99 protein-coding genes, 1 tRNA gene, 2 pseudogenes and 1 riboswitch (2 of these 103 running past the window's edge) are annotated in these 112,283 nt (G+C 67.5%); of the genes and pseudogenes, 55 read left to right on the top strand and 47 right to left on the bottom strand.

All coding sequences use genetic code 11. The features are described from left to right. Positions 1-1,850, bottom strand: the 5' portion of a protein-coding gene (gene clpA, locus Q0938_RS06325) for an ATP-dependent Clp protease ATP-binding subunit ClpA (protein ID WP_299360317.1). The gene continues 472 nt to the left of window position 1, outside the view; only the first 1,850 of its 2,322 coding nucleotides appear in the window; its start codon is at positions 1,848-1,850; its stop codon lies beyond the left edge, outside the window. Between the two features lie 193 nt (positions 1,851-2,043). After that, positions 2,044-2,793 carry a hydroxyacylglutathione hydrolase gene (gloB, locus tag Q0938_RS06320; protein ID WP_299360315.1) on the bottom strand — a complete coding sequence of 250 codons (750 nt, stop codon included), beginning with the start codon at positions 2,791-2,793 and terminating at the stop codon, positions 2,044-2,046. Positions 2,794-2,911: 118 nt separating this feature from the next. Here gloB and Q0938_RS06315 point away from each other — a divergent pair, with 118 nt between their 5' ends. The 7 genes from Q0938_RS06315 to Q0938_RS06285 all read left to right on the top strand — a co-directional run bounded on the left by Q0938_RS06315 (position 2,912) and on the right by Q0938_RS06285 (position 9,483). Continuing rightward, on the top strand, positions 2,912-3,709 hold the full coding sequence (locus tag Q0938_RS06315) for a methyltransferase domain-containing protein (RefSeq protein WP_299360367.1): 798 nt from the start codon (positions 2,912-2,914) through the stop codon (positions 3,707-3,709). Between the two features lie 314 nt (positions 3,710-4,023). Continuing rightward, on the top strand, positions 4,024-4,590 hold the full coding sequence (locus tag Q0938_RS06310) for a F0F1 ATP synthase subunit delta (RefSeq protein ID WP_299360365.1): 567 nt from the start codon (positions 4,024-4,026) through the stop codon (positions 4,588-4,590). Continuing rightward, complete coding sequence (gene atpA / locus Q0938_RS06305; RefSeq protein WP_299360313.1) at positions 4,590-6,125, top strand: F0F1 ATP synthase subunit alpha; 1,536 nt, start codon at positions 4,590-4,592, stop codon at positions 6,123-6,125. Before Q0938_RS06310 ends, atpA begins: the two co-directional genes overlap by 1 nt. 12 nt (positions 6,126-6,137) lie before the next feature. Further along, on the top strand, positions 6,138-7,028 hold the full coding sequence (locus Q0938_RS06300; RefSeq protein ID WP_299360312.1) for a F0F1 ATP synthase subunit gamma: 891 nt from the start codon (positions 6,138-6,140) through the stop codon (positions 7,026-7,028). A gap of 20 nt (positions 7,029-7,048) precedes the next feature. Further along, a complete protein-coding gene (gene atpD / locus Q0938_RS06295) occupies positions 7,049-8,518 on the top strand; it encodes a F0F1 ATP synthase subunit beta (RefSeq protein WP_299360310.1) in 1,470 nt (489 codons plus the stop codon). 9 nt (positions 8,519-8,527) lie between these two features. Further along, positions 8,528-8,977 carry a F0F1 ATP synthase subunit epsilon gene (locus Q0938_RS06290; protein WP_299360308.1) on the top strand — a complete coding sequence of 150 codons (450 nt, stop codon included), beginning with the start codon at positions 8,528-8,530 and terminating at the stop codon, positions 8,975-8,977. Between the two features lie 161 nt (positions 8,978-9,138). After that, positions 9,139-9,483: an H-type lectin domain-containing protein gene (locus tag Q0938_RS06285; protein WP_299360306.1), complete on the top strand. Its 345-nt coding sequence runs from the start codon at positions 9,139-9,141 to the stop codon at positions 9,481-9,483. 9 nt (positions 9,484-9,492) lie between these two features. Here Q0938_RS06285 and Q0938_RS06280 read toward each other — a convergent pair whose 3' ends face one another. Both Q0938_RS06280 and Q0938_RS06275 read right to left on the bottom strand, forming a co-directional pair. Next, positions 9,493-10,269 (bottom strand): alpha/beta hydrolase, encoded by a 777-nt coding sequence (locus tag Q0938_RS06280; RefSeq protein WP_366942733.1) that lies wholly within the window; start codon positions 10,267-10,269, stop codon positions 9,493-9,495. Continuing rightward, entirely contained in the window at positions 10,266-10,889 is a 624-nt protein-coding gene (locus tag Q0938_RS06275; RefSeq protein ID WP_299360303.1) for a 2-hydroxychromene-2-carboxylate isomerase, read from the bottom strand. The genes Q0938_RS06280 and Q0938_RS06275 overlap by 4 nt, the downstream gene beginning before the upstream one ends. 94 nt (positions 10,890-10,983) lie before the next feature. On the opposite strand from Q0938_RS06275, the gene Q0938_RS06270 reads away from it, so the two are divergent. After that, positions 10,984-12,003 (top strand): ribose-phosphate pyrophosphokinase, encoded by a 1,020-nt coding sequence (locus Q0938_RS06270; protein WP_299360302.1) that lies wholly within the window; start codon positions 10,984-10,986, stop codon positions 12,001-12,003. Positions 12,004-12,043: 40 nt separating this feature from the next. Here Q0938_RS06270 and purD read toward each other — a convergent pair whose 3' ends face one another. Then, positions 12,044-13,318, bottom strand: coding sequence for a phosphoribosylamine--glycine ligase (gene purD / locus Q0938_RS06265; RefSeq protein WP_299360300.1), 1,275 nt, complete (start codon positions 13,316-13,318; stop codon positions 12,044-12,046). Positions 13,319-13,446: 128 nt separating this feature from the next. Here purD and xseA point away from each other — a divergent pair, with 128 nt between their 5' ends. Beyond that, complete coding sequence (gene xseA, locus Q0938_RS06260) at positions 13,447-15,147, top strand: exodeoxyribonuclease VII large subunit (RefSeq protein WP_299360299.1); 1,701 nt, start codon at positions 13,447-13,449, stop codon at positions 15,145-15,147. Between the two features lie 48 nt (positions 15,148-15,195). Here xseA and Q0938_RS06255 read toward each other — a convergent pair whose 3' ends face one another. The 5 genes from Q0938_RS06255 to hemB all read right to left on the bottom strand — a co-directional run bounded on the left by Q0938_RS06255 (position 15,196) and on the right by hemB (position 20,099). Beyond that, complete coding sequence (locus Q0938_RS06255; protein WP_299360297.1) at positions 15,196-16,413, bottom strand: MFS transporter; 1,218 nt, start codon at positions 16,411-16,413, stop codon at positions 15,196-15,198. Further along, a complete protein-coding gene (gene eda, locus Q0938_RS06250; protein ID WP_299360295.1) occupies positions 16,410-17,075 on the bottom strand; it encodes a bifunctional 4-hydroxy-2-oxoglutarate aldolase/2-dehydro-3-deoxy-phosphogluconate aldolase in 666 nt (221 codons plus the stop codon). Before eda ends, Q0938_RS06255 begins: the two co-directional genes overlap by 4 nt. Positions 17,076-17,175: 100 nt before the next feature. Then, positions 17,176-17,793, bottom strand: coding sequence for a DUF1190 domain-containing protein (locus Q0938_RS06245; RefSeq protein WP_299360294.1), 618 nt, complete (start codon positions 17,791-17,793; stop codon positions 17,176-17,178). 3 nt (positions 17,794-17,796) lie between these two features. Beyond that, a complete protein-coding gene (locus Q0938_RS06240) occupies positions 17,797-19,014 on the bottom strand; it encodes a glutathionylspermidine synthase family protein (protein ID WP_299360292.1) in 1,218 nt (405 codons plus the stop codon). A gap of 65 nt (positions 19,015-19,079) precedes the next feature. Continuing rightward, a complete protein-coding gene (hemB, locus tag Q0938_RS06235) occupies positions 19,080-20,099 on the bottom strand; it encodes a porphobilinogen synthase (protein WP_299360291.1) in 1,020 nt (339 codons plus the stop codon). A 176-nt stretch (positions 20,100-20,275) separates the two neighbouring features. On the opposite strand from hemB, the gene Q0938_RS06230 reads away from it, so the two are divergent. Together Q0938_RS06230 and mfd are read left to right on the top strand one after the other, a co-directional pair. After that, positions 20,276-20,863, top strand: a complete 588-nt coding sequence (locus Q0938_RS06230; RefSeq protein ID WP_299360289.1) for a hypothetical protein — start codon at positions 20,276-20,278, stop codon at positions 20,861-20,863. Between the two features lie 79 nt (positions 20,864-20,942). Then, a complete protein-coding gene (gene mfd, locus Q0938_RS06225) occupies positions 20,943-24,671 on the top strand; it encodes a transcription-repair coupling factor (RefSeq protein WP_299360288.1) in 3,729 nt (1,242 codons plus the stop codon). Positions 24,672-24,692: 21 nt separating this feature from the next. Here mfd and Q0938_RS06220 read toward each other — a convergent pair whose 3' ends face one another. Next, the gene (locus tag Q0938_RS06220) at positions 24,693-25,175 is read right to left on the bottom strand and encodes a hypothetical protein (protein WP_299360287.1); all 483 of its coding nucleotides are present in this window, start codon (positions 25,173-25,175) and stop codon (positions 24,693-24,695) included. 131 nt (positions 25,176-25,306) lie between these two features. On the opposite strand from Q0938_RS06220, the gene hisF reads away from it, so the two are divergent. The 3 genes from hisF to Q0938_RS06205 all read left to right on the top strand — a co-directional run bounded on the left by hisF (position 25,307) and on the right by Q0938_RS06205 (position 28,260). Further along, the gene (hisF, locus tag Q0938_RS06215) at positions 25,307-26,065 is read left to right on the top strand and encodes an imidazole glycerol phosphate synthase subunit HisF (RefSeq protein WP_299360286.1); all 759 of its coding nucleotides are present in this window, start codon (positions 25,307-25,309) and stop codon (positions 26,063-26,065) included. Between the two features lie 2 nt (positions 26,066-26,067). Beyond that, positions 26,068-26,406: a phosphoribosyl-ATP diphosphatase gene (locus Q0938_RS06210; protein ID WP_299360285.1), complete on the top strand. Its 339-nt coding sequence runs from the start codon at positions 26,068-26,070 to the stop codon at positions 26,404-26,406. A 207-nt stretch (positions 26,407-26,613) separates the two neighbouring features. Further along, a complete protein-coding gene (locus tag Q0938_RS06205) occupies positions 26,614-28,260 on the top strand; it encodes a BCCT family transporter (RefSeq protein WP_299360284.1) in 1,647 nt (548 codons plus the stop codon). A 228-nt stretch (positions 28,261-28,488) separates the two neighbouring features. Here the strand turns inward: Q0938_RS06205 and Q0938_RS06200 are convergent. From Q0938_RS06200 to ssb, 3 genes are all read right to left on the bottom strand, one after another. Then, a tRNA-Val gene (locus tag Q0938_RS06200) sits at positions 28,489-28,563 on the bottom strand. Positions 28,564-28,697: 134 nt separating this feature from the next. Further along, on the bottom strand, positions 28,698-31,118 hold the full coding sequence (gene lon / locus Q0938_RS06195; RefSeq protein WP_299360283.1) for an endopeptidase La: 2,421 nt from the start codon (positions 31,116-31,118) through the stop codon (positions 28,698-28,700). Between the two features lie 202 nt (positions 31,119-31,320). Further along, positions 31,321-31,800: a single-stranded DNA-binding protein gene (ssb, locus tag Q0938_RS06190; protein WP_299360282.1), complete on the bottom strand. Its 480-nt coding sequence runs from the start codon at positions 31,798-31,800 to the stop codon at positions 31,321-31,323. Between the two features lie 219 nt (positions 31,801-32,019). Between ssb and Q0938_RS06185 the strand changes: the two genes are divergently transcribed. The 5 genes from Q0938_RS06185 (at position 32,020) to Q0938_RS06165 (ending at position 35,627) form a co-directional block, all read left to right on the top strand. Continuing rightward, positions 32,020-32,682: a lytic transglycosylase domain-containing protein gene (locus tag Q0938_RS06185; protein ID WP_299360281.1), complete on the top strand. Its 663-nt coding sequence runs from the start codon at positions 32,020-32,022 to the stop codon at positions 32,680-32,682. A gap of 220 nt (positions 32,683-32,902) precedes the next feature. Then, entirely contained in the window at positions 32,903-33,406 is a 504-nt protein-coding gene (locus tag Q0938_RS06180) for a YbjN domain-containing protein (RefSeq protein ID WP_299360280.1), read from the top strand. A gap of 63 nt (positions 33,407-33,469) precedes the next feature. Beyond that, on the top strand, positions 33,470-34,282 hold the full coding sequence (gene proC / locus Q0938_RS06175; protein WP_299360279.1) for a pyrroline-5-carboxylate reductase: 813 nt from the start codon (positions 33,470-33,472) through the stop codon (positions 34,280-34,282). Between the two features lie 71 nt (positions 34,283-34,353). Then, positions 34,354-34,674, top strand: a complete 321-nt coding sequence (locus Q0938_RS06170; RefSeq protein WP_299360278.1) for a tRNA-binding protein — start codon at positions 34,354-34,356, stop codon at positions 34,672-34,674. After that, positions 34,674-35,627 carry a D-glycerate dehydrogenase gene (locus Q0938_RS06165; RefSeq protein WP_299360276.1) on the top strand — a complete coding sequence of 318 codons (954 nt, stop codon included), beginning with the start codon at positions 34,674-34,676 and terminating at the stop codon, positions 35,625-35,627. The genes Q0938_RS06170 and Q0938_RS06165 overlap by 1 nt, the downstream gene beginning before the upstream one ends. Positions 35,628-35,661: 34 nt before the next feature. Here the strand turns inward: Q0938_RS06165 and Q0938_RS06160 are convergent, their stop codons facing one another. The 3 genes from Q0938_RS06160 to Q0938_RS06150 are packed head-to-tail and all read right to left on the bottom strand — an operon-like array spanning position 35,662 to position 37,660. Continuing rightward, a complete protein-coding gene (locus Q0938_RS06160) occupies positions 35,662-36,150 on the bottom strand; it encodes a DUF2948 family protein (RefSeq protein WP_299360274.1) in 489 nt (162 codons plus the stop codon). Then, positions 36,143-37,426 (bottom strand): UDP-N-acetylglucosamine 1-carboxyvinyltransferase, encoded by a 1,284-nt coding sequence (gene murA, locus Q0938_RS06155; RefSeq protein WP_299360273.1) that lies wholly within the window; start codon positions 37,424-37,426, stop codon positions 36,143-36,145. Before murA ends, Q0938_RS06160 begins: the two co-directional genes overlap by 8 nt. Then, positions 37,427-37,660: a hypothetical protein gene (locus Q0938_RS06150; RefSeq protein ID WP_299360272.1), complete on the bottom strand. Its 234-nt coding sequence runs from the start codon at positions 37,658-37,660 to the stop codon at positions 37,427-37,429. Positions 37,661-37,873: 213 nt separating this feature from the next. Here Q0938_RS06150 and Q0938_RS06145 point away from each other — a divergent pair, with 213 nt between their 5' ends. Beyond that, entirely contained in the window at positions 37,874-39,652 is a 1,779-nt protein-coding gene (locus Q0938_RS06145; protein WP_299360271.1) for an acetate/propionate family kinase, read from the top strand. A 75-nt stretch (positions 39,653-39,727) separates the two neighbouring features. Here Q0938_RS06145 and Q0938_RS06140 read toward each other — a convergent pair whose 3' ends face one another. Further along, positions 39,728-40,228, bottom strand: a complete 501-nt coding sequence (locus Q0938_RS06140; protein ID WP_299360270.1) for an Lrp/AsnC family transcriptional regulator — start codon at positions 40,226-40,228, stop codon at positions 39,728-39,730. A gap of 147 nt (positions 40,229-40,375) precedes the next feature. Between Q0938_RS06140 and trxB the strand changes: the two genes are divergently transcribed. From trxB to Q0938_RS19365, 4 genes and pseudogenes are all read left to right on the top strand, one after another. Next, positions 40,376-41,374, top strand: coding sequence for a thioredoxin-disulfide reductase (gene trxB / locus Q0938_RS06135; protein ID WP_299360269.1), 999 nt, complete (start codon positions 40,376-40,378; stop codon positions 41,372-41,374). Positions 41,375-41,527: 153 nt separating this feature from the next. Beyond that, a complete protein-coding gene (locus Q0938_RS06130; protein WP_299360268.1) occupies positions 41,528-43,234 on the top strand; it encodes a bifunctional sulfate adenylyltransferase/adenylylsulfate kinase in 1,707 nt (568 codons plus the stop codon). Between the two features lie 69 nt (positions 43,235-43,303). Then, positions 43,304-44,083 (top strand): hypothetical protein, encoded by a 780-nt coding sequence (locus Q0938_RS06125; protein WP_299360267.1) that lies wholly within the window; start codon positions 43,304-43,306, stop codon positions 44,081-44,083. Positions 44,084-44,090: 7 nt separating this feature from the next. Next, a pseudogene (locus tag Q0938_RS19365) lies at positions 44,091-44,567 on the top strand (glycosyltransferase); the annotation flags it as partial. Between the two features lie 357 nt (positions 44,568-44,924). Here the strand turns inward: Q0938_RS19365 and Q0938_RS06115 are convergent. Both Q0938_RS06115 and Q0938_RS06110 read right to left on the bottom strand, forming a co-directional pair. Further along, positions 44,925-45,152: a DUF1150 domain-containing protein gene (locus Q0938_RS06115; RefSeq protein WP_299360263.1), complete on the bottom strand. Its 228-nt coding sequence runs from the start codon at positions 45,150-45,152 to the stop codon at positions 44,925-44,927. Next, on the bottom strand, positions 45,149-45,574 hold the full coding sequence (locus Q0938_RS06110; RefSeq protein WP_299360261.1) for an Hsp20 family protein: 426 nt from the start codon (positions 45,572-45,574) through the stop codon (positions 45,149-45,151). The genes Q0938_RS06115 and Q0938_RS06110 overlap by 4 nt, the downstream gene beginning before the upstream one ends. Positions 45,575-45,790: 216 nt before the next feature. Here Q0938_RS06110 and Q0938_RS06105 point away from each other — a divergent pair, with 216 nt between their 5' ends. The 3 genes from Q0938_RS06105 to Q0938_RS06095 all read left to right on the top strand — a co-directional run bounded on the left by Q0938_RS06105 (position 45,791) and on the right by Q0938_RS06095 (position 47,643). Then, positions 45,791-46,009, top strand: coding sequence for a DUF465 domain-containing protein (locus Q0938_RS06105; RefSeq protein WP_299360260.1), 219 nt, complete (start codon positions 45,791-45,793; stop codon positions 46,007-46,009). 79 nt (positions 46,010-46,088) lie between these two features. After that, positions 46,089-46,574: a 5-(carboxyamino)imidazole ribonucleotide mutase gene (purE, locus tag Q0938_RS06100; RefSeq protein ID WP_299360259.1), complete on the top strand. Its 486-nt coding sequence runs from the start codon at positions 46,089-46,091 to the stop codon at positions 46,572-46,574. Further along, the gene (locus tag Q0938_RS06095; protein ID WP_299360258.1) at positions 46,567-47,643 is read left to right on the top strand and encodes a 5-(carboxyamino)imidazole ribonucleotide synthase; all 1,077 of its coding nucleotides are present in this window, start codon (positions 46,567-46,569) and stop codon (positions 47,641-47,643) included. Before purE ends, Q0938_RS06095 begins: the two co-directional genes overlap by 8 nt. A gap of 12 nt (positions 47,644-47,655) precedes the next feature. Here the strand turns inward: Q0938_RS06095 and Q0938_RS06090 are convergent, their stop codons facing one another. Together Q0938_RS06090 and Q0938_RS06085 are read right to left on the bottom strand one after the other, a co-directional pair. Next, on the bottom strand, positions 47,656-48,867 hold the full coding sequence (locus Q0938_RS06090; protein ID WP_299360257.1) for a membrane dipeptidase: 1,212 nt from the start codon (positions 48,865-48,867) through the stop codon (positions 47,656-47,658). Between the two features lies 1 nt (position 48,868). Then, the gene (locus Q0938_RS06085) at positions 48,869-50,689 is read right to left on the bottom strand and encodes a M3 family oligoendopeptidase (RefSeq protein WP_299360256.1); all 1,821 of its coding nucleotides are present in this window, start codon (positions 50,687-50,689) and stop codon (positions 48,869-48,871) included. A 264-nt stretch (positions 50,690-50,953) separates the two neighbouring features. Between Q0938_RS06085 and Q0938_RS06080 the strand changes: the two genes are divergently transcribed. Then, positions 50,954-52,261, top strand: coding sequence for an O-acetylhomoserine aminocarboxypropyltransferase/cysteine synthase family protein (locus tag Q0938_RS06080; protein ID WP_299360255.1), 1,308 nt, complete (start codon positions 50,954-50,956; stop codon positions 52,259-52,261). 51 nt (positions 52,262-52,312) lie between these two features. On the opposite strand, the gene Q0938_RS06075 is transcribed toward Q0938_RS06080, so the two are convergent. Both Q0938_RS06075 and Q0938_RS06070 read right to left on the bottom strand, forming a co-directional pair. Beyond that, on the bottom strand, positions 52,313-52,930 hold the full coding sequence (locus Q0938_RS06075; RefSeq protein WP_299360254.1) for a trimeric intracellular cation channel family protein: 618 nt from the start codon (positions 52,928-52,930) through the stop codon (positions 52,313-52,315). A gap of 264 nt (positions 52,931-53,194) precedes the next feature. Next, positions 53,195-54,109, bottom strand: coding sequence for an SIMPL domain-containing protein (locus Q0938_RS06070; RefSeq protein ID WP_299360252.1), 915 nt, complete (start codon positions 54,107-54,109; stop codon positions 53,195-53,197). 189 nt (positions 54,110-54,298) lie between these two features. On the opposite strand from Q0938_RS06070, the gene Q0938_RS06065 reads away from it, so the two are divergent. Both Q0938_RS06065 and Q0938_RS06060 read left to right on the top strand, forming a co-directional pair. Next, a complete protein-coding gene (locus Q0938_RS06065; RefSeq protein WP_299360250.1) occupies positions 54,299-58,216 on the top strand; it encodes a hypothetical protein in 3,918 nt (1,305 codons plus the stop codon). Further along, positions 58,216-60,183, top strand: coding sequence for a cation:proton antiporter (locus tag Q0938_RS06060; RefSeq protein WP_299360248.1), 1,968 nt, complete (start codon positions 58,216-58,218; stop codon positions 60,181-60,183). Before Q0938_RS06065 ends, Q0938_RS06060 begins: the two co-directional genes overlap by 1 nt. Here Q0938_RS06060 and Q0938_RS06055 read toward each other — a convergent pair. Beyond that, positions 60,171-60,827 carry a transglycosylase SLT domain-containing protein gene (locus Q0938_RS06055; protein ID WP_299360247.1) on the bottom strand — a complete coding sequence of 219 codons (657 nt, stop codon included), beginning with the start codon at positions 60,825-60,827 and terminating at the stop codon, positions 60,171-60,173. The two genes, Q0938_RS06060 and Q0938_RS06055, sit on opposite strands and share 13 nt — an antisense overlap. A gap of 142 nt (positions 60,828-60,969) precedes the next feature. Here Q0938_RS06055 and gatB point away from each other — a divergent pair, with 142 nt between their 5' ends. From gatB to Q0938_RS06025, 6 genes and pseudogenes are all read left to right on the top strand, one after another. After that, complete coding sequence (gene gatB / locus Q0938_RS06050) at positions 60,970-62,484, top strand: Asp-tRNA(Asn)/Glu-tRNA(Gln) amidotransferase subunit GatB (protein ID WP_299360245.1); 1,515 nt, start codon at positions 60,970-60,972, stop codon at positions 62,482-62,484. 78 nt (positions 62,485-62,562) lie between these two features. After that, positions 62,563-62,787 (top strand): annotated as a pseudogene (locus Q0938_RS06045) (DUF4177 domain-containing protein); the annotation flags it as partial. 619 nt (positions 62,788-63,406) lie between these two features. Then, complete coding sequence (locus Q0938_RS06040) at positions 63,407-63,703, top strand: septum formation initiator family protein (RefSeq protein WP_299360243.1); 297 nt, start codon at positions 63,407-63,409, stop codon at positions 63,701-63,703. 69 nt (positions 63,704-63,772) lie between these two features. Beyond that, positions 63,773-64,792 carry a pyruvate dehydrogenase (acetyl-transferring) E1 component subunit alpha gene (gene pdhA, locus Q0938_RS06035; RefSeq protein WP_299360242.1) on the top strand — a complete coding sequence of 340 codons (1,020 nt, stop codon included), beginning with the start codon at positions 63,773-63,775 and terminating at the stop codon, positions 64,790-64,792. A gap of 12 nt (positions 64,793-64,804) precedes the next feature. Continuing rightward, complete coding sequence (locus Q0938_RS06030; RefSeq protein ID WP_299360241.1) at positions 64,805-66,238, top strand: pyruvate dehydrogenase complex E1 component subunit beta; 1,434 nt, start codon at positions 64,805-64,807, stop codon at positions 66,236-66,238. Positions 66,239-66,251: 13 nt separating this feature from the next. After that, the gene (locus Q0938_RS06025) at positions 66,252-67,652 is read left to right on the top strand and encodes a pyruvate dehydrogenase complex dihydrolipoamide acetyltransferase (protein ID WP_299360239.1); all 1,401 of its coding nucleotides are present in this window, start codon (positions 66,252-66,254) and stop codon (positions 67,650-67,652) included. A 175-nt stretch (positions 67,653-67,827) separates the two neighbouring features. On the opposite strand, the gene Q0938_RS06020 is transcribed toward Q0938_RS06025, so the two are convergent. The 3 genes from Q0938_RS06020 to Q0938_RS06010 all read right to left on the bottom strand — a co-directional run bounded on the left by Q0938_RS06020 (position 67,828) and on the right by Q0938_RS06010 (position 73,133). Beyond that, positions 67,828-70,887 carry an efflux RND transporter permease subunit gene (locus Q0938_RS06020; RefSeq protein WP_299360238.1) on the bottom strand — a complete coding sequence of 1,020 codons (3,060 nt, stop codon included), beginning with the start codon at positions 70,885-70,887 and terminating at the stop codon, positions 67,828-67,830. 13 nt (positions 70,888-70,900) lie between these two features. Next, a complete protein-coding gene (locus tag Q0938_RS06015) occupies positions 70,901-72,271 on the bottom strand; it encodes an efflux RND transporter periplasmic adaptor subunit (protein ID WP_299360236.1) in 1,371 nt (456 codons plus the stop codon). 79 nt (positions 72,272-72,350) lie between these two features. Beyond that, complete coding sequence (locus Q0938_RS06010) at positions 72,351-73,133, bottom strand: division plane positioning ATPase MipZ (RefSeq protein ID WP_299360235.1); 783 nt, start codon at positions 73,131-73,133, stop codon at positions 72,351-72,353. Positions 73,134-73,256: 123 nt separating this feature from the next. On the opposite strand from Q0938_RS06010, the gene Q0938_RS06005 reads away from it, so the two are divergent. Next, positions 73,257-74,144 carry an MBL fold metallo-hydrolase gene (locus tag Q0938_RS06005; protein ID WP_299360234.1) on the top strand — a complete coding sequence of 296 codons (888 nt, stop codon included), beginning with the start codon at positions 73,257-73,259 and terminating at the stop codon, positions 74,142-74,144. Positions 74,145-74,245: 101 nt separating this feature from the next. On the opposite strand, the gene rpmE is transcribed toward Q0938_RS06005, so the two are convergent. The 8 genes from rpmE to ffh all read right to left on the bottom strand — a co-directional run bounded on the left by rpmE (position 74,246) and on the right by ffh (position 79,002). After that, a complete protein-coding gene (gene rpmE, locus Q0938_RS06000) occupies positions 74,246-74,467 on the bottom strand; it encodes a 50S ribosomal protein L31 (RefSeq protein WP_299360233.1) in 222 nt (73 codons plus the stop codon). An 11-nt stretch (positions 74,468-74,478) separates the two neighbouring features. Further along, on the bottom strand, positions 74,479-74,877 hold the full coding sequence (rplS, locus tag Q0938_RS05995) for a 50S ribosomal protein L19 (RefSeq protein WP_299360232.1): 399 nt from the start codon (positions 74,875-74,877) through the stop codon (positions 74,479-74,481). After that, on the bottom strand, positions 74,855-75,748 hold the full coding sequence (trmD, locus tag Q0938_RS05990; protein WP_299360231.1) for a tRNA (guanosine(37)-N1)-methyltransferase TrmD: 894 nt from the start codon (positions 75,746-75,748) through the stop codon (positions 74,855-74,857). The genes rplS and trmD overlap by 23 nt, the downstream gene beginning before the upstream one ends. Further along, complete coding sequence (locus Q0938_RS05985) at positions 75,745-76,095, bottom strand: hypothetical protein (protein ID WP_299360230.1); 351 nt, start codon at positions 76,093-76,095, stop codon at positions 75,745-75,747. The genes trmD and Q0938_RS05985 overlap by 4 nt, the downstream gene beginning before the upstream one ends. Continuing rightward, positions 76,092-76,589 (bottom strand): ribosome maturation factor RimM, encoded by a 498-nt coding sequence (gene rimM / locus Q0938_RS05980; RefSeq protein ID WP_299360228.1) that lies wholly within the window; start codon positions 76,587-76,589, stop codon positions 76,092-76,094. The genes Q0938_RS05985 and rimM overlap by 4 nt, the downstream gene beginning before the upstream one ends. A gap of 86 nt (positions 76,590-76,675) precedes the next feature. After that, a complete protein-coding gene (rpsP, locus tag Q0938_RS05975) occupies positions 76,676-77,125 on the bottom strand; it encodes a 30S ribosomal protein S16 (RefSeq protein WP_299360227.1) in 450 nt (149 codons plus the stop codon). 28 nt (positions 77,126-77,153) lie between these two features. Next, the gene (locus Q0938_RS05970; RefSeq protein WP_299360226.1) at positions 77,154-77,453 is read right to left on the bottom strand and encodes a chorismate mutase; all 300 of its coding nucleotides are present in this window, start codon (positions 77,451-77,453) and stop codon (positions 77,154-77,156) included. A 52-nt stretch (positions 77,454-77,505) separates the two neighbouring features. Further along, complete coding sequence (ffh, locus tag Q0938_RS05965; RefSeq protein ID WP_299360225.1) at positions 77,506-79,002, bottom strand: signal recognition particle protein; 1,497 nt, start codon at positions 79,000-79,002, stop codon at positions 77,506-77,508. Between the two features lie 168 nt (positions 79,003-79,170). Between ffh and Q0938_RS05960 the strand changes: the two genes are divergently transcribed. The 3 genes from Q0938_RS05960 (at position 79,171) to Q0938_RS05950 (ending at position 81,334) form a co-directional block, all read left to right on the top strand. After that, a complete protein-coding gene (locus Q0938_RS05960) occupies positions 79,171-79,740 on the top strand; it encodes a peroxidase-related enzyme (RefSeq protein ID WP_299360364.1) in 570 nt (189 codons plus the stop codon). Further along, entirely contained in the window at positions 79,737-80,633 is an 897-nt protein-coding gene (locus tag Q0938_RS05955) for a DMT family transporter (protein ID WP_299360224.1), read from the top strand. The genes Q0938_RS05960 and Q0938_RS05955 overlap by 4 nt, the downstream gene beginning before the upstream one ends. A gap of 92 nt (positions 80,634-80,725) precedes the next feature. Further along, positions 80,726-81,334, top strand: a complete 609-nt coding sequence (locus Q0938_RS05950; protein WP_299360223.1) for a fasciclin domain-containing protein — start codon at positions 80,726-80,728, stop codon at positions 81,332-81,334. Positions 81,335-81,469: 135 nt separating this feature from the next. Here Q0938_RS05950 and Q0938_RS05945 read toward each other — a convergent pair whose 3' ends face one another. Then, on the bottom strand, positions 81,470-83,428 hold the full coding sequence (locus Q0938_RS05945; protein ID WP_299360222.1) for a protein meaA: 1,959 nt from the start codon (positions 83,426-83,428) through the stop codon (positions 81,470-81,472). 212 nt (positions 83,429-83,640) lie between these two features. After that, on the bottom strand, positions 83,641-85,236 hold the full coding sequence (locus Q0938_RS05940; protein WP_299360221.1) for a phosphoenolpyruvate carboxykinase: 1,596 nt from the start codon (positions 85,234-85,236) through the stop codon (positions 83,641-83,643). Between the two features lie 178 nt (positions 85,237-85,414). Between Q0938_RS05940 and Q0938_RS05935 the strand changes: the two genes are divergently transcribed. From Q0938_RS05935 to Q0938_RS05920, 4 genes are read left to right on the top strand one after another with little or no spacing between them, the layout of a single operon-like run. Next, positions 85,415-85,849: a serine kinase gene (locus tag Q0938_RS05935; protein ID WP_299360220.1), complete on the top strand. Its 435-nt coding sequence runs from the start codon at positions 85,415-85,417 to the stop codon at positions 85,847-85,849. After that, positions 85,850-86,800 (top strand): RNase adapter RapZ, encoded by a 951-nt coding sequence (gene rapZ / locus Q0938_RS05930; RefSeq protein ID WP_299360219.1) that lies wholly within the window; start codon positions 85,850-85,852, stop codon positions 86,798-86,800. Between the two features lie 28 nt (positions 86,801-86,828). Further along, complete coding sequence (locus Q0938_RS05925; RefSeq protein WP_299360218.1) at positions 86,829-87,248, top strand: PTS fructose transporter subunit IIA; 420 nt, start codon at positions 86,829-86,831, stop codon at positions 87,246-87,248. Continuing rightward, a complete protein-coding gene (locus Q0938_RS05920) occupies positions 87,245-87,538 on the top strand; it encodes an HPr family phosphocarrier protein (protein ID WP_299360217.1) in 294 nt (97 codons plus the stop codon). Before Q0938_RS05925 ends, Q0938_RS05920 begins: the two co-directional genes overlap by 4 nt. Before the next feature lie 20 nt (positions 87,539-87,558). On the opposite strand, the gene Q0938_RS05915 is transcribed toward Q0938_RS05920, so the two are convergent. Both Q0938_RS05915 and aroC read right to left on the bottom strand, forming a co-directional pair. Continuing rightward, on the bottom strand, positions 87,559-88,929 hold the full coding sequence (locus Q0938_RS05915; protein WP_299360216.1) for a glutamate--cysteine ligase: 1,371 nt from the start codon (positions 88,927-88,929) through the stop codon (positions 87,559-87,561). 141 nt (positions 88,930-89,070) lie between these two features. After that, positions 89,071-90,171, bottom strand: coding sequence for a chorismate synthase (gene aroC, locus Q0938_RS05910; RefSeq protein WP_299360215.1), 1,101 nt, complete (start codon positions 90,169-90,171; stop codon positions 89,071-89,073). Positions 90,172-90,301: 130 nt separating this feature from the next. After that, positions 90,302-90,409, top strand: a riboswitch (TPP riboswitch). Positions 90,410-90,444: 35 nt separating this feature from the next. Between aroC and Q0938_RS05905 the strand changes: the two genes are divergently transcribed. Genes Q0938_RS05905 through Q0938_RS05895 form a run of 3 tightly spaced genes read left to right on the top strand, consistent with a single transcriptional unit; the run spans position 90,445 to position 93,714 of the window. Beyond that, a complete protein-coding gene (locus Q0938_RS05905; RefSeq protein WP_299360362.1) occupies positions 90,445-91,446 on the top strand; it encodes a thiamine ABC transporter substrate binding subunit in 1,002 nt (333 codons plus the stop codon). Further along, entirely contained in the window at positions 91,422-93,029 is a 1,608-nt protein-coding gene (locus Q0938_RS05900) for a thiamine/thiamine pyrophosphate ABC transporter permease ThiP (protein ID WP_299360214.1), read from the top strand. Before Q0938_RS05905 ends, Q0938_RS05900 begins: the two co-directional genes overlap by 25 nt. Next, complete coding sequence (locus Q0938_RS05895; RefSeq protein ID WP_299360213.1) at positions 93,019-93,714, top strand: ATP-binding cassette domain-containing protein; 696 nt, start codon at positions 93,019-93,021, stop codon at positions 93,712-93,714. Before Q0938_RS05900 ends, Q0938_RS05895 begins: the two co-directional genes overlap by 11 nt. Before the next feature lie 10 nt (positions 93,715-93,724). Here Q0938_RS05895 and Q0938_RS05890 read toward each other — a convergent pair whose 3' ends face one another. Then, positions 93,725-94,789: an FAD-dependent oxidoreductase gene (locus Q0938_RS05890; RefSeq protein WP_299360212.1), complete on the bottom strand. Its 1,065-nt coding sequence runs from the start codon at positions 94,787-94,789 to the stop codon at positions 93,725-93,727. 284 nt (positions 94,790-95,073) lie between these two features. Here Q0938_RS05890 and Q0938_RS05885 point away from each other — a divergent pair, with 284 nt between their 5' ends. Next, entirely contained in the window at positions 95,074-95,577 is a 504-nt protein-coding gene (locus tag Q0938_RS05885; protein WP_299360211.1) for a BrnA antitoxin family protein, read from the top strand. 40 nt (positions 95,578-95,617) lie between these two features. Here Q0938_RS05885 and Q0938_RS05880 read toward each other — a convergent pair whose 3' ends face one another. The 3 genes from Q0938_RS05880 to carB all read right to left on the bottom strand — a co-directional run bounded on the left by Q0938_RS05880 (position 95,618) and on the right by carB (position 101,228). After that, a complete protein-coding gene (locus tag Q0938_RS05880; protein ID WP_299360210.1) occupies positions 95,618-96,961 on the bottom strand; it encodes a serine protease in 1,344 nt (447 codons plus the stop codon). Positions 96,962-97,006: 45 nt separating this feature from the next. Then, complete coding sequence (locus Q0938_RS05875) at positions 97,007-97,828, bottom strand: hypothetical protein (protein ID WP_299360209.1); 822 nt, start codon at positions 97,826-97,828, stop codon at positions 97,007-97,009. 61 nt (positions 97,829-97,889) lie between these two features. After that, the gene (carB, locus tag Q0938_RS05870; RefSeq protein WP_299360208.1) at positions 97,890-101,228 is read right to left on the bottom strand and encodes a carbamoyl-phosphate synthase large subunit; all 3,339 of its coding nucleotides are present in this window, start codon (positions 101,226-101,228) and stop codon (positions 97,890-97,892) included. A gap of 266 nt (positions 101,229-101,494) precedes the next feature. Here carB and Q0938_RS05865 point away from each other — a divergent pair, with 266 nt between their 5' ends. After that, entirely contained in the window at positions 101,495-101,728 is a 234-nt protein-coding gene (locus tag Q0938_RS05865; RefSeq protein ID WP_299360207.1) for a hypothetical protein, read from the top strand. Positions 101,729-101,943: 215 nt separating this feature from the next. On the opposite strand, the gene Q0938_RS05860 is transcribed toward Q0938_RS05865, so the two are convergent. Continuing rightward, positions 101,944-102,771 carry a competence protein CoiA family protein gene (locus tag Q0938_RS05860; RefSeq protein WP_299360206.1) on the bottom strand — a complete coding sequence of 276 codons (828 nt, stop codon included), beginning with the start codon at positions 102,769-102,771 and terminating at the stop codon, positions 101,944-101,946. Positions 102,772-102,959: 188 nt separating this feature from the next. After that, positions 102,960-104,162, bottom strand: a complete 1,203-nt coding sequence (locus Q0938_RS05855) for a phosphoglycerate kinase (protein WP_299360205.1) — start codon at positions 104,160-104,162, stop codon at positions 102,960-102,962. A gap of 164 nt (positions 104,163-104,326) precedes the next feature. Between Q0938_RS05855 and Q0938_RS05850 the strand changes: the two genes are divergently transcribed. Together Q0938_RS05850 and Q0938_RS05845 are read left to right on the top strand one after the other, a co-directional pair. Beyond that, on the top strand, positions 104,327-104,836 hold the full coding sequence (locus Q0938_RS05850; protein WP_299360204.1) for a peptidylprolyl isomerase: 510 nt from the start codon (positions 104,327-104,329) through the stop codon (positions 104,834-104,836). Between the two features lie 4 nt (positions 104,837-104,840). Next, positions 104,841-105,440 (top strand): peptidylprolyl isomerase, encoded by a 600-nt coding sequence (locus Q0938_RS05845; RefSeq protein WP_299360360.1) that lies wholly within the window; start codon positions 104,841-104,843, stop codon positions 105,438-105,440. 69 nt (positions 105,441-105,509) lie between these two features. Here Q0938_RS05845 and Q0938_RS05840 read toward each other — a convergent pair whose 3' ends face one another. Further along, positions 105,510-108,323, bottom strand: a complete 2,814-nt coding sequence (locus tag Q0938_RS05840; RefSeq protein ID WP_299360203.1) for a penicillin acylase family protein — start codon at positions 108,321-108,323, stop codon at positions 105,510-105,512. Between the two features lie 134 nt (positions 108,324-108,457). Here Q0938_RS05840 and Q0938_RS05835 point away from each other — a divergent pair, with 134 nt between their 5' ends. The 4 genes from Q0938_RS05835 to Q0938_RS05820 all read left to right on the top strand — a co-directional run. Next, positions 108,458-109,339 carry an NAD(P)-dependent oxidoreductase gene (locus Q0938_RS05835; RefSeq protein WP_299360202.1) on the top strand — a complete coding sequence of 294 codons (882 nt, stop codon included), beginning with the start codon at positions 108,458-108,460 and terminating at the stop codon, positions 109,337-109,339. Beyond that, complete coding sequence (locus Q0938_RS05830) at positions 109,336-109,806, top strand: cupin (protein ID WP_299360201.1); 471 nt, start codon at positions 109,336-109,338, stop codon at positions 109,804-109,806. Before Q0938_RS05835 ends, Q0938_RS05830 begins: the two co-directional genes overlap by 4 nt. A 105-nt stretch (positions 109,807-109,911) precedes the next feature. Beyond that, a complete protein-coding gene (locus Q0938_RS05825) occupies positions 109,912-111,063 on the top strand; it encodes an RsmB/NOP family class I SAM-dependent RNA methyltransferase (RefSeq protein ID WP_299360199.1) in 1,152 nt (383 codons plus the stop codon). A gap of 80 nt (positions 111,064-111,143) precedes the next feature. Continuing rightward, positions 111,144-112,283 carry the 5' portion of an ATP-binding protein gene (locus Q0938_RS05820; protein ID WP_299360198.1) on the top strand. It continues 1,017 nt past the right edge of the window, so only the first 1,140 of its 2,157 coding nucleotides appear in the window; it begins with the start codon at positions 111,144-111,146; its stop codon lies off the right edge, out of view.

Genomic DNA, 112,283 nt, shown 5'->3' with positions numbered 1-112,283 from the left:
GCGTTCGACGTCATGATCAGGATCACGTTGCGAAAGTCGACCTGCTTGCCGTTGTGGTCGGTCAGCTTGCCGTGATCCATCACCTGCAGCAGGATGTTGAACACATCCGGATGGGCCTTCTCGATCTCGTCGAGCAGCAGGACGGAATGCGGATGCTGGTCGACGCCGTCGGTCAGCAACCCGCCCTGGTCGAAGCCGACATAGCCGGGCGGGGCCCCGATCAGCCGGCTGACCGCGTGCTTTTCCATGTATTCCGACATGTCGAAGCGCAGCATCTCGACACCCAGGGTGCTGGCGAGCTGCTTGGCGACCTCGGTCTTGCCGACGCCGGTCGGACCGGCGAACAGATAGTTGCCGATCGGCTTTTCCGGTTCGCGCAGGCCAGCACGGGCCAGCTTGATGGACGAGGCCAGCGCCTCGATCGCCTTGTCCTGTCCGAACACCAGCCGCTTGAGCGTCTTTTCCAGATCGCGCAGCACCTCGGCGTCGTCCTTGCTGACGCTTTTCGGCGGGATCCTCGCGATCTTGGCCACGACGGCCTCGATCTCGCGGGTGCCGATCGTCTTGCGGCGCTTGCTTTCGGCCACAAGATGCTGGGCGGCCCCGGCCTCGTCGATCACGTCGATGGCGCTGTCGGGCAGCTTGCGGTCGTTGATGTAGCGCGAGGCAAGCTCGACAGCCGTGCGGATCGCCTCGGAGGTATAGCGCAGCTCATGGTGCTTTTCGAAGCTGGGCTTGAGCCCCTGAAGGATCTTGATCGCATCGGGCACGCTGGGTTCGTTCACGTCGATCTTCTGGAACCGCCGCGACAGCGCCCGATCCTTCTCGAAATGCTGGCGGAACTCCTTGTAGGTGGTTGATCCCATGCAGCGAAGCTTGCCGCCCGCCAGCGCCGGCTTGAGCAGGTTGGATGCATCCATCGCACCGCCGGAGGTCGCGCCGGCGCCGATCACGGTGTGGATCTCGTCGATGAACAGGATGGCGTCCTCGTGCTCCTCCAGTTCCTTGACGACGGCCTTCAGCCGTTCCTCGAAATCTCCGCGATAGCGGGTGCCGGCCAGCAGCGCCCCCATGTCCAGCGAATAGATCGTGGCACCTGCCAGGATATCCGGCGTCTCGCCCCGGATGATCTTCAACGCGAGCCCCTCGGCGATGGCGGTCTTTCCGACGCCGGGATCACCCACCAGAAGCGGGTTGTTCTTGCGCCGGCGGCACAGCACCTGTATGCAGCGCTCGACCTCGTCGGCCCGGCCGATCAGCGGATCGACGTCGCCCTTCTGCGCCTTTTCGTTCAGGTCGACACAGTACTTGGCCAAGGCGGTCTCGTCCTTTCCGGACTTGGGGTTGGCGCTTTCTGCCTGCTCTGCCGGCTCCGCGCCCTGCACGCGGCGCGGTTCGGCAAAGGACGGGTTCTTGGCGACCCCGTGGGCGATGAAGTTGACCGCGTCGTAACGCGTCATCTCCAGCTCCTGCAGGAAGAACGCCGCGTTCGATTCGCGTTCGGCAAAGATGGCGACCAGCACGTTGGCACCGGTCACCTCGGCCCGGCCCGACGACTGGACGTGGATCGCCGCGCGCTGGATCACCCGCTGGAACGCGGCCGTCGGCACCGCCTCGGATCCGTCCACATCGGTGATCAGCGTCGAGAGGTCGTCGTCTATATAGTCCGTCAGCATCCGGCGCAGTTCGTCCAGATCGACGTTGCAGGCGCGCATGACCTTCACCGCATCGGGTTCGTCGGTCAGCGCGAGCAGCAGGTGTTCCAGCGTGGCAAGTTCATGGCGGTGCTGATTGGCCAGCGACAGCGCGGCGTGGATCGCCTGTTCCAGAGTGTTGGAGAAAGTCGGCACGGGCAGGCTCCTGTCAGTCGGCTGGCGGTCTGGGCCACATCTTGCGGTCCACCTGTCCAGACTGTCACGATTGATTTAAGAATTAATGGATCTGGCCACGGATCAAGGGGTAATCAGGGATGGCCCCCCTGAATGGACCATTGTTGAGCCAGATGTGATCAGCGTGCCGCGGTTTTTCAAGCAGCCGTTGCGTTCAACCGCGAAACTCGTCCTTCAGCTGTCGTAGCCGCGCAAACACCTCGGCGGGCGCAGCATCCGCCATCCCCAGCCCGGCGGCCAGGAGGGGTGCCCGCAGGAACGGGTTGGTCTCCCGCTCGTCCGCGAGGGTGGAGGGGGAGCAGGCCCGCCGCCCGGCCGCGGTGGCGTCCAGCCGTTCCCGAAGGGCCCGGTTGTCGGGGTCGACCGACAGCGCAAAAGCGCCATTGCTGCGGCAATAATCATGGCCTGAACAGACGATCGTTTCAGCCCGAAGGGCGTTGAGACGGGACAGGCTGTCCCACATCTGGGCGGCCGTACCTTCGAAAAGGCGTCCGCAGCCAAGCGCCATCAGGCTGTCGGCGGTAAACACCAGCCGCGACCCGGGCAGGTGAAAGGCGACATGGCCGACGGTGTGGCCCGGCACGTCGATCACCTGCACCTGATCGCCGCACATCGCGAACGCGTCGCCCGGGGACACCGCCCTGTCCAGAGACGGCAGCCGGGCGGCATCCGCCGCGTTGCCGGTCACCGCGGCGCCGGTCGCGGCAACGATGTCCGCCACTGCCTGGACGTGGTCCGCGTGGTGATGGGTCAGAAGGACGTGGTCCAGTTCCCAGCCGCGCCGGTCCAGTTCCGCCAGGATCGGCTCCGCTTCGGGCGCATCGATCAGCGCGGTTTCGCCGTCCCCGTGCACGAGGTAGGCATAGTTGTCGCTGAGGCAGCGGATCGTCACCAGTTCGGCCATGTCCTGTTCCTTCCCATTCCCCCTGCAAGGCTAGTCCAGGCTCGGCGCGGGTTCAAACCCGTGCCTCCATGGTCCGGCCCGGCTTGACGTGCGCGTGGCGGGCTGGCGTCTTGTCGTCATGCACCATGACGTCATCGACCTGCGCCGATTCTATTACCAGCGGGCGCTGGGGCGGGTCGTCCAGCGGATCCTGCGCGACCGGCTCTGCACGTTCTGGCCGCCCGGCGGGGTGACCGGAATGACCGTGGCGGGCTTTGGCTTCGCCGCCCCGCTGCTGCGGCCCTATCTGGCACCTGCGCGGCGGGTCATCGCGCTGATGCCCGGGCCGCAGGGGGTCATGGCCTGGCCGGGCGGCGCACCGAACCATTCGACGTTGTGCGATGAAACCGCCTGGCCGCTCGATACCGGCAGCGTCGACCGGATGGTCATGCTGCACGGGCTGGAGACGTCCGATCACCCCGCGGCTCTGCTGGCCGAGGCGTGGCGCGTGCTCGGCCCAGGGGGACGCATGCTGATCATGGTGCCCAACCGAGCCGGATTGTGGGCCCAGACCGACGCGACGCCATTCGGATTCGGCCGCAGCTATACCCGGCGGCAGCTGGACACCCAGACGCGGGCCGCGGGATTCGTGTTTGAACGTGGGTTGCCGGCGCTTTACATCCCGCCCTCGGACCGTCGGTTCTGGCTGAAGAGCGCTCAGCTGTGGGAGCGGACCGGCAGCCGCATCGCGTCGGCCCTGGTGGCCGGGGTGCTGATCGTGGAGCTGACGAAACAGGTTCACGCGCCGGTCGGGCCGGCACTGCACGTCACCGTACCCAGCCCGCTGGAGGTGCTGGAGGGCATCGCGCGGCCCCGGCCGCGCCCGGCGGGTCAGATACGACAGCGGGCGGCGCATGGGGCAGGCGAGGATCCCTGATCGGGCCGCAGTTCCGAGCTGCCGCGGGCAACCCCGCCCGGCAACCGCAATGGGGCATCGGCGGGGCCGAGGCGGGCCGCGACAGGTCGATGTTTCCGGCGCCGGACCACCCCTGCATCAGGTCTGCGTGGCGTGGGCGAGTTTGGGCGCAAACAGTCGGATTTGGACCTTGGTTGCAGTTGCACAGGCCACGGAACTGCTGTTAGAGACGCCGCAGATTATCGGGACGTGTCGCCGCGTCCTTTCGTCCGCGCCCCGCGACTGACCGGCAGAGACGCCGGCCCGGCCAGCGGGTCGTGGCGCAAGCCAAAGGGGTGTACGTGGCCAATTCCGGTTCGCTTTCCGCAAACATCGCCGGCCGTTACGCGCAAGCCGTGTTCGAACTGACCAGGGACGAGGGCGGCATCGATCAGCTTGCCACGCAGGTCGATGATCTGCAGCAGGCCCTGCGCGACAGCGACGACCTGCGCACGCTGATCCAGTCACCGCTCTATTCCCGGGAACAGCAGGGTGACGCCATCGGCGCCATCGCCGATCGCATGGGCCTCGGCCCGGTGCTGGCCAACACCCTGCGGCTGATGGCTCGCAACCACAGGCTGTTCGTGCTGCCGCAACTGGTCGAGCGGCTCAAGTCGCTGATCGCGGTCGAGCGCGGCGAGGTCACGGCCGATGTGGTCAGCGCCGCGCCGCTGACGGATGAACAGCAGCAGCGGCTCACCGAGACGCTGGCGCAGAAGACGGGCAAGAAGGTCAGGCTGGATGCCCGCGTCGATGAATCGCTCATCGGCGGAATGATCGTTCAGCTGGGCTCGCAGATGATCGACAGCTCGATCCGGTCGAAGCTCGCTTCCCTCCAGAATGTCATGAAAGAGGTCCGCTAATGGGTATCCAGGCCGCCGAGATTTCGGCGATCCTCAAGGATCAGATCAAGAATTTCGGTCAGGACGCCGAGGTGGCCGAGGTCGGCCAGGTGCTGTCGGTGGGCGACGGCATCGCGCGGGTGCACGGTCTGGACAAGGTCCAGGCGGGCGAAATGGTCGAGTTCCCCGGCGGCATCCGCGGCATGGTCCTGAACCTGGAAACCGACAACGTCGGGATCGTGATCTTCGGGGATGACCGGTCAATCAAGGAAGGCGACACCGTCAAGCGCACCCGGTCGATCGTGGACGTGCCGGTGGGCAAGGCGTTGCTGGGCCGGGTGGTCGACGCGCTGGGCAACCCGATCGACGGCAAGGGCCCGATCGAGACGTCGGAGCGCCGGGTGGCCGACGTCAAGGCGCCGGGCATCATGCCGCGCAAGTCGGTGCACGAGCCGATGGCCACGGGCCTCAAGTCCGTGGACGCGATGATCCCGATCGGCCGCGGCCAGCGCGAGCTGATCATCGGCGACCGCCAGACCGGCAAGACCGCAATCGTTCTGGACACGATCCTGAACCAGAAGAACTACAACGGCCGTGAAGATGACGGCATGAAGACGCTGCACTGCTTCTATGTCGCGATCGGGCAGAAGCGGTCGACGGTTGCCCAGCTCGTCAAGAAGCTCGAGGAAACCGGGGCGATGGCGTACACGACAGTGATCGCCGCGACCGCGTCCGAACCCGCGCCGATGCAGTACCTGGCGCCGTATTCCGCGACCGCGATGGCGGAATACTTCCGCGACAACGGCATGGATGCGCTTATCATCTATGACGACCTGTCCAAGCAGGCCGTGGCCTATCGCCAGATGTCGCTGCTGCTGCGCCGGCCGCCGGGACGCGAGGCCTATCCGGGCGACGTGTTCTATCTGCATTCGCGCCTGCTGGAGCGGTCGGCCAAGCTGAACGAGGCGAATGGCGGCGGTTCGCTGACCGCGCTGCCGGTCATCGAGACCCAGGCCGGCGACGTGTCCGCCTATATCCCCACCAACGTCATCTCGATCACCGACGGCCAGATCTTCCTGGAAACGGACCTGTTCTTCCAGGGCGTCCGCCCCGCGGTGAACACCGGTCTGTCGGTCAGCCGCGTCGGCTCGGCCGCCCAGACCAACGCGATGAAGTCGGTCGCCGGTCCGGTGAAGCTGGAACTGGCCCAATACCGCGAGATGGCGGCCTTCGCCCAGTTCGGCTCGGACCTGGACGCCGCGACGCAGCGCCTGCTGAACCGTGGTGCGCGCCTGACCGAACTGATGAAGCAGCCGCAGTATTCGCCGCTGACCAATGCCGAGATCGTGGCGGTGATCTATGCCGGTACCAAGGGCTACCTGGACAAGGTTCCGGTTTCCGACGTCGGCAAGTGGGAACGGGGCCTGCTGCAATTCCTGCGCAACCAGCACGCCGACGTGCTAGACTGGCTGACCCGCGAGGATCCCAAGATCAAAGGCGACGCCGAGGACCGTCTGAAGACCGTGCTGGACGCCTACGCCAAGTCCTACGCCTGAGAGGGATTCTAGATGCCCAGTCTCAAGGATCTGAAGAACCGGATCGGCAGCGTCCGCAACACGCGCAAGATCACCAAGGCGATGCAGATGGTCGCCGCCGCCAAGCTGCGCCGTGCACAGGACGCGGCGGAAGCCGCGCGGCCCTATGCTGACCGGATGGCCGCAGTCATGGCCGGGCTGACCTCGGCAGCGGCAGGCGCCGAGGGCGCGCCGCGGCTGCTGGCCGGAACTGGCGATGACCGCCGCCATCTGCTGGTGGTGCTGACGTCCGAACGCGGGCTGGCGGGCGGGTTCAACAGCTCGATCGTCAAGCTGGCGCGCCAGCGGGCCGAGGAACTGCGCGGCGAGGGGCGCGACGTGACCATCATGACCGTCGGAAAGAAGGCGCGCGAACAGCTGCGGCGCGACTATTCCGACCGGTTCGTGCACCATGTGGACCTCTCCGAGGTCAAGCGCGTCGGCTACGAGAACGCGCGGTCTATCGCGGACGAGATCCTGAACCGCTTCGCGGCGGGCGACTATGACGTGGCGACGCTGTTCTACAACCGCTTCGAGTCGGTGATCAGCCAGGTCCCGACGGCGCGCCAGATCATCCCGGCGGTGGTCGACGACGCGGCGGCCGACGGCGCGGATGCGGGCGGAGCCTCGGGTCTCTACGACTACGAACCCGGTGAAGAGGCGATCCTCGCCGAGCTGCTGCCGCGCTCGATCGCGACACAGGTGTTCGCGGCGCTGCTGGAGAACGCGGCCAGCGAGCAGGGCGCCCGGATGACCGCCATGGACAACGCCACGCGCAACGCCGGTGACATGATCGACCGCCTGACCACGCAGTACAACCGCTCGCGTCAGGCTGCGATCACCAAGGAACTCATCGAAATCATTTCGGGCGCCGAGGCGCTCTGACCGTACGAAGGGGTAACAAGATGGCAGAGGCTGAAGCCCGCAACATTCTGGCCGACGAGCCGTCGCGTGAAGGCGCCACCGGCAAGATCACGCAGGTCATCGGTGCGGTCGTCGACGTGCAGTTCGGCGATCATCTGCCGGCGATCCTCAATGCGCTGGAAACCGAAAACAACGGACGCAAGCTGATCCTCGAGGTCGCGCAGCATCTGGGCGAGAACACGGTGCGCGCCATTGCGATGGACGCGACCGAGGGCCTGGTCCGCGGCGAACCCGTCCGCGACACCGGCGGTCCGATCAGCGTCCCGGTTGGCGAGGCGACGCTGGGTCGCATCCTGAACGTCGTGGGCGAGCCGGTCGACGACCGCGGTCCGGTCGCGGCGACGGAAACCCGTGCCATCCACCAGAGCGCCCCCGAGTTCTCCGCGCAGGCGACCTCGTCGGAAATCCTGGTGACCGGCATCAAGGTCATCGATCTGCTGGCTCCCTATTCCAAGGGCGGCAAGATCGGCCTGTTCGGCGGGGCGGGCGTCGGCAAGACCGTGCTCATCATGGAACTGATCAACAACATCGCCAAGGTGCACTCGGGCTATTCCGTGTTCGCCGGGGTGGGTGAGCGCACGCGTGAGGGCAACGACCTCTACCACGAAATGGTCGAGTCGGGTGTCATCAAGGAAGACAACCTGTCGGAATCCCAGGTGGCGCTGGTCTACGGGCAGATGAACGAACCGCCGGGCGCCCGGATGCGCGTCGCGCTGACCGGTCTGACGCTGGCCGAACAGTTCCGCGACTCGACCGGCACGGACGTTCTGTTCTTCGTCGACAACATCTTCCGCTTCACCCAGGCGGGGTCCGAGGTGTCGGCGCTGCTGGGTCGGATCCCGTCGGCGGTGGGATATCAGCCCACGCTGGCGACCGACATGGGCTCGATGCAGGAACGCATCACCTCGACCAAGGCCGGTTCGATCACCTCGATCCAGGCCGTGTACGTGCCGGCCGACGACCTGACCGACCCGGCGCCTGCCACTACCTTCGCCCACCTTGACGCGACCACCGTTCTGAGCCGCGCGATCTCGGAACTCGGCATCTATCCGGCCGTGGACCCGCTCGACTCCACCAGCCGGATCCTGGACCCGGGGGTCGTGGGCGAGGAACATTATCAGGTGGCCCGCGACGTCCAAGGCATCCTGCAGAAATACAAGTCGCTGCAGGACATCATCGCCATCCTCGGCATGGACGAACTGTCCGAGGAGGACAAGCTGACCGTCAGCCGCGCCCGCAAGATCCAGCGCTTCCTGTCGCAGCCGTTCGACGTGGCCAAGGTTTTCACCGGTTCCGACGGGGTCCAGGTTCCGATTGAGGACACGATCAACTCGTTCCGCGCGGTGGTCGCCGGCGAATACGATCACCTCCCCGAGGCGGCCTTCTACATGGTCGGCGGGATCGAGGATGTGAAAGCCAAGGCGCAGCGCCTGGCCTCGGACGCGGCGTAAGGGGGCGAGATGGCCGACACGATGCAGTTCGATCTCGTCTCTCCGGAACGCAGGCTGGTCTCCGTTGCCGCGCGCGAGGTGCGCCTGCCCGGTACGGACGGTGACCTGACCGCCATGCCCGGCCACGCGGCGACGATCGTCACCCTGCGACCGGGAATGGTCACCGTCGTCGACGGCGCCGGGACCGCGACCGAGTTCGCGGTCACCGGCGGTTTTGCCGAGATCAACGGCGACAGCGTCAGCCTGCTGGCCGAACGCGGGCATCCCCGGGACGAAATGACCCAGGACGTGTTCAACGAGATGATGCAGGAAGCGCACCGCACCCGGCAGGCGGCCGAGGCGCGGGGCGACGACGCCGGCGCCGAGGTCGTGGCGAGCGCCGTCAAGCTGCTGGCAGACATGCAGGCGCTCGGCACCCATATCGGTCTGGACCCGAACCAGTCGACCGTCCCGGACTGAAGCTGCGCCGAGTCGTGACCGTGAATTGGTTTCCGGCGGCCCCTGTGGGGCCGCCTTTTTTTCTGCCACGCGCCGGTCAGGAGGCCATGGTCGTTCTGCCTTGTCCTCACCCGTCGAATACCGACATCTTGCCACCGGGACATGATCTGAGGGGCGCGTCGATGCAGTTCGGGCATGCTGCCGTGGGGATCGCCCGTGGTGCGAAGCTGCTGTTCTCCGCTTTCGAGGATGGTGGCGAGATGTGGACGGGGCAGGGCGCCCGCGCCGTGCGGTCCCCGATCACCTTCGACGAACCCTTTTTTACACCCCCGCTGGTGCATGTCGCATTGGGCATGTGGGACATCGAAGGCGGCTCGAACCAGCGTGTGGATATCGGCGCCGAACGCATTACCCCCAAGGGGTTCGACATCGTCTTTCGCACCTGGGGTGATACGCGGGTTGCGCGGGTGCGGGCGGAATGGATCGCGTTCGGACCGGTCCGGCACAGCGACGATTTCGACCTGTAACCAGGCGCGTCAGGCGCGATCCAGATTTGCACCGATCAGACCCGCCACCTGATCGGGGTGAGTCAGGGGCAGCATGTGTCCGGCCCCGGGCACGACGGCCCGACCCACATCACCCAGCCGGCCGGAAAGCGCCGCAAGGATCTCTGCCATGTGAGGCGGCGAATCGCCGCCGCGGATCAGCATCACCGGGGCCTCGATGGATTCCAGCCCGCCCTCGCGCAGGATGTCGGCACGATCCTGCGACAGGGTCGGGCTGGTCTCGACGATCAGCTCGATCTGCCGCTCCAGCGCCGGCCGCACCGCCTCGGGCATTGCGTCCAGCCCGCCGGGCCCGCCCCAGCGATCCAGAAACAGCCGAACCGCCTCGTCCCGACGGTCCTGCGCTAGCAGGTCGACGAGCGAGGCATGTTCTTCGGCCTGGGCCGGAACGGCTGGCGCGGCGGCGAACAGGACCGGTTCGATCAGCGTCAGGCTGCGCACCAACTCGGGCCTGTCGACCGCCAGTCGCAGCGCCACCGTCGCGCCGATAGAATGACCGATTAGGTCGATCGGACCGTCGATGAGGTCGGCAGCGATGCGTGTGATCGTTGTATGGAAGTCCGACATGTCCTGCTGCCAGGGCTTGCTGCGCCCGTGGCTGGGCATGTCAAAGGAACGCAGGTCCACGCGGCCCCCAAGCCGCTGCGCGATCGGACCCCAGTACGACGCGCTGCCCATCATGCAGTGCAGTGCAAGGGCCGGGCGGTCCCGGTCTCCGGGCCAGTGGCGGTGGTGGACGGCCGTCACCTCTGCGCCAGGTGACGGTCCAGAAACTCGAGCCGGTCCTGACCGAAGAATTTCTGCCCGCTCTCGCGAACGACGTAGAAGGGCGACCCGAACACGCCGGCCTCGACGCCGCGTTCCAGGTTGCGGCCGTATTCCTCTGCCCCGACGAACAGGCCCCGGTCGGCGAGTCCCGGATCGAACCCCTGCGTGGTCAGCACGTCGCGGATTACCGCATCATCGGCAATGTCGCGCCCTTCCACGAAACGCGCGCTCAGAAAGCCGCGCACCAGTTTTCCGATCCGATCCCGCGATTCGGGGGGGCGCTGGTCATCCGCGCCCTCGGCCGCCTGCGCCGCGATGATGGCATAGGACGACGGGGCCATGTTGGTCATCGGCACGTCCATCCGCAGTTCCATGCCCAGATGAGCCGCCCACCGGGGCAGTTCCTGGGCTCGGTACTCCATCCGCGATGGGTGGCGGTCGGCCGGACGCACCCCCCCGGTGCGGTCGAACAGCTGAAGGATGTCGAGCGGACGATAGGTGACGAGCGCGCCGTGTCGTCGGGCGATCTGTTCGAGCCGATCACCCGCAAGATAGGCCCACGGGCTGATCGTACCGAAGTAGTAGTCGATCTGCGTCATGTCCTTTTCTCACCTCCTGCCGGTTTGCCGGCACGCTAGCCCGGTGTTAATGCGTCCGCAATCACGCGATTCCCTGCCTGATCCGGAGATGCACATGCCCGCCATGACCGAACCCAAGCTAATCGCGGGGAATGCCAACCGCCCGCTGGCGCTGGCCGTGGCGCGCCGCATGTCCATGCATCGCGGCATGAACGTCACGCCGGTCGATGCGCGGGTCGAGCGGTTCAACGACCAGGAGATTTTTGTCGAGGTGTACGAGAACGTCCGCGGAGAGGACATGTACATCGTCCAGCCGACCTCGAACCCCGCCAATGACAACCTGATGGAACTGCTGATCATGGCGGATGCGCTGCGCCGGTCCAGCGCCGCCCGGATCACCGCGGTGATCCCCTATTTCGGCTATGCCCGCCAGGATCGGCGCGCCAAGGCGCGGACCCCGATCAGCGCCAAGCTCGTCGCCAACCTGATAACCGAGGCCGGGGTGGACCGGGTGCTGACCCTGGATCTGCACGCGACCCAGATCCAGGGGTTCTTCGACATCCCTGTCGACAACCTCTATGCCGCGCCGATCTTTTCGCTGGACGTGCTGCATAATTTCCGTGGCAAGCTGGACGACCTGATGATCGTGTCGCCCGATGTCGGTGGGGTGGCACGGGCGCGGGAGATCGCGGCCCGGATCAACGCGCCGATGGCGATCGTGGACAAGCGCCGGGAACGCGCGGGCGAGATCTCCGAGATGACCGTGATCGGCGACGTGGCGGGCAAGACCTGCATCATCGTGGACGATATCTGCGACACGGCCGGCACCTTGGTGAAGGCGGCGCAACTGCTGTCCGACCACGGCGCGACCGAGGTGCATGCCTACATCACCCACGGTGTTCTGTCGGGCCCCGCAGTCGAGCGGATCGAAGGGTCGATCATGAAGTCGCTGGTGGTCACCGATTCCATCGCGCAGCCCGAGGCGGTCAAGAATGCCCGCAACATCCGCATCGTCCCGACCGCGCCGCTGTTCGCGCAGGCGATCATGTCGATCTGGAACGGCACGTCGGTCAGCTCGCTGTTCGAGCTGGACACGCTGCAGCCGATCTACGAAGGCATGTATTCCGCCAGTTGAGCGCGGCAACGACATGTAGTCGGCCCGCGCGGCCCTCCTGTCAGGCTTCCGAGCGCAGCGCCCGCCAGCCGATGTCGCGCCGGCAGAATCCCTGCGGCCAGTCCACCGCGTCGACCAGCGCATAGGCCCGGTCTCGCGCCTCGGCCAGGGTCGCGCCGCGCCCGGTGGCGGCCAGCACCCGGCCGCCGGTCGCGAGCGTCTGGCCCGAAGCCTCGGTCGTACCGGCGTGGAACATCATCTGCGTGGCGGTTTCGGGCAGCTCCTCCAACCCGCGGATCACGGTGCCCTTGACGTAGTCACCGGGATAGCCGGTGGCGGCCAGCTCCACGGTCAGGGCGTGATCATCCGCCCAGGTGACGCCGACCTCATGCAGCCTGCCCTCGGCGCAGGCCTGGATCAGGTCCAGGACCTGCGCGCCCAGTCGCATCATCAGCACCTGGCATTCCGGATCGCCGAAGCGAACATTGTATTCGACCAGCCGCGCCTCCGCGTTCTCGATCATCAGCCCGACATACAGCACCCCCTGGAACGGGGTGCCGCGGCGGGACATCTCGGCGATCGTCGGCTCGACGATCCGCTCCATCACCTGCGCCTGGACCGCGGGCGTCAGCACCGGGGCAGGGGAATAGGCGCCCATTCCGCCTGTGTTCGGCCCCGTGTCGCCTTCGCCCACCCGCTTGTGGTCCTGCGCAGTGCCGATCGGCAGACAGGTGGTGCCGTCACACAGGACAAAGAACGAGGCTTCCTCGCCGGTCATGAACGCCTCGATCACTACCTCGGCCCCTGCCGCGCCGAAGGCACCGCCAAAGGCGGCATCGACCGCCTGCAGCGCCTCGGTCTCGGACATGGCGACGGTCACGCCCTTGCCGCCCGCCAGCCCGTCGGCCTTGATCACGATCGGCGCTCCGGACGCACGCACATGGGCGCGGGCTGACGGGGCATCGGTGAAGCGTGCCCAGGCGGCGGTCGGCGCGCCGCAGGCGTCGCAGATTTCCTTTGTGAATGCCTTGGAGCTTTCGAGCATTGCAGCGGCACGTGAGGGGCCGAAGACCGCGATGCCGGCCGTCCGCAGGCTGTCGGCCACGCCGGCGGCCAGTGGCGCTTCCGGTCCGATCACCACCAGGTCGATCGCGTGCTCCTCGCAGAACGCGACCACGGCCGATCCATCCTCGATCGCCAGGCTGGCGCAGCGCGCGATTGCCGCGATCCCGGCGTTCCCCCGGGCCACGATCAGCCGGTCGCATTTCGGGTTCTGCCGGATCGCCCAGGCCAGCGCGTGTTCGCGCCCGCCGCTGCCCAGTATCAGGATGTTCATGCCACTCTGCCCCTCGTGCGCCCGGGTTGAGGTGCTGATAGGCAAGCGATGCCAGCCCCACAAGCCCCGCACGGGGCAGCGTCACTGCGGCCTTGTCAAACACCGGTCCGACACGTCATCTGGCTGACATGGATCTGTTCGAAGACGGCCCAGACAGCAGCCCGGCGCCCGGCAATGCGCCCCCCCTGACGGTTTCCGAGATTTCGGGGGCGATCAAGCGGGTGATCGAGGGCGAGTTCGGGCGCATCCGCGTGCGGGGCGAGGTCGGGCGGGTGTCGCGCCCGGGATCGGGGCATCTGTATTTCGATCTGAAGGACGATCGCGCGGTAATCGCAGCGGTCTGCTGGAAAGCCACGGCCTGCCGCCTGGGACATCGCCCGGAAGAGGGGCTGGAGGTCATCGCGACGGGCCGTCTGACCACGTTCCCGGGGCAATCCCGCTACCAACTGCTGGTGGAAGAGGTCGAGCCGGCCGGCATCGGGGCGCTGATGGCGATGCTGGAACAGCGCCGCCGGCAGCTGGATGCCGAGGGCCTGTTCCACCCTGACCGCAAGCGAGCCCTGCCATTCCTGCCGGGGGTGATCGCCGTCGTGACCTCGCCGTCCGGGGCCGTGATCCGCGACATCCTGCATCGCCTGCGCGATCGCTTTCCGACGCGGGTCCTGATCTATCCGGTAGCCGTCCAGGGCCGCGACTGCGCGCCCCAGGTGGCGACCGCGATCCGGGCGCTGAACGCCATCACGGCCGGCGGGCCGGTGCCGCGTCCGGACCTGATCATCGTCGCCCGTGGCGGCGGCTCGATCGAGGATCTGTGGGGCTTCAACGAGGAAGCGGTGGTCCGTGCCGTGGCCGAGGGCACGATTCCGCTGATCTCGGCTGTGGGGCACGAAACCGATACCACGCTGATCGATCATGTCGCCGACCTCCGGGCGCCGACCCCCACGGCCGCCGCAGAACTGGGCGTGCCCGTCCGGGCGGACCTGGCCGCCCGTCTGGCCGAGGCCGGGGCCCGCATGATGCGCGCCACGGGGAAACGCGATGCCACCGCGCGGCAACGTCTGTCCGATCTCGCTCGCGGCCTGGGGCGTCCGCAGGCGGCGACCGAGACGGCGCGGCAGCGGCTGGACCTGACCGGGCCCCGGCTGGAAACCGCGCTGCGCGGCTTCGTCCGCAGCAAGCGGCACAGCGTCACGGCGCTGGACCTGCCGATCTTTGCACTGCGCGATTTCACCCGGACCACCCGAACGGGCTTCGATCAGCTGGTGCTGCGCTTCCTGGCCGCCCCGGCGCGGGGCATCGCCGACCAGCGTCGCGCCCTTCCAATGCTCTCGCTCGGCAGTCTGTCCCGCAAGGTGGTTGCGGAACGTCGCCGGTACGAGGGGCTGGATCTGCGTTTCGGCCCCGCCGCCGAGCGTAGGTGGCGGGCGCAGCGCGACGGGGTGGCGCAGCTGTCGCGGCGGCTGGCGACCGCGCGGGCGCGCATGGTCGCGGATGCACGGCGCGCCCAGCTGGATCGGCAGTCGGCGGTTGGTGCTGTCGGTAGGCGGCTGGATCAGCAGGGCCCGCGGATCACATCGGATCGGCGCGGCCAGCTCGACAGGCTGGACCGGTTGCGCCAGACGCTGGGGTACACGGAAACGCTGCGACGGGGCTTTGCGGTCATCCGCGGCCCGGACGGCATCGTGACATCGTCGGAACCGGCGTCGCGGGCGCCGCAGCTGCAGATCGAATTCCACGACGGCACCGTGCCAGTCCGGCCTGAGGGTGATCAGCCGCGCGCCAAACCCCGCAAGCCAGCGCCAACGGCGGGGCAGAAGACTCTGTTCTGACCCACGCCGAGACATGCGTCGCGGAGGGCGTGGGCCGAAACAGGCCGGTCAGGCGCTGCTGGTTCTAGGCCGCAGCGTCAGCCAGATCAGCGCCCCCCCGGCCAGGATCAGGAACGGCAGCATGGCCAAATTCACCGCTTGCCAGCCGGCCCCCGGGTTGCCGCCGGAACAGTTCATCAGCCCGCCGGACGCTAGCGAGGCGACGAAGACCCCCCCGAACACCACGGCGTCGTTGATCCCCTGGATGCGCCCGCCCTCGGCCGGGGTATGCGCGGACGTCAGCATTGCCGTCGCACCGATATAGCCGAAGTTCCACCCCAGCCCCAGCAGGATGAGTGCAAGGTGGAACTGCGCCAGCGCGACGCCGGTCAGCGCCACAGCCCCCGACGCGGCAAGGATCAGCAGTCCCACTGCCACGATGCGGTGGGCGCCAAAGCGGTTGATCAGATTCCCGGTGAAGAAGGACGGCAGGAACATCGCGATGACATGCATCGACACGACGTCCGCGGCATCGGACGGAGAGAAACCGCACCCGACCACCGCCAGCGGGGTCGAGGTCATCACCAGGTTCATCAGGGCATAGCTGACCATCGCGCAGATCATCGCCACGGCGATTTCCGGGGTGCGCAGCAACTCGCCAAGTGTTCGTCCCTCGGTCGAGCGGGACCGGGCGACGACCGGACGGGGGCTGTCCAGCAGGGCGAACAGCAGCGGTCCGGCCAGGTTCAGCCCGACGATGATCACATAGGTCGCTGCAAAGGGGATCAGGGTCGTTTCCGAGGTCGCCCGGACCAGCGCCGGTCCCAGGATCGCCGCGATCAGCCCGCCGCCAAGCACCAGGCCGATGGCGCGGGGCTGCAGGTCGGCCGGGGCGGCGTCTGTCGCGGCGAAGCGATAGAAGCCCTGCGCCGACATGTAGACGCCGCTCAGCATCGTGCCTGCGGTGAACAACCAGAACGATCCCTGCCGCAGGCCCAGCACCGCCAGAGCCGCACCCACGGCCGCAACCAGACAGGCCACCGAAAAGCCGAAGCGCCGCCCGCGCCGCGCCATCAGGCCGGACAGCGGCCGCGCGGCAAGGGCCGACCCCAGGATCACCATGGACACGGGCAGCGTCGCGATACACGGGTTCGGCGACAGCATCTGTCCGGCAAGGCCACCGGTGATGAAGATCATCGACATCTGCGCGCCGAGGATCCCCTGCGCAGCGGCCAGAACCAAGATGTTGCGCCAGGCCCGGCGCAGGTCGGCCGTCTGCGCGGTCATGCCCCGGATTTCCGGCTCGTCCCTTCCCGCAGCCGAGCTGCGACGCGGGCGCGATCGCCGATAGCGGTCCAGTTCCCGGCGCGCTGGTCGGCATCGGGGGCGACCCAGCTGCCGCCCACCGCGAGAACATTGGGCAGCGACAGGTAGCTGCCGGCATTGTCGGCGGTGATGCCGCCGGTAGGACAGAAGGACAGCATCGGCAAAGGTCCATTCAGGGCGCGCAGAAGCGCCACCCCGCCGACGACCTCGGCCGGAAACAGCTTCAGCATGTCATAGCCGTGGTCCCGGGCGATCATCGCCTCGGTCGGCGTCGCGACGCCCGGCAGCAGCGGCAGCGCCGCGTCCTCGCAGGCCGCGACCAGCGCGTCGGTCAGTCCGGGCGCAACGCAGAAGGTCGCGCCGGCCTCCTTGGCGCGATAGACATCGGTGGCACTGAGCACCGTGCCGGCCCCGACATGACCGCCCGGCACACCGGCCATGGCGCGGATCGCGGGCAGCGCCGCGTCGGACCGCAACGTGACCTCGAGAACCGGCAGCCCGCCGCCGATCAGGGCGGTGGCGAGATCCACGGCACCGGCCGCATCGGGCACGACCAGCACAGGGATCACGGGGGCAAGGGCGCACAGCTCGCGCGTGCGCCTGGACTGGCTCTCGGGGGTCATGCCGGCTTCCTTTCGAATCTGCGCGGACCGTGCGCCACTGCCGCGCCGCGATCAAGGCGCCGCAGTTCCCACGGCAGCGACCGATCAGCGCAACCCGACCTCAGCCGCCGACGCTACGGGTCCCTGCGCCGGTGCGGGCCGTCGACGATGCGCCAAACCCGCCCCGCTGCGCCACCTGGGTGGCCGACATCGGTGGCTTGCCGATGGTCGACGGGGCCCGCGTGAACGTGCTGCTGGGAACCCGACCGGCGCCGCGGTTGCTGGCAAAAGTCTGGTTGCCGCTCGGGGTGGAATAGCCGTTCGGGGTGCGCACCATCGGCTGGCTGAAGATCCCGCCCCCGCGCGACAGCATCGACCCCATCATGTACCCGACCAGCAGCGGCATGAAGCTGAACCCGCCGCCCTGGTTCTGCTGGGCGGCTGGATCGGTGCCGCAGGCGCCGGGGCCGTGTTCCTGTTCGCACAGTTCCTGGCTTTCATAGCGCGGCGCGGTTTCCAGATGTTCCTGCTGGGCCGCTGCGAACTGGGTCTGGCAGTCCTCCTCGGTGAAGAACAGCCCGCCCTCCTTTGCCGCTGCGAGGCAGCTGTCCAGATCGGGAAACGCCTGCGCCTCGACCTGATCGTCTTCACAGGCCGACAGGCTGAGCACCGCGGCACCGGCAAGCACCAGCGCCACATGACGGGACCGCTTCAGCGTCGAAGGTTTTCGGGTGGTCATGGCTTACCCCTCGATGAAATGCGGTTTGAACCGCGACAGATTGTGTGTGATGCGCGATCGATCCTCGCGCATGCCCAGCCCGGCGCAACTGCGTCCGACGATCCAGGCGCCCAGCACTGGATGGAATCCGTCGAAGTCGGGCAGGGGCGCCAGCGCCTGGACGATCTGCACGTGGTGAGAATAGCTGTCATCCGGCGCCTGATCCGTCACCTGCCCGTCCTCGGTGATGACGACGCCCGCACCCTCGCGCGAAAAGATCGGCTTGCTGACCTGTCCGCGGGCAAGTTGCGGTTCGGCAGCCGCGATCGCCGCGGCGAACGCGGTCGGCTCACCCCGGCGCGCCGCCTCGACATCGGCGGCGAAGAAGGCGGGCAGCAGGTTGGGGTGGTCGGGGAACATCTGCCACAGCAGCGGCAGCACCGCCTTGTTCGACAGCACCGCCTTCCATGGCGGCTCGATGAAGCGGGTGGACGACGACTGCAGATGCGCGCCGAACTCGTCGCGCATCATGTCTTCCCACGGATACAGCTTGAACAGCGTGCCGATCACCCGGTCCTTGTCGTCGGCGAACTGGCCCTCGTCGCTCAACCCGATGGCGGCGAGATCGGTGAAATGCGCCCCCAGCCCGGCCTCGCGCGCGGCCCACGCCAGCGCCTCGACGGTGGCGTAATCCTCGGGGTTGTCGCGGTTGGCCGCAAAGTGGATGTCCTCGCCCTGCGGCGCCATCTCTGCCCAGCGTTCGACAAGTGCCTCGTGGATCCGGTTGAACTGGTCGGTATTAGGGCCCAGGACGCCGGCATCCCGCTGCTCCTCGAACCATAGCCACTGGAACGAGGCGGATTCATACAGCGATGTCGGGGTGTCGGCGTTGTACTCCAGCAGCTTTGCCGGACCGTTGCCGTCGTAGGCCAGGTCAAAGCGGCCATACAGCTCGGGTTCGCCATGCGCCCAGCTGCGTTCCACGAGATCCCAGGCGGGGCGCGGGATGGCGAGGCGGGTCATCCATTCCTCGGACGTGACCGCATGCGCGACGGCCTGCCGGCACATCTCGTGCAACTCGGTCGAGGGATCCTCGATGTCGTCCTCGATCTGGCGCAGGGTGAACCGGTAGGCCGAGGTTTCGTCCCAATACGGCTCTCCGCCCATGTCGGCAAAGGTGAATCCCAGCTCGGCGGCGCGATCGCGCCAGCCGGGCCGTTCGGGAACGGTGATCTTCTGCATGGCGCGACCCCTGGTTTGTGTCGATGTGGCGGCTGCGGGCAGGTGATGCAAGATCCGGGTAGCCTTCAGCCGCCGGCGCGCGCCTGCTCCGCCAGCGATTGGGCCACCTGCGGGGCATAGTAGGTCAGGATGCCGTCGCAGCCGGCGCGCCGGAACGACAGCAGGCTTTCGGCCACGACGTCGCGCTTCAGCCAGCCGGCGCGGATCGCACCTTCCAGCATCGCGTATTCACCGCTGACCTGATAGGCAAAGGTCGGCGCGCCGAACTGGTCCTTCACCTCGCGGCAGATGTCCAGATAGGGCATGCCCGGCTTGATCATCACCATGTCGGCCCCCTCGGCCAGGTCGCGCGCCACGCAGCGCAGCGCCTCGTCCCGGTTGGCCGGGTTGATCTGATAGGTCTTCTTGTCGCCGACCAGCCGCCCGGATGCGCCCACGGCATCCCGGAACGGGCCGTAGAAGCCCGACGCGTACTTGGCGGCATAGGACAGGATTGCCACGTCCTTGTGGCCGGCCTGCTCCAGCGCCCGGCGCAGCGCCCCGATGCGGCCGTCCATCATGTCGCTGGGTCCCAGGATGTCGGCCCCCGCCTCGGCCTGCGCCAGCGCCATCCGCACCAGGGCCTCGACCGTCTCGTCGTTCAGGATGATGCCGTCCCGGACGAAACCGTCATGGCCGTTGATGTTGTAGGGGTCCAGCGCGATGTCGGTCATGATGGCGATGTCGGGAGCAGTGCGCTTGATGGCCCGGATGGCCCGGTTGCCGATGTTGTCCGGGTCCCAGGCGCGGGCGCAGCTCTCGTCCTTCAGCGCCGGATCGGAATGGGGGAAAATGCAGATCGCGGGGATGCCGAGCGCGGCGGCCTGTTCCGCCGCGCGGCAGGCACCGTCCAGCGTCAGGCGGTGAACGCCGGGCATCGACGGGATTTCGCCTTCGCCACCCTCGATCTCGGTGACGAAGATGGGCCAGATCAGGTTCTCGACCGACAGGTGGCGTTCCGAGGTCAGCGCCCGCAGCGCCGGCGTGCGCCGCAGACGGCGCAGCCGCGTGGCGGGAAAGGGGGCGATGACGGGTGTGGCGGGCATGGGCACCTCGGGCTGCGTGTGGGTCGGGCGAGTGTCACGGGTTTGCGGGGCCGCTGCAACCTGCCCGATTGCCGATTGCCCCCGCCGGTCATGCCACTAAGGTGACCCGCCGGGAAAGCCGGGCTGGAAAACGGGGCAGGTTTGGGACGGGCAAGGTGATCGGGGGCGGGGGGATCATGCAGTTGCTCGACCTGCGGTCGTTCAGCTCGATCTGGTACTGGCTGATGCTCACCTGGTTGTGGACCCGCAGCGGGCGCAATCTGCTGGGCGTCCCGGTCGAAGTCGTGCAGCGCGCCCATCGGGCGGCGCAGGCCACCGGATTAGGCGGGGCGGACCATGGCACGTCACCTGCCGAGCAGCAGGGACATCCGGGCCTGCTGCTGCTCGACTGGCTGCTGCTGACGCTGCCGCGCTGGCATCTGCCATCGCAAAGCGGTGTGGTGCTGCTGGGGACCGGCGCGTTCCTGCTGACTCTGCTGGCCGGTCTGGGGTTCGGATATGCGCAGGAACTGGCGCAGGCCGTGTTCCTGCTGGTCGCGCCGTTCGGGGTGCTGATGCTGATGCGGGTCCGGCTGGCTCGTCGACTGACCCCGCTGCTGGCGCAGGCCCAGGCGCGCACGCTGCCGCCAACGGTCGTGGCCCGTGACTCCGCCCGCCTGTTGATGCGCCATCGCTGGCAGGTTCTGGCCCTGTCCACGGCAAGCGTCGCGGCGGCGGCGATCTGGGGGACGGCCTGGGTCATCCGGCATCCCTTCGGCCTGTGACCGCCTCTTCGACTTCCTGGACCCGAATGACCCTGCTCTGGCCGCTTGACTCCGCCTGCCCGCCGGTTACCTGACCGGCATGGCCGACCATCTGATCCTGTCCGGTGCGCCCGAGGGCATGGACGCCGCGCTGATTGCGCGCGAGACGGCGGTCGCGGCCGATCGTGGCGGCCCCGTCATTCACGTGGCCCGCGATGACCGGCGGATGGCTGCGACCCGTGCAGCGCTGGCGTTCTTTGCGCCGGCACTGGCGGTGCTGGAATTCCCCGCCTGGGACACCACCCCCTATGACCGGGTGTCGCCATCGGGCGAGATCATGGCGCAGCGCCTGCAGGTGCTTTCGGCGCTGGCTTCCGGTGCGGTTCGCCCGCCGTTCGTGCTGCTGACGACGCTGAACGCGGCGATGCAGCGGGTGCCGGCCCGTGGCATGGTCCGTCGCGCCAGCTTTGCCGCGGCTAAGGGTGAACGGGTGGACGAGGCCCGGCTGCGCGCCTTCCTGGTCCAGATGGGCTTTTCGCAGGCGCCCACGGTCACGGAACCCGGCGACTACGCCGTGCGCGGCGGGATCATCGACATCTTCCCCCCCGGGGGGACCGGGCCGGTGCGGCTGGACCTTTTCGGGGACGTTCTGGACGGGATCCGCCGCTTCGACCCCGAAACCCAGCGGTCGCTGGGCAGCATCGACCGGATCGAGATCGCGCCGGTGTCCGAGGTGGTGCTGGACGACGACGCCATCACCCGTTTTCGCACCACCTATCGTGCGGAATATGGCGGCGGTGGCAACGACCCCCTGTACGAGGCTGTCAGTGCCGGACAGAAAACCGCGGGGATGGAGCACTGGCTGCCCTGGTTCCACGACGGGCTGGACAGCCTGTTCGATTATCTGCCGGATGCCTCGGTCGTTCTGGACGATCATCTCGACCAGGTGCGGGCCGGCCGCTGGCATACGGTCACCGAACAGTATGACGCCCGGCGCGAGGCGATGACCCGGCGGGGGGCCGACAGCGTCTATCGCCCGGTCCCGCCGGCTGCCATGTTCCCGGACGAGGCGGAGTGGGACGGCTGGCTTGCGCGACACCGGGTGCTGCGTCTGTCCGTGCTCCGGCAACCGCCCGGCCCCCGGGTGCTGGATGCGGGTGGACGGGCCGGCCGGAACTTCGCGCCGGAACGGCAGGCCGAGAAGACCGACCTGTTCGCGGCCCTGGCCGATCACGTCCGCAGCCTGCAGAAGGACCGCCGCGTCGTCATAGCGACCTTTTCCGAAGGCGCCCGGGACCGCCTGGCGGGTCTGCTGGGCGACGAAGGGCTGACCGCCGCGGTCCCGATTGCAGACATCCGTAACCTGCAGGATCGCACCGGGGCGCTGGGGCTTGCCGTCTGGCCACTGGACGAAGGCTTCGTGGCAGACGGACAGGCCACGGGGCCGCTGGCGGTGATTTCGGAACAGGACGTTCTGGGCGACCGGCTGATCCGGGGCGCGCGAAAGCGGCGCCGCGCCGATAATTTCCTGAAGGACACGACGTCGCTCAGTCCGGGCGATCTGGTGGTCCATGTCGAACACGGCATCGGGCGATACATGGGGCTGGAGACGATCCAGGCCCTTGGCGTTCCGCATGACTGTGTCGCACTGGAATATGCGGGGGGCGACCGGTTGTACCTGCCGGTCGAGAATATCGAACTGCTGACCCGCTACGGGCATGAAGAAGGGCTGCTCGACCGGCTGGGCGGGGGCGCGTGGCAGGCCCGAAAGGCACGGCTGAAGGAACGCATCCGGCTGATCGCGGACAAGCTGATGCGCGTCGCGGCCGAACGCATCCTGCGCGCCGCCCCCGTGCTGGAGCCGGAGCACCACGAGTGGGAGGCATTCGCGGCCCGGTTCCCCTACGCCGAAACCGACGACCAGATGGCCGCGATCGAGGACGTGACCCAGGATCTGGCTGCGGGCCGCCCGATGGACCGGCTGATTGTCGGCGATGTCGGCTTCGGCAAGACCGAGGTCGCGATGCGCGCGGCCTTCGTTGCCGCGAGTCAGGGCAAGCAGGTGGCCGTTGTCGCCCCGACGACGCTGCTGGCCCGCCAGCATTACCGCAGCTTTGCCGACCGTTTCCGCGGCACCGCCGTGGCGGTCCGGCCGCTGTCGCGCTTCGTCGGGGCAAAGGATGCAGCGGCGACGCGCGCCGGATTGGCCGATGGCAGCATCGACGTGGTCGTCGGCACCCACGCCGTACTGGCCAAGCAGGTCAGGTTCAAGGATCTGGGGCTGCTGATCATCGACGAGGAGCAGCATTTCGGCGTCGCCCACAAGGAACGGCTGAAGGAACTGCGCTCGGACATCCACGTACTGACCCTGACCGCCACGCCCATTCCGCGCACGCTGCAGTTGTCTCTGACCGGGGTGCGGGACTTGTCGGTGATCGGCACGCCGCCCGTCGACCGGCTGGCGATCCGCACCTATGTCAGCGAATTCGACAGCGTCACGATCCGCGAGGCCCTGCTGCGCGAGAAATATCGCGGCGGGCAGAGCTTCTTCGTCGTGCCGCGCCTGTCGGATCTGCCCGAGGTCGAGGACTGGCTGAAGGAACATGTGCCCGAGGTCACGACCATCGTCGCGCATGGGCAGCTGGCCGCAGGCGATCTGGACCAGCGGATGAACGCTTTCTACGACGGCAGTCATGACGTGCTGCTGGCCACGTCGATCGTGGAGAGCGGGCTCGATATCCCACGGGCCAACACCATGGTCGTCTGGCGGGCCGACATGTTCGGGTTGGCGCAGCTCTATCAGATCCGCGGCCGGGTCGGACGGTCCAAGACCCGCGCCTATTGCTATCTGACCACCAAACCCCGGGTGCCGCTGACCCCGCAGGCGGTTCGGCGGCTCAAGTTCCTGGGCTCAATCGACAGCCTGGGCGCCGGCTTCAACCTGGCCAGCCAGGACCTGGATCTGCGCGGCGCCGGCAACCTGCTGGGCGAGGAACAGTCGGGGCACATCAAGGAGGTCGGCTTCGAACTGTACCAGCAGATGCTGGAGGAGGCGATCGCCAAGCTGAAATCGGGCGAGATCGAGGGCACGCCCGAGGACGAATGGGCGCCGCAACTGAACCTGGGCGTGCCGGTTACCATTCCGGAAAGCTACATCCCCGACCTCGACGTGCGGCTGGAACTGTACCGGCGGCTGTCGCAGCTGACCACGAAGGTAGATCTGGAAGGTTTTGCCGCCGAGCTGATCGACCGCTTCGGCGCCCTGCCGCGCGAAGTGAACACGCTGCTGCTGGTCATCCGGATCAAGGCGATGGCCAAGCGGGCCAATATCGCCCGGCTGGACGCCGGTCCCAAGGGCGCAACGGTCCAGTTCCACCTGAACAAGTTCCCCAACCCAGCCGGTCTGGTCGAGTTTCTGGCCGAACAGCGCGGGCTGGCCAGAATCGCCGACAACAAGGTGATCGTTCAGCGCGACTGGAAATCCGACGCGGAGCGGATCAAGGGCGCGTTCGCGGTCGCCCGGGATCTGGCCGCCAAGGCCAAGGTCGGACAGGAGGCCCCGCAGCCGGGCTCCACCAAGCGACGCGCCGGTGAAACGGCGAAGGATGAGCCGAAGGCAGGTGGCCTTTCCAGCCGATCCGGGCGTTCAGCCGGGACAAACGTCGGCAAGACCGGCGGGTCCAGCGCCGGAAAGGGTCCGCGTCAGCCCGTTGACGTCACCGTACCGTCGGGCAAACGACTCGGGACCAATGACGACCAGCGTGGGGCCGCCCGGTCGAAGGCTGCGCGCTCCGTCTTCGACCGCAAGGGAAAGCCGCGTCCGCGCTGAACGGCGTCACGGCCGGGCCCGTCAGTCGAACACCCGCCGGGCGCATTCCAGCGTCATCCCGAACGCGTGCCCGCCAGTGGCGTCCCGCGACACCGTCCCGCACCATTGCCCCTGGATCGAGAACAGGCTCTTGGTGTGCCCGCCGGCGGGCTGATAGGCGACACGCCGACCGCCGGCAGAAAACAGGTTCAGTGCCCCGCCGGCCTGCACGGCATAGCCGGCGTAATCGCCATCAGGCGTATAGACGGCATTTGCACCGCCTGGAGCGTTCGCGGAGTTCGACGGCGCGTTGCCCGGCGCCCCTGCGGCGTTCGCCCGATTCCCCGCAGAGTTGGGGAACTGCGATGGCGCGTTGCGCACATTGGCGGGGGAGTTGGCTCGCGCCCCGGGCCCCAGATCAAAGGGCAGCTGCGACTGGTCCAGCACGAACAGCACCCCTTCCGCCACGGCAGGCGAGGGGCACAGCGGCACCAGACAGGACAGGAACAGGACCGTTCTCAGCATGCTGCCGTTCTAAGACAGGGCGCCCGGTGAGGTCCAGCGACGGATGGGAGAGGCGGCCTGCATTCGCAGCGCATTGTTGACTTCGTCCCGTGCCCTGCCCATTCAGGCGCTAGGCGCGCGAGAGGAAGCCGATGCTGAAGACCCGGATCATTCCCTGTCTCGACGTGGCCGACGGCCGCGTGGTCAAGGGGGTGAACTTCGTCGATCTGATCGACGCCGGCGACCCGGTCGAGGCGGCACGCGCCTATGATGCTGCCGGGGCGGACGAGATCTGCTTTCTGGACATCCACGCGACCCACGAAAATCGCGGGACCATGTACGATCTGGTAACCCGCACCGCCGAGCAGTGCTTCATCCCGCTGACCGTCGGGGGCGGCGTGCGCAGCCATCGCGACGTGCGCGACCTGCTGCTGGCCGGGGCGGACAAGGTCAGCTTCAATTCGGCCGCGGTGGCGGACCCAACCGTTGTGGCCGAGGCCGCCGCGCGGTTCGGCAGCCAGTGCATCGTCTGCGCGATCGACGCCAAGACCGTCGCCCCGGGTCGCTGGGAGATCTTCACCCATGGCGGCCGCCGCCCGACCGGGATCGACGCGGTGGAGTTCGCCCGCACGGTCGCGGCGCAGGGTGCGGGCGAGATCCTGCTGACCAGCATGGACCGCGATGGCACACGCACGGGCTTCAATCTGGAGCTGACGCGGGCCATCGCCGACGCGGTGCCGGTGCCGGTGATCGCCTCGGGCGGGGTCGGCACGCTGGATCATCTCGTCGAGGGTGTAACTGAAGGCCACGCCAGTGCCGTTCTGGCCGCCTCGATCTTTCACTTCGGCACCCACACGATTGCCGAGGCCAAGGCCCACATGGCGGCCGCCGGCATCCCGATGCGGCTGTGACGATGGGCACGGACTCGCATCCGCTGGACCGCCTAGCCGCAACGGTGGACACGCGCCGCGGTGCCGATCCGGCAACCAGCTGGACTGCGCAACTGCTGGCCAGGGGGCCGGCAAAATGCGCCGAGAAATTCGGCGAAGAAGCGGTCGAGGCCATCATCGAGGCGGTCCGCGGCGACCGAACGCGTCTGGCCGCCGAAGCGGCCGACACCCTCTATCACCTGCTGGTTATGCTGGCAGCCTGCGAGGTTCCCCTGGCCGCCGTCTGGGACGAGTTGGAGCGGCGCGAGGCGCAATCGGGTCTGACCGAAAAGGCGGCACGGGCGGGCAGCCAGCCGGAGTGACAGGAGCCGCCTCAGGGCGGGCGGCACTTCGCAGGATGTCGGGAAACGGTCCTAAACCGGCGACTTCGGACCGGAATCGGGTTGTAACCGAGCCATTGCTCCGCAGCATGGCTGACCAGGAATCGCGGCAGAAGGGAACGCTTTCACCGCCGCACGGCTTGAACGTGACCGAGGGACGAAACTGGCCGACATGAAAGGACGGGTCTGATGCAGAACTGGATGGCGCGACTTGGACTTAGGGGCGATCCTGTCATTTTCTTTGTGTCCGCCGGACTGTCTCTGCTGTTCGTCATCCTGCTTGTTGCGATGCCCCAGACGATCGGCGCCGCGTTTTCGGACGGACGCACCTGGATTGTGACGAACCTCGGCTGGTTCTTCATTCTGGGCGTAAACGTCTGGCTGGGCTTCCTGATCTGGGCGGCCATGTCGCGCCACGGCCATATCCGGCTTGGACCACGCAGCTCTTGGCCCGAATACTCGAATGTGTCGTGGTTCACGATGCTGTTTGCCGGAGGCATCGGCACCGTGCTGATGTTCTGGGGCGTGGCCGAGCCGATCAGCCATTACCAGAGTCCGCCCCTTCCGGGGGTCGAGCCCTTCACGGTGCAGGCGGCGCAAGACGCAATCTCGATCTCGCTCTACCATCTTGCGCTGCATACCTGGACGATCTTCACGCTCCCGGGGCTGGCATTCGGGTATTTCATCAATCGCTACGACCTGCCGATCCGGGTGAGTTCCGTCTTCTATCCCCTGCTGCGCGAGCGCATCCACGGCCCGGTGGGCAAGGCCATCGACATCGCCTCGATCCTCGGCACGCTGTTCGGGGTGGCCGTCTCGCTGGGTCTGGGCTCGTCGCAGGTGGCCGCCGGGATTTCCGAGCTTTTCGGGATCGGCAACAGTGTCATGCTACGCGTCGCCATCCTGGTCACCCTGACAGCCGTCGCGACGGCATCCATCGTGGCGGGGCTGGACAAGGGCGTGAAGCTGCTCTCGAACATCAACATCGGCATCGCCGTTGCGCTGATGGTGTTCGTGCTGGTGACCGGAAGCACCCTCTTCCTGCTGCGCGGCATCGTCGAGACGATCGGCCTCTACATGTCGAACCTGCCGCGCCTCGCGTTCTGGAACGACATGCTGCACGGCGAAGGGATGGCGACCGGTCCCTGGGGCTGGCAGGGCAGCTGGACGGTTTTCTACTGGGCGTGGACCGTGACGTGGTCGCCGTTCATTGGCATCTTCGTCGCGCGGATTTCGCGTGGCCGCACGGTGCGCGAGTTCGTCTTCGGCGTGCTGCTGGCGCCGACGCTTTTCACGGTCGTGTGGTTCGCGATCTTCGGCTGGCAGGCCATGCAGATTGACGGGTTGGGCCAGGCGGCGCGTGCGGCGATGGGGGCCGATGCAGGTGCCATCAGCCGGGCCGTGTCGGAATCCGTGCCCCTGGCCATGTTCGCGTTCTTTGCCGAATTGCCCTGGGCAACGCTGATGCAGGGGATCGCGGTGGTGGTCGTCGCGATCTTCTTCGCGACGTCATCGGACTCGGCGTCGCTCGTGGTGGACATGCTCTGCACCGGAACGCCAGAGCCGGGCCCGGTGCGGCAGCGCGTGTTCTGGGGGGTGGCTGAGGGAGCGATCGCCGCGATGCTGATCCTGCTGGCAGGTGAGGCAGGACTGACCGCTTTGCAGGAGGTCATCACGGTCGTCGGACTGCCGATCTTCGTGCTCGTGTGCATGATGATCCCGGCGTTAATCCGTGGCTTCGCCGCAGAGGACATCGATCACGTCACGGTGGGCAAGCGTCCAGCGCTGAGCGACTTCGACACGGTTACGGAGACCAGCAGCGACGGGAACGCGTGAGGATCTGCAAACAGTCGGTTGCCGTCTGCTTGTGCTCTGAGCAGCGACGAAACCGCGACGTGGCAAGTGCTCTGGTCGGCTCGGGCCTGGCGCCCCGTGTCGCCCGGCCGTGCCAACCTGCCGCCCGTGCGGTCACACGGGTATCTCACAGGGTCGTTCCGAAGACGTCCGGAATGACAACGAAAGAGCGCCAAGGCCGAGCAAACGGCCTTGGCGCTCCAGGAATGATGGTGGGTGATAACGGATTTGAACCGCTGACATCTTCGATGTGAACGAAGCGCTCTACCGCTGAGCTAATCACCCGGTGGCGGCCTGATAGCGTCTGTCACACAGCGCTGCAAGTCACCTTCGTAGAAAACCTCCGCCGAGATCATCCCGCGGCCAGCAAAACGGCGGGCGAGATTACTCGCCCGCCGTTCCGATCACTTGAGGCCAGCTCAGTGCGCGGTGGCCGTATTGGCCGCATCGTGACGGGCGGCCAGCCGCGCCGCCTCGGCCGCGGCGGCCTCTTCGGCTGCTTCGTCCCACTCCAGCGGCTCGGGCATCCGCACCAGCGCGTGACGCAGGACCTCGCGCACGTTCGAGACGGGGATGATGGTCAGCCCTTCCTTCACGTTCGCCGGGATCTCGGCCAGATCCTTTTCGTTCTCCTGCGGGATCAGAACGGTCTGGATCCCGCCGCGAAGGGCCGCCAGCAGCTTCTCCTTCAGGCCGCCGATGGCGAGCGCGTTGCCGCGCAGCGTGACCTCGCCGGTCATCGCCACGTCCTTGCGGACCGGAATGCCCGTCATCACGCTGACGACAGACGTCACCATGGCCAGACCTGCCGAGGGGCCGTCCTTGGGGGTCGCGCCCTCGGGGACGTGAACGTGGATGTCGCGCCGCTCGAATTCGGGCGGGCGAATGCCCAGTTCCGGCGCCACCGACCGGACGAAGCTGGAGGCCGCGTCGATCGATTCCTTCATCACGTCGCCCAGCTTGCCGGTCGTCTTCATCCGGCCCTTGCCCGGCAGCTTCAGCGCCTCGATCTGCAGCAGATCGCCGCCCGTCTGCGTCCAGGCAAGCCCCGTGACCACACCGACCTGATCATGCTGTTCGGCCAGCCCATACCGGTGCCGCCGGACGCCCAGATACTCGGCCGCCTTTTCGGGCGTCACCTCGATGCTGGTCGCCTGACCCTTCAGGATTTGCGTCACCGCCTTGCGGGCCAGCTTGGCGATCTCGCGTTCCAGGCTCCGCACCCCCGCTTCGCGGGTGTAGTAGCGGATGACATGGGTCAGCGCCTCGTCGGTGACCGAGAACTCGCCCCGCTTCAGACCATTGGCCTTGATCTGCTTGGGCAGCAGGTGCTGCTTGGCGATCTCCCGCTTCTCGTCCTCGGTGTAGCCGGACAGCGGAATGATCTCCATCCGGTCCAGCAGCGGCCCCGGCATGTTGTAGCTGTTCGCCGTGGTCACGAACATCACGTTCGACAGGTCGTACTCGACCTCGAGGTAATGGTCGACGAAGGTCGAGTTCTGTTCCGGGTCCAGGACCTCCAGCATGGCGCTGGCCGGGTCGCCCCGGAAATCCTGTCCCATCTTGTCGATCTCGTCCAGCAGGATGAGCGGATTGGTGGTCTTGGCCTTCTTCAGCGCCTGGATGATCTTGCCGGGCATGGACCCGATATAGGTCCGCCGGTGACCGCGGATCTCGGATTCGTCGCGCACGCCGCCCAGGCTGATGCGGATGAATTCCCGTCCCGTCGCCCGCGCCACCGACCGGCCCAGCGAGGTCTTGCCCACGCCGGGCGGACCGACGAGGCACAGGATCGGCCCCTTCAGCTTGGTCGACCGGTTCTGGACGGCGAGATACTCGACGATGCGCTCCTTGACCTTTTCCAGACCATAGTGATCGGCGTCCAGCACGGCCTCGGCCTGCGCCAGATCCTTCCGGGTGCGCGACTTCACGCCCCACGGCAGGGCCAGCAGCCAGTCCAGGTAGTTGCGGCTGACCGTCGCCTCGGCCGACATCGGCGACATCGACTTCAGCTTCTTCAGCTCGGCGTCGGCCTTCTCGCGCGCTTCCTTGCTGAACTTGGTCTTCGCGATGCGTTCTTCCAGGTCGGCCAGTTCGGTCTGGCCGTCGTCGCCGTCGCCCAGCTCGCGCTGGATCGCCTTCATCTGCTCGTTCAGGTAGTATTCGCGCTGCGTCTTCTCCATCTGGGTCTTGACGCGCGACTTGATCTTCTTCTCGACCTGCAGGACCGACATCTCGCCCTGCATCAGGCCATAGACCTTTTCCAGACGCTCCGCGACGTTCAGCGTGTCCAGCAGATCCTGCTTGCGCTCTATGTCGATCCCCAGATGGCCGGCGACCAGGTCGGCAAGTGCGGCGGGTTCCCGCGCCTCGCCGATCGTGGAGATGGCTTCCTCGGTGATGTTCTTGCGCACCTTGACATAGCGCGTGAACTCTTCGGCGACGGTCCGCACCAGTGCGGTCACGCTTTCCAGGTCACCCGGCTCTTCGGTCAGGGTTTCGGCTGTCGCTTCGAAATAGTCGTCATTCTCGACGAAGTCGGTGATCATGACGCGTTCGCGTCCCTCGACCAGCACCTTCACGGTGCCGTCAGGCAGCTTCAGCAGTTGCAGGACGTTGGCCAGAACCCCGGTACGGAAGATGCCATCGTGATCCGGCTCGTCCTCCGCGGCGTCCTTCTGGGCGGCCAGCAGGATCGGGCGGTCGCCTTCCATCACCGCTTCGAGCGCGCGAACCGATTTCTCTCGCCCGACAAACAGCGGGACGATCATGTGCGGGAAAACGACGATGTCGCGCAGCGGCAACACGGCGTAGGTGGTGGGAGAAGATGCAGTGGTCATCTTGGTCCTTTCGTGCCCGGGCATGAGGGGCCCCATCATGGCAGCCCACCGACCCGGCTTGCGACCAATCTAGGATTCCGCCGCCGCTGCTTCAATGGTCGCGATGTTCATCGGATGTTCCGGGGAGGATCAGCTTCGCAGTGTCGGGGGTCGCACCGAGGCCGTCGTTGCCCTGACAGGCCTCGGATGGGCGCGCCTCGTCCTAGAACGGGATCTCGTCGTCGAATTCCGGACGGCCGCCGGCATCGCTCGGGCCCGATGACGTGCCCCGTCCGCCGCCGCTGCCCGCCTCACCGTAGCCGCCGGCCTGGCTGCCACCGCCGCTGCCGCCGCGACCATCCAGCATCTGCAGTTCGCTGCGATACGGGCGCAGCGCCACCTCGGTCGAATAGCGATCCTGGCCGCTCTGGTCCTGCCACTTGCGGGTTTCCAGCTGGCCCTCGATGTAGACCTTGCTGCCCTTCTTCAGATACTGCTCGGCCACCCGGACCAGCGGTTCGGAGTGGATCACAACGGTATGCCACTCGGTCCGTTCGCGCCGTTCGCCGCTGTTGCGGTCCTTCCACTGTTCAGAAGTGGCGATGCGCAGGTTGGCGATCTTGCCACCGTTCTGAAAGGTGCGGATGTCCGGGTCCTGTCCCAGATTGCCGACCAGAATGACCTTGTTGACGCTGCCCGCCATGGTTTGCCCCTTCGTACGAAATGCAGTTGCGCCGGTCTAGCGCCTGCGAAACCGACGCGCTACCCCGCGCGCGGACCGGCCGGCAGGTACCCCAAGAGCCCTCGTCGGCGGGAAATTGCCGACGCGATGAGAGGGAGGGAACCCGTCGCAGCCCGAAGTAGCCTCGGACGAGGTTCATTCGTATAGTCGGAGAAAAAAGAACAGGGACGAGAGGGTCAGATGCAGATCACCGTGACAGCACGTGGGTTTCTCAAGGCGGCGGTCGTCGCCATTCTAGCAGGCGGACTGGCGGTACCGGCTGCGGCGGACGGTCTGCGCCTGTCGGGCGCGTCCAGCAAGTCGCGCGCCAGCCAGTTCCAGCGACAGACCCAACTGATGGATTCGCGGCTGTCCGCGCAGTACCAGCGATCCCAGCGGCTGCGCCCTGATGCGGGGCGTGAGGGGCGCACGGTCACCGTGATCTCGCTCGACGGATCCGTTCCGACCAGCAACGCCATCCCGGCCTATCGCGGGAACCAGCGCAGCAAGTACCTGCCCCATGCGCGGGCCGTCGCGCGCAAGCATGGCATCCCCGAGGATCTGTTCCTGCGGCTGGTGCAGCAGGAATCGGGCTGGAACCCCGTCGCACGGTCCCACAAGGGCGCCCGCGGGCTGGCCCAGCTGATGCCCGGCACCGCGGCCGGGCTCGGCGTCAACCCCAACGATCCGCTGCAGAACCTGGACGGGGGTGCCCGCTATCTGCGCCAGATGTACAACACCTTCGGAAGCTGGCGGCTGGCGCTCGCCGCATATAACGCCGGTCCGGGCGCGGTTCGGAAATACAAGGGCATCCCCCCTTACCGCGAAACCAAGAACTACGTCCGGATCATCCACGGCGGCTGACCGTCGCCGCCCCCTGCGCCTGCCGCAGTTCTCGACGTGGCCGGGGCAGTTGACCGCTGCGTCGCACTTATCCACCGAAATCAACCACGTGTCATATTGCTGTGCCTTTACACGCATAGCTTTTGCCGTGACGATATCTGGTAGGTGGTTCCTGCACCTCTCCTAATCGTGGACCGCCCCACCGCCCGGCATCAGCCGGGCTGCCACAGACAGGACACGCATGGCACAGACCCACCGGCTGATCTCCTGTGACGACATCGACCCGATCGACATTGTCGAGACAGTCGCACTGCATCACCAGTGGGAGTTCGACAGGCCGACCGAAGACGAGATCGCGATGACCGTCGAGGGTCAGTGGCGGACCTATTCGGTGTCACTGTCGTGGTCCGCGCGCGAACAGGTGCTGCGCCTGATCAGCAGCTTCGACATGGACCCGCCGCCCGACCGGCTCGGCGCGTTGTACGAGGTGCTGAACCTGGCGAATGACCAGGTCTGGGACGGGGCGTTTACCTTCTGGGCGCCACAGCGGCTGATGGTCTGGCGCTACGGGCTGATCCTGAACGGCGAGGTCACCGCTTCGGCCGAGCAGGTAAGCCAGATGATCGATGCGGCGCTCGCCGCGTCGGAACGGTTCTATCCCGCCTTCCAGATGACCTGCTGGGGCGACGCGTCTCCCGCATCCGCGCTGACCGTTGCCATGGGGGCCATGTTCGGTCGGGCGTGAGGTCCTCGTCTGGACAGCGGCAGTGCCCTGTCCTACCCGGATCCGTATCGCAACGGAGGTGGCATGGACCTGGCGCGTCTGAATGATCGGGGACTGATCCTGGTCGGCTGCGGCCGCATGGGCGGTGCGCTGCTGAAGGGCTGGCTGAACCGCGGCCTGGACCCCGCCGCGGTTTACGTCATCGACCCGGCAGCGCCTGCCTGGCTGGCCGAGCGAGGCATTCGGGCGAACGGAGCCACGCCACCCAACCCGGCGGTGCTGGTGCTGGCGGTCAAGCCGCAGATGATGGGCGATGTGCTGCCCGCCCTGCAGGCTGCTGCCGAAGGAGCTGACACGCTGATCCTGTCGGTTGCCGCAGGGGTGACGCTCGAGCGCTTTGGCCGCGCCTTTCCGGGGGCGCCGATCGTCCGGGCGATGCCGAACACGCCGGCGGCGATCGGGCAGGGCATCTCTGCGATCATCGGCAATGACCGCGCCACCGCGGCACCGATGGATCTGGCACAGGCGCTCATGGCTGCGGTCGGGCGCGTCGTCCGGCTGCAGGACGAGTCGCAGATGGACGCGGTCACCGCCGTGTCGGGCTCGGGACCGGCTTACGTGTTCCACCTGATTGAAGCCTTGGCGCGGGCGGGCGAGGCCGAGGGGCTGCCGCCATCCTTGGCGCTGGATCTGGCGCGGGCCACCGTGGCCGGGGCAGGGGCTTTGGCTGTCGCGGGAGACGAAGACCCTGCCGTGCTGCGTGCGAACGTGACCTCGCCCGGCGGAACGACTGCTGCGGGGCTTGCGGTTCTGATGGACGACAGGTCGGGACTGCCGGACCTGATCCGCCGCACGGTCGCGGCCGCCGCCGCCCGCTCGCGGGAGTTGGGGCAATGAGCGGCCGTCCGGACGTCAACGCAGGGGACGAGGTCACGCCGCCGGACACCGCCGGACAGGGCCCTGCCACGATGCAGGACTTCGACCGGGTCGACATTCGTGTCGGCACGATCACGCGCGCCGAGCCTTTCCCCGACGCGCGGAAGCCGGCCTTCAAGCTGTGGATCGATTTCGGGCCGCTAGGTGAACGGCGCAGCTCGGCGCAGATCACGCGCAATCATGATCTCGATGCGCTGGTCGGACAGCAGGTTCTGGCTGTCGTGAATTTTCCGCCGCGCCAGATCGGCAAGGTGAGGTCCGAGGTACTGGTGCTCGGTCTGCCGGATGCCGATGGCGAGGTGGTGTTGATCGTGCCCGACAAACCCGTTCCCGATGGTGGAAGGATGTACTGATGCGCCTGCTGGTGACCCGCCGCATGACCACCGCGGCCGAGGCCGCCCTCGGCACCCGGTTCGACGCCGATTTTCGCGACTCGACAGAGGCGCTGACGCCGGCAGAAGCGGCCGACGCGATGCGCGGCTACGACGCCATCATCCCCACCCTCGGCGACGGTTTCTCTGCCGCGGCTTTTGCAGGCAACGGGCTGCGGACCAGGCTACTGGCCAATTTCGGGGCGGGCTACAACCACATCGATCTGGATGCGGCAAGGGCGGCGGGCGTCATGGTGTCGAACACGCCGGGGGTGGTCACCGACGCGACGGCCGACATTGCCATGACCCTGATCCTGATGACCGCGCGGCGGGCGGGCGAAGGCGAACGGCTGGTCCGCGCCGGTGAATGGACGGGGTGGCAGCCGACCCAGATGCTGGGGCGCCATGTCACTGGTGCGACCGTCGGCATCGTGGGAATGGGGCGAATCGGCAAGGCGGTCGCCGCCCGCTGCCATGCCGGTTTCGGCATGCGGGTCGTTTTCCACAACCGGTCGCGGGTGACCTCGATGCCGGTGCCCGCGACGCAGATGCCCGATCTGCCCGCCGCGCTGGCCGCGGCGGATTTCGTCGTTCTAGCCGTTCCGGGCGGTGCCGAAACCCGGCACCTGATCGGCCCCGCCGAGCTGCAGGTGATGCGCGCGGAGTCATTCCTGATCAACGTGTCGCGCGGCGACGTGGTGGACGAAGCGGCGCTGATCGCGGCGCTGCAGGCGGGACAGATCGCCGGCGCCGGGCTGGACGTCTATGAACGCGAACCGCTGGTTCCCGATGCGCTGCGCGTCATGCAGAACGTGACGCTGCTGCCGCATCTCGGGACGGCGGCGGAACAGGTGCGCACCGACATGGCGCTGCGGGCGATGGCAAATCTGGTCGCGCTGGACGAAGGCCGGGACCTGCCTGATCGCGTGGCATGAAAGTGTGATCGCCTGGCGTAGCCGGCGGACGTGATCACACGTCGTGACGCGGCATTCGCCCCGAGACGGCACGATGCGGCCGGTTGACGTCGCGCAGATCGACCGACAGGCATTCGCATTCGACCGCCAGCGCGCCGTCGCCCGCGAAGGTCAGCACCAGGGTTCCCGCCCCGTCCTCGGCCGGGGTCCAGGCCAGCGCCAGCAGCGACAGCACCGTGTCGCGGTCGGACTGATCGATGCCGTCGCTGCGGATGCCCAGCACGTCGCGGATCACCAGCAGCGAGCGCACCCGCTCATAGGGGCGATCCTCGTCCGGGGACTCCGGCACGTCTTCCCAGCGGAACCGGCTGACCAGCAGGGCCAGCGCCCGGGACTTCCGATCGAAGCGGATGTCGCCGACCGTCAGCACCGCGTCCTGCACCAGGGCGGACAGCACCGGCAGGTCGTCGGCGGCCTCGGCCCGCAGCGCCAAGGGTCCGGGGCCCGCATCGAAGAAGGCGGCATCGCGCGATCCGTCATTCATGGGCAACGGGCTCCTTTATGCGTTCGATGTCGGCGCCGACGCCGCGCAGCTTGCGCACGACCTTCTCATAGCCGCGATCGAGGTGGTAGACCCGGCTCACCACGGTTTCGCCCTCGGCGGCAAGCCCCGCCAGGATCAGGCTGACCGAGGCACGCAGATCCGTCGCCATCACCGGTGCGCCCTTCAGCTTCTCGACCCCGGTCACCCGCGCGTGGCCGCCATGCACATCGATGCGCGCGCCCATCCGCAGCAGTTCGGGCGCATGCATGAACCGGTTCTCGAAGATCGTCTCTTCCAGGTCGCTGACCCCGTCGGCGGTGCAGAGCATGGCCATCATCTGGGCCTGCAGGTCGGTTGGAAAGCCCGGAAAGGGTTCGGTCCGGACGTTGACCGGCCGGATTGCGCCGTTGAGGCGGCTGACCGTCAAGCCGCGCTCGGTCTCGGTAACCGAGATTCCGGCCTCGTCCAGCTTCTCGCAGAATGCCCGGACCAGCTCTATCCGGCCGCCCAGACAGGTGACCTCGCCACCGCACATCGCGGGCGCCAGCATGTAGGTGCCCAGCTCGATCCGGTCGGTGACAACCGGGTGGGTGGCCCCGTGCAGCCGGTCGACGCCCTGGATGGTGATGGTCGCGCTGCCTTCGCCCTCGATCTCGGCCCCCATCGCGCGCAGGCAGCGGGCCAGGTCGACGATCTCGGGTTCGCGCGCGGCGTTGTTCAGCACCGTCGTGCCGCGGGCCAGCGTCGCCGCCATCAGCGCGTTTTCGGTCGCGCCGACGGACACCAGCGGGAAATCGACTACCGCCCCCCGCAGCCCGCCCGACGGCGCTGTCGCATGGACATAGCCGTCGCGCAGGTCCAGCCGGGCGCCCATCGCCTCCAGCGCCTTCAGATGCAGATCCACCGGTCGGGCGCCGATGGCACAGCCCCCCGGCAGCGACACGATTGCCTGCCCATCGCGCGCCAGCATCGGCCCGAGCACCAGGATCGACGCCCGCATCTTGCGGACGATGTCGTAATCGGCCCGGGGGCTGGTCAGGTCGTGGCTGGACAGCGCGAGCACCGTGCCATCCTGCAGCGACGCGACCTCGGCCCCCAGCGACTGCAGCAGTTCCGTCATGGTGCGAATGTCCGACAGCCGCGGCGCGTTGGTCAGCGTCAGCGGCTGATCGGACAGCAACGTGGCGGGCATCAGGGTCAGGCAGGCGTTCTTGGCCCCGGCGATGGCGATATCGCCGTTCAGCGGGCCATTCCCCCGCACAAGGATCTGGTCCATTTATCCCTCGTTCCTGCTTGTCCCGTCCGGACCGATGCCCTGGCGTGTCTCTGCTGCGTCGCCGGGCCGGTCCGGATGATCCGCGCCCGGCGTTTCGCCGCCGTCGGCCGCCGGTCCGGCGGCGCGGCTGCGGGCCTGACCCTTGCGCCGCTGCAGATTCGCACGCAGCGCGGCGGCACGACGAGCCGCGCGGTCGGTCGGAGCAGGGGACGGCTTGTCGGGGCGATCGATCATCGGCACCCCTTAACCGTGCGGGCCAAGCCCGTCCAGAAGGCATGGGCGCAGCAACCTGCAGGGTACCGACGCACGCGACACATATCGTGTCGCGACAAGCTGACCCGGTCGTCTCAACCATTCGGAAATGCTATACGGCACCCACGGATCCGGAGTGAATCGCTGAATGCGGCGATCCCCTCGGTAGGAACGAATGAAGGAGGTAGCTGTCGGATGCGGGTTCTGGTCTTCAATGCCGGCAGTTCCAGCCTGAAGTTCGGAGTGTTCGATGGCGATGCACGCATCTTCAAGGGCAGCTTCGACCGGTTCCGCGACGACGGCTGCGACTTCGTTTTCTGCGATCCGACGGAGACACGCGGACGCGCCCCGCACGGCGATCTCGACACTGCCATAGCGGCGGTCCCCGCCGTGCTTGCCGATCACGGGATCGACGGGCTGGACGCCATCGGGCACCGCATCGCCCATGGGGGTACGGAGTTCGCCAAACCGGCGCTGCTTGACGCGGAATGCATCGCGCGGATCGAGGCGCTGATCCCGCTCGCCCCGCTGCACAATCCCGCGAACCTGGCGGCCGTCCAGATGGCCCGTCGGATCTGGCCCGAGTTGCCGCAACTGGGGGTGTTCGACACGTCGTTCCACCTGACCAACCCCGCGCGCGCCACGACCTATGCGGTCCCGGCCGAGTGGCGCGCGGCCGGCCTGCGCCGGTTCGGGTTTCATGGCACGTCGCACAAATATGTGGCGCTGCGCGCCGCCAAAGAAATCGGCGCGCCGCTGTCCGATCTGCGGATCATCAGCGTGCATCTGGGCAACGGCGCGAGCGTCTGCGCGATCCAGCGCGGCGAAAGCCTGGACAGTTCCATGGGCCTGACCCCGCTGGAAGGTCTGGTGATGGGTACCCGGTCCGGCGATGTCGATCCTGGCGCCTTCGGCTTTCTGCATCGGCAGCTGGGGCTCTCGATCCCCCAGATCGAGCATGCGCTCTACCACGATAGCGGATTGAAGGCGCTGACCGGCAGTTCCGACATGCGCGATGTCGAGGATCGTGCCGCGGCCGGCGATGCCGAAGCGCAGGCTGCGATCCACCTTTATGCCTACCGGGCCCGCAAGTACGTCGGTGCCTATGCCGCGGCGATGGGCGGCGTCGACGCCATCGTGTTTACGGGGGGGATCGGCGAGAACTCGGCATCCATGCGGCGGCGCATCTGTGACGGGCTGGACTTCATGGGTCTGGATCTGGACCACGACCGAAACGCCCATGTGGATCTTGCCGATTACGCAGCCCCGCAGATTCAGGCTTACGGCAGCCGGGTGCGGGTGATTGTGACCGAGACGGCCGAACAGCTGATGATCGCGCGCGAGGTTGCCGCGTCCCTCGCGCGGCCCGCGATCACGCCGCGCCCGATACCCATCGCCGTTTCCGGGCGGCACGTGCATCTGTCCCCCGAGGCTGTCGAGGCCCTGTTCGGTCGCGGGTATCAGCTGACGATCGACAGGCAGCTGCGCCAGCCGGGAAACTGGTCAGCGGTCGAACGGGTGGCAGTGGAAGGGCCCAAGGGAACGCTGCACGACGTGGCGATCCTCGGACCGCTGCGCAAGCGGACGCAGACCGAGGTCTCGCGCACCGACAGCTTCGCGCTGGGGATCGACGTTCCGGTCCGTGACAGCGGTCAGCTGGACGGAACGCCGAGGGTTCGGCTGATCGGGCCGGCAGGAACGTTCGATACCGATGGGCTGATCGTCGCCGCCCGGCACATTCACACCAATCCGCAAGACGCTGTCGCCATGGGGCTGAGCGACGGACAGGTCGTGCAGGTCGAGGTCACGGGCGGCACCGGACGGGGCGTCACGTTTTCACGCACGCTTGTCAGGGTTGCGCCGAACGCCTTTACCGAGATGCATATCGATACGGACGAGGCCAATGCAGCAGGCATCGTGGGTGCGGCGGATGGGGCGCTGGTCCCCGGCATCGCCGGGGCCCCGGCGGCCTGATCCGCCCCTTGCCAAGGAAGCGGGTCGCGCCAGCGACTGCGATGCGCCGGTTCCGCGACGGAAGGTCGCGACCGGTTACCCTGCCTCGCGCACCCGCTCCTCGACCACCTCGAACGGCACGCCGGGCTCGTCCTTGGCGCCGCGGATCACCAGCGAGGTCTTGACGCTGGCGACGTTCGGGGCCGCGGTCAGCTGCTCGGTCAGGAACCGCTGGAAGGTGGAAAGGTCGGGCGAGACGCATTTCAGGATGAAGTCGATCTCGCCGTTCAGCATGTGGCATTCGCGGACCAATGGCCAACTCTGGGCAAGTGCCTCGAAGGCCGTCAGGTCGCGCTCGGACTGAGAAGCGAGCCGGACCAGCGCGAACACCTGCACCTCGAAGCCCATCGCCCGCGGATCGATGTCGGCGTGGTAGCCGCGGATGTAACCCTGCTCTTCCAGGGTGCGAACGCGACGCAGGCACGGAGGGGCGGATATGCCCGACCGACGCGCCAGTTCGACATTCGTCATCCGCCCGTCTGCTTGCAACTCGGCCAGGATCCGGCGGTCGATTTCATCCAGCCTGGTGCCTGCCATCATTCCTCCGGCCATCCACGAGTTTCAGGAAACTATCGCGCAGCGCGCCGATGCGCAATAATGTTTCCCGGCGGCAGGGTCTCATTGCGGGACCGAGAGGGGCGGCTTAATTGTCAGGGAACATACTCACGATCGAAGGGCTGCTTCATGACAGAGCCAAATCGTCACCATGTCCGTGTGCTGATCATCGGCTCGGGCCCGGCAGGCTACACCGCCGCGATCTATGCCGCGCGCGCGATGCTGCAGCCGCTGTTGATCCAGGGCATGCAACCGGGCGGTCAGTTGACGATCACCACTGATGTCGAGAACTGGCCGGGCGACACCGAGGTCCAGGGTCCGGCACTGATGCAGCGCATGGAAGACCATGCCCGCGCGATGGGGGCCGAGGTGGTGACAGATACGGTGACGCGGCTGGATCTGCAGCGGCGCCCGTTCGTCGCCGAGTGCGACAGCGGCGCGCGCATCACGGCCGACGCCGTCATCCTGGCCACCGGCGCGCAGGCCCGCTGGCTCGAGTTGCCCAGCGAGGACAAGTACAAGGGCTTTGGCGTCAGCGCCTGCGCCACTTGCGACGGCTTCTTCTATCGCGGCAAGGAGGTGATCGTCGTCGGCGGCGGCAACACCGCGGTCGAGGAGGCGCTCTTCCTGACGAACTTCGCCAGCAAGGTGACGCTTGTCCATCGCCGCGATAGCCTACGAGCCGAACGGATCATGCAGGACCGCCTGTTCAAGAATCCCAAGATCGACGTCGTCTGGAACCATCAGGTCGACGAGATCCTGGGGACGGAGGGGCCCCTGTCTGTGACCGGGGCGCGGCTGAGATCCACGCTGGACGGGTCCATCACCGACCTGCCGGCGGATGGCGTGTTCATCGCCATCGGCCACTCGCCGTCGTCCGAACTCGTCAGGGACCAGTTGCCGTTGCGACGTGGCGGCTATGTCGAGGTGGAAAAGGGATCGGCGCGCACGGCCATCCCCGGGGTATTCGCCGCCGGGGACCTGACCGACGATGTCTATCGTCAGGCGGTCACCAGCGCCGGCATGGGTTGCATGGCGGCGCTGGATGCCGAGCAATGGCTGGCCGAGCAGGGGCAGGCAGAGGCGGGCCCTGATGCGCCGACCGAGGCGGAGATCGCCTCGGCCTGATCTGCTACCGCATTGCCACGATGGAAAAGCACAGCAGGCTGGGAAACGCCTCGGGCTTCCTGCTGCTGTTGCAAGCCGGGACTTGCTGCTTGGGGGGCAGGAGCTTAATCCCTGTCAGCGGCGAAGCCCGCCGCCAGTATGCAGAGCGAGCTCATGACCCAATCTCTCGCCCCGATTCCCGAGCTTTATGTCAACGCCGACTCGGCCCAAAAGCTGAAGCGCGCAGCGGGCGAGATGCCGTCGTGGGACCTCACCCAGCGCCAGATCTGCGATCTGGAACTGCTGATGAGCGGGGGCTTCTTCCCGCTGAAGGGGTTTCTGAACCGGGTGGATTACGACACCGTGGTGGAGACGATGCACCTGTCATCGGGTGCGCTGTGGCCAATCCCCGTGACACTGGATGTGAGCGAGGAATTTGCCGCCAGCATCGAGACCGGCCAGGATATCGCGCTGCGGGACCAGGAAGGCGTGATCGTGGCGATCCTTTCGGTGACGGACAGATGGACCCCGAACAAGGCGCTCGAGGCCGAAAAGGTGTTCGGGGCCGACGACCTCGCCCATCCGGCGGTGAACTATCTGCACAACGTTGCCGGCCCGGTCTATCTCGGCGGTCCGATTACCGGCATCCAGGCGCCGACCCACTACGACTTCAAGGCACGGCGGGACACACCCAACGAGTTGCGGGCCTTCTTTCGCAAGCTCGGATGGCGGCGGATCGTGGCGTTCCAGACCCGCAACCCGCTGCATCGCGCACATCAGGAACTGACCTTCCGGGCCGCGCGCGAGGCGCAGGCGAACCTGCTGATCCATCCCGTCGTCGGCATGACCAAGCCGGGCGATGTCGACCATTTCACCCGGGTGCGCTGCTACGAGGCGGTGCTGGACAAGTATCCGGCCGCCACCACCCATCTGTCGCTGCTGAACCTGGCGATGCGGATGGCGGGTCCGCGCGAGGCCGTGTGGCACGGCATCATCCGTCGCAACCACGGCATGACCCACATGATCGTCGGCCGTGACCATGCCGGCCCGGGCAAGAACAGCGAGGGCCGCGACTTCTACGGCCCGTATGACGCGCAGGAACTGTTCCGCCAGCACCAGGAGGAGATCGGCATCGAGATGGTCGACTTCAAACAGATGGTCTACGTGCAGGAGCGGGCGCAGTACGAGCCGCGCGACGAAGTCGAGGACGGCGCCACCATCCTCGACATCTCGGGCACCGAGCTGCGTCGCCGGCTGCGCGAGGGGCTAGAGATCCCGGACTGGTTCAGCTTCCCCGAGGTTGTCGAGCAGTTGCGCCGCACCTCGCCGCCACGCGATCAACAGGGTTTCACCGTGTTCTTCACCGGACTCAGCGGGTCCGGGAAATCGACCGTCGCCAACGCGCTGATGGTCAAGCTGATGGAGATGGGCGGGCGCCCGGTGACGCTGCTGGACGGCGATGTCGTCCGCAAGCATCTGTCGTCGGAACTGGGATTCAGCAAGGAACACCGCGACATCAACATCAAGCGGATCGGCTATGTCGCGTCCGAGATCACCAAGAATGGCGGGATCGCACTCTGCGCGCCGATCGCTCCCTACACGGCAACCCGCCGCGCCGTTCGCGAAATGGTCGAACAGTATGGCGCGTTCTGCGAGGTGCATGTCGCAACCCCGCTGGAGGAGTGTGAACGTCGCGACCGCAAGGGGCTTTACAGGCTCGCGCGAGAGGGAAAGATCAAGGAATTCACCGGGATCTCGGACCCTTATGAGGAGCCGCGATCCCCGGAGCTGCGGGTGGACACCACTGGCATCGACGTCGACAACGCGGCTCATCAGGTGCTGCTGAAACTGGAAGGAATGGGGCTGATCGGGGTGACCTGAGCAAGCGCCTGCCTTGACAGCGTCGGTGTCCTCGGCTCCAAGCTACCGGCAACATCTGACGAGGGCCCGATGGCCGACCCCGTACTGATCCTGACGATGAAGTGGGGGACGCTGTATGGGGCCGAGGACGTGAACCGTCTGGCGCGGCAGGTCCGTCGCAACCTGTCGCGGCCGTATCGGTTCATCTGCTTCACCGACGACAGCACGGGCATCGGCGAAGGGGTGGAGCCCCTGCCGCTGCCCGACCTGGGTCGGAGCCTGTGCCCGGGTGACACGCGATGGCGGAAACTGGCGCTCTTCGGCAAGGATCTGGAGGTATTTGCCGACGCGACCGCCCTGTTTCTCGACCTTGACCTGGTGGTCGTGGACGACCTGTCGCCCTTTTTCGATCTGCAGGGCGGAGTCTTCATGATCCGGGACGACGACCTGTTCCGTCCCAAGCGCCTGCGCGGTCTGAGGCCCGCACGCGACCGCTTCCTGCACTCCGTCGGCAACTCGTCGGTGTTCCGATACGAGGTGGGGGCACACGACTACATCCTCGATGCATATCTGCAGGATCCCGCCGCGGCTCGGCGCGCCTACGAGATCAGTCAGCAGTTCCAGAGCGCACAGCTGGCCGCACGCGGTCACCTGGACTATTGGCCGCGCGGCTGGTGTGTCAGCTTCAAGAACGACTGCGTGGGTCGGGGACCGCGCAGCTGGTGGGCCGACCCGGCATTGCCGCCGGGGGCGCGGATCGTCGTGTTCGCCGGCAATCCCAAGATGGGGGACGTGTTCGCAGGCAGGGGGCAGACCTGGTATCGGCGGATCGGTGAGATCGACTGGCTGCGGCAAGCGTGGCAGGGATGAGCCACAGATGATCGCCCGGGCGCTCCGTCAGTGGAAAAGATCGCGTCGTCTCTCCCGGTATGAGGCCGAGATTGGCGGCCGACCGGCAGACGGACAGCCGCACGGGCTGCGCGCACCCCTGATCGTCAGCCTGACGAGCTATCCTGCACGATTCAGGGCGTTGCATCTGGTGCTGCGTTCGCTGGTGACGCAAAGCGTCCGCGCCGACCGCGTGATCCTGTGGCTCGATGCAGAAGACGAGACGCGCCTGCCGCCCGAGGCAGTCGTGCCCGGTGTCGAAGTCCGGTCGTGCCCCAACTGGCGCAGCTACAAGAAGATCGTTCCCACGCTTCTGGAATGGCCGGACGCCTACATCGTGACGGCCGACGATGACCTCTATTACGACCGCGACTGGCTGATGAAGCTGGTATCCCGCGCGGACGCCGGCGTGGTCTGCCATCGCGCGCATCGGATCGCGCTCGACAACGTCGGCTATCCTCGCCCCTATGGCGAATGGCAGCGCAACATCACCGCGCCAGACCAGGGCGAACTGGTCTTTCCCACGGGCGTGGGGGGAGTGCTTTACGCACCCGGCGTGTTTCACGATGATGTCTGCCGCAGCGACCTGTTCCAGACGCTTGCGCCATCGGCCGATGATGTCTGGCTCTACTGGATGCACCGCCTGCGGGGCAGCCGGCCGGCCAAGGTCGGTGGACGGTTCCGCATCACCGAGTGGCACGGCAGCCAAGCCGCCAACCTGAGGTCGGGTAACCTCGAGGGTGGCGGCAATGATCGTGCGATCCAGGCGATGATCGCCCGCTATGGCTTCCCGATAGTCCCCACTGTCGGCCGGCCCGCGTGGTCAATGCACGCTGACCGGCTTCAGTTCGTTTTGGCGGGCAAGCGCAAAAGCCATGCGGCGGTCCCGGACGAGCGCCAGGCGCTCGCCGTCGATCCCGTGAAGGGCGTAGAGTGAGTCGACGCCCGGCGCCTGCAGCCGGACCTCGTCCGGCAGGTCGCTGATCTCGACGCGGCGGATGTAGACGACATTGCCGTCGTCAAGCTGCGAAAAATCGAATTTGGCGTTCATGTCGATCCCCTGTTCTGGCGGCTGATCGGAATGGTCCTGACGATGCTGTCTGGCTTGTGCCGGCGCAGGTCCACGTCCAGCAGACCGTTTTCCAGCTGGGCACCGCTTACCTCGAGCCCTTCGGCCAGCACGAAGCTGCGCTGAAAGGCGCGGGCCGCAATGCCGCGATGCAGCAGGATCCGAGATCCGCCCGTTTCGGTCTGGCGTCCGCGGATGACCAGCTGCCGATCCTCTAGCGTCACCGACAGATCGGACTCGGCAAACCCGGCCACCGCCAGGGTGATGCGGAACCCGTCCGGGGCAAGATGCTCGATATTGTAGGGCGGATAGCCTTCTGCCCCCTTGGCAGCCCGTTCGGCCAGCCGTTCGAGCTGATCGAACCCCAGCAGATAGGGATGCGTTCCAAGACCCATCTTCGACATTCGCAAGCCCTTTCCACAAAGCGACTTCATCGTACGGGTCCCGACTGCGGCAACCCGTGCAAGGGATATGGGTCGCGCAGGCCGCTCTCGCAAGTCCGGCAAGATTCGGTTCACGATTGCAGAACCGGCATGTAAGATGCTGGCGCCGACCGACAATGGCCAAATGAACCGGCACCGATACGGTACGCCGGCAGCAGAGCAGTGGACCCAGCCCCGATGAACGCGCTTCATGAAATGTCCCACGACGAGATCCTTCGCACCAAGTTGGCGGGGCTGAAGAGCGAGCATCGCGAACTGGACGAGGCCATCGCGGAGCTGGCGTCCGGCGGTGTGGTGTGTACCATGACGCTGGGGCGGATGAAGAAGCAGAAGCTGATCCTGAAGGATCAGATCGCCCGGCTCGAGGACGAGCTGACACCCGACATCATCGCCTGAGGTCTGCGGCGCACCCGGTGCAGATTGCGCGCGCCGCCGCCGCGGCTATGATGCCCGTCTTGCAGCGGAAAGGGCGGGCATGACAGTCGCGGTCGGCATCATCATGGGCAGCCAGTCGGACTGGGCGACCATGCGCGAGGCGGCCCAGATCCTCGACGATCTGGGGGTCGCCTACGAGACCCGGATCGTCAGCGCCCACCGTACCCCTGATCGGCTGTGGGAGTACGGACGGGACGCAGTCGGTCGCGGGTTGCAGGTGATCATCGCCGGCGCCGGCGGGGCTGCCCACCTGCCGGGCATGATGGCCTCGAAGACTCGGGTGCCCGTGATCGGGGTTCCGGTCCAGACTCGCGCCCTGTCGGGCGTGGATTCGCTCTATTCCATCGTCCAGATGCCAAAGGGATTTCCGGTCGCGACCATGGCGATCGGGGCGGCCGGCGCGGCCAACGCGGGGCTGATGGCGGCCGCAATCCTGGCGCTGCAGGACCCGGGACTTGCCGAACGGCTGGACGGGTGGCGCGCGGCGCTGTCGGCGTCGATCCCCGAGGTTCCGGCCGATGAATGACGTGTCGCCCGAGCCGCTGAAACCCGGCGCGACCATCGGCATCCTGGGCGGGGGCCAGCTGGCCCGCATGCTGTCGGTCGCCGCCAGCCGCCTGGGGTTCCGCAGCCACATTTTCGAGCCAGGCCCCGCCCCGGCCGGCGATGTGGCCCATTCCGTGACCGCGGCGCCGTATGAGGAAACCACGGCGCTGCAGGCATTCGCTGCCGCGGTCGACATGGTGACCTACGAATTCGAGAACGTGCCGACGGCGGCGCTGGACGTGATCGAGCGCATCGTGCCGATCCGCCCGAACCGGCGCGCCCTGGCGGTCAGCCAGGACCGGCTGGACGAAAAGGACTTCCTCACCGGCCTTGGCCTTGCCACCGCTCCCTATCATCGAGTCGACAGCGTGGAGGACCTGGCCACCGCGATGGCCCGGCACGACCGCGCCATCCTGAAGACCCGGCGCCTGGGATATGACGGCAAGGGCCAGGTCAGCCTGTCCGCGGGGGACGATCCCGCCGCAGCGTGGGCGCAGGTGAACGCACCCGCTGTGCTGGAGGGCTTTGTCGCGTTCTCGGCCGAGATCAGCGTCATCGTCGCGCGCGGGCAGGACGGCGCCGTGGCGGCCTATGATCCGGGGCTGAACGTCCATCGCGGCGGCATCCTCCGCACCACGACGATCCCCTGCGGCCTTCCGGCCCGGCTGATCCCGGACGCGGTGCTGATCGCGTCGCGGATCGTGTCGGCGCTCGATTACGTCGGCGTGCTGGGGGTCGAGTTGTTCGTCACGCCAGCCGGGCTGATCGTGAACGAGATCGCGCCGCGCGTGCACAATACCGGCCACTGGACCCAGGCGGGGTGCGCCGTGGACCAGTTCGAGCAGCATGTTCGCGCGGTTGCGGGCCTGCCGCTGTCGGACGCGCGGCGCCATGCCGACGTCGTCATGGAAAACCTGATCGGCGACGATCTGGACCGTCTGCCCGACCTGCTGACCACGCCCGACCTGCAGATCCACCTCTATGGCAAGGCCGAGGTCAGGCCGGGCCGCAAGATGGGGCATGTGAACCGGATCATCCGCGCGGGCTGATCCGGCCGCTGGTCAGCCAGGCGGCAGCACTTCGCGCAGATAGCGGATCATGTTGCCGCCCATCACCTTGGCGATCTGCTCCTCGGTCAGCCCCTCGTCCAGCAACGAATGGGTCAGGGCCGGCAGCCCCGCCGCGTCGAACGGCACGCCCACCGACCCGTCCCAGTCCGAGCCGAGCGCGACCGCGTCATCGCCCAGCAGGGCGACCGCCGCCTTGATGGTCCGGGCGATCCCGGCCGGGCTGTCGTCGTCGCAGGTCACGTCGTCCCAGAAGCCGATCCCAACGATTCCGCCGCGCGACACGATCTGCTGCAGCAAAGGATCGGGCAGGTTGCGCGGGGTATCGCACGTGCTGCGGATGCCGGTATGGCTCAGCAGCGGCCGGGTGCCCGCAATCGAGAGCACGTCCCGGACCATCTCGGGCCCGGCGTGTGCCAGGTCGATCACCATGCCGCGCCCGGTCAGCTCCTCCACGACCTCGCGGCCGAAATCGGTCAGGCCGAGGTCGTCCTCGCCGTGTAACGATCCGCCCAGCTCGTTGTCGAAGAAATGCGTCAATCCGACCAGCCGAAAGCCCGCCCCGTCCATCACCGTCAGGTTGGCAAGATCGCCCTCCAGCGGGTGCGCGCCCTCCATCCCCAGCACCGCGCCGATCACGCGACTGCCGCTGGCGCGGTCTGCCAGGACGCCGTCCAGATCGCCGCGGCTGCGGATCAGGCGCAACTGGTCGGGATGGTCGCTGGCCAGCGCGCGCAGCCGGGCCGCCTGGTCAAGCGCCCGTTCCTTCAGGCTGAACCAGCTCTGCACCGGGCGCAGCTGGCCGATCACCAGCGGGGTGATGTTGTCCGGCGCCTCGGTATCGTTCGCCGCATAGTTCTGGCCGCGCGGGCTTTTCGTCACGGTCGTGAACACCTGCACGGCGATGTTGCCCTCATTCAGGCGGGGCAGATCGACATGGCCTTCGTCCCGGCGCCCGGACAGGTCGCGGTCCCACAGCAGGGGGTCCGCGTGCAGATCGCCGATGACCAGCCGCCGGTGCAGGGCGCGGGCGCCCTCGGACACGGGCCAGGCCTCGTCCGCCGTGACCGGGTTCAGCCGGCCGGCAACGAACCGGGGTCCGGCCAGCAGCACGACCAGAACGGCGACCGCCAGCAGGCCAGCCAGGATCATCAGTGCCCGCCGCAGCCGGCGCGGGCGACGGCGCCCGAACGGATCGCGGGCCATTTCAGCCCTCCATCTGCTCCAACTCGTCGATCAGGGCTTCGATCATCGACAGGCCCTTGTCCCAGAACGACGGATCGGCCGCGTTCAGGCCGAATGGCGCCAGCAACTCGGAATGATGCTTGGACCCGCCCGCCCGCAGCATGTCGAAATACTTGGCCTGGAAGCCCTCGGGCTGGTCCTCGTAGGCGGCATAGAGCGCATTCACCAACCCGTCGCCGAACGCATAGGCATAGACGTAGAAGGGCGAGTGCACGAAATGGGGCACATAGGTCCAGAACGTCTCGTAGCCGGGCATGAACTCGAACGCGTCGCCCAGCGATTCATGCTGAACCGCCATCCACAGCGCGTTGATGTCATCGGGCGTCAGCTCGCCCTCGGCCCGCGCCGCGTGCAACCGGCATTCGAAATCATAGAAGGCGATCTGCCGCACGACGGTGTTGATCATGTCCTCGACCTTGCCGGCCAGCAGGGCCTTGCGCTGGCCCGGGTCGGTCGTCCGGTCCAGCAAGGCGCGGAAGGTCAGCATCTCGCCAAAGACGCTGGCGGTCTCGGCCAGGGTCAGGGGGGTCGAGGACAGCAGCTCGCCCTGCGCGGCGGCCAGGCGCTGGTGAACGCCGTGGCCGAGCTCATGCGCCAGCGTCATCACGTCGCGCGGCTTGCCCAGATAGTTGAGCATCACATAGGGGTGCACGGTGGTGACGGTCGGGTGTGCGAACGCCCCCGGCGCCTTGCCCGGTTTCACGCCCGCGTCGATCCACCCCTTGTCGAAGAACGGTCGCGCCAGATCAGCCAGCTGCGGATCGAACCCGGCATAGGCGTCCAGGACCGTGCTGCGAGCTTCGTCCCAGCCGATCGTGCGCGGCGTTTCCGTGGGCAGGGGCGCGTTGCGATCCCAGACCTGCAGCCGGTCCAGCCCCAGCCACCGCGCCTTCAGCCGGTAGTAGCGGTGCGACAGGCGGGGATAGGCAGCGACGACGGCGTTGCGCAGCGCCTCGACAACCTCGGGCTCGACATGGTTCGCCAGATGCCGGCCGAATTGCGGCGTCGGCAACTTGCGCCACTTGTCCTCGACGGCCTTTTCCTTGGCGAGCGTGTTGTGGATGCGGGCGAACAGCTTGACGTTCTCGCCGAACACCTGCGCCAGGACCCGCGCACCTGCCTCGCGGCGAGGGCGGTCATGGTCGGTCAGCAAGTTCAGCGTGGCCTCGAGTCCCAGCGTCTCGCCATCCACGTCAAAGGTCAGCGCCGCCATCGTCTCGTCGAACAGCCGGTTCCACGCGGCGGCGCCGACGACGCTGTTGTCGTGCAGGAAGCGTTCCAGTTCGTCGGACAGCTGATAGGGGCGCATTGCGCGCATCCGGTCGAACACCGGTCGGTAGCGCGACGGACCGCACGGGGCCGAGAACATCTGCTGATAGACGTCCTCGGGGATGCGGTTGAATTCCAGGCCGAAGAACACCAGCGGCGCGGTCATGTCCGTGATCTGCGCCTGCAGGTCGCTCATCTGCTTGGCGCGGGCCGCGTCGATGGTGTTCTGGTAATAGCGCAGCCCGACATAGGACATGATCCGCCCGCCCAGAATGTCGAGGCGCTGGTAGCGTTCGATGCACTCCAGCATTTCGGCCGGCGTGAGGCTGGCCAGCCGCCCTTGATAGTCGGCCGCAAAGCCGGCACAGCCGGTTTCCAACTCGGCCAGATCCCGGGCCAGTTCGGGCGCGTCCGGGGCCGCGTAAAGGTCGCTCAGGTCCCAGTCCGGCAGCTGACCCAATGATGCTGTCGTGCCGCCCGGACGTTCGGCATCGCGAAGGGGCTGGTGGTTCATCGGGCTTCCTTTCGTCTGGGTGTCTGGCTCCATCTGTCCCTTTGCGCGGTCCGGTTCAAGCTGCCCGCGCACGCGCGGTCGCAAGCGTCGTGCGCGGGACCGTGTTCCAGTCGCGGCGCGTCGCCCGGACGATCGTTTCCGCGGATCGCCCCTGCGCAGACCGGTCGCCCCGCCTGATTGCGCCGGGTTCCGGCGGCGCTTAGCGTCTGCGCGACGATGCATGGCGGCCCGAGTCACGGGGTCGCGACAAAAATGGGGATGACCATGACCGATCCGACCGAACCGGGGCAAACGCCGCCACAGGGTTTCGACACGCTGGCCATTCACGCCGGCAGCGCCCCCGATCCGGCGACCGGCGCCCGCCAGGTGCCGATCTACCAAACCACCGCCTATCAGTTCCGCGATGCCGACCACGCCGCGCGGCTCTTCAACCTCGAAGAGGTGGGCTACATCTATTCCCGCCTGACCAATCCGACCGTCGGTGCGCTGCAGGACCGCATCGCGGCGCTGGAAGGCGGCGCCGGCGCGGTCTGCTGTTCGTCGGGGCACGCCGCCCAGATCATGGCGCTGTTTCCGCTGATGGGGCCGGGGCTGAACATTGTCGCCTCGACCCGGCTCTACGGCGGAACGGTGACGCAGTTCGGACAATCGATCAAGCGCTTCGGCTGGTCGGCGCGCTTCGTCGATCTGGACGATGAGGATGCGATCCGCGCCGCCATCGACGAGAACACGCGTGCGATCTTCTGTGAATCGATCGCCAACCCCGGTGGCTATGTCACCGACATCCCGGCCATCGCGCGGATCGCCGATGCCGCCGGCATCCCGCTGATCGTCGACAACACCCTGGCCACGCCCTATCTGTGCCGGCCGATCGAGATGGGCGCGACGCTGGTCGTCCACAGCCTGACCAAGTACCTGACCGGCAACGGCACGGTGATGGGTGGCGTGGTGGTGGACAGCGGCAGCTTCGACTGGTCGGCAAGCGACCGGTTCCCGTCCCTGTCCGCGCCCGAGCCTGCCTATCACGGCCTGAAGTTCCACGAGACGTTCGGGGCTGCCGCCTTCACCTTCCACTCCATCGCCATTGGTCTTCGCGACCTCGGCATGACGCTGAACCCGCAGGCGGCCCATTACACGCTGATGGGGATCGAGACGCTGGGACTGCGGATGCCGCGCCATGTCGAGAACGCCACAAGGACCGCCACCTTCCTGTCCGGGCACGACCGGGTGGCGGCGGTCAGCTATGCCGGGCTGCCCGACAACCCATGGCACGACCGCGTACAGCGGCTGTATCCCAAGGGCGCCGGGGCGCTGTTTACCGTGCAGTTGAAGGGCGGATATGATGCCTGCGTCCGGTTCATCGACGCGCTGAAGCTGTTCAGCCATGTCGCCAACCTCGGCGACGCGCGGTCGCTGGCGATCCATTCGGCCTCGACGACGCACCGGCAGCTGACCGAGGCACAACAGGTCGCGGCTGGCGCCGGACCGGATCTGGTGCGGCTGTCGATCGGGATTGAGGATTGCGCGGATATCATCGCCGATCTGGATCAGGCCCTGGCCGCGGCCGGATAGGCCGCGGGGGTCGCAGGCCGTGTTCCGGGATGACCGGAACACGGCAGCCTTTCAGGATCCCGGCGCCTTCGGCGCCTGCCATCCGCGCCACACGCTGACCACGCGCACCAGAAAAGCCGCGGCGACACCGACGACGACCGTCACCCCGCCGGGCAGGGCCAGCGCTTGTCCGGCAACCACCATCATCGCGCCGACCAAGGCCGCGAGCGCATATACATCCTCGCGCAGGACCCGGGGCACCTCGGCCACCAGCATGTCGCGCAATGCGCCACCCCCGACCGCCGTGACTACCCCCAGCAGGATCGCCGGCAGCGGGTCCACGCCGTACAGCAGCGCCTTTCGGCAACCGCTGACCGCGAAAAGCCCAAGGCCGAGTGCATCCAGCAGCATGACCGGCTTGCTGATCCGCTCGATCAGACGGTGGCCGACAAAGACGCACAGGGCCGAGGCGATGGCGGCCAGCAGATAGCGGCTGTCCTGCAGCGCCGCGGGCGGCGTCACCCCCAGCGCGACATCCCGCAGCATCCCGCCGGCCAGCGCGGCGGCCAGCGCCAGGACCGTGATGCCAAAGATGTCCAGCCCGCGCCGCACCGCCAACATCGCGCCGCTGATGCCGAAGACAAAGGTTCCGAGGAGGTCGAGCCCGAGGCCCAGAAGTGTCGCCGCCATGCCGATCCCCCCGGTTCCGGCGCTGTCCGTAGGTGCACGGCGCTAGCCCAACTCCCGTCATGGCGTCCCTGACACGGCCGCTGCCATCTCTCAAGGCGCAACCTGGCCGAACAATCGGGAAAACGACGGCGTCACCAATACGCGACACCGTTGCTGCGCGGTGCGCCGGCTGGCAGGAGGCGCGCGCTCGCACGTTCCGGTTCAGCCTCAGGTCCGTCTGGCGCTGCAACGGGCGCGCTCAAACCGCCGCCGAAGAGGGATCGCTTACCCGCCGTGACCCCAATGGTAATCCTGCGTGGGCCAGGACGGGTCGCTCATCTCACCATGCAGCATGCCATGCCACTCATGTGGTCCGAGCATGTGAGCCGGTCCGGCGCCGTCGCCGCAGGGGCCGGTGCTCCCGTACCCCGGTCCGGCCCCGTTGGCGCCGGTCAGCACGTAGGTCGCGGTGACCTGCGCGGTCACGTTCAGCTCGCCCGCCTCGATCGGCGTCGAGGCCATGTCGCGTTCGGCGCGCGCCATCATCATCACCGGACCCGGCGGCGCGCCGACCAGCGTGTCCGACATCGAGACCAGAGCGCCCAGCTGCAGACCCGCAGCCTCGGCCAGAACCGCGGCGCGGTGCCGTGCACTCTCGACGGCCCTGCGCCGCGCCTCGTCCTCGGTCGGCTGCAGGTCGTCGCGCGCAAAGCTGATACCCTGCACCTCGTTCGCACCCGCGCCCACCAGCATGTCCAGGGTACGGCCCAGCCGACCCAGGTCCCGGATCGTGACCGATACCATGTTCTGGGCCTGATAGCCGGTGATCACCGGCGGGCGCCCTTGGTCGGAATAATCCTGCACCGGCGACAGGTTCAGGCCGGACGTCTGGATATCGCGGCCGTCCACGCCTTCGGCCCTGAGCAGGTCGATCACCGCCCGTTGCCGGGCGGCATTGTCCGCCATGGCCTGCCCGGCCGTGGGGGCCTGCACTGTTACCCCAACCATGATCGTCGCGATGTCGGGCTGCACCCGGGCCTGCCCTTCGCCGGTCGCCGTCAGGGTGGGCAGGTCCGGACTGCCAGAGACTCCGGCCATGTCCCGGCAGCCCGGCATTGCCCAGGCGGTTGCGGGAAGCATCGCCGCCATGGCCAGCAGCGGCATCATGCGGGTGGCGGGGCGGGAAACGGGAAACGACATGATGACCTCTGGCCCGTGGAAGGGATGGAAAGACGCGCTGGAATCGAACGTCGACCGTCTGGCAAGGTCCACTCACGATGTAGTGTTTTGCTTTTCACAGCAGCTGTTGTGGGGTAGGTGTGAGAACGAGCAGCAAACGGATCGCACCGCGCATGAACGACGGGCGGCCATCAACGAAAAGCACCGGTCATGAGCACCCAAGCAGCGCCCGATTTCGCCCTGTCGTTCAGCAACGATGCCGTGCATCTGCTGGAACGGACGGCCCCGTCCGAAAGCTCGGCGCATTGGCGAGAGCAGGACCGGGCGTTGTTCGATGCGACGGATTTCCGTGACCAGATTGCCCGTCTGCGGGCCGCAGTGCGCCAGCCGGATGGTTCGCCCGCGCCCGTCCAGTTGGTGATCCCCGACGACCAGATATTGTACACCTCGGTGAACGTGGATGAGCCGCCGCGTGACGAGGACGAGGTCGGTCGCGCGCTGGACGGGCTGACGCCCTATCCGGTCCATGAGCTTGCCTGGGACTGGCGGTCCGACGGGGAGGACGGGGTGCGGGTCGCCGCCGTGGCACGTCAGACCCTGCGCGAGGCCGAGGATTTCGCCCGCCGTCATGGTTTCGCGCCCGGCGGTTTCGTCGCCGACCCGCCGGACGGCACCTATCCAGGGGCGCCTCGTTTCATCATGCCTGGCACGCCTGTCCAACCGGCGGCCAACTCGGCCCCGTCCCCCGCGGCGTCACAGCCGGACGCGGTGGTCCCCACCGGGAACGCGACCGCGCCCACGCAGGTCGCTGCCGCGACCAGGAAAGGAGAGCCGGACATGGACGACGTGCTGCCGCCAGACGTGGAAGACGATGCGGATGCCGGGGCGAGGGCCCGGAAGGACGACGCTGACACCAAAGCTGCTGCCAGACCGGACCCCGCCAGCGGGAACAGGGACCGAACCGCCGCGGCGCCCACCGTATCTGCCGAGGGCGTGCAGGGGAAACCACCGCGCGTTGCCGCTGGCGTGAACGAACCGGGCACCGCTGCAGGCCCGGTGCAGGCCGAGACGGAAAGCGGCGAGCACCCCGGCCGCCCCTTCGCTGATGGCGGCGTAGATGAGAAATCATCGACTCCGCCGGATGCCGGGGCCGCGAATGCGTCCACAAAGGATGGCGTGACTGCAGACGCGGCGCAGCCGGGGGTCGCATCGGTGGATCCGCCGGCCGAAGATGCCCCGCCACCAACCGCGACAGCGGGCGCCCCGGCAGTCGCCAAGGCAGGGCCGGCGCGACCCGCACGAGAGGTCACGTCCCCCGGGGCAGTTGCCGGCGACAAGGCGGCAAAGAAGGGTGCGCCGGTTACTCCCGCCCGTGCCGCGGCCGCTATCGCCGCGGCGGGCAGCGCCTCCGCCACCGTCGGTTCGGCCAAGCCGCTTCAATCCGTGGGTAAACCCGTCCACCCTGTTGGTGCGCGCGGGACCGGGCCTGCACGGCAGGCTGCCGGCGGCGCCGTTGCGACCTCCGCCCCGACCTTGGCGCGCGGAGCCACGTCGCCGTCCCGACTGGATGCGGCGGTGCCAGTGCACGGCCAGGGAATTGCGCCGCACATCCACCGCGCACCCCCGGGGACTGAATTTGCTCGGAAGCCCGGACAGCGGGGCGGGACCGGTACCCTGCTGCTTATGCTCGGTGCGCTGATCGTGGGGCTGGCCCTGATCTGGGGGTTCGGCAGCTCGGACCCCGAGCCTCTGGCCGCTCCGGTCAGTCAGGCGGTGCTCGACGCCGACGAGGCTGCCACCGTCACGTCCGTGCCCTTGGAATCGGCCGCGGAGGTCCCGCCGGCAGAGACGGAGGCGCCCGCCGGCGCGACTGGTCAGGACGAGCCTGCGCCGCCGAACGTGGCCGAGTTGCCATCGGCCGCCGCGCCTGATGCGGCAACGACACCTGCCACTGGATCGTCCGCGGTCGAGCCGGTCACCACGATCCGTACGGTCCCGGTCCAGCCCGCACCGCCCGAGGCGCTATCGCGTGAGACGAGCGCAGCCGGGTCGATAGCAACCGGTGCCGCATCGCCAGACGCGTCCGCAGCGGGGTCGGCGTTGACTGCGGCAGAGCCGGCATCGACCAGCGAGGACGCGCCAGCGATAAGCCAGAGCGAAGCCGCGGTCGCTCAACTGACCCCCGACCAGCCCATCCAGGCTGAGCCGCCGCTTGGCGAATCCGCTGCGGATCAGCCAGCCGATGCAGCGCCAGCAACCGCTTCCCCGATCACTGACCCACAGGACGCGGCACGAGCGACCGACGGCACCGGGCCCGCAGCTCAGGATGACACGATGGTGCCAGCCGCGGGGAACGAGGCCGCGATCGTTGACCAGACCGAGCCGGCCGCTCGTCCCGATCCGGTTCCCCAAGTCAATCCGGCCGATATCGACGCGGCGTTGGCCGAGGCCAATGCTGCGGCGGCCGACGCGCCGGCAAGCGCCGGCACGGCTCCCGTGACGGCTACAAGTAGCGCAGTCGAAGGGGGCGAACCGGGAACGGCCGCTTCAGGGTCAGCATCCGCACCTGTCGACGCGACGCCGGCTAGCCCGCCCGCAGCATTGCCGTCGCGCCCGGCACCTGCACGTCCGCCGGCGACCTCGGCCGACCCGCCGCCCACCGCATCGGCGGCGACCAGCGGCACGGCGCCGCGCGAGGCCCCCCGCCCGGCTGCCAAGCCGGCACGGCCCGAACCCGCCGCGTCTGTCGAGACGACGTCTGCGCGGCCTGAGGTGCCGGCGTCCGGCAGCGGGGCGGCGCAGCCCGCCCCGCGTCCGAGGATCGGCACGACTTCGGGGGCGACACCTCCGCCCGCGACAAGTCCCGCGTCCCCGAGTGGCGGGTCGCCGCAGGCCGCGCCGGAACCGGCCCCGATCCCGTCCGGCACCCGACCGCCGCGCAGACCAGAGAGCGCGGCGCTGATCGTTCCACGGGTGCAGGTGATCCAAGTCGCGTCGATGTCCCGGCTGGCACCCGCTGTCTGGCCGCGGGCCGTTGCAGACTTCTATACTCCGGCTCCGCGGCTGGCGGAGCTTCGCCCGACGCGCCGTCCCAAGGCAGCTGGCTCGAGCCCAACGCGCAGCGATGCCGTAACGCGGTCCGCGATCGAGTCGGCGCTGACCCAGGCGGCCGCTCCGCCCCGCAAGGCGCGCGACGCAAGTCCGGCGTCCACATCGTCGGCGATCGACGCCGCTGTGGCCGAGGCGGCGTCGGTCCGTGCCGTCGCGGCCGCGAACGGCCGTCCCGTGCGCAGCCCTCGTGCAGGGAAAGCCTCCCGCAGCGCTGGTGCCACTGCCGCCGCTGTGACGGACAGTGCCGCCGTCGACAGCGCCGTTGCGGCGGCGGTCTCCGGGACCGCCGTCAGTCCGGGCGGGGTATCGCTGGCCAGTCTTGGGACCTCGCCGAGCCCGCGTGCCCGTCCGCGTATCACGCCGGTGCCGTCAGGAGACGCGGGGATCGGGCAGGACAGCACGGCCGAGGCCATCGCCCTAGCCGCCGCACGATCCATCGCTGCCCCGGGACGGCGTCCGGAGGAGATTCGGCGAGATCCCGATGTTGCGCCACCGGCCAACGCACCGGTGGCAGGTCCCCCCGCGGGCCAGGCGGCTCAGGCGGACCGGCAGCGGATCGACCAGCAGTTGCAGTCACAGGCCGAGCAGCGCGCGCGCGCCCAGGCGACGGCGGATGCGCGCCGCGACGCCGAGGCCAGGGCCGCCGCCGAGGCTAGGGCGCGGTCCCAGGCTGCCGCCGAGGAACGCGCGGCCATCGCCAGAACCGGCAGCTACAAGCCACCCGAGGCCGATGCCGAGCCGGAGGTGGCGGCCACGACGGCCCGTACGCCGCAGTCGAACATGGTGACCAAGAACGCCACGGTTGGCGGGCTCGACCTGGGCAAGACCCAGGTTATCGGCGTCATCGGCGCGGGGCGCGCCAGCCGTGCGCTGATCCGGCTGCGCAGCGGCAAGATCGTCACCGTGCGGCTGGGTGACAAGATCGACGGCGGCCCGATCAATGCAATCGGCAAGGGCCGGGTCAGCTATGTGAAGGGCGGACGGCAGCACGATCTGCCCATTCTCGGCGGGCGCTGATGGCCTCATTCCTGCTGCTCGCCACTGTCTATCTTGCGACAATGGTGATTGCAGTTCCGATCTCGGCCCGGCTCGGGCTGGGGTCGGTGCTTGGTTATCTGATCGCGGGAATCCTGATCGGGCCGGTGATGGGCCTGACCGGGACGGACGGCGACATGACCGAGCTGCAGCACTTCGCGGAATTCGGCGTCGTCATGATGCTGTTCCTCATCGGCCTTGAACTTGAGCCGCGGGCCTTGTGGGACATGCGCCAGCGTCTGATCGGACTCGGCGGCGCGCAGCTTCTGGGCACGATTGTGTTGCTGACGCTTGCGGCGATGGCGCTGAACCAGAGCTTTCAGGTGGCGCTGACACTGGCGATGATCCTGTCGCTGAGTTCGACCGCGATCGTGCTGCAGACCCTGTCCGAAAAATCGCTGATGCAGACCGGCGGCGGTCGCGCGACCTTCGCCGTGCTGCTGACCCAGGACATCGCGGTGATCCCGATGATCGCGCTGATGCCGCTGCTTGCGACCGGGGCGACCCATGGCGCGGCCGCGCACGGCGAGGTGACGCTGATCGCCGACCTGCCGGGCTGGGCTGCGGCGTCGGTGACGCTCGGGGCAGTCGCGGCGATCATCCTTGCGGGCAACTATCTCTTTCGCCCGTTGTTCCGTTTCGTCCATTCGGCGCGGCTGCTGGAAATGGATACCGCGCTGGCGCTGCTGATCGTCGTGGCCATCGCCTCGCTCATGAATTTGGTCGGGCTGTCACCGGCGCTGGGGACGTTTCTGGCAGGCATGATGCTGGCTGGGTCCGAGTTCCGGCACGAACTCGAGGCGCAGATCAGCCCGTTCAAGGGACTGTTGCTGGGGCTGTTCTTCATCACGGTTGGCGCGGGCATGGATTTTTCCCTGCTCGCGAACCATCCGGTGACGATCATCGGCGTGACCACGGCGCTGATCGCGATCAAGGCGCTGGTCCTGTTCTTCATTGCGCGCGCGACCGACATGCCGCGACGCGACCGGACACTGTTCACGCTGGGCCTCGCCCAGGCCGGCGAATTCGGGTTCGTGCTGGCCTCGTACGCGGTCGCGCTGACGATCCTGACGCCGGAGGTCGCGGCGGCGTTCCTGCTGGTGATCGCCCTGTCGATGCTGGCGACGCCGCTGCTGTTCATCCTGCATGACCGGCTGATCGTGTGGTTTGCCGAGGATAGGGTGCAGCACGGCGCCGACCCGATCGAGGATCAGCAGCCGATCATCATCGCCGGGATGGGCCGGTTCGGGCAGGTCGTCAATCGGCTGGTGACCATGTCGGGCTTCAAGACGACGGTCCTGGATCATGATCTGAAAACCATCCAGCTGATGCGTCGTTTCGGGTTCAAGGGATATTTCGGCGACCCGACCCGACCCGAGATCCTGGCGGCGGCCGGGCTGGACAAGGCGCGCATCCTGGTGGCGACGCTGGGCGACCCGGCGGCCAACCTGCGGCTGGTCCGCTATGCGCGCGAACGTCGGCCGGACCTGAAGATCGTGGCGCGGGCGCGTGACCGCGTGAATGTCTACCAGCTGTACGAGGCTGGCGCCGACCATATCGTCCGCGAGATGTTCGACAGCAGCCTGCGGGCCGGCCGCTATGTGCTGGAGGATGCGGGGCTGTCGAACTACGAGGCCGCCGAGCTCGAGCGGATATTCTACCGCCACGATCGGCTGTCGCTGCGGGAACTGGCGGAGGTGTGGAAGCCTGACGTCCCGACAGAGGAAAACCAGGCCTATGTGGACCGGTCCCGCGCATTGAATGCGGCGATGGAGAACGCGCTGATCGAACGCTTCGCACACGGCAGGGGGACCATCGCCGAGAACGCCGACGGCGAGCAGGACGAAGAACCCGAGCACGGGTTGAGCGTCCCGTTCACCGCCCGGCCGGGAGGACGGTCCAGCGGACCGTCGGCGGCCGACGCCCCGGTGTCAGGTCAGCGACAATAGCTTTGACGCCGGGTCCAGCTGGCCACGTCGCTGCGCCGCGCGGCCGATCGCAACGACAGCCAGTCGCGGGTCACGCCGCGCCAGCCCCGGGACGCGCCGTCTGCGTCAGTACCGCCGATGGTGCCGTCCCGGACAACGTTGCGGGCCATGATCCGCACACCGCATTTCAGGTTCTCCCGCACGTCCAGCAGACTTGCAGAGCAGCCGTGGCTTTGCGCGACACGGGGCGTGATGCCCAGCATGCCGACGGCGTCGCCCCGCTTCGCCAGCGGGTTCCAGCCACTTTCCACACTGGCTACCTTGGACAGGAATCCGGCCCAGAAAGCGGCGCGGTCCTGTGGCGATTGTCTGGAGTAGCCGGGACAATACTCCAGTACATCGGCGGGCATCGCCGAGAGCAGGGAAACGCCCTCGGTCTGCAGCGCCTCCAGCGTCGCGGCGGTCCATTCGTCGGACTGCGTCTGTCCGGACCAGGCGAGCGTCATGCCGGGCTGGATCCCCGGCAGCGCCGACAGCACCGTCGCGCCGATTCCGGGCCGTTCGGATGGCACGATCGTGGGCGCGGTGACCGCCTGACGCACCGCGGCGGTGTCGCACCCCGCCAGCCCCGCGGCCAGCACCAGCGCTGCCATCAGTCTTTGCATCCGAGTTCCTTCCCGTCCTGGGGTTCGTTCCGGGTCCGTGACGCGGCCCGAAACCACCGCGCGTTCCGGCCAAGGCGAGCGACCCGCCTTGCCCCTTGCGGCACTGCGGCCTAGAAAACCACCAATCCTGCCGGAGGCCAAGATGCTCGACCACCTCAGCTATACCGCACCCGAAGCGAGGGTAATTTCCGGCGCCACCGGCGACTGGGAACTGGTCATCGGGCTGGAAGTGCACGCCCAGGTCGCGTCGAACGCGAAGCTGTTTTCCGGCGCGTCGACGACCTTCGGCGCCGAACCCAACAGCAATGTCAGCTTCGTCGATGCGGCGATGCCCGGCATGCTGCCGGTGATCAACGAGTTCTGCGTGGAGCAGGCGGTTCGCACCGGGCTCGGGTTGAAGGCGGCGATCAACCTGATCAGCGCCTTCGATCGCAAGAACTATTTCTACCCGGACCTGCCACAGGGCTATCAGATCAGCCAACTCTACCACCCGATCGTGGGCGAGGGCGAGGTGATCGTGGACATGGCCCCCGGGGTCGCGCGCCGGGTCCGCATCGAGCGTATCCACCTGGAACAGGACGCCGGGAAGTCGATCCACGACATGGACCCGGCGCTGTCCTTCGTCGACCTGAACCGCACCGGCGTCGCGCTGATGGAAATCGTCAGCCGACCGGACATTCGCGGCCCGGAAGAGGCGGCGGCCTATGTCGCCAAGCTGCGTCAGATCATGCGCTATCTGGGCACCTGCGACGGCAACATGCAGAACGGCAACCTGCGCGCCGACGTGAACGTCTCGGTCTGCAGGCCGGGCGACTACGAACGCTACCAGGCGAGCGGCGACCACTCGGTGCTGGGAACGCGTTGCGAGATCAAGAACATGAACTCGCTGCGGTTCATTCAGGCGGCGATCGAGCACGAGGCGCGGCGCCAGATCGCGATCATCGAGGATGGCGGTACCGTCGTCCAGGAAACCCGGCTCTACGACCCCGACCGGGGAGAGACGCGGTCCATGCGATCGAAGGAAGAAGCGCATGATTACCGCTATTTCCCGGACCCCGACCTGCTGCCGCTCGAGCTCGACCAGGCATGGGTGGACGACATCGCTGCGGCCTTGCCCGAGCTGCCCGACGAGAAGAAGGCGCGGTTTGTCACCGAGCTTGGCCTGTCCGAATACGACGCGGGCGTGCTGACCGCCGAGGTCGAGAACGCCGACTTCTTCGAGAGCGTGGCGGCAGGGCGCGACGGGAAGCAGGCGGCGAACTGGGTGATCAACGACCTGTTCGGACGGCTGAGAAAAGAGGGGCTGGACATCGGCGCCTCGCCGGTTTCGGCCACCCAGCTTGGCGGCATCCTGGACCTGATCGGTTCCGGCGAGATCTCGGGCAAGATGGCCAAGGACCTGTTCGAGATCGTCTGGACCGAGGGCGGCGACCCGGCCGAGATCGCGGCGGCGCGGGGCATGAAGCAGGTCACCGATCTGGGCGCGATCGAGGCCGCCGTCGACGAGATCATCGCCGCCAACCCCGCGCAGGTCGAAAAGGCCAAGGCGAACCCCAAGCTCGCCGGGTGGTTCACCGGGCAGGTCCTGAAAGCGACAGGGGGCAAGGCTAATCCGGCCGCGGTCAACCAGATCGTTGGGCAGAAGCTAGGCCTGTAAACTAGCTTGCAGCCCCTGCTTGTGGTCCGGGCGCGGCAAATGCTTTATTTGCAGGACCGCAATGCAACGGAGGCGCGCGTGCAGCAGTTCGAATACACGGTGATTCCCGCCCCGACGCGGGGGGAAAAAGCACGCGGCGCCAAGACGGGGGCCGAGCGGTTCAGCTATGCGTTGCTGATGGCAATGAACCGGATGGCGGCAAACGGGTGGGAATATGTGCGCGCCGAGACGTTGCCCTGTGAGGAGCGCAGCGGCCTGACGAGCCGGACGACCGTGTACCACAATGTTCTGGTGTTCCGCCGTTCGCTCACGCCGCCGAGGGCCGATCATGTCCAGATCAGTGAGCACGGGCACGGCCAGTTGACGGCCGCACCTGCAGAGGTCCCGCAGATGCATCGCCACGTGATCCCAGCCGATGCCCACGTCGGCTCTGCAGGCGGGCTGTCCCCGTCCGGCGACGCTTCGGCGGCTGCGGCAGCGATGCGCCCCGATCCAGCGGAGCGGTTCGACCCGCCGTCGAGCTGGCCGGACGGTCCGTCCGACGATCAGCATCCTGCGGCGCAGACCGTCCCGGATCGCACCCACGTGCCCGAGCGGCTGCCTCAGGATCAGGACGGCGAGGACCGTCTCGCCGATGACGACCTCCCTGGCGACGACACGGACGACACCCCCGACACGCACCGCAGACCCGAGTTCGGAAAGTCGATGCCGCGCTCGCCGGTCGGCGCCGCCGGATCGGGCCCCAATGGGACGCAAATGGCGGATGGCGACGATCCGTCTGGGGGATCCGGCCGCAATCCGCCCTCTCGTCTGGGCGCGGCGCAACGCTGACACGAAATTCGCCTGAGGCGTACGCCGTCTGGTGTTCACACCCCGCGCGTGCCGTGTCAGGATCGTGCGGACCATCGGACGGACCCGGCTCATGACGCAATCCCGCCTTTCGCTCAGCGCGCTGATCTTCTTTGCGCTGATGATGATGCTGGCCGTCTATTTTGCCTTTGCGGCCGTCCAGGGGCCGTCCGGCATCCTGCGGCGCGTACAACTGGGCGCCGAGACAGCCGAGCTGATGGCCGACCGGGACAACCTGCAGGCGGAAGTCGACCGCATGAAAAACCTGACGCGGCGGCTCTCGGACGATTACCTGGACCTGGATCTGCTTGACGAACGCGCACGCAATCTTCTTGGCTATGCGCGCCCCGACGAGATCCTCATCCGCTGACTTGCGGGCCGCCGGGCAGCGCGCTAGCGTTGGTTTAACGCTGAACTATCCCTTGCCGGAGGAGCCCGCATGGCACGTAAAGCTGCTGCCCAGGCGAAAGACGAGGACGCCGCCCCGAACATCTCGCGCGACGAACTGCTGAAACTCTACCGGGACATGCTGCTGATACGCCGGTTCGAGGAAAAGGCGGGCCAGCTGTACGGCATGGGGCTGATCGGCGGTTTCTGCCACCTCTATATCGGGCAGGAGGCGGTCGTGGTCGGGCTAGAGGCGACGGCAAAGGAAGGCGACAAGCGGATCACCAGCTATCGCGACCATGGCCATATGCTGGCGTCCGGCATGGATCCGCGCGGGGTGATGGCCGAACTGACCGGCCGCATCGGCGGCTATTCCAAGGGCAAGGGCGGCAGCATGCACATGTTCAGCCGTGAAAAGCATTTCTATGGCGGGCACGGGATCGTCGGCGCTCAGGTGCCGCTGGGGGCCGGCCTGGCGTTCTCCGACAAGTACCGCGGCAACGACAACGTCACCTTCACCTATTTCGGGGACGGCGCCGCCAACCAGGGGCAGGTCTACGAAGCCTACAACATGGCCGAGCTGTGGGACCTGCCGGTGATCTTCGTGATCGAGAACAACCAGTACGCGATGGGCACCTCGGTCGCCCGCTCCACCAAGTCGACGACGTTCTACGGTCGCGGCGAGGCGTTCGGCATTCCGGGCGAGCAGGTGGACGGAATGGACGTTCTGGCCGTGAAGGCCGCCGGTCAGAAGGCTGTTGAGCATTGTCGCGATGGCAATGGCCCGTACATCCTGGAAATGATGACCTATCGCTATCGCGGCCACTCGATGTCCGACCCGGCCAAGTACCGCACCCGGGAAGAGGTCCAGAAGATGCGCGACGAGAAGGATGCGATCGAGCATGTCCGGCAACTGCTGATGACCGGGGGCCACGCGTCGGACGAGGATCTCAAGGCCGTGGACAAGGAAATCAAGGAAATCGTGAACGACTCCGCGGAGTTCGCACGCGAAAGCCCCGAACCGCCGGTCGAGGAACTGTGGACCGACATCTATGCCGATGCGCAGGCCTGAGGGGGAGTGACGATGCCAACGGAAATCCTGATGCCCGCCCTGTCCCCCACGATGGAGGAGGGGACGCTGGCCAAGTGGCTGGTCAAAGAAGGCGACGAGGTGAAATCCGGCGACGTGCTGGCCGAGATCGAAACCGACAAGGCGACGATGGAGTTCGAGGCGGTCGACGAGGGGACCATCGGCAAGATCATGGTGGCCGAGGGAACCGAAGGGGTGAAAGTCAATACCCCCATCGCCACGCTGCTGGAAGAAGGCGAGAGCGCCGAGGACACTGGCCCCGCGCAGCGTGACGCCGGATCGAAGACCGGCAAGTCGGACAACGCCACTGAGGCGGCCTCCGGTGAAAGCAGCAGGGACGAGACCGGCGAGGCGCCAGGGCGCGCGCCGGCTGCGGCCAAGTCTGCGGTCGAGGCGGTCAATACCCCCGAACCGCAGCAATCCCCGGACTGGCCCGAGGGAACGGAAATGCGCCAGATGACCGTTCGCGAGGCCCTGCGCGAGGCGATGGCCGAGGAGATGGAGCGCGACGATCTTGTCTTCCTGATGGGGGAGGAGGTCGGAGAGTACCAGGGCGCCTACAAGATCAGCCAGGGATTGCTGGACCGGTTCGGACCGCGCCGCGTGGTCGACACGCCTATCACCGAGCACGGCTTTGCAGGGCTTGGGGTCGGTGCGGCATTCGGCGGTCTGCGCCCCATCGTCGAGTTCATGACCTTCAACTTCGCCATGCAGGCGATCGACCACGTCATCAACTCGGCCGCCAAGACGCTCTACATGTCGGGCGGCCAGATGGGCTGTCCCATCGTGTTCCGGGGCCCGAACGGCGCCGCCGCGCGCGTCGGGGCCCAGCACAGCCAGGATTATGCGGCGTGGTACGCGGCCATTCCGGGGCTGAAGGTCGTGCAGCCCTATTCGGCGGCGGACGCAAAGGGACTGCTGAAGACGGCGATCCGCGATCCCAACCCGGTGATCTTTCTGGAGAACGAGATCCTGTATGGCCGCAGCTTCGACGTGCCCGTGCTGGATGACTTCACCATTCCGTTCGGGAAGGCGCACGTCGTCCGCAGCGGGTCGGACGTGACGCTGGTCAGTTTCGGCATCGGCGTGGCGCATGCTCTGGAAGCGGCCGAAGCGCTGGCGGGGCAGGGGATCGAGGCGGAGGTCGTCGACCTGCGGACGCTGCGCCCCATCGACTACCAGTCGGTGCTGACATCGGTGAAGAAGACCAACCGCTGCGTGACGGTGGAGGAAGGCTTTCCGGTGGGTTCGATCGGCAATCACATCAGCGCCTGGCTGATGGAGAACGCCTTTGACTGGCTGGACGCGCCGGTGATCAACTGCACCGGCAAGGACGTGCCCATGCCCTATGCGGCCAACCTGGAGAGGCTCGCGCTGATCACGGCCGACGAGGTCGTCCAGGCGGTCAAGAAGGTCACCTACAAGTAAGGGAGGGCACGAGATGCCAACGGAAATCCTGATGCCCGCCCTGTCCCCCACGATGGAAGAGGGGACGCTGGCCAAGTGGCTGGTCAAGGAAGGCGACGAGGTCAAGTCCGGCGACGTGCTGGCCGAGATCGAGACCGACAAGGCGACGATGGAATTCGAGGCCGTCGACGAGGGGACCATCGGCAAGATCATGGTTGCCGAGGGGACCCAGGGCGTGAAGGTGAACACCCCGATCGCGGTTCTGCTGGAGGAGGGGGAAAGCGCCGACGCGGCGGACTCCGTCGGTGTCTCGACTTCCGCGCCTGACCAGTCCGCGTCCGCGTCCGCGCCCGTTGCCGAAGACGGTCCCGCCAAGGGTTACGGCGGAAACGCCGACGCGCCCCGGTCGGCCGATGGTCAGGCCGACGCGCAGGATACGGCCAAATCTGACCAACGGACTGCATCGCCTGCCCCTCGCGACAAGGGCGATCGCATCTTCGCGTCCCCGCTGGCACGCCGTATCGCGGCAGAGCGGGGGATCGATCTGGCGGCGATCAGCGGATCCGGGCCGAACGGCCGGATCGTTCGGGCCGATGTCGACAAGGCGCAGCCCAGCGCGGCTGCCGCCAAGGCGACGCCGCAAGCCGAGGCCGTATCGGAGGTCCAGGCGCCGGCCCGGGCTGCTGCGGCCGCCGCCGCCCCGCAGGGCATGGGCTACGAGACCGTGCGCAAGATGCTCGAGGGGCGCGACACCGAGGAGGTGACGCTGGACGGCATGCGCCGCACCATCGCCGCGCGTCTGGGCGAGGCAAAGCAGACCATTCCGCATTTCTATCTGCGCCGCAGCGCGAAGCTGGACGCGCTGATGGAGTTCCGCGCGACCCTGAACGCGCAGCTTCAGTCCCGCAATGTGAAACTGTCGGTCAACGACTTTATCATCAAGGCCTGCGCGCTGGCGCTGCAGCAGGTGCCGGACGCGAATGCGGTCTGGGCTGGCGACCGGATCATCAAGCTGAAGCCGTCCGACGTCGCCGTTGCCGTCGCCGTGGAAGGCGGGCTTTTCACCCCGGTCCTGAAGGATGCCGACAAGAAGACGCTATCCACCTTGTCCGCCGAGATGAAGGACCTGGCCGGCCGCGCCAAGTCGAAGAAGCTCGCGCCGCACGAATATCAGGGCGGCAGCTTTGCGATCTCGAATCTCGGGATGTTCGGGATCGAGAATTTTGACGCCGTCATCAACCCGCCGCACGGTGCGATCCTTGCGGTCGGCACCGGGATCCAGACCCCGGTCGTCGAGGACGGTGCCGTCGTCATCCGCAACGTGATGTCGATGACGCTGTCCGTGGATCACCGCGTCATCGACGGCGCCTTGGGGGCGCAGCTGCTGGCGGCTATCGTCGAGCATCTGGAAAATCCGATCGGCATGCTCGCCTAACCGGGAGCGTTATTACGGCACTTGATTGACCGTCAGGTCGCTTCCAAGATCAGCGGGCGGGTTCCGGCGTTCCACCGCTGCATTCCGCAATCGCCGTCGCCAGCCCCTGCAGGTGTTCTGGTGGGCAGCAGGCAATTGGGGCGCCGGTATAAGGGCCCAGTCACACGCTCCGCTGCTATTCAGCGGGCTGCGGTTCGGTTGCGCGGTTCAATCCGATCCGTCGGCTGATCCAGCCGCCAAGCCGCCGCTGCAGACCGTGCAGGATCGAGAACAGCGACGGCACGAACAGCAGCGACAGCAGCGTCGACAGCAACAGCCCGCCGATCACCGCAATGGCCATCGGGGACCGGAACTCGGACCCTTCGGCGGTGGACAGCGCGGAGGGCAGCATGCCGGCGGCCATGGCGATGGTGGTCATGATGATCGGTCGGGCGCGCTTGTGGACCGCATCGAGGATTGCGTCCCGCTTGGTAGCCCCAGCCTCCATCGCCGCCAGCGCGAATTCGACCAGCATGATCGCGTTCTTGGTGACGATGCCGATCAGCATCAGGAACCCGATCACCACTGGCATGCCGATGGCATAGCCGGTGACGTACAGCGCCAGGATGGCGCCGCCGATGGCCAGGGGCAGCGACAGCAGGATCGAGATCGGGGTCACGAAGCTGTGGAACAGCAGCACCAGTACGACGTAGACCAGCAGGACGCCCGCGCCCATCGCCGTGCCGAAGGCGCTGAACACCTCGCCCATGATCTCGGCGTCGCCGGAGCTTTCGAATTCGGTGCCGGGCGGCAGATCGATCCGATCCTGCAGCGCCTGCACCTCGGCCGAGACCGGCCCCAGGACCGCGCCGTCCGTCAGGTTGGCCGACACGCTGGTCTTGTAGCGGCGGTCATAACGCTCGATCTGTGTCGCGCCGGCGGACAGGGTCACATCCGCCACCGCGAACAGCGGCACCTGTCCGGCTGACGACGGGACGCGCAGGTTCTGGCACTTCATCAGATCCTGTCGCGCCGCCTCGTTCAGGCGCACGACGATCGGGACCTGTTCGTCACCCGCGTTGAACTTCGCCAGGTTCGCCTCGCTGTCGCCCAGCGTGGCGACCAGCAGCGTCTGGGCGAGGGTGCTGGCCGACACGCCGAGTTGCGCGGCGATCTCGTCGCGCGGGCGGATCTGGATCTCGGGGCGTCGCAGGTTGGACGACGAGGTCACCCCTTCCAGGGACCCCAGCTGCTTCATCTCGGCCGCCAGGCGGTCAGCTGCCTGCGCTGCAGCCTCTTCGCTATCCGCCAGAACGCTGATCGACAGGTCGTTGCCGCCTTCCTGGTTCTGGAAGTTCAGCCGGACGTCGGGGGTGTCCGCAAGTTCTCGTTTCAGCTGATCCTCGATCTCGAACTGAGACCGCTCGCGGGTGTCCTTCTTGCCGTAATTGACCATCAGCCGGGCCTTGGACACCTCGGTGGCACCGCCCTCGACAAACACCGACTGCACTTCGGGCACCTCGGCAAACCTTGCAGACAGGCTGCGCGCCATGTCCTCGGTCTGGCTGACGGTGGCGCCCGGCGGCAGTTCCAGCTGGATCTGGCTGCGGCCCTGATCAGACGGCGCCATGAACTCGGTGGGCAGCAGCGTCGCCGAATAGATCGATCCGGCAAACACGCCCAGCCCCAGCAGCAGCGTGACAAGGCGGTGCCGCATGGTCCAGCGCAGGACACGCATCAGCCCGCGCATCACGAAACCGTCCCGCGCCTCGTGCGCATGGCCACCGCTGCGCATGAAGTAGGCAGCGAGCATCGGCGTGATGATGCGGGCGGTCAGCAGCGAGAACAGGACGGCCACGGCGACCGTCAGGCCGAACTGCTTGAAATATTGTCCGGCAATTCCCCCCATGAAGCTGACCGGTGCGAACACCGCGACGATCGAAAAGCTGATCGCGATCACCGTCGTGCCGATCTCGACCGCCGCCTCCTCGGCCGCCTCATAGGCCGGGGCACCCATCTGGATATGCCGGACGATGTTCTCGATCTCGACGATCGCGTCGTCGACCAAGATGCCGGTGACGAGCGTGATCCCCAGCAGACTGATCCCGTTCAGGGTGAAGCCGAGCATGTCCATCACGAAGAAGGTCGGGATCACGGACAAGGGCAGGGCCGTCGCGGCGATCAGCGTCGCGCGCCAGTTCCGCAGGAACAGCAGCACCACAATCACCGCCAGTGCCGCCCCCTCGAGGAGCGTGTCCATGGCCGAATGATAGCTCTGCGAGGTGTAGGTCGTGGAATCGTCGATCAGGGTGATCCGGGTGTTCGGATAGCGCGCGGCGATCTCGGCAAGCCGTTCCTTGGTGCCGTCCCCCGCGAGCAGGTCGGACTGCCCCGTAGCCCGGTACACGCCGAATGCCACCACCGGACGCCCGTCCAGCAGGGCAAAGGTCCGCTGCTCGCTTGCCCCGTCGACGACCTCGCCCAACTGGTCCAGCCGGACGGTGCGGCCGCCACCGATGGTGATGGGGGTCGCGGCGAGCTGCGCGACCGTGTCGGCGGATCCGAGCGTCCGGATCGAGAATTCCTTGCCCGCCAGATCGCCGCGGCCGCCACCCATATCGATGTTGCGCAGCCTGAGCTGACCGGACACGTCAGCGGCCGTCAGGCCAAGGGCCAGCATCCGGTCGGGATCGAGGTCGACCTTGATCTCCCGGTCGGCGCCCCCGATCCGGCTGGTCTTGCCAACCCCGTCAACCGTGGACAGCTCTCGGCCGATCACATCGTCGACGAACGTCGACAGGTCCTCGATCGAGCGGGTCTGGTCGCTGACCGCATAGGTCAGGATGGGCATCCCGGTCACGTCGAGGCGTCGGACGATCGGCTCGAGGATCGAGTCCGGCAGGTCGGATCGCACGTTCGACACGGCGTCCTTGACGTCGTTCAGGGCGCGGTCGCTGTCGGTTTCCAGCTCGAACTCGACGGTGATGGTCAACGCGCTGTCCATCGCGGTCGTGCTGATGTGGCGCACCCCCGTCACGGCCGCGATCGAATCCTCGATGGGTCGCGCGACCTGGGACACGAGTTCGCTGGGCCCCGCACCGGGCTGCCCGACGGTCACAGTGACGATGGGCAAGTCAACGTTCGGCATCGCCGTGACCGGCAGGCGAAGGAAGCTCACCGCCCCGACGATCAGCAGAACCAGAAAGATGGCGATGGGCGGCACCGGGTGACGGATCGACCAGGTTGACAGGTTCATGGTCGCCCCGTCTTCATGGTTGCCCCGTCACGTCCGCGCCTGCGTCTCCCGGGCTGTTTGCCGTCGTCGGACCTTGGGCCGCTGCCGTGGTCACGGATGCAGCCTGGGCGGACATGCCGCCGGAACCCCCTGCCGCACCGGTCGCTCCGGGCGGCGTCGTGAGTTCACCGGCCGTCAGCCGGGCAGCCTGGACCTCGTCGACCGGTCGGACCGGGTCGCCATCGCGGAAGAAGGCGCCGGCGCGCAGCATCACCAATTCGCCCTCGGTCAGACCCTCCAGGATCTCGCGCCTGCCGTTCCACAACACCCCGGCCCGGACGACGCGGGTTTCGACCCGCCCGTCGCGGACCACCTGTACCCGGTCGCCGCCGCTGTCGGCGAGCACCGCCGTGGCGGGGACCGTGACCGCCTCTCGCCGGTCAAGGATCAGCCAGCCGCTGGCGAACAGGCCGATGCGCAGCCGCTCGTCCTGGGGCAGCGACACCCGGACGATGCCCAGCCGCGTCACCGGATCGACGCTGGCCGGGATCAGGCGCACCTCGCCGGTGATGGGGCCCACCCCGGCCGCCGAGAGCTCGGCCGGGTCGCTCACCTGCAGACCGGCCAGCGCTGTCTCCAGAACCTCGCCCTCCATCTCGATCTCGCCGTTCGCGATCAGCCGGAACATCGGCGTCGTCGCGCCACCCGACAATGCGCCCAACTGGACGTTCCGCTCGGTGACCAGCGCCGCGACAGGTGCCCTGATCGTGGTCCGTTCCAGGTTCAGGCGCGCGATCATCAGCGCGGCGTCAGCCTGGGCCAGCCCGGCGCGCGCGACCGTCAGCCCGTCGCGGGCGGACGCCGCTGCCGCCGTGGCCGATGCCTCGGCCGCGATGGCCTGATCCAGCGTGGCCTGCGGCGCGTTGCCGCTGTCCTTCAGACGCTGGGCGCGGTCCAGCGCCGTGGCGGCCTGTTCGGCGGCGGCGGCGGTGCTGGCGATCTGGCTCTCGGCCTGGCTGATGCTCGCCTGCGCCCGGGCATGCTCGGCCTCTGCCTGGGCCAGCTGGGCCGACAGCGTGGCGTCGGACAGCCGGGCCAGCGGCTGGCCCTGCTCGACCCGGTCACCGACCTCGGCCAGAAGCTCGGTCACCTCGTATCCCGAAACCTGCGGATAGACTTGCACCTCTTGCCGGGCGACCAGTGTCCCGGAGAGGGGCACGCGTTCCTCCACCGGCTCGCGACTGGCGGGGGTCACGGTCACCGTCGGCACGATCTCCGCTGAACTCGCGGCCGGGGGCGCATCCTCTGCCCGCGCGGCACCCGCAAGGCCGCCCGCCATCGGCAAACCGGCCGACCAAGCGCCCACGGCCAGCAGCAGGGCAGCCAAGCGCAGGTGAGGTGACATCCGAAATCCGGTTCAAGTTGCCACGCCAACCTAACAACGCAGGGGCTGTCCAACAATGGAGCCGGCCGCCGTCGTCCGGTCAAAACCTTGCGTCAACACCGGGCAGTCGCAGTTCCGTGATGAGGTCGCGCAATTCCTGCCGTGCCGCGATGTTCGACATGGACAGCTGTGTCGTCCCGATGTCGCGCAGGTCCAGCAGGGTCAGGCCACGGGGGAACAGTTCGCGGAAGATGACCCGCTCGGCAAAGCCTGCGGCCACCCGAAAGCCGATCCGGCGCGACAGGCTGGTCAGCGCGCTGCCGACCTTGCGCTTGTTGTGCATTTCCTGGGTACCAAGACGATTGCGCAGAACCAGCCAGTCGATCGGCCCGGCACCGGCCTGTCCGCGCAGCTGACGCGCGTTCCAGACCATCTCTGCATAGATGGACGGTCCCAGCACCTTGCCGTCGGGTGCCATGCGGGCCAGCAGGTCAAAGTCGATGAAACTGTCGTTCATCGGGGTGATCAGCGTGTCGGCCAGCGCGTGCGCCATCTGGCTGAGCCGGGTGTGCGACCCGGGGCAGTCGATCAGGATGAAATCGCAGACGTCGTCCAGACTGGCCATCGCCGCCGACAGCGGGTCCTCGCCCTGGGCGACGTCGCGTGACAGGTCCGCCAACCGTGGCGTGGGCAGATCCAGCCCTTCGCGCGCCAGAAAGGCCGCACGATTTTCCAGGTAGCGGCCGAAGCTGCGCTGCCGCACGTCCAGGTCCAGCGCGCCCACCCGGTGGCCCATCCGCGCCAGCGCGGTCGCAACATGCATCGAGGTCGTGGATTTGCCAGACCCGCCCTTTTCGTTACCGACGACGATGATATGCGCCACGCGATTCCCCTGCTCGGGCAGACCTTAGTCATCCCGACGAAGCGTTGAAACCCGGCCGGGGGTTGTGGCCCGGGCGCTTCTATCACATATGCAATCGTGAATATTTACACGAGAGGAGCTCCCATGACCGTCAGTCCCATCGTACGGGCGTTTTTCGACCGGCCCACCGGCAGCCTGCAATACGTGTTCCACGATCCGGACACGATGAAGGGGGCGATCGTCGATCCCGTGTGGAACTTCTGTGCCAAGTCGGGGTCGACCAGCACCACGGATGCCGACAAGATGCTGGATTATGTGCGCGAGCAGGGGATCGAGATCGAGTGGATCCTGGATACCCATCCCCACGCCGACCACTTCACCGCCGCCGTCTATCTGTCCGACAAGCTCGGGGGCGTGCCGCGCGCGATCGGAGAGAAGGTCGTCGAGGTGCAGAAGCTGTGGAAGGGCATCTACAACGATGGTGAGTTGCCGGCGGATGGCAGCCAGTGGGACCGTCTGTTCGCCGAGGGCGAGGAGTTCAGCATCGGCAACATCCCGGTCAAGGTGATGTTCTCGCCAGGCCACACGCTTGCGTCGATCACCTATGTCGCCGGTGATGCGGCGTTTGTTCACGACACGCTGATGATGCCGGCGTCGGGCACCAGCCGGGCGGATTTTCCGGGGGGCGACGCCGGGCAGCTCTGGAACTCGATCCGCGCCATTCTCGATCTGCCGGGGGAAACCCGGCTGCATATCGGCCACGACTATCCGGAAAAGGGCGCGCCACCCACCTACATGGCGACGGTTGCCGAGCACCGACTGACCAATGTGCACGTCAAGGACGGGATCGGGCGCGACGAATTTGTTGCCACGCGCACTGCGCGGGACAAGACGCTGAACCTGCCGGACCGCATGCTGCACGCGCTTCGGGTCAATATCCGCGGCGGTCGCCTGCCGACGCCAGAGTCGGACGGGAACAGCTACTTCAAGATTCCGGCGAACAAGTTCGAACCGCCGAAATCCAGCGGCTGATCGGGTTTGCTGACAGTGAAGAACGAAACGCCCCGCCATTGGCGGGGCGTTTTGTATTCCAGCGTGCCGCGGCGTTCAGCAGATCGCCGCGCGAACCCGGCTCAGAAGCCCAGGCCGGCGTACTTGTTCTTGAACTTCGACACGCGACCACCGGTGTCCATCAGCTTGGACGTGCCGCCGGTCCATGCCGGGTGCGAGGTCGGGTCGATGTCCAGCGACATGGTGTCGCCTTCCTTGCCCCACGTCGAACGCACCTGATAGGTCGTGCCGTCCGTCATCTTGACGGTGATCATGTGATAATCGGGATGGATGTCGGCTCTCATGACACGGATCCTCAGGCTTGGGGGTTGGCGCCGGGCTTGGCGGCCTTGGGCTTGTAGTTGGTGACCTCGGCGATCCGGGCGGACTTGCCGCGACGATCGCGCAGGTAGTACAGCTTGGCGCGGCGCACGCGGCCCCGGCGCACCACCTCGATCGACTCGACGTTGGTCGAGTACAGGGGGAACACCCGTTCCACGCCCTCGCCGAACGAGATCTTGCGGACGGTGAACGACGCCGCAATGGTGTCGCCGCCCTTGCGGCTGATCACGACACCTTCGTAGTTCTGCACGCGGGTTCGGGTGCCTTCGGTCACCTTGTAGCCGACGCGGACGGTATCGCCGGCCTTGAAATCCGGAATGGTCTTGCCGAGCTCGGCGATCTGCTCGGCCTCAATCTGCGCGATCAGGTTCATCGCTGTGGTCCTTTCGATGCGCGCGGCGGTCCCGCGCTTGGTCTAATGCGCCCGAGAGCTGCCGGTCCTTTGTCGGGTCCATGGCGGCCTTGCGGCCGGTCCATGCCCGCCACAGATCGGGGCGGCGTTGCTTGGTCAGGCACTGGGCCTGCTTTTCCCGCCACTGCGCAATGGCCGCGTGATTCCCCGACAAAAGGACATCGGGGGTCGCGCGGCCTTCCCAGACGGCGGGCTTCGTGTACTGCGGATGTTCGAGAAGACCGTCGGAAAAGGATTCCTCGGCCAGCGATTCACGGTTCCCCAGCACGCGCGGTATAAGGCGGACGGTCGCGTCGATCAAGACCTGCGCGGCGATCTCGCCACCGGTCAGGACATAGTCGCCGATACTGATCTCGGTGACCTCGAAGGCGTCGAGCACCCGCTGGTCAACCCCCTCGAACCGGCCGGAAATCAGAGTCACACCCGGGCCGGCGGCCAGGCGGCGGGCGGTCGCCTGGGTCAGTGGCGCGCCGCGGGGGGACAGGTAGATCACCGGCAGCCCCGGGGTGGCCGCCTCTGCCTCACGCAGCGCGGCGGCCATCACGTCGGGGCGCAGCACCATTCCGGCGCCGCCGCCGGTCGGGGTGTCGTCGACATTGCGGTGCCGGCCGGTCCCGAACTGCCGCAGCGGGATGGTGCGCATGGTCCACAGCCCCTCGGCCAGCGCACGGCCGGTCAGGGACAGGCCGAGGGTTCCGGGAAACGCCTCGGGGAACAGCGTGATGATCTGGGCCGTCCACGGGGTCCGCGCCCGGGGCTCGGCTGTCTCGTCGCCGGTAGTCTGACCGGAGGTAGTCGGGACGGGGCCAGGCGAACCCGGCGGATCGGTCATCGGCGTGCGTCCCGGCCAAGGCCGAAGCGGGTCAGCGCCGCCCCGGCGGCAGCCAGGGCCAGCGGGGGCAGCAGACCCCAAGCAGGTGGCGCCGTCATCCGGCCAGCGGTCCAGCGACCAAGGGCGAACAGCAGCAGCGGCAGCGCCATCGCCAGGATCGCCGCGCCGGCAAGATGCGGTGGCGTCACCCATCGCTCGCCCCGCTCCAGCATCAGCACGGCGACGGCAAGAAAGCCGAAACTGCCCGCTGCCCATCCCCTGGCGCCGCCCAGGCCCGCCAGTCCGGCTGCAGCCAGGATCAGCATGGCGCCGGCAAGCCGGACCAGCGGGGCAGGGGCCGCCCTCATTCGTCGGCTTCCGGCGGGTCGGCCACGATGCGTCCCGCGGCCAGGTCGACAGTCGGCACCGCGGCGCGGGTAAAGGGGATCAGCAGTGTTCCCCGGGGACCCAGCAACTCGAGGATGTCGCCCGCCCCGTGATCGTAGATCGCCCGCACCCGGCCCAGCGTGACGCCGCCGGTGTCCACCACCTCCAGCCCGATGAGGTCGGCGTGGTAAAATTCGTCGTCAGGCAGCGCCGGCAGTGCCGCTCGGTCGGCCCAGAGAGTGGTCCCCTTGAGCGCTTCGGCCTGTTCGCGGCTTGCGACGCCGGACAGGCGTGCGCCCAACGCACCTGCTCCGGGGCGGGTCAGTTGCACGTCGAAGCTGCGGCTTCCGTCCTCGGTCGTGAGCGGTCCGTAGGTGGCGATGTCTCGTGCCACCGTGCAGAAGCTCTTCAGCCGGACCTCGCCACGCACCCCGAAGGCGCCGGCGATGGCCCCCACACAGACGCGATCGGTCATCCGCTTGCTCCGTTCAGGGCAGGGTGCTGCAGGTGCTGGCCGGCGGCCGGGCGGCTTGTCAGCCGCAGGGCCGCCGGCGGCATCGCTCAGGGGCTTTCGGTGCCGCTGGTTGCCTCGGACGCGTCCAGCGCCGCCTCGTCCGTCGCCGCGGTGTCCTCGGCCGGCGCGTTCTTCGCGGCTTCCTCGGCCTCACGCGCCGCGGCGTCACGGGCCGCGCGTTTTTCCGCGCGTTCCTTGGCGGCCTTGCCGGGCTCGCCCTTTTTCAGATTGGCGCGCTCGGTGCGTTCGCGCACGCCGGCAGCTTCCAGGAAACGGGCGACGCGATCGGTCGGCTGCGCGCCCTGGCCCAGCCAGTACTGCACCCGGTCCATGTCCATCTTGATCCGGTCTTCGCTGTCACGCGGCAGCAGCGGGTTGTAGGTGCCCAGCTTCTCGATGAAGCGGCCGTCGCGCGGCATCCGGGAATCGGACGCGACGATGGCGTAATGGGGGCGTTTGTTGGACCCGCCGCGGGCGAGCCGGATCTTCATGGCCATGCTGTTACTCCTTGCGTGTGGCGTGGGATCATTTCTGCATCTGTTCGTGGTGCCGGATGACTTCGGAGATGACGAAGTTCAGGAACTTTCGGGCAAACTCGGGGTCGAGGTCGGCCTCGCGGGCGAGGCGTTGAAGCCGCTCGATCTGGGCGGCCTCGCGGGCGGGATCGGACGGCGGCAGGTCATGGCTGGCCTTCAGCCGGCCGACGGACTGGGTGTGCTTGAACCGCTCGGCCAGGGTATAGACCAGGATCGCGTCCAGCCGATCGATGCTGGCGCGATGGTCGGCCAGCACCGAGGCAGCCTTGGCAACGGCATCCTCGCTCATGCGGTCGTCCCTTCAGCGCAGCATGCGACGCCGCTCACAAGTCGCAGCGTTCTCATTTCGTGCCGAACAGTCCGGACAGGCCGCCGGGCAGCCCGGCTTGCCCGAGTTGGCCGCCCAGGCCTTTCCGGTCCTGCAGCATCTTCGTCGCCTCGGCCATCTTGGCCGGATCGACATCTGCGAGGTCGGGCAATCCGCCGCCCTTGCCGGTCATGGAGCGCATCGCCTGCTTCAGCATGGCGCCCTTGCCCATCTTGCTGACCTTCTTCATCGTGTCCGCCATCTGCCGCTGCATCTTGAGCAGCCGGTTCAACTCGGCCACGTCCAGCCCGGCGCCGGCCGCGATCCGCTTCTTGCGGCTGGCCTGCAACAGTTCGGGATTGGCGCGTTCCTTCTTGGTCATCGAGTTGATCAACGCGATCTGCCGGCGGATCGCGGTGTCGTCCATTCCGGCGGCCTCGGCCTGCTTGGCCATCTTGCCCATGCCGGGCATCATGCCCATGATCGACTGCATCCCGCCCATCTTGAGCATCTGTTCCAGCTGACCTTTGAGGTCGTTCATGTTGAACAGGCCCTTGGCAAAGCGCTTCATCATGCGCTCGGCCTGCTCGATCTCCAGCGTTTCCTGCGCCTTTTCGACCAGCGCGACGATATCGCCCATGCCCAGGATCCGGCCGGCGACGCGCTGCGCATCGAACCCTTCCAGCGCGTCCAGCTTTTCGCCCAAGCCCACAAAGCGGATCGGCTTGCCGGTGACCGCGCGCATCGACAGCGCCGCGCCGCCGCGCCCATCGCCATCCATGCGGGTCAGCACGACGCCGGAAATCCCGACCTTGCCGTCGAATTCCGCCGCGACGTTGACCGCGTCCTGGCCGGTCAGCCCGTCCACCACCAGCAGCGTCTCGCGCGGGTTGGCGACGTCGCGGACCTGGGTCACCTCGTCCATCAGCAGCTGATCGATGTGCAGGCGGCCGGCTGTGTCGAGCATGTAGACGTCGTATCCGCCCAGCGTCGCCTGCTGCTTGGCACGGCGGGCGATCTGCACCGCGTTTTCGCCCGGCACGATCGGCAGCGTGTCGACGCCGACCTGCTGGCCCAGGATCGCCAGCTGCTCCATGGCGGCCGGCCGGTTGGTGTCGAGCGACGCCATCAGCACCCGCTTGCGCTCCCGGTCCTTCAACCGCTTGGCGAGCTTTGCCGTGGTCGTGGTCTTGCCCGACCCCTGCAGACCCACCATCAGGATGGGCGCGGGCGGGCTGTCGATGCGCAGGGTTTCGGGCGCGTCCTCGCCCTGTAGCATTGCGATCAGCTCGTCATGGACGATCTTGACGACCTGCTGTCCGGGGCTGATCGACTTTGTCACCGCAGCGCCGGTAGCCTTGGCCGACACGGCGCGCACGAAACTGCGGACCACGGGCAAAGAGACATCGGCATCGAGCAGCGCCTGGCGCACCTCGCGCATGGCCGCGGTGACGTCGTCGGGGCTGAGCGCACCCTGCTTGGTCAGCCGGTCGAAGACGCCGCCAAGCCGATCGGACAGGTTCTCGAACATCGCGGGCCTCCGCTTGCGTCAAACACCAGTCGCCCCCGTGGGCGCAGCCGCGCTGACGGGGGGCGATCCCCGGCCAGCGGGGACCGGAAGGCTGAACCCTCCGGGAATCCGGCTGGACATTCCAGACCGGACCGAGAGAGTCAAGGCGCAAGGAGATCCGCCATGACCATGACCCCTACGATCAGCCGCTTTACCGTTCCCAACCTGCGCAGCCTGCCCCCGGACATGCAGGAGATGATCCGCGCCGTGCAGGAGAAGTCGAGTTTCGTCCCGAACATCTTTCTGGCGCTTGCGCATCGCCCCGCCGAGTTCCGCGCCTTCTTTGCCTACCACGACGCGCTGATGGACAAGGACGAGGGGCTCAGCAAGGCCGAGCGCGAGATGATCGTGGTCGCGACGTCCGGGCTGAACCGCTGCCAGTACTGCGTCGTGGCACACGGGGCGATCCTCCGCATCCGCGCCAAGGATCCGCTGATCGCCGACCAGCTCGCGGTCAACTGGCGCAAGGCGCCGCTGTCGGACCGTCACCGGGCGATGCTGGAGTTCGCCGAGGCCGTGGCGATCGACGCCGAGAACATCACCGAGGACGACCACCTCGACCTCCTCGAGGGCGGGTTCACCACCGATGAGATCTGGGACATCGGGGCCATCGCTGCGTTCTTTGGCATGTCGAACCGGCTGGTCAACATGGCGGACATCTCGCCGAACGAGGAATTCTACACGCTCGGCCGTGGGTGACGGTGCCGCCGAATACGCGGGTCGAGTCGCTTCGCGGCCATGCGGCGATGCTGCTGTTTTCGCTGCTGGTCGCGGGATCCTTCTCGCTCGGGGTGCGGGCCGCCAACCTGATCGACCCGGCGGCGATCAGTGCCGCCCGTCTGGCGCTCGCAGCGGGCATTCTCGGAGGGATCGTGCTGGCAGGGCCAGGGCTGTCGCGATCCGCGTTCCGTGAACCCTGGCGCTTCCTGATCGTCGGAGGGCTGTTCGCCTTCTACTTCGTCCTGATGTTCGATGGGCTGAAGACCGCGCCGGCGGTCTCGGCCAGCGCGGTCTTCACGCTGACCCCGGTCCTGTCGGCGGGTTTCGGGTGGTGGTTGATGCGACAGCGGACCACCGGCCGGATGGCGCTGGCGTTGACGCTGGGGGCCGGCGGTGCCCTGTGGGTCATCTTTCGCGGCGACCTGGCGGCGATGGCACGGCTGGAGCTTGGCAGGGGCGAGGCGATCTATCTGGTCGGCTGTGTCGCCCACGCGCTGTATACCCCGATGGTCCGGCATCTGAACCGTGGCGAGCGCCCGCTGACCTTTGCATTCGGGACACTGGCCGGCGCGGCGCTGGTCCTGGCGGTCTGGGGCGGGCCTGCCATTGCCGCCACCCCGTGGGTCAGCCTTCCGGCGATCGTCTGGATCACGCTGATCTACCTCGCGGTGTTTGCCAGCGCCGCGACGACGGTTCTGCTGCAGTTCTCGGCGATGCGGCTGCCAGCGGCCAAGGTCATGGCCTACACCTACCTGATCCCGGCCTGGGTGATCGTGCTGGAATCGACGTCAGGGCAGGGATTTCCGGGACTGATCGTGCTGCCGGGTGTGCTGGCGACGATCGGCGCCCTGCTGCTGCTGCTCCGGGACTGACCCGGACAGGCCGGCGATCACGAATGCGTAAGGCGTGCAGCCGTTTCCGCGGCCGGGTCGTTAACCACGCATTGCCACCAGGAGGAACATCGATGACCCTATCCAAACTGACGACGACCGCCGCTGCCTTCGTGATGCTGACAGGTGGTGTCGCTCTGGCGCAGGCCCAGGCCCAGACGGACTCCCCGGACATGCCGGCGACCGTTGTCGACGTGGTGGTCGGCTCCGATGATCACACGACGCTGGAAACCGCAGTGATCGAGGCCGGCCTGGCCGAAACGCTGTCGGGCGAAGGTCCTTACACCGTGTTCGCCCCCACCGACGAGGCTTTCGGGGCGCTGCCCGCGGGTGCACTTGAGGCGGCGCTGGCGGAAGAGGACAAGGCCACGCTGAAAAGCATTCTCGGCTGCCACGTGCTGACCAACAAGGCGCTGGCCGCGGACGTGACCGGGATGATCGAGGCCGGCAACGGCACGGCGACGGTGACGACCCTCGGGAACTGCAGGCTGAACCTGACCGCCGTCGATGGAGAGGTTCGCATCAACGATCTCGTGACCGTCACGACCGCCGACCTCGAGGCCGGCAACGGGGTCGTGCACGTGATCAATGGCGTTCTGACCCCAGTCGCCCCGGCAGAGGCGCCGGCGGACGCCGCTGCAGATGAGCCCGCAACTGACGTCACCGCTGCGCCGACCAACTGATCCAGCGATCATCCGGAACGGAAAAAGGGGGCACTCAGCCCCCTTTTTTGTGACCGGCCAGCAGCGAAGCGGCACTATTGTGCCGACAGGCCCCGGAGAGAGATCGCTTCGAGTGACGCGGCGGCAAAAGCTGCGTCAGGCGGCCTGTTCCTGCGGGTCCACCAGCGCAACCAGGTCCATCATGATCCGGTTCAGTTCGAAGTCCTTGGGCGTGTAGACGCGGGTCACGCCCATCTCGCGCAGTCGCACCGCATCGTCGTCCGGGATGATGCCGCCGACGATCACCGGGACATGACCCAGCCCCGCCTCACGCATCCGCTTGATGACGTCCCTGACCAGCGGCAGGTGGCTGCCCGACAGGATCGACAGCCCCACCACATGGGCGGACTGGTCGCGGGCGGCAGCGACGATCTGTTCCGGGGTCAGGCGGATGCCGTCATAGGTGATGTCGATCCCGCAGTCCCGCGCGCGAAAGGCGATCTGTTCGGCACCGTTGGAATGACCATCCAGCCCGGGCTTGCCCACCACGAACTTCAGCCTCCGGCCCAGCTTGGCGCTGACCGCGTCCACCGCCTCGCGGATCGGTTCCAGCCCTTCCGTCCTGTTGCTGGGCGAGGGGGAGACACCGGTCGGACCCCGGTATTCACCATGGACGGCGCGCATGACGCCTGCCCACTCACCGGTCGTCGCACCCGCCTTTGCCGCCGTGATCGACGCCGGCATGACGTTGCGCCCCGCGGCCGCGTCATCGCGCAATTGCGCCAGCGCGGCCTCGACCGCCGCGTTGTCACGGCTGGCGCGCCACGCGTCCAGTCGGGTGATCTGGTCGGCCTCGACCGCAGGGTCGACGACCATGATGCCACCGTCGCCTGCCGTCAGGGGCGATGGTTCGCCCTGTTGCCAGCGGTTCACCCCCACTACGATCGTCTCGCCATCCTCGACCCGGTTCAGCCGCGCAGCATTCGCCTCGACCAGTCGCGACTTCATGTAGTCGATGGACGCGATCGCCCCACCCATGGCGTCGAGCGTCGCCAACTCGTCGCGGGCGCGCTGCTTCAGTTCATCGACCTTGGCAGCGATGGCAGGGTTGCCGTCGAACAGATCGTCAAATTCCAGCAGGTCGGTCTCGTAGGCCATGATCTGCTGCATGCGCAGCGACCACTGCTGGTCGAAGGGGCGGGGCAGTCCCAGCGCCTCGTTCCAGGCGGGCAGTTGCACGGCCCGGGCCCGCGCGTTCCTGGACAGCGTCACGGCCAGCATCTCGATGAGGATGCGGTAGACATTGTTTTCCGGCTGCTGCTCCGTCAGCCCGAGGCTGTTGACCTGCACGCCATACCGGAAGCGCCGGTACTTCTCCTCCTCGATCCCGTAGCGATCGCGACAGATCTCGTCCCACAGCTCGGTGAAGGCACGCATCTTGCAGAGTTCCGTCACGAAGCGGATGCCGGCATTCACGAAGAAGCTGATCCGCCCCACCATCGCAGGGAAATCGGCGGCATCCACCTTTCCCTTCAGGTCGTCGAGTACCGCGATGCCCGTCGCCAGCGCATAGGCCAGTTCCTGTTCCGGCGTCGCCCCCGCCTCCTGCAGATGATAGGAACAGACGTTCATCGGGTTCCACTTGGGAAGATGCTCGGCCGTGTAGGCGGCCACGTCGGTGATCATCCGCAGGCTCGGCTTGGGCGGGCAGATATAGGTGCCGCGGGACAGATATTCCTTGATGATGTCATTCTGCACCGTGCCCTGCAGCTGCGCCACGTCGGCGCCCTGCTCCTCGGCGACGGCGATGTACAGCGCCAGCAGCCATGGGGCCGTCGCGTTGATCGTCATCGAGGTGTTCATCTTCTCCAGCGGGATCTGGTCGAACAGTGCCCGCATGTCCCCCAGATGGCCGACCGGCACGCCGACCTTTCCGACCTCGCCCCTGGCCAGCACGTGGTCGCTGTCATAGCCGGTCTGGGTGGGAAGATCGAAAGCGACGGAGAGCCCCGTCTGCCCCTTCGACAGGTTGCTGCGGTAAAGGGCGTTCGACTTGGCCGCCGTCGAATGTCCGGCGTAGGTCCTGAACAGCCAGGGTTTGTCCTTGGTCCTCATGCGACCCCTTTCCGCAACTTTATTCCTCGCGCACCCGAATTAGGGACGGAATGTTGCGCCGTCAATTCTCTGCGGTGCGGCATCGGCGGAAAATCTCGCGCCGACCGTCGCAGGGGCCGGCCAGGAGTTACCCGAACCGCCTCGGCAGGACGCAGTGCTTGGGCCGCGATCAAAGTCGGCGAACCCCAGCACGGCGCCGGCTGCTGCACCGTTCAGATCGCGGCGGCCTTCACGTCCTCATCGACCTTGTCCAGGTACTGCTCGAAATTCTCGCGGAACATGGACTTCAGCTTTTCCGCCTGGGCGTCATAGGCCGCGCCGTCCGCCCAGGTCTGCCGGGGGTCCAGCAGCGTGTCGTCGACTCCCGGTACGCTGACCGGAACCTCGAACCCGAAATTCGGGTCCGTGCGGAACTCGGCGTTGTTCAGCGACCCGTCAAGGGCCGCGGTCAGCAGCGCGCGAGTCGCCTTTATTGGCATCCGCTTGCCGGTTCCGAACGGGCCGCCCGTCCAGCCGGTATTGACCAGCCAGCAGGTCGCACCCGACTTTCCGATCCGCTCGGCCAGCAGCCTGCCGTATTCCTCGGGCCGGCGAGGCATGAACGGCGCCCCGAAACATGTCGAGAATGTCGGCTGCGGTTCCATGACGCCGTCCTCGGTCCCTGGCGTCTTGGAGGTGAAGCCCGAGAGGAAGTGATACATGGCCTGCTGCGGTGTCAGGCGCGCGATGGGCGGCATCACCCCGTAGGCGTCCGAGGTCAGCATGATGATGTTCTTGGGCTCTCCGGCCAGCCCCGTCGCGGAGGCGTTCGAGATTGCCTCGAGCGGATAGGCGCAGCGCATGTTTTCGGTGATCGAACTGTCCTCGAAATCGAGTTCCAGCGTCACCAGGTCATAGACCATGTTCTCGATCACGGTGCCGAACCGCGTCGTCGTCGCGTGGATTTGCGGCTCGGCTTCGGCGGACAGGTTGATCGTCTTGGCGTAGCAGCCGCCTTCGAAGTTGAAGGTGCCCTTGTCGGACCAGCCATGCTCGTCATCGCCAATCAGCACACGGGACGGGTCCGCCGACAGGGTGGTCTTGCCCGTGCCGGACAGCCCGAAGAAGACCGCCACGTCGTCGGTGTCGCCGGGCGCGTGGTTGGCCGAGCAGTGCATCGGCATCACCCCCCGCTCGGGCAGGATGTAGTTCAGCAGCGTGAACACGGCCTTCTTGTTCTCGCCCGCGTAGCCGGTGTTGGCGATCAGGATCATCTTGCGGTCGAAGTTCATCGCGATCACCGTCGCGCTGCGGCAGCCGTGCCGGGCCGGATCGGCCTTGAACGACGGGCAGTTGATGATTGTCCAGTCGGCCGTGAAACTTGCCAGTTCGGAAGGGTCCGGCCGCCGCAGCAGATGCCGGATGAACAGGTTGTGCCACGCCAGTTCGCTGATCACACGCACGTCCAGCCGCTGATCCGAATCAGCGCCGGCATACAGATCTTGAACGAAGTACTCCTTGCCCTGCATGTGGGCGGCCATGTCCTGGTACAGCCGATCGAAGGCCGCAGGCTCCATCGCGGCATTGTTGTCCCACCAGATGCTGTCTTCGACCGACGCCGTCCGGACCACGAACTTGTCCTTGGGTGAACGCCCGGTCTTGGCGCCGGTGCTGACAAGAAAGGTGCCCCCCAGCCCCAGGTGGCCTTCGGCGCGCCGGATCGCCGCTTCCATCAGGGCCGGTTCCAGCAGGTTATAATGCACCGCCCCGAGCCCGTGCAGTCCCTGGTCCTCGAGCCGGAAGGCGGGGTTCACGCGGGTATCGGCCATACTATGCTCCTGTGGAATGGGTGCGGCTGCAACGCACCGGCCGGCTATAGCATGAGCCATTGATGAAGGAAGCGCAGGGGTGGGTACGTTAGCGCCACCAGCTTATGTTATCGCAAACAGGTGCAAAAATTTCCGTTATCCAGCCGTTTGTTAATCATAAATCCGTCAAGCTCGCTGCATGACAGATGATTCGATCGTCCAGCATGCATCGGCGGTATCGGTTTCGGGGAACGGTCTTCTTGCGATCGGTCCCGCAGGTGCGGGCAAGTCAACGCTGTGCCTGATGCTGATGGCCGTGGGCGGGCAACTGGTCGCGGATGATCGGGTGCGCCTGTGGCGAGAAGGGGACGCCGTGCTCGCGGACGCGCCCCATACGCTGCGCGGTTGCGTGGAGGCGCGGGGGGTCGGTATCCTGCGGGCGAAGCCGGCGGGCCCGACCCGCCTGGCGCTCGTGGTCGATCTGGGCCGAACCGAAGAGCAGCGGCTGCCGCCCTGTCGCACCCGTGAACTGCTGGGGGTCCGTCTGCCTCTTGTGCTCGGATCCGACCAGCCACATTTTCATGCTGCATTGCGGCAGTACCTGATTGCGGGCCGCGCGGACCAGGACAGCTAGATGGGGCAGGGTGCCACCTTGCAGCACAAGACCGACGGCGAGCTGCACGCCCAGCGGCTGGTTCTGGTCACCGGCCCCTCTGGTGCCGGGCGCTCCACGGCAATCCGCGCGCTCGAGGATGTGGGCTACGAGGCTATCGACAACCTGCCCTTGTCGCTGGTTCCGCGCCTGCTGGACGGTCGCAGTCGGCCCACGCCCATGGCGCTGGGACTAGACGTGCGCAACCGGGAATTCTCGGCCGCCAACGTCATCGAGCTGATCGACCGGCTGACGCGCGACCCCGCGCATGATTGCGAGGTCCTGTATCTCGATTGCGACACCGATCGGCTGGTCCAGCGTTATAACGAGACCCGGCGCCGGCACCCGTTGTCCGAGGAAGGTTCACCCGTTGCGGCGATCCTGACCGAGCGCGACCTGCTCGCATCGATCCGCTCGCGCGCCGACGTGCTGATCGATACGACCGACCTGTCGCCGCACGATTTGCGAGCCGAGCTGGTGCGGTTCTTCGATCCGCGACCCGGTGCGGGGCTGACCCTTTCGGTGCAGTCATTCAGCTACAAGCGCGGGGTTCCGCGGGGCATCGACATGATGTTCGACTGTCGGTTCCTGGCCAATCCGCACTGGGTGGAGGCGCTGCGCCCGCTGGACGGTCGTGATGCGGCGGTGCGTGATTTCGTCATGAACGATCCACGCTACGCCGAATTCTTCGAACGGATTCGCGACCTCATCCTGTTTGCCCTGCCCGCACAGGTCGAGGAGGGGAAATCGCACCTGGCGATCGGTTTTGGCTGCACGGGCGGACAGCATCGTTCCGTCACATTGACGGAAAACATGGCCGTTGCGCTTGCACAGGCCGGCTGGCAGGTGTCAAAACGTCATCGAGAACTGGAACGCCGCACGACGGCCCCTGCGGTTTCGGCTCGGCCGGCCCGCGACGCGGGGCCGGCATGATCCGCGCGGCTGCATGTGGTGGAAGTCTTTGATCGGAATCGTCATCGTCGCGCATGGCGGATTGGCGCGCGAATATCTCGCCGCAGTGGAACACGTCGTCGGCCCGCAGTCGAGCGTTCGCGCCATCACCATGGAAGACGACCATGACCGCGCGACCAAGCAGCAGGAAATCTGCGATGCCGCGAATGCCGTCGACCGCGGCCAGGGTGTCGTGGTCGTCACCGACCTGTTCGGCAGTTCGCCGTCGAACCTGTCGATCCTCGCCTGCAGCGAGCGGCAGCGGATGATCCTTTACGGTGCGAACCTGCCCATGCTGGTCAAGCTGGCCAAGTCCCGCCACCTGCCGGTCCCCGAGGCGGTGTCGCTGGCCAAGGATGCAGGGCGCAAATACATCAACAGCTATGACCTGTCTGCCGATGCCGGTCCTCTGCAATGGGCGGGGACTTGAGCGCGGAGGGGCCGCCGGACGCGGTCACCCGGGATCTGCGGATCATCAACGAGAAAGGCCTGCACGCGCGCGCCTCCGCCCGGTTCGTGGAAACCGTCGAAGAATTCGACGCGACAGCCACCATCGAAAAGGATGGCGAGCGGGTATCCGGGGATTCCATCATGGGCCTGCTGATGCTGGCGGCGTCGCGGGGCAGCACGATCACCGTCACCACCACCGGACCGCAGGCCGGGGAACTGGCTGATGCGCTGCAGGCGCTGGTCGCCGACTGTTTCGGCGAAGGCATGTAACGGCGGAACTGACCGCGTCTTCAGTAGGCGTATTCGGGATAGATCCGGGTCAGGTCGCCCTGCCATTCGCCATGGTACTTGGCCAGCAGCTCGTCCGCCGGGGTCTGGCCCGTGTCAACGGCCTCGCGCAGCGCATTCAGGAAATGCGTCTCATCCCCGATCAGGCCACCGGCGCCGGGCCGGGCGCGTGCCCGCAGCCCCGCCTCGGCGATGTCCAGCACTTCACGCGACAACTCCCGCAGCTTTACGCCGTTCGCCTGCCCCGCCAGCGCGTCGCGCGAGGCCGCCCGGCGCAGCCCTTCGCGCGTGTCGTGATCCCAATCCTTGACCAGATCCCATGCGGCGTCCAGCGCGCCCTGATCGTAAAGCAGCCCGACCCACAGCGCGGGCAGCGCGCATAACCGCCGCCACGGTCCGCCATCGGCGCCGCGCATCTCGATGTATTTCTTGACTCTAGCCTCGGGGAACGCGGTGGTCATGTGGTCGGCCCAGTCCGACAGGGTCGGCACCTCGCCCGGCAGCGCGGGCAGGCGGCCGTTCAGGAAATCGCGGAACGACTGACCCAGCGCGTCGATATATCGGCCGTCGCGATAGACGAAGTACATCGGCACGTCGAGAACGTAGTCCACCCAGCGGTCGTAACCGAACCCGTCCTCGAACACGAAGGGCAGCATCCCGGTACGCGCCTCGTCCAGGTTCTGCCAGATGTGGCTGCGCCAGCTCTTCATCCCGTTCGGGCGTCCGTCCAGAAAGGGCGAATTGGCGAACAGCGCCGTGGCGACCGGCTGCAGCGCCAGCCCGACCCGCAGCTTCTGCACCATGTCGGCTTCCGACGCGAAATCCAGGTTTACCTGCACGGTGCAGGTCCGGTACATCATCTGGGTGCCCAGCGTGCCGACCTTTTCCATGTAGGGCGTCATCAGCGCATAGCGGCCCTTGGGCATCATCGGCATCTGGTCCTGCGTCCAGATCGGCGCGGCGCCCAGGCCGATGAACCCCGCCCCGATGCCGTCGGCGACCTGCTTGACCTCGGCGAGATGGGCGTTCACCTCGTCGCAGGTCTGGTGGATGGTCTCGACCGGCGCGCCCGACAGTTCCAGCTGTCCGCCCGGTTCCAGTGAGACGTTGGCCCCGTCCCGTTCCAGGCCGATGATGTGGCCGCCTTCCATGACCGAGGTCCAGCCAAAGCGGTCGCGAAGGCCTTCCAGCATGGTGCGGATCGACCGTGGGCCGTCATAGGGCAGCGGCGTCAGCGTGTCCCAGCAGAAGCCGAACTTCTCGTGCTCGGTACCGATCCGCCAGTCATTCACGGGTTTTTCGCCCGAGGAGATGTATTCGGCCAGTTGCTCGCGCCGTTCGATCGGGCCGCCGCCCTGTTGAGGAATGGACATGGTGGCCTCTCGCCGTCGTGACCCGCGACAGGTGAACCGGGGGGCAGGGCGTGTCAAGGCGGCCAGGCCGGGTGCATCCGCAGCTGCGTTGCAGCGGACCGGCGCCCCGGCCGCGTCAAGCGCAGCCGGACCGCGTCGGTGTCAGCCGATCTCGCCGCGCACCCCGCCGGTCTGGCCCCGGTCCAGCAGCAGGTGGTCCAGCACGACACAGGCGGCCATTGCCTCGGCCACCGGCACGGCGCGGATGCCGACGCAGGGATCGTGACGGCCCCGGGTGACCAGGTCGATCTCCTCACCCGCTGCATTGATCGTCTGCCGCGGTGTCAGGATCGAGCTGGTCGGCTTGACGGCAAAGCGCACCAGAATGGCCTGTCCCGTCGAAATCCCGCCGAGGATGCCGCCGGCGTGGTTCGACGCATAGACCGGACCGGCCGGGCCCATGCGGATCTCGTCGGCGTTCTCGCTGCCGCGTAACGCGGCGGCGGCCATGCCCTCGCCGATCTCGACGCCCTTGACCGCGTTGATCGACATCATCGCGGCCGCCAGGTCGGTGTCCAACTTGGCGTAGACCGGCGCACCGAGGCCGGGAGGGCAGCCCTGCACGACCACCTCGACCACGGCACCGATGCTGTCCTGATCCTTGCGAATGGCGGTCAGATGCTCGGTCCAGGCCGCGACGCTTTTCGGATCGGGGCAGAAGAAGTCGTTGCGCCCGATCTCGTCCAGGTCGATGCGGGCGCGGTCGATCTGCAGCGCGCCCAGTTGCACCATGTAGCCGGTGATCCGCAGGTCCGGCACCAGCTGGCGTAGGACCGCCAGCGCGACCCCCGCGGCGGCGACCCGCGCCGCGGTTTCCCGGGCGCTGGATCGGCCACCCCCGCGATAGTCGCGGACCCCGTATTTCTGGTGGTAGGTGATGTCGGCGTGACCGGGTCGAAACGCCTGCGCGATCTCGCCATAGTCGCGGGACCGCTGGTCGGTGTTCTCGATCATCAGCTGGATCGGGGTGCCGGTGGTGCGCCCCTCGAACACGCCCGACAGGATCCGCACCGCGTCGGCTTCCTGGCGCTGCGTCGTCATCCGCGACTGGCCCGGCCGGCGGCGATCCAGCAGCGGCTGGATATCGGCCTCGGTCAGGGGGATGCCGGGCGGGCAGCCATCGACCGTCGCCCCCAGTGCGGGCCCGTGGCTTTCCCCCCAGGTGGTAAAGCGGAACATGCGGCCGAAGGTGTTGACGCTCATCTGTCCGGGTCCATCCTGTGCGATCTCGGCCTGCGATAGCCGGGCGGACGCGGTGCGGCAAGGATCGGCGGGCGAGGGGCCGGTCGCCGGAAAGATCGGGGTTGCGCGGATGCCGGGCCCGCGCCATGGTCAGCCTACCTCGGGGTGCCTATCATCGGGCTGAGATGCGGCTGCGGTCGCGAACCCGTCGAACCTGATCCGGCTTGCACCGGCGGAGGGAAAGGTTTTGCTGCTCCTTCTCTCCGTCATCCGTCGCAAAGGAGGACCGCGATGATGGCGTATCGCTCACCAGTGGCCTTGGCAGTCGTGCTGGCCTGCAGCCTGTCGGCGCAGTGCGGGCAGGCGACGGAAGGACCGGAGTTCACGGTCTATGCGCCCGATTACTTCGCCAGCGAGTGGGGGCCGGGCCCGGGGATCGAGGCCGGGTTCGAAAACACCTGCGGATGCGATCTGCAGTTCATGACCGGCGACGTGCTGCCGCGCATCCTGATGGAGGGTGAACGCACCCGCGCCGATGTCGTGATCGGTCTGAACACCGACCAGACCGCCAGAGCGCGCGAAACCGGGCTGTTCGCCCCGCACGGTCAGGACGTGGCGACCCTGACCCTGCCGATCGAATGGACCGACGAGATCTTCCTGCCGTTCAACTGGAGCGAGACAGCGTTTGTCTATGACGAAACCCGCCTTCCCGATCCGCCGGACAGTTTTCAGGCGCTGCTGGACGCCCCCGACGACCTGAAGATCGTCATCCAGGACCCTCGTGCGTCGGTCAGCGGACTGGCGCTGCTGCTTTGGGTCACGGCGGTGTTCGGCGAGGATGCCGAACAGGCGTGGGAAAAGCTCGCGCCCAAGGTGTTGACCGTCACCAAGGACTGGTCGGAAAGCTACGGGCTGTTCACCCGGGGCGAGGCCGATATGGTCCTGTCCTACACCACGTCGCCGGCCTATCACATCGTGGCCGAGGATGACCGCACCAAGCACGCGGCGATCTTTCCCGAGGGGCACTACTTCATGGTGGAACTTGTCGCGCGGCTGAAAGGGTCCGACCAGCCGGATCTGGCGCAGCAATTCATGAATTACGTTCTGTCGCCCGACTTCCAGGGGATGATCGCGGAAGGCAACTGGTCCTATCCGGCCAGGCTGCCGGCCGACCAGCTGCCGCAGGCGTTTCGTGACCTGCCGCGACCGCAAAAGACCTTCTTCTATCCCGAGGAGCAGGCCGAGGCGTTGCGCCAGCCGGCGCTTGACGCATGGCTACGGGCGTTCGCCGGCTGATCCCGCGGCGCTGGAGCGGACCAGTTGCCGGGGAAATCCCCGGCGGCGGTGCCGGCGCCGTTGTCGCCGGGTTTCTGGCGGTCCTGATCCTGGGAACGCTCGCGGCCGTTGCCTGGACGGCGCGCGGCTTGTCGGGTCTGGGCCCGTGGGATCTGCGCGCGATCTGGTTCACGCTGTGGCAGGCGGCCCTGTCGGCGAGCCTGTCGGCCGCGCTGGCGGTGCCGGTCGCCCGGGCGCTGGCCCGGCGCAGCTTTGCCGGCCGGGGCGCGCTGATCCTGCTGCTCGGCGCGCCGTTCATCCTGCCGGTGATCGTGGCGATCATGGGCCTGGTCGAGATCTTCGGACGGCAGGGGTTGGTGAACGCCGCTCTGCAGGCCGTGGGTCTGCCGCGCTTTTCGATCTATGGCTGGCAAGGGGTCGTCCTGGCCCATGTGTTCTTCAACATCCCGCTGGCCGTCCGGCTGATCCTGCAGGGCTGGCAGGGAATTCCGGGCGAACGGATCCGACTGGCCGAGAGCTTGGGGTTTTCGCCGCGGGACATCGGTCGTCACCTGGAGCGACCGATGCTGCGCGAGGTCCTGCCCGGCGTGTGGCTGGTGATCTTCATGGTCTGCCTGACCAGCTTCGCGGTGGCGCTGACGCTGGGCGGCGGGCCGCGTGCGACGACGGTCGAACTGGCGATCTATCAGGCGTTCCGCTTCGACTTCGACCTGGGGCGTGCCGCCACGCTGGGGCTCGTGCAGGTGGCGATCAGCCTGGGTGCGATCCTGCTTGCCGCGCGCGTCACCCTGCCGCCCGGGTTCGGCGCGGGGATGGGGGGCGGTGCGGCCCTGCGCGGGCCGGCCGGCTGGCGGGTGGGCGCGGACGTCGCTGCGATCGCACTCGCCGCGGCGTTCCTGATCGGACCGATGGCCGCGGTGATCCTGCCCGGGCTGCCGGCGCTGGGGGCGCTGCCGGCGGATGTATGGACTGCGGCGGCACGGTCCCTGCTCATGGCGCTGGGGTCGGCGGCGCTGACCCTGGTGCTGTCGGTCGCGCTCGCCCTGGCGCTGGACCGGGGTCGGAACCGCTGGATCGAGATCGCGGGGATGCTGCCGTTGGTCGCCTCGCCGCTGGTGCTGGGGACCGGCATCTACCTGCTGGTGCGCGAGTGGGTGCGACCGGAAACGCTGGCCCTGCCGGTCACGGTGCTGATCAACGCGATCATGGCGCTGCCCTTTGCGCTGCGGGCGCTGATCCCGGCCGCCCGCACGGTGCAGGCGGATTATGGCCGGCTCGCCGCCTCTCTGGGGCTGCGGCGCTGGGCTCGGCTGCGGGTGCTGACCCTGCCGCGGCTTGCACGACCGCTGGGCTTTGCCGGCGGGTTGGCGGCGGCGCTTGCGATGGGGGATTTGGGCGTGATCACCTTGTTTGCCGACAGCGACCGCACCACCCTGCCAATGCAGCTCTACCTGCTGATGGGCCGCTATCGCATGCAGGACGCCGCCGGCGCCGCGGTGCTGTTGATGGCGATCAGCCTGGCGCTGTTCTGGATCTTTGACCGGCTTGGCCGCCGGCTGGGTGGCAGTGACGATGACGCTTGAGTTTCGTGCAGCCCGCGTCACCCTGGGCGATTTCACCCTGCGCGCCGACCTGACCGTGCCGGCCGGCGCGCGGGTTGCCGTGATCGGGCCATCGGGATCCGGCAAGTCCACCCTGCTGGCGCTGGTCGCGGGGTTCCTGCGCCCCGATGCCGGCGCGGTGCTGTGGCAGGGGCGTGATCTGGCGCCGCTGCCCCCGGGCGAGCGGCCGGTGTCGATCCTGTTCCAGGACCAGAACCTGTTTCCTCATCTGACCGTCGCACAGAACGTCGCGCTGGGGCTGCGTCCGGATTTGCGGCTGACGCCGGCGCAGCATGCGGCGGTGGCTGCGGCACTGCAGTCGGTCGGGCTGGCGGGGATGGGCGGACGGCGCCCGGCCGCCTTGTCGGGCGGGCAGCAGGGGCGCGTCGCGCTGGCGCGAGTCGGTCTGCGCGCCCGTCCGATCCTGCTGCTGGACGAGGCGTTCGCTGCACTAGGACCGGCCCTGAAGGACGAGATGCTGGACCTGGTCGCCGGCATTGCCCGGGACGGCAACGCCACGGTGCTGATGGTGACGCATGACCCGGATGACGCGCGCCGTTTTGCCGATCTGACCATCGTGGTCGACGAGGGCGTCGCGGCGCCGCCGCAGCCGACCGGCCCGTTGCTGGACAATCCGCCGCCCGGCCTGCGCGCCTATCTGGGCTGACCACCGGGGGTCAGCGGCGGAACCGGGCGGGGGTGAGCGCCTGGGCGAGCGCGGGATCGACGGGGCGGCGCAGGACGGTGTCGGCGACGAGGCGGGCGGCGGCGGGGGCGGACTGGAAACCGTAGCCGCCCTGGCCGGCGAACCAGATGAAATCGGGATCGGCGGGGTCGGGGCCGAAGACGGGAATGCCGTCGGGGGCGAAGGTGCGCAGGCCGCCCCAGCTGGACAGCAGGCGGGTGACGGAGTGGCGGGTCATCGCCTCGTAGCGGGCGAGGCCTTCGGCGAGGACCATGTCGTCGGCCCAGGCGTCGTGGGGATGGGTCGGATCAGCGTCTGCCGGGGACACGATCAGGGCGCCGGCATCGGGTTTCGCATACCAGGTTTCGTCCACGCCGAAGGTCATGGGCCAGGATGTGGGGTCCATGCCGTCGGGGGCGGGGATGCGGGCCATCGAGCGGCGGTGGGGGGTGAGGCCGAGGGGGGCGAGGCCGGCGCGGGTGGCGATTTCGTCGGCCCAGGGGCCGGCGGCGTTGATCAGGGTGGGGGCGGTGAAGTCGCCGCGGGGGGTGGTCGCGGTCCAGGCGCCGGGGCGGCGGGTGAGGGCGGTGACGGGGTGGCCGGTGTGCAGGGTGGCGCCGTGGGCGCGGGCGGATTTCGCATAGGATTGAAGGAGTTGATCGGTGTCGATGTCGCTGGCGTGGGTGCCGTGCGCGGCGGCGCGGATGCGGGCGGGGTCCAGCGGGGGGAACAGCGTGGCGGCATGGTCGGGGGTGATCTTGTCGAGGTGGAAGGCGTTGGATTCGGCTGCGAATTCAGCGGCTTGGCCTTCGGCGGCGACCAGCAGCAGGCCGCGGGGGGTGAGGAACGGGGCCAGTGCCTCGGCCGAGGCGAGCGAGAGGGCCACCACGGGGGCCGGGCCGTAATAGGGTTCGTAGAGCGCGGCCGAGCGCGAGGAGGCGTGGTGGGCCAGATTTCCTTCTGATTCCAGCAGGATGACGGAGGCGTGGGGGGCGAGTTCGGCGGCCGCCGAGACGCCCGCGATGCCGCCGCCGATGATCAGGATGTCGCTGTGCATGGGGGCTGTGTGCCATGCCGGGCGGCAGCGTCAACCCCGCCGCCGGTCCGGTGATTTCCGTTGCGATGTTCATGCATCGTTCACGCATGGTTCATGCAGTTTTCTGCGTGCGCTGCGTTCAGCCGGGGTTAATCCCGGGCGGGCAGTTTGACCCCAGCCCGGAACGCCGTGAGCGGCCGATCCGGGCGACGGGGGACGGCTGCCTGTCCTGCAGATGGGGCGCAGCAGGATGGCGGGCAGCAGGTCGGGCGGGTGGGGACGGGGGACGGCATGGGGCAAGTGGAATGACGGAGCGGATCACGCGGGCCGAGGCGGCGCGGCGGGTGAACTATCACTACATGGCCGACGTGATGCGGCGGCTGGAATGGGATCTGCACCAGAAGATCCTGACCGAGGGGCGGATCCCCGAGCACTGGCACGACGTGGCGGCGGAGCGCACCGAGCATCGCCGGGTGCGGGTGACGCTGATGGTGGACGAGGACGTGGTGAAGTTCTTTCGCGCCCAGGGGCGCGGCCACACGCGGCGAATGAACGAGGTGCTGCGCGGCTGGATGCACGCGCGGCTGGCCGGGCTGCTGCGGGGGGCGGAGACGATGGATTACTTCAAGCGCCGCGGCGAGGCGGGGCTGGACGGGAAAAAACCCGGCTGGGGCGAGACGCAGAAGATCTACGAGCCGATGGGCGAGGATGGCCCGCGCGAGATGAGCGACGAGCCCGGGGTGCCGATCGGCGAGGAGCGCCGCGCCTGGCAGAAGGACACGGAGGCGTGGCTGCTGAACCAGCGGTGAGGGAGGGGCAAGATTAGCAGCTCTCCGGCCGAAGGAGAACTCAACGCAGTTCCTCGATCGCACCAGAGCGCAAGGTCCGACCAACTTCGTCACGAATTTTAGAAGAAAGGGCTTCAAACTCATTTACCATTGGCTCCAACACGCTATCAGTTTCGAAACTTGGCGCGCTGCTGATGTCCTCCGAGCATACTGAGTCGTTAAAACCCGTGAGACCACGGCACCGCCATGTCGTAGTTTCCGGCGACATGGGGTCTGAGTCGGAGGGTGAGGCACTGGTGGCCAGAGTGCCCTCTGGGGCACCGCCAGTGTCCGTGGCTCCTTGGGCATCGCTGGTGCCCGCAGCGCTAGCCCCTGCTTCATAGTCCGGATCGGCGGCATAGTCAGTCGCTACTGAGGCAGAGTCGGTCGCTACCGTGGTTGTGGTCGCGTCCGCGGTGAGGCTCTCGTTATCGTAAGTCGCTGAGTAATTGACCGTTTTCGCTGCTATCAGTGTAAGCGTCGTGCCAGAAGTGCTCTGTATCAATATCGGCCCGTCCAGATAGCCTTCCGCCACCGACCTGATTGCATTGATGGTGCCAGCGCCATACTTACTGACCTCGCGCTCGAACTCGATGTTGATCTTGGTTGAGCTATCTGTCTCGACAATTCTTATTCCTGGCACTTCATAATTGCCTAAAAGCAGGGGGTTGCATAACTCGGCATGGCTTGGGTCGCCAACATTTTTCTTGACGAGAAGTGATCTAACCTGTTTAACTGGTGTAACGTAGGTGAGTTGATCGGCTGCGTCGACGTTCCGGGACATGATGCCAATGAGCGCGCCCTCAGTAAGCATCACCGGGCCGCCGCTAAACCCATCTTTCGATGAGAGTTCCAGTTCGTAGAATCCGTTTGACCCCGGAGCAATGGTTCCTTTGCGCGGTTCTATCCTTTCCAAGGTTGCGGCAATTCCAAACCGCAGGACTTCTTGTGCATGGATTAAGTCTGCCGGTGACGCCTTCATTGCGCAGTAACACGCCGAATTTTCGCATGAATTAAGCGGGATTGTTGCATCAGAAAGTTCGAGAACCGCAACATCGGCGCCCGACGTAGCCAGCAAATCCATTACGATTGGCTGGCCTTGGTTTTGCGTAAGAAATGACCTGCCGATGATTTGCTTAATATTACCGCAGCGTTTGTCTCGCGTTACTACATGGGCTGCAGTTACCGCGTAACGGTCTCCTACGATAACAGCAGTTCCTTCACTCGGGCAAATATCTCCGTGACCATTGACCTCCGGAACTATTTCATCGGTTTGGACATTGATTTTCAAGATTGACGGTCGCACCCAGTCTAACGACTGACTATTAGCCGGAACAGCTTCCAGCAAGGTGATAGCGGCTACCATTGCGACCGTTGACGTTCGAACACTCATCATCAGTGCCAGCAGCCATCAAAGCGGACGAACAAACGAGAAGAACCGTGAGCCTGGGCCGATATTAAATTTCGCCTCGGTAATTGCGCCGTTGCTGCCGCGCTGCGACTGGTTGCCACCAATAACATGCGCCCGATCGCCGTCCATTTTCAGAAAGAACGCGACATGCCCTGAGCCGATGCATTTGGGGCTCAATCCCAAGGTACCCTTGTTTGCAAGAACCAGAATGTCTCCCTTCTCGGGTTGCTGTGTCTTTTTGAGGCAGCGGAACGAACCAGATGAAGCGCTTCGCGTTGAATACTTACTTAATTGCTCAGGAGTGAAAGCTTTGCCGGATTTTGAGAACCCGGCGGGAGCAACGCCAATCTGGTCTTTGCTGGTGGCGTGCGCGCGTAGCATGAACCAGTTCAGAGCAGCAGCACACCAAGGTGTTACGTCACCGAGTGGACGGGTGTGAGTTGCCGAGAAGAAATGGTAGATCACGGGATTTGCGCGTATCGGCCATTCCCGGCGGAACTTGGCATCGGCACCCTTGAGATCAAGGAAGTAGGAGGCTACTTCGTGCGGCGGTTTGCCGTAGGGAGAGTTCAGCAAAATCTCATAGGCGCGCTTCATTTCGGAGTCGTCGGGACGTCCGGATCCAACCTCCTCTGTACGTATGTATTGCGCGGGCTCCATCGCCGCAAATTCCGCGAGGTCTTCTGGTAGCGGCGGAAGATCACCAACTATCTCCGGAAATTCCTCTGATGCTACTGCTGTCTGCGAGAACGCCGGAACATGCGATATGCAAAAAGACATAACCGCTCCGCCGATGAGAGAACGACGATCCATTCTGGTCACCCATCATCTTTTTTGCGTGAGTAATGTTAACGCGAATCAACCTATTCTCAAAGCACCAATTTCACCCCTGCAATGTCCGCACCCCGACCTCGCCCTCTTCCCGTGACCGGATCGCCTGCACCGCGGCGATCGCGCCGGCGGCCGTCGTGAAATACGGGATCTTGTCGTAGAGCGCGACCGAGCGGATGTCCCGGGAATCCGCCACGGCCTGCGGCCCCTCGGTGGTGTTCAGGACCATCGCGACCTCGTCGTTCTTGAGGCGGTCGACGATGTTCGGGCGGCCCTCGTACACCTTGTTCACGGTCTGCGCCTCGACCCCCGCTTCCTGCAGGAAGGCGGCGGTGCCGCGGCTGGCGATCAGGGTGAACCCCATGTCGGTGAGGTCGCGCATCGCGGCGGCCATGTCGGGGGTCTTGTCGGCGTCGCGGACCGACACGAAGACCCGGCCGGAATGCGGCAGGTGGGTGCCGGCGCCCATCTGCGCCTTGAGGAAGGCGCGGGCGAAGTTGCGGTCCCAGCCCATCACCTCTCCGGTCGAGCGCATTTCCGGGCCCAGCAGGGTGTCGACGCCGGGGAAGCGGGCGAAGGGCAGCACGACCTCCTTGACCGAGAACCAGGGGGTGACTGGATCGGCCAGCGTCAGCGGGTCGGCATAGGGCAGCGGCGTGTCGGGGCCGATGCCGTCAGGGTAGGGGGCGCGGAGCGCGAAGTTGGCGAGCGGCTCGCCCGCCATCAGTCTAGCTGCGATCGAGGCGATGGCGCTGTCGGTGGCCTTGGCGACGAAGGGGACGGTGCGCGAGGCGCGGGGGTTGACCTCGAGCACGTAGATGTCGCCGTTCTTGATCGCGAACTGGACGTTCATCAGCCCGACCACGTTGAGGGCGCGGGCCATGGCCACGGTCTGGACCTTGAGTTCCTCGATGGTGGCGGCGTCGAGCGTGTGGGGCGGCAGCGAGCAGGCGCTGTCGCCGGAATGGACGCCCGCCTCCTCGATATGTTCCATGATGCCGGCGACGTGGACGTCGTTTCCGTCGGAGAGGGCGTCGACATCGACCTCGATCGCGCCGGCGAGGTAGCTGTCGAGCAGGACCGGGTTGTTGCCGGAGACCTGGACGGCGTGGGTGATGTAGCGGTCGAGGTGATCCATGTCGCGGACGATTTCCATGGCCCGGCCGCCGAGCACGTAGGAGGGGCGGATGACCAGCGGGAAGCCGACGGCGCGGGCGATCTCGCGCGCCTCGTCGGGGGAGCGGGCGATGCCGTTGACGGGCTGCTTGAGGCCCAGCTCGGTCAGCAGGTGCTGGAAGCGTTCGCGGTCCTCGGCGAGGTCGATGGCGTCGGGGGTGGTGCCGAGGATCGGGATGCCCTCGGCCTGCAGGGCCTGGGCGAGTTTCAGGGGGGTCTGGCCGCCGAACTGGACGATGACGCCGTGCAGGGTGCCGTTGTCCTGTTCGACGCGGAGGATCTCGAGGACGTGTTCGAGGGTCAGCGGCTCGAAATAGAGGCGGTCCGAGGTGTCGTAGTCGGTGGAGACGGTTTCCGGGTTGCAGTTGACCATGATGGTCTCGTAGCCGGCGTCGGTCAGCGCGAAGCAGGCGTGGCAGCAGCAGTAGTCGAACTCGATCCCCTGGCCGATCCGGTTGGGGCCGCCGCCGAGGATCACGACCTTGGTGCGGTCCGAGGGCCGGGCCTCGCATTCCACGTCGCCCATCGCGGGGGCTTCGTAGGTGGAGTACATGTAGGGGGTCTGGGCCTCGAACTCGGCCGCGCAGGTGTCGATGCGCTTGAAGACCGGGGTGACGCCCAGGGCGCGGCGGGCGCGGCGGACGGCGGTCTCGGTCTGGTCGGTGAGATGGGCGATGCGGGCGTCGGTGAAGCCCAGCATCTTGAGCCGCCGCAGCCCCGCGTCGTCGGCGGGCAGGCCGTGGTGGCGGATCTCGTGCTCGGCGTCGACGATCTCGCGGATCCGGGCAAGGAACCACGGGTCCCAGGCGGTGACGGCGCCGATCTCGTCGTCGGAGAGGCCGGCGCGCATGGATTCGGCGATGATCCGGATCCGGTCCGGGGTCTGGCACGACAGCGCCTTGACGAAGGCGGGGCGGCCTTCCTCGGCCGCGCCCTCGATGACGATCTCGTCCAGCCCGGTCAGGCCGGTTTCCAGCGAGGCCAGCGCCTTCTGCAGCGATTCATGGAAGCTGCGGCCGACCGCCATGACCTCGCCCACCGATTTCATCGCGGTGGTCAGCTCGGGCTTGGCGCCGGGGAACTTCTCGAAGGCGAAGCGGGGGATCTTGGTCACGACATAGTCGATCGAGGGCTCGAAGGAGGCCGGCGTGACCTTGGTGATGTCGTTGTCCAGCTCGTCCAGCGTGTAGCCGACCGCCAGCTTGGCCGCGATCTTGGCGATCGGGAAGCCGGTCGCCTTGGAGGCCAGCGCCGAGGAGCGGCTGACCCTGGGGTTCATCTCGATCACCACCATGCGGCCGTCGGCGGGGTTGACCGCCCATTGCACGTTCGAGCCGCCGGTCTCGACCCCGATCTCGCGCAGCACCGCGATCGAGGCCGAGCGCATCCGCTGGTATTCGCGGTCGGTCAGGGTCAGGGCCGGGGCGACGGTGATGGAATCGCCGGTATGCACGCCCATCGGATCGACGTTCTCGATCGAGCACACGATGATGGCGTTGTCGGCGCGGTCGCGCACCACCTCCATCTCGTATTCCTTCCAGCCCAGCAGGCTTTCGTCGATCAGCACCTGCGCGACCGGCGAGGCGTCGAGGCCGGAGCGGACGATCGCCTCGTAGTCGTCGCGGTTGTAGGCGACGCCGCCGCCCGTGCCGCCCAGCGTGTAGGCGGGACGGATGATCGCGGGCAGGCCGATCTCTTCCAGCGCGTCCATCGCCTGGGCGACGCCGGCGGCGATGTCGTATTTGCCGGTCGGCAGCTTCGGCGCGGCGACGATGGTGGCGCGGGGATTTTCCAGGCCGATCCGGTCCATCGCCTCGCGGAACAGCTTGCGGTCCTCGGCCATCTCGATGGCGCTGCGCTGCGCGCCGATCAGTTCCACCCCGTATTTGTGCAGCACCCCGGCATCGGCCAGCGCCAGCGCGGTGTTCAGCGCGGTCTGCCCGCCCATCGTCGGCAGAAGCGCGTCGGGGCGTTCGGCGGCGATGATCTTCTCGACCACCTCGGGGGTGATCGGCTCGATATAGGTGGCGTCGGCCATGCCGGGATCGGTCATGATCGTGGCCGGGTTCGAGTTCACCAGGATGACCCGGTAGCCTTCCTCGCGCAGCGCCTTGCAGGCCTGGGCACCGGAATAGTCGAATTCGCAGGCCTGCCCGATCACGATGGGGCCGGCGCCGATGATCAGGATCGAGGAAATGTCGGTACGTTTCGGCATGGAGAGCCCCCTCGGATCATCGCGGCGTGAAATCGTCCGGGTTTATAGACGGCGGCTGCCCGGGCGCAAGGGCGTGGCGGGGGAAACCCGCGGCCACCGGGCGCGGCGACGCTGCGGGACAGGCGCAGGGCGGTGCCCGCCACTGGCGCCGGCGCGGCGACCGTCGCTGGAGGAGCGACGCGGGCGCGATCGTGAAAAACCGGGAACGCGGTCGGTCCGTTCACGTTGACCCCTACGCACCACGCAGCAGGAGCCGAGGAAACATCATGTCGAACAACGAAGGCGGACTGGAACGGTCCGGCCGGCGCCACAAGCCCGCCATCATCGGAATCATCGTCGCCGTCAGCCTGGCCGTGCTGGCGTTTCTGTTCTTCGCGCCGATGGGCGGCGACGAGGAGGATGTGGAGACGACCGAGCAACTGGCCCCGGGCACCGACGCGCTGGCCCCGGAAGGGACCGCGGCGACCGGCACCGCCACCGCGCCGGTGGCAACCGACTGACCGCAGGTCCGGCGGCCACGCCGGCCCATGCACCACGCTTGACTGCAAAGGGCGACCGTCGAGGTCCAGCCTTTTGCACTGCGTGGTTTGTTTCGGGCCCAACTCGTGATGCGCACGATGCGATGTCAAACAGTGAGCCTGCCAAGAAGTCTCCGGAGGTCATGTATTCGGGATGTCCGACTGATCGGAGTCGACACCAGGCGGCGAAGGGGTGATCAGAAGCGCGGAGTCCGGCGGCCTCGTCTTATCGACATGTATGCCTGCAGTCGCCTGTGCTGCTCCCTGGTAAATCTCTGCATGATCGCGGACGCATCCAGAATCTCAGGATTATTTACCGCTGCGTCTAGAAACGCCTCGCGACGGATGATGAAATAGATGCTGTTTATGTCGCCGGGGTTCGGCACAAGGCATACCAACGGATCCGGCTTTGCACCACGGATACTCCACCATTCCTTGTTCCGCAAAACTGACCGTGGCTTGCCCTCGTGTTCCTCTGGGAAATCTTCGTCTCGCGAGAGGCCATCGAAATCAAAGAGGACCGGCACTAGGGCATCGAGCCAGCGTTGCGGGAAGGTCGAGTCTGGATCGATCGCGACATGGAACTTCATCTCCTCCATGGTGCGCCATCTCTGGATTTCTCGGTCGATCCTAGGACGGTCGTTTTTCAATCGGGAGCCATCGACGATCCACAGCATGCGCTTGTAGAATCGTTCTCTCGAAAGGCGCTCTGCTGGTTTGATGGCTGAGTGCTGGAACTCGAGGACAAGGCCATCCGGGGTCCGGATGTCGGCAATGTGGAGCTCGCCCTCGTCGGCACGGTGCGGAACCTCCTGCCAGTCCTGAGGAAAGAGGTTCTTCCATGCACGGTGCCACTCGGTTTCCGGCTCCCACCACGGATCACAATTCCGCCGCCCCTTGTGAGCCCAGTGCCAGAGGCGTAGCGACCCGCACTTGGCAACCACTTCTTGGCCGCATCCAGGGCACCGGCCGGTGGAGCCAGGCGTAGGCTCACGGCGATCGCCGTCGATCAGAGCGAATTTCATGACCCACCTGTTGGTGAGGCATGTATAGCTCTGGTTAGGTCCTAGTGGTCAAGGGGAACTGCAGGCGCGAGGGCCATCAGCGACCTCGAAGTAATCTGCATCAATATGAAGCCGACCCGAAGGGTCGCCCTTGTCGATTCATGGCCCGGCGGCGCGGCCTGGGAATCGCCGCCGGAAAGCCGAAGGGATCAGCGCCGCGACGAGGTCAGGGCCGCGACGCCGGGCAGGTCCTTGCCCTCCATCCATTCGAGGAAGGCGCCGCCGGCGGTCGAGATGAAGGTGAAGCTGTCGGCGACCCCCGCCTTGTTCAGTGCCGCGACCGTGTCGCCGCCGCCGGCGACCGAGACTAGCTTGCCGGCCTGGGTCAGTTCCGCCGCCGCCTGGGCGGCGGCGTTGGTGGCGGCGTCGAAGGGCTCGATCTCGAACGCGCCCAGCGGGCCGTTCCAGATCAGCGTGCGGCACTGGGCGAAGACGCCGCGGATCGCGGCCACGGTCTGCGGACCGGCGTCGAGGATCATCGCGTCGGCGGGGCAGGCGGTGACGTCCACGATTTGGGCGGGGGCGCCGGCGCGGAATTCCTGCGCCACCACGACGTCGACCGGTAGGTGAATGGTGCAGCCGGCGCCCTGCGCCTTGGCCAGGATGTCGCGGGCGGTGTCGGCCATGTCGCGTTCGGCCAGGCTTTTCCCGATCTCGATCCCCTGGGCGACCAGGAAGGTGTTGGCCATGCCGCCGCCGATCACGAGATGGGCGACCTTGGTGATCAGGTTCGACAGCAGGTCCAGCTTGGTCGAGACCTTGGCGCCGCCGACCACCGCCACCACCGGGCGTTCGGGATTGCCCAGCGCCGCGTCCAGCGCCTTGAGCTCGGCCTCCATCAGGCGGCCGGCGCCCGCATTCATCAGCCGGGCCAGCCCCTCGGTCGAGGCATGGGCGCGGTGCGAGGCGGAAAACGCGTCGTTGATGTAGACCGAGCCGAGCGCCGCCAGCGAGGCCGCAAAGGTCGGGTCGTTGGTTTCCTCGCCCGGGTAGAAGCGCGTGTTTTCCAGCACCAGCACGTCGCCCTTTTCCAGCGCCGCAACGGCGCGCTTGGCGTCGCCGCCGATCGCCGCGTCGCAGAACTTGACCGGCTTGCCGAGGGCGGTTTCCAGCGCCGGCACGATCTGCCGCAGGCTCATGCTGTCGACGCGCTGGCCCTTGGGCCGGTCGAAATGCGCCAGCAGCACCGGGATGCCGCCGCGGGCCTGGATGTCGCGGATGGTCGGCACGATCTTTTCGATCCGGGTCGCGTCCGTGACCCTGCCGTTCTCGACCGGGACGTTCACGTCGACGCGGGTCAGAACCACCTTTCCGTCCATTTCCAGATCGTCGATCGTGTTGAACTGTGCCATCCTGGCCCCCTGTGCCCGTGTGGAACTGTGCTGCCGGGCTTTCTGACCCCTGGTGACATTCCCGTCAACACCGCGTCATCGCCCCGGACCCGAGCGGCGGCCCGCGCGTTGCCCTTGGCGGCAGGGGCGCGTAAGCCCGTGACGCAGACAGAAAGGAGGCCCGGATGGCCGATATCAAGGACCCGGAGAACACGATCATCATCGAGCTGAAGGACGGCCCGGTGACGATCGAGCTGCTGCCGGACGTGGCGCCCAAGCACGTCGCGCGCATGAAGGAGCTGGCCCGCGCCGGCAAGTACGACAACGTCGCCTTTCACCGCGTGATCGAGGGATTCATGGCGCAGACCGGCGACGTCCAGCACGCCAACATGGAAAGCGGCTACAATGCCGGGCGGTCCGGCACCGGCGGCAGCGACCTGCCCGACCTGCCGGCCGAGTTTTCCAAGCTGCCGCACGACCGAGGCACGGTGGGGGCGGCCCGCAGCCAGAACCCGAACAGCGCCAACAGCCAGTTCTTCATAAACTTTGGCGACAACCATTTCCTGAACGGCCAGTACACCGTCTACGGCCGGGTGATCTCGGGGATGGAGCATGTCGACAAGATCGCGCGGGGCGAGCCCCCGGCCAATCCCGACCGCATGATGTCCGTGAAGGTGGCTGCCGATGTCCAGTAAGATGATGTCCAGCAAGATCCTGATCGCCGCGGCGCTGGCCGCATCCACTTCCAACGCCGCGCTGGCCCAGGAGGCGCCGCAGGCGACCGACGGCCCCGGCCCCAACATGGTGATCGAGGTCGCTGACGCGGCCGGCCAGCCCAAGGGGACAATCGTGCTGGACCTGTACGCCGACAAGGCCCCGAACCATGTCGACCGGCTGGTGACGCTGGCCGAATCCGGCGCCTATGACGGGGTGGTGTTCCACCGCGTGATCGACGGGTTCATGGCGCAGACCGGCGACGTGCAGTACGGCCGCCAGGGCGGCGACACCGCGATGGCGGGGACCGGCGGATCCGACCAGCCCGACCTGAAGGCCGAGTTCCACGACACGACCTTCGGGGCGGGCACCGTGGGCATGGCGCGCTCGGCCGATCCGGACAGCGCCAACAGCCAGTTCTTCATCGACCTGGCCCCGGCGCCGTTCCTGGACGGCGAATACACCGTCGTGGGCCAGCTGATCGAGGGATGGGACGTGCTGAACGCCGTCAAGAAGGGCGACGCGGCCGCCAACGGCGCGGTCGACAAGCCCGACTACATGAGCAAGGTCACGATCCAGAAGTGATCCGGGGCCGGTGGGTCCGATCGGGCGGCGGCGGGGCATCCTGCCGCCGCCTTCGCATGCGGCCCGTCGTCAGTCGTCCGCCACCGGCACCAGGCGGGTGATCCCCGCCGCGCCGGCCCGCGCCAGGGCGGGGTCCAGCGACATCCCCACATATTCGCCGCGCCGCCACAGTTCCGACAGATCGTCGTAATGCCGTGACAGCGGGTGGCCCGACTGCCCCGTCGAGATGATGAAGACCGAGCTGTCGGGATCGGCGAGGTCGTAGACCCCCCGATAGCCGGCGCCGCGCGCCTGCGCCCAGCGCTCTGCGCCCGCGCCCTGCAGGGCCGCCCGGGCCAGCGTGAAATCCCCGCCCGAGGTCGACTGGATCAGATTGACCACCCAGCGCAGCAGCGGCACCCGGCCCAGCGCGGGGTGGTGGTGCTGGGCCTGATGCAGGTCGCCCCAGCGCCAGCTGGTCACGTCCGCGCCGAACCGGTCGGTCAGGTCGAGGATCGCGGCGTCCAGCGCCTGGCGGGCGATGGTGGCGCAGCTTTCGTCGTTTTCCGACTGGACCACGTCGCACCACACCCCCGCGCCGCCGCTGTTGCGGAACACCCGTTCGATGAAGGCCGGCTGCAGCTCGGTCAGGGCGTCGGTCAGCGGTCCCAACTCGTCATTGACCAGCCGGGTCTGCAGATGCGCCATCCAGGCGGCGTAGATCAGCGGCTCGGGCAGATGCTCGCTCATGTTGCCGTCCCAGTCGGCCAGCAGCGCCAGCGCGTCCTGGCGCTGCCGCTCGGGGGTGCCGTCGGCCGCGGGCTCGCCGGTGAACCACAGGTCCGCGCCCACCAGCGGCAGCAGCCGGCGGGCCGCCGGGCTGACCGTGTCGAGCTGCGCGTCGATGAAGCTGTCGCGCGAATGCACCTCGCGCGAGGACAGCAGCCGGGTCAGGCGCACCCGCCGCAGCGGGCCGTCGCGGTCGTCACCGGGCGCTGCCACCGGCCCGGCCGGGGGCGCGGGGCCGGGGCCCGGCGCGGGCGTGGCGGGGTCCGGCACCAGATCGGGCGGAGTGGTGGCCAGCCGCAGCGTGTCAGCGGGATCGCCCGGTCCATCGGCCAGCGGGGCAGCGGCCGGGTTCGGCACGGATGGGGCAGGCGGTGTTTCGGCCGCGGCCGCGTCGGATTGCTGGACAAGCTCGGCGATGGTCGCGTCGATGATCGAGGCCTGGCTGTCCGGCTCTGTTCCGGCAGCGGAGCCGGCGGCCGGGTCCGGGCCTGACCGGGGTGCCGCTTCCGCAGCGCTACCGCGGCCCGGCTGCTCTGCCGTGACGGAGCGATCTCCCGCAAGGATCGCCGCGTGCGCCCCGGTGGCGGCCACCACGCCCGCCTCGGCCGGGCGGTCACGTTCGGGGGAGTTGGGGGGCAGCAGCCCCTGCCAGCGGGTCTGCGTCAGCCAGCCCGGCACCGGCAACCGGCCCCCGGTCGGATGGTCGGCGCCGCGCAGCGGCACGGCTCCGGCCAAGGCCTGGGCGACGGATGTCGCGTCGGCCAGCGTCACCTCGACCGCCGGGGCCATGATGGCGCGTGCGGCCGCGCGTGCGGCCTCGACGTCGGTGGCGGTCATCATGCCGATCAGCCCCGACATGGTCGTGTCGTCGGGGGCCAGCCCGGTCCAGCGCAGCGCCGCCACGTGACCGGCGGGCGTGATCGCCGACAGATCGAAATGCCCGCCCGGGATCACCGGACCGTTTTCGGTGTCGCGCAGCGTGATCGGCTGGTCGCTGCCGCCGCGGACCCGGATCACCTCGGTCCGGGTCTGGAACGCGGTCCAACCCCCGGCGGCGCGATAGCGGTTTGCATCGCCGGGTTGGACCTCCTCCATCACGATGTCCTGGTCGTCGACATGGGCCGGGGTCAGGCCCCAGGCGAGGTCCGGGTTGCGCCCGGTCAGCACCGCGGGGATGCCCGGGATGGTCCCCCCGATCACCCCGCCCGACTGCAGCTCGATCCGGGCCAGGTACCACAGCGACGGCGCCGTCAGGGCCACATGCGGGTCGTTGGCCAGCAGCGGCGCGCCGGCGGCCGTCCGTTCCGGTGCCGCGGCAAAGCCGTTGGCCGAGGCCCCGAGGCCCGGGCGCACGAAACCTGCAAGTCCCCCGAACCAGCCATCCGCGGCCGGATCCGCGCCGCGGTCCGGGCTAGGCAGATGCGCGTCGCCGAACAGCCGGCCATAGGGGGGCAGCGGCGCCTCGCCCGGCTGCGCCATTACGTCCTGGCCGCGTTCCGGTGCGGCGATCGACAGGCGGGCGCGCAGCACCTCGGCCGCGACCTGGCCGGTCGCGCCCGCCGCGACCAGCTTGAGGATCGCCAGCGAATCCGCCGGCTGCCAATAGGCGATGTCGCCCGGCAGGACGAAGAATTCCGGCGCGCCGCGGCCCCGGGCGCCCTCGTTGACCAGCGTGATCCAGGCATTCACCCCGTCGGCATAGGCCGCCAGCGCCGCCTGGGTTGGCGGGTCCTGCGCCGCGACCGATGCCTGCGCGGTGCGCCACAGCCCCAGCCGCCGGGCCAGATCGTCGGCCGGATAGCTGCGCGGGCCGTAGATTTCCGACAGCCGCCCCTGCGCCGCGCGGCGCAGCACCGTCATCTGGAACAGCCGGTCCTGGGCGTGGGCGAGCCCCAGCGCGAAGAACGCGTCCCGGTCGGACCCGGCAAACACATGCGGCACGTCCGAGGTGGTCCGGACGATCTCCACCGGCGCGTCCAGGCCCGCGACCGCGTGGGTTGCGTCATAGTCGGGCAGCGAGCGCACCGCGAAATACCAGGCCAGCGTGACGGCCAGAACCGCCGCCACCAGCAACCCCACGGTCAGCCGCACCAGCCAGCGGAAAAGCGTCAGCATGGGGGGTGCAGGTCCTCGGCTCGGGTGATTGGTCGGGCGGCGCGGTTGACCCGCGCGGGGGGCGGTGAGATGCAGGGTGCATAAGTCAGCACCGGCCGCAGTTCAACGCGGCTTGCAGCGAGGGGGAACGGCGAATGGCGGATGTGGCATTTCTGGGTCTGGGGGTGATGGGCTACCCGATGGCGGGGCATCTGGCCCGCGCCGGGCATCGGGTCACCGTCTACAACCGCACCGCCAGCAAGGCCGCGGCATGGGTCGCCGAATACGGGACTGACGGGGGCGGGCGCGCCGCATCGACGCCGCGCGCCGCCGCCGAGGGTGCGGCGTTCGTCATGGCCTGCGTGGGCAATGACGACGACCTGCGGGCGATCTGCACCGGACCCGACGGGGCGTTTGCCGGAATGGCGCCGGGCGCGGTGTTCGTCGATCACACCACGGTCAGCGCCGCGGTGACGCGGGAGCTGGCGGCGCAGGCCACCGGGGCGGGGTTCGGCTATGTCGACGCGCCGGTGTCGGGCGGGCAGGCGGGCGCCGAGAACGGGCAGCTGTCGATCATGTGCGGCGGACCGGCCGACCAGTTCGACCGGGCCGAGCCGGTGATGGCCGCCTATGCCAAGATCTGCCGCCGGATGGGGGACACCGGCGCCGGCCAGCTGGCCAAGATGTGCAACCAGATCGCCATCGCGGGGCTGGTGCAGGGGCTGGCGGAATCGCTGAACTTCGCCCAGCGGGCCGGGTTGTCGGTGCCGGATCTGGTCGAGGTGATCAGCCAGGGTGCCGCCGGCAGCTGGCAGATGCAGAACCGCCACCAGACGATGGCGCGCGACGAGTTCGGGTTCGGCTTTGCCGTCGACTGGATGCGCAAGGACTTGGCGATCTGCCTGGCCACGGCGGAAGAGAACGGCGCCAGCCTGCCGGTGACGGCGCTGGTCGACCAGTTCTACAAGGACGTGCAGGCGATGGGGGGCGGGCGCTGGGACACCTCGTCCCTGATCGCCCGGCTGCGGCCCAGATGAGCGGCGCGGACCAGACGAGCGGCGCGACCGGCGCGGTGATCCATCGCGGAATCGCGCCGACCGAGGGGGCTGCCGTCGAGGGCCCGGCGGCGCTGGCCGCGTGGTTCGAGGCACGCTTCGCCGCGAACGGATGGACCGGCGCGTGGCGCAACGGCGTGTTCGACTGGCAGCACTACCATGCCACGACGCACGAGGTGCTGGGCTGCTATGCCGGATCGGCGCGGATCCAGCTGGGCGGCGCAGACGGTCCCGTGCACGAGATCGCGACCGGGGATGTGGTGATCATCCCGGCCGGGGTGGCGCATTGCAACCGCGGCGCCTCGGCCGATTTCGCCGTGGTGGGCGCCTATCCCGAGGGCGCCCGGCCCGACATGAAGACGGGCGACGGCGCGGTGGTGACGGGTGTGGCTCGCCCGCCGCGCGATCCGGTGCTGGGTGCAGGACGGGGCTTTGCGCGGGACGCGTAAGCTGCGCCGGGGACCGGTGGCGCCCAGACCTGGGATCGACCGGCCTCGCGGTCTGCCGATCCGCGCGGGTGAACGGCCCTGCCTGCCCTGGGAAAGGTCCGTCGCGTGACGCCTGGCGCAAGGGTGCAGGCCGCCATCGAGATTCTGGACCGGGTGCTGGCCGGCGCCCCGGCCGAGGCGGAGCTGACCCCCTGGGCGCGGGCCAGCCGCTTTGCGGGGTCCGGCGACCGGGCCGCGGTGCGTGACCTGGTCTTCGACAGCCTGCGCCGGCGCCGCTCGCGCGCCGCGCTGGGCGGGTCCGACAGCGGCCGCGGGCTGATGATCGGCATGTGCCGGGACAACGGCCTGGACCCGGACAGCCTGTTCACCGGGGAAGGACACGCGCCCGCCGCGCTGAGTGCGGCCGAGCGGAACCATCAGCCACCCGCTGTCGACGGCATCCGCGATCTGCCCGACTGGCTTGCGGACCGCTTGTCGGCCGATCTGGGGCCGGCGTTTCCCGCCGTTGCGGCCGCGCTGCGGGACCGCGCGCCGGTCTGGCTGCGGGTGAACGTGGCCCGGGCGACCCCCGCGGCCGCCACGGCGCGGCTGGCGCAGGACGGCATCGAGGTGTCAGCCTGGCCCGGCCTTGCGTCGGCGCTGCGGGTCGAGGCGGGGGCCCGCAAGGTCGCCGGCAGCGCCGCCTATCGCGATGGGCTGGTCGAATTGCAGGATCTGTCGGCGCAACTATCCTGTGCGGCGATGCAGGTCACCCCGGGCGAACGGGTTCTGGACTGGTGTGCAGGCGGCGGCGGCAAGGCGCTGGCGCTGGCTGCGGTGGGGGCGAAGGTCACCGCGCATGACGCCGATCCGGCCCGGATGCGCGACCTGCCTGCCCGGGCGCGGCGGGCGGGCGCGCGGATCGAGATGGCGCCGCCATCGAGCTCGACAGGGCAGTACGGTCTGGTCGTGACCGATGTGCCGTGTTCCGGGTCGGGGACCTGGCGGCGGACCCCGGATGCGAAATGGCGGCTCACTCCGGCCGATCTGGACCGATTGACGGAGATCCAGCTCGCGATCCTGCGCGACGCTGCCGATCACGTCCGGCCCGGCGGGCGGCTGGGCTACATGACCTGTTCGCTTCTGCGGGTGGAGAACGAGGACCGGATTGCCCGTTTCCTGCTGGACCGGCCCGATTTCAGATTGCAGCACACCGAGACGCTGACCCCCGAGACCGCCAGCGACGGGTTCTTCCACGCGCTGATGCTGCGGGATTAACGCGATGTTAGGCTGGGTGGCGTAACGGCTGGCATGAGCCCCGACGCGGGGCGGCATCCGGGGGCCTGTCGGGGGATGGCATGAAGAGACTGGTGCAGATACCGCAGCTGCCGCTGACGCTCGTGCCGGTGCTGATGCTTCCCGTCGTGGTGGGGGCGCTGTGGCTGGTGCTGCAACCGGGGCGCGTCGCACCCGGCGTCCTGGTGATCGCGGGCGCGGTGGCGGTCAGCTGGTACCTGCTGGGCGGACTGGTCGCGGCCAATCGTGTGCTGCAGGAGCTGCGGCTGCGCGGGGATTTGCGCCGGGTGGCGCCTGATCTGTCCGCGATGGAACAACCGGTCTGGGCCGTGGGGCCGGGCGGGCAGGTGCTGGCGCAGAACGAGGCCGCCGCCGCGCGTCTGGATCTTGTCGGACGTCCGGTCGCCACGCTGCTGTCGCAGTTCCGGGCCGAGCCGGATGCGCTGGTGAAGTCGGCGATCGCGCGCGGCGGCACGGACACGGTCGGGACGGTCACCCGCATTCCGGTCGCGCCGCTGGGAGAGATCGCAGTCCGCCGCCTGCCGGCATCGCGCCTACAGCTATGGGAACTGGACGTCAGCCCTGACGGCCGGGATGTGGGGCTGGACGCTGCAGCCAGGGGGCTGCGCGACATGCCCGGCTGCATCGCGCCGTTCTGTGCGGCGATGATGATGGACCTGCCGGTGGCGCTGCTGTGGCTGGATCACGACGGCAGCATCCGCGAAGCCAACACCGAGGCGCGCAATCTGCTGGGCGAGGCGGTGGTGGCAAGGCGGCTGTCGGCGCTGCTGGACAGTCCCGCCAGGTCCATCGACGACTGGATCACCGACGTGGCCGTGGACCGGCCCACCGGACGGCGAGAGGTGCTGCGCCTGATCGGTGATGACCCCGAGAAATTCATGCAGGTCACGCTGGCCCGGTTCGAGGCCGCCGATACACCCTGCGTGGTGGCCGTCCTGACCGACGCCAGCGCCCTGAAGACACTTGAGCAGCAATTCGCGCAGAGCCAGAAGATGCAGGCGATCGGCCAGCTTGCCGGCGGGATCGCCCACGACTTCAATAACCTGCTGACGGCGATTACCGGCTATTGCGACCTGCTGATGCTGCGGCGGGACAAGGCCGACCCGGATTACGCCGACCTGCATCAGATCGAACAGAACGCCAATCGGGCGGCGGCGCTGGTCGAACAGCTGCTGGCATTT

This window comes from uncultured Paracoccus sp., assembly GCF_947496875.1.
Lineage (GTDB): Bacteria > Pseudomonadota > Alphaproteobacteria > Rhodobacterales > Rhodobacteraceae > Paracoccus.
This window is presented reverse-complemented; position numbering and strand designations above follow the sequence as displayed.

What these genes read in the sequence shown, in the direction of transcription:
- gloB (WP_299360315.1), bottom strand. Translation starts at nt 2,793, where the DNA reads ATGGCCGAACTGGTGACGATCCGCTGCCTCAGCGACAACTATGCCTAC.
- Q0938_RS06315 (WP_299360367.1), top strand. Translation starts at nt 2,912, where the DNA reads ATGCACCATGACGTCATCGACCTGCGCCGATTCTATTACCAGCGGGCG.
- atpA (WP_299360313.1), top strand. Translation starts at nt 4,590, where the DNA reads ATGGGTATCCAGGCCGCCGAGATTTCGGCGATCCTCAAGGATCAGATC.
- Q0938_RS06300 (WP_299360312.1), top strand. Translation starts at nt 6,138, where the DNA reads ATGCCCAGTCTCAAGGATCTGAAGAACCGGATCGGCAGCGTCCGCAAC.
- atpD (WP_299360310.1), top strand. Translation starts at nt 7,049, where the DNA reads ATGGCAGAGGCTGAAGCCCGCAACATTCTGGCCGACGAGCCGTCGCGT.
- Q0938_RS06290 (WP_299360308.1), top strand. Translation starts at nt 8,528, where the DNA reads ATGGCCGACACGATGCAGTTCGATCTCGTCTCTCCGGAACGCAGGCTG.
- Q0938_RS06285 (WP_299360306.1), top strand. Translation starts at nt 9,139, where the DNA reads ATGCAGTTCGGGCATGCTGCCGTGGGGATCGCCCGTGGTGCGAAGCTG.
- Q0938_RS06275 (WP_299360303.1), bottom strand. Translation starts at nt 10,889, where the DNA reads ATGACGCAGATCGACTACTACTTCGGTACGATCAGCCCGTGGGCCTAT.
- Q0938_RS06270 (WP_299360302.1), top strand. Translation starts at nt 10,984, where the DNA reads ATGCCCGCCATGACCGAACCCAAGCTAATCGCGGGGAATGCCAACCGC.
- purD (WP_299360300.1), bottom strand. Translation starts at nt 13,318, where the DNA reads ATGAACATCCTGATACTGGGCAGCGGCGGGCGCGAACACGCGCTGGCC.
- xseA (WP_299360299.1), top strand. Translation starts at nt 13,447, where the DNA reads ATGGATCTGTTCGAAGACGGCCCAGACAGCAGCCCGGCGCCCGGCAAT.
- Q0938_RS06255 (WP_299360297.1), bottom strand. Translation starts at nt 16,413, where the DNA reads ATGACCGCGCAGACGGCCGACCTGCGCCGGGCCTGGCGCAACATCTTG.
- eda (WP_299360295.1), bottom strand. Translation starts at nt 17,075, where the DNA reads ATGACCCCCGAGAGCCAGTCCAGGCGCACGCGCGAGCTGTGCGCCCTT.
- Q0938_RS06245 (WP_299360294.1), bottom strand. Translation starts at nt 17,793, where the DNA reads ATGACCACCCGAAAACCTTCGACGCTGAAGCGGTCCCGTCATGTGGCG.
- Q0938_RS06240 (WP_299360292.1), bottom strand. Translation starts at nt 19,014, where the DNA reads ATGCAGAAGATCACCGTTCCCGAACGGCCCGGCTGGCGCGATCGCGCC.
- hemB (WP_299360291.1), bottom strand. Translation starts at nt 20,099, where the DNA reads ATGCCCGCCACACCCGTCATCGCCCCCTTTCCCGCCACGCGGCTGCGC.
- Q0938_RS06230 (WP_299360289.1), top strand. Translation starts at nt 20,276, where the DNA reads ATGCAGTTGCTCGACCTGCGGTCGTTCAGCTCGATCTGGTACTGGCTG.
- mfd (WP_299360288.1), top strand. Translation starts at nt 20,943, where the DNA reads ATGGCCGACCATCTGATCCTGTCCGGTGCGCCCGAGGGCATGGACGCC.
- Q0938_RS06220 (WP_299360287.1), bottom strand. Translation starts at nt 25,175, where the DNA reads ATGCTGAGAACGGTCCTGTTCCTGTCCTGTCTGGTGCCGCTGTGCCCC.
- hisF (WP_299360286.1), top strand. Translation starts at nt 25,307, where the DNA reads ATGCTGAAGACCCGGATCATTCCCTGTCTCGACGTGGCCGACGGCCGC.
- Q0938_RS06210 (WP_299360285.1), top strand. Translation starts at nt 26,068, where the DNA reads ATGGGCACGGACTCGCATCCGCTGGACCGCCTAGCCGCAACGGTGGAC.
- Q0938_RS06205 (WP_299360284.1), top strand. Translation starts at nt 26,614, where the DNA reads ATGCAGAACTGGATGGCGCGACTTGGACTTAGGGGCGATCCTGTCATT.
- lon (WP_299360283.1), bottom strand. Translation starts at nt 31,118, where the DNA reads ATGACCACTGCATCTTCTCCCACCACCTACGCCGTGTTGCCGCTGCGC.
- ssb (WP_299360282.1), bottom strand. Translation starts at nt 31,800, where the DNA reads ATGGCGGGCAGCGTCAACAAGGTCATTCTGGTCGGCAATCTGGGACAG.
- Q0938_RS06185 (WP_299360281.1), top strand. Translation starts at nt 32,020, where the DNA reads ATGCAGATCACCGTGACAGCACGTGGGTTTCTCAAGGCGGCGGTCGTC.
- Q0938_RS06180 (WP_299360280.1), top strand. Translation starts at nt 32,903, where the DNA reads ATGGCACAGACCCACCGGCTGATCTCCTGTGACGACATCGACCCGATC.
- proC (WP_299360279.1), top strand. Translation starts at nt 33,470, where the DNA reads ATGGACCTGGCGCGTCTGAATGATCGGGGACTGATCCTGGTCGGCTGC.
- Q0938_RS06170 (WP_299360278.1), top strand. Translation starts at nt 34,354, where the DNA reads ATGCAGGACTTCGACCGGGTCGACATTCGTGTCGGCACGATCACGCGC.
- Q0938_RS06165 (WP_299360276.1), top strand. Translation starts at nt 34,674, where the DNA reads ATGCGCCTGCTGGTGACCCGCCGCATGACCACCGCGGCCGAGGCCGCC.
- Q0938_RS06160 (WP_299360274.1), bottom strand. Translation starts at nt 36,150, where the DNA reads ATGAATGACGGATCGCGCGATGCCGCCTTCTTCGATGCGGGCCCCGGA.
- murA (WP_299360273.1), bottom strand. Translation starts at nt 37,426, where the DNA reads ATGGACCAGATCCTTGTGCGGGGGAATGGCCCGCTGAACGGCGATATC.
- Q0938_RS06150 (WP_299360272.1), bottom strand. Translation starts at nt 37,660, where the DNA reads ATGATCGATCGCCCCGACAAGCCGTCCCCTGCTCCGACCGACCGCGCG.
- Q0938_RS06145 (WP_299360271.1), top strand. Translation starts at nt 37,874, where the DNA reads ATGCGGGTTCTGGTCTTCAATGCCGGCAGTTCCAGCCTGAAGTTCGGA.
- Q0938_RS06140 (WP_299360270.1), bottom strand. Translation starts at nt 40,228, where the DNA reads ATGGCAGGCACCAGGCTGGATGAAATCGACCGCCGGATCCTGGCCGAG.
- trxB (WP_299360269.1), top strand. Translation starts at nt 40,376, where the DNA reads ATGACAGAGCCAAATCGTCACCATGTCCGTGTGCTGATCATCGGCTCG.
- Q0938_RS06130 (WP_299360268.1), top strand. Translation starts at nt 41,528, where the DNA reads ATGACCCAATCTCTCGCCCCGATTCCCGAGCTTTATGTCAACGCCGAC.
- Q0938_RS06125 (WP_299360267.1), top strand. Translation starts at nt 43,304, where the DNA reads ATGGCCGACCCCGTACTGATCCTGACGATGAAGTGGGGGACGCTGTAT.
- Q0938_RS06115 (WP_299360263.1), bottom strand. Translation starts at nt 45,152, where the DNA reads ATGAACGCCAAATTCGATTTTTCGCAGCTTGACGACGGCAATGTCGTC.
- Q0938_RS06110 (WP_299360261.1), bottom strand. Translation starts at nt 45,574, where the DNA reads ATGTCGAAGATGGGTCTTGGAACGCATCCCTATCTGCTGGGGTTCGAT.
- Q0938_RS06105 (WP_299360260.1), top strand. Translation starts at nt 45,791, where the DNA reads ATGAACGCGCTTCATGAAATGTCCCACGACGAGATCCTTCGCACCAAG.
- purE (WP_299360259.1), top strand. Translation starts at nt 46,089, where the DNA reads ATGACAGTCGCGGTCGGCATCATCATGGGCAGCCAGTCGGACTGGGCG.
- Q0938_RS06095 (WP_299360258.1), top strand. Translation starts at nt 46,567, where the DNA reads ATGAATGACGTGTCGCCCGAGCCGCTGAAACCCGGCGCGACCATCGGC.
- Q0938_RS06090 (WP_299360257.1), bottom strand. Translation starts at nt 48,867, where the DNA reads ATGGCCCGCGATCCGTTCGGGCGCCGTCGCCCGCGCCGGCTGCGGCGG.
- Q0938_RS06085 (WP_299360256.1), bottom strand. Translation starts at nt 50,689, where the DNA reads ATGAACCACCAGCCCCTTCGCGATGCCGAACGTCCGGGCGGCACGACA.
- Q0938_RS06080 (WP_299360255.1), top strand. Translation starts at nt 50,954, where the DNA reads ATGACCGATCCGACCGAACCGGGGCAAACGCCGCCACAGGGTTTCGAC.
- Q0938_RS06075 (WP_299360254.1), bottom strand. Translation starts at nt 52,930, where the DNA reads ATGGCGGCGACACTTCTGGGCCTCGGGCTCGACCTCCTCGGAACCTTT.
- Q0938_RS06070 (WP_299360252.1), bottom strand. Translation starts at nt 54,109, where the DNA reads ATGTCGTTTCCCGTTTCCCGCCCCGCCACCCGCATGATGCCGCTGCTG.
- Q0938_RS06065 (WP_299360250.1), top strand. Translation starts at nt 54,299, where the DNA reads ATGAGCACCCAAGCAGCGCCCGATTTCGCCCTGTCGTTCAGCAACGAT.
- Q0938_RS06060 (WP_299360248.1), top strand. Translation starts at nt 58,216, where the DNA reads ATGGCCTCATTCCTGCTGCTCGCCACTGTCTATCTTGCGACAATGGTG.
- Q0938_RS06055 (WP_299360247.1), bottom strand. Translation starts at nt 60,827, where the DNA reads ATGCAAAGACTGATGGCAGCGCTGGTGCTGGCCGCGGGGCTGGCGGGG.
- gatB (WP_299360245.1), top strand. Translation starts at nt 60,970, where the DNA reads ATGCTCGACCACCTCAGCTATACCGCACCCGAAGCGAGGGTAATTTCC.
- Q0938_RS06040 (WP_299360243.1), top strand. Translation starts at nt 63,407, where the DNA reads ATGACGCAATCCCGCCTTTCGCTCAGCGCGCTGATCTTCTTTGCGCTG.
- pdhA (WP_299360242.1), top strand. Translation starts at nt 63,773, where the DNA reads ATGGCACGTAAAGCTGCTGCCCAGGCGAAAGACGAGGACGCCGCCCCG.
- Q0938_RS06030 (WP_299360241.1), top strand. Translation starts at nt 64,805, where the DNA reads ATGCCAACGGAAATCCTGATGCCCGCCCTGTCCCCCACGATGGAGGAG.
- Q0938_RS06025 (WP_299360239.1), top strand. Translation starts at nt 66,252, where the DNA reads ATGCCAACGGAAATCCTGATGCCCGCCCTGTCCCCCACGATGGAAGAG.
- Q0938_RS06020 (WP_299360238.1), bottom strand. Translation starts at nt 70,887, where the DNA reads ATGAACCTGTCAACCTGGTCGATCCGTCACCCGGTGCCGCCCATCGCC.
- Q0938_RS06015 (WP_299360236.1), bottom strand. Translation starts at nt 72,271, where the DNA reads ATGTCACCTCACCTGCGCTTGGCTGCCCTGCTGCTGGCCGTGGGCGCT.
- Q0938_RS06005 (WP_299360234.1), top strand. Translation starts at nt 73,257, where the DNA reads ATGACCGTCAGTCCCATCGTACGGGCGTTTTTCGACCGGCCCACCGGC.
- rpmE (WP_299360233.1), bottom strand. Translation starts at nt 74,467, where the DNA reads ATGAGAGCCGACATCCATCCCGATTATCACATGATCACCGTCAAGATG.
- rplS (WP_299360232.1), bottom strand. Translation starts at nt 74,877, where the DNA reads ATGAACCTGATCGCGCAGATTGAGGCCGAGCAGATCGCCGAGCTCGGC.
- trmD (WP_299360231.1), bottom strand. Translation starts at nt 75,748, where the DNA reads ATGACCGATCCGCCGGGTTCGCCTGGCCCCGTCCCGACTACCTCCGGT.
- Q0938_RS05985 (WP_299360230.1), bottom strand. Translation starts at nt 76,095, where the DNA reads ATGAGGGCGGCCCCTGCCCCGCTGGTCCGGCTTGCCGGCGCCATGCTG.
- rimM (WP_299360228.1), bottom strand. Translation starts at nt 76,589, where the DNA reads ATGACCGATCGCGTCTGTGTGGGGGCCATCGCCGGCGCCTTCGGGGTG.
- rpsP (WP_299360227.1), bottom strand. Translation starts at nt 77,125, where the DNA reads ATGGCCATGAAGATCCGGCTCGCCCGCGGCGGGTCCAACAAACGCCCC.
- Q0938_RS05970 (WP_299360226.1), bottom strand. Translation starts at nt 77,453, where the DNA reads ATGAGCGAGGATGCCGTTGCCAAGGCTGCCTCGGTGCTGGCCGACCAT.
- ffh (WP_299360225.1), bottom strand. Translation starts at nt 79,002, where the DNA reads ATGTTCGAGAACCTGTCCGATCGGCTTGGCGGCGTCTTCGACCGGCTG.
- Q0938_RS05960 (WP_299360364.1), top strand. Translation starts at nt 79,171, where the DNA reads ATGACCCCTACGATCAGCCGCTTTACCGTTCCCAACCTGCGCAGCCTG.
- Q0938_RS05950 (WP_299360223.1), top strand. Translation starts at nt 80,726, where the DNA reads ATGACCCTATCCAAACTGACGACGACCGCCGCTGCCTTCGTGATGCTG.
- Q0938_RS05945 (WP_299360222.1), bottom strand. Translation starts at nt 83,428, where the DNA reads ATGAGGACCAAGGACAAACCCTGGCTGTTCAGGACCTACGCCGGACAT.
- Q0938_RS05940 (WP_299360221.1), bottom strand. Translation starts at nt 85,236, where the DNA reads ATGGCCGATACCCGCGTGAACCCCGCCTTCCGGCTCGAGGACCAGGGA.
- Q0938_RS05935 (WP_299360220.1), top strand. Translation starts at nt 85,415, where the DNA reads ATGACAGATGATTCGATCGTCCAGCATGCATCGGCGGTATCGGTTTCG.
- rapZ (WP_299360219.1), top strand. Translation starts at nt 85,850, where the DNA reads ATGGGGCAGGGTGCCACCTTGCAGCACAAGACCGACGGCGAGCTGCAC.
- Q0938_RS05915 (WP_299360216.1), bottom strand. Translation starts at nt 88,929, where the DNA reads ATGTCCATTCCTCAACAGGGCGGCGGCCCGATCGAACGGCGCGAGCAA.
- aroC (WP_299360215.1), bottom strand. Translation starts at nt 90,171, where the DNA reads ATGAGCGTCAACACCTTCGGCCGCATGTTCCGCTTTACCACCTGGGGG.
- Q0938_RS05905 (WP_299360362.1), top strand. Translation starts at nt 90,445, where the DNA reads ATGGCGTATCGCTCACCAGTGGCCTTGGCAGTCGTGCTGGCCTGCAGC.
- Q0938_RS05900 (WP_299360214.1), top strand. Translation starts at nt 91,422, where the DNA reads ATGGCTACGGGCGTTCGCCGGCTGATCCCGCGGCGCTGGAGCGGACCA.
- Q0938_RS05895 (WP_299360213.1), top strand. Translation starts at nt 93,019, where the DNA reads ATGACGCTTGAGTTTCGTGCAGCCCGCGTCACCCTGGGCGATTTCACC.
- Q0938_RS05890 (WP_299360212.1), bottom strand. Translation starts at nt 94,789, where the DNA reads ATGCACAGCGACATCCTGATCATCGGCGGCGGCATCGCGGGCGTCTCG.
- Q0938_RS05885 (WP_299360211.1), top strand. Translation starts at nt 95,074, where the DNA reads ATGACGGAGCGGATCACGCGGGCCGAGGCGGCGCGGCGGGTGAACTAT.
- Q0938_RS05880 (WP_299360210.1), bottom strand. Translation starts at nt 96,961, where the DNA reads ATGGTAGCCGCTATCACCTTGCTGGAAGCTGTTCCGGCTAATAGTCAG.
- carB (WP_299360208.1), bottom strand. Translation starts at nt 101,228, where the DNA reads ATGCCGAAACGTACCGACATTTCCTCGATCCTGATCATCGGCGCCGGC.
- Q0938_RS05865 (WP_299360207.1), top strand. Translation starts at nt 101,495, where the DNA reads ATGTCGAACAACGAAGGCGGACTGGAACGGTCCGGCCGGCGCCACAAG.
- Q0938_RS05860 (WP_299360206.1), bottom strand. Translation starts at nt 102,771, where the DNA reads ATGAAATTCGCTCTGATCGACGGCGATCGCCGTGAGCCTACGCCTGGC.
- Q0938_RS05855 (WP_299360205.1), bottom strand. Translation starts at nt 104,162, where the DNA reads ATGGCACAGTTCAACACGATCGACGATCTGGAAATGGACGGAAAGGTG.
- Q0938_RS05850 (WP_299360204.1), top strand. Translation starts at nt 104,327, where the DNA reads ATGGCCGATATCAAGGACCCGGAGAACACGATCATCATCGAGCTGAAG.
- Q0938_RS05845 (WP_299360360.1), top strand. Translation starts at nt 104,841, where the DNA reads ATGTCCAGCAAGATCCTGATCGCCGCGGCGCTGGCCGCATCCACTTCC.
- Q0938_RS05840 (WP_299360203.1), bottom strand. Translation starts at nt 108,323, where the DNA reads ATGCTGACGCTTTTCCGCTGGCTGGTGCGGCTGACCGTGGGGTTGCTG.
- Q0938_RS05835 (WP_299360202.1), top strand. Translation starts at nt 108,458, where the DNA reads ATGGCGGATGTGGCATTTCTGGGTCTGGGGGTGATGGGCTACCCGATG.
- Q0938_RS05830 (WP_299360201.1), top strand. Translation starts at nt 109,336, where the DNA reads ATGAGCGGCGCGGACCAGACGAGCGGCGCGACCGGCGCGGTGATCCAT.